A 115,343-nucleotide genomic window follows, 5' to 3' on the forward strand; every position below is an offset into this window, starting at 1 on the left:
GACGCGGGCGCGGGCATCGTCGACATAGCCGACAAGATCGCGGCCGGAGACGAATGCCTGCACCAGCGCATAGCGCGAGCCGCTTTCGTGATCGATGCGGATCGGCCCTTCGGTCTTTTCGACGCGTGCGAGATCGCTGAGCCGCGCCAGTTCGCCGGTCGGCGTCGTCACCTGGAGGTCGGCGAAGCGCGTCGCGTCGTCGCGCGTGCCATCGTTGCTGCGGATCATGACCGGGACGCGCTTCTGCCCCTCGGCAACGATCCCGGCGGGCAGCCCCTCAAGCTGGGCGCGCAACGTATCCTGCAGCTGGTCGATCGGCATGCCGGCGCGGCCGGCGGCAGTGCGATCGATATCGAGCTGGAGATAGTCGATATTCTCGTTCGCGACGGTCAGCACCTCGGCTGCGCCGGGGGTGGATTGCAGGACGTGCTGGATGCGGCCGGCTAGCTTCGCCAGCGTCTTCAGGTCGGGGCCGAAGATCTTGACCGCCAGGTCGCCGCGCGCGCCGGTGAGCATTTCGGCGACGCGCATTTCGATCGGCTGGGTGAAGCTTGGGTCGAAGCCCGGCATCTCCTCCAGCGCGCGGCGCATTTCGGCGACAACGAACTCGCGGTCGCCGCGCCATTCGCTCGCCGGCTTCAGCGTGACGAACAGGTCGGTCTCGTTGAGCCCCATCGGATCGAGGCCGATCTCGTCGGTACCGGTGCGCGAGATGACGCCGGTGACTTCGGGCACCCTGGCGATCAGCTGCCGCTCGACGCGCGAGGTGAGGTCGAGTGAGCGATCGAGCCCCACGGTCGGCAGCTTGGTGATCTGGATCACCACCGACCCCTCATCCATCGTCGGCATGAACGTCTTGCCGACCGCGCCATAGGCAAGGCCCGCCAGCACCAGGCCAACACCGGCGAGCGCATAGACCAGCTTCTTGCGCAGGAACGCGCCGGCCAGGAGGCGATGATAGCGCGGCGCCAGCTGCCGCATGACCCAAGGCTCGCCATCATGCCCGCTCTTCAGGCCAAAGGAGGCGAGGACGGGCACCAGCGTCAGCGCCAGCAGCAGCGATCCGGCGAGCGCGAACATGATGGTGAGCGCGACGGGGGCGAACAATTTACCCTCCAGCCCCTGAAGCGAGAGCAGGGGGAGGAAGACCAGCGCGATGATGACGAGGCCGGCCGTCACCGGCACCACGACCTCCGCGGTCGCGCGATAGACGATGTTGAGCCGCGGCGCGCGATCCTCGCCCGGGCGGTTCAGCCGATCGACGATATTCTCGACCACCACAACCGCGCCATCGACCAGCAGGCCGATCGCGATGGCGAGGCCGCCAAGGCTCATCAGATTGGCGGACAGCCCCATGCCGCGCATGAACAGGAAGGTGGTGAGCGCCGCCATCGGCAGCGTCGTCGCGACGATCGCCGCGGCGCGCCAGTCGCCCAGGAACAGGATCAGCAGGACGACGACCAGAATTGTGGCCTCGATCAGTGCCTTTTGCACCGTTTGCACGGCGCGGCCGACAAGGTCCGAGCGATCGTAAAAGATCGTGATCTTCGTGCCCTTGGGGAAGCTGCGTTCCAGCTCCGCCAGCCGTTCGCGCACGCCGTCCACGACGGTGCGCGCATCGGCGCCGCGCAGTGCCATGACGAGGCCCTGAACTGCCTCTCCCTTGCCGTGCGCCGTCACGCCGCCATAGCGGGTGAGTGATCCGGTACCGACGGTGGCGACATCGCCGATCCGCACCACGCGACCATCGCGAGCGACGACCGCCATCTGCTCGACATCCTCGACGCTCTGGATCGCGCCGACCGCGCGGACGATCAGCGCCTCCTCGCCTGCCGCGATGCGCCCTGCGCCGTCGTTGCGGTTGCCGCGCATGACCGCATTGCGCAGATCGTCGACCGACAGGCGAGCGGCGGCGAGTGCCGCGCTGTCGGGACGGATCTCATAGGTGCGGACGAACCCGCCCAGCGCGTTCACATCGGCGACGCCGGGAACAGTGCGCAGCGCGGGCCGGATCGTCCAGTCGAGCAGCTCGCGCTTCTCGGCCAGCGACAGCGGCCCGTCGATGGTGAACATCAGCACGTCCGACAGCGGCGTGGAGATCGGCGCCATGCCGCCGGTCACGCCCTCTGGCATGTCGGCCATGACGTTCGCCAGCCGCTCACCGACCTGCTGGCGTGCCCAATAGATATCGGTGCCGTCGGTGAAGTCGATCGTGATGTCGGCGATGGCGTATTTGGCGGTCGAGCGAAGCGTCGCCTGATTGGGGAGGCCGAGCGTTTCGAGCTCGATCGGGGCGATGACTCGGGTTTCCACCTCCTCCGGCGTCATGCCCGGCGCCTTCAGGATGATCTTCACCTGCGTTTGCGCGATGTTGGGATAGGCATCGACCGGCAGCGAGGCATAGGCCAGCGCGCCAAGCACCCCGACCACCAGCGTCAGGCCGATGACGACCAGCCGGTAGGACAGCGACCAGGCGACGAGGGATCGCAGCATCAGTTCTGCCCTGCGATCGACTTGAGCTCGCTGACCCCGGTGACGGCGATCTTCTCCCCGGCGCGCAGGCCCGAGCGGATGACGACCAGGCCGTCGGCGCGGTCGCCGGTTTCCACCGCGCGGACCGCCACGCCCTTTGCGGTGCGGACGAACACGCTGGGCTTGCCATCGACATCGGTCACGGCCGCCGCAGGAACCGCGATCGCGCCATCGGCGGCAGGGGCGAAGAGCGTCGCTGAAACCGCGCGGCCGGATACCACGCCGGCGCTGGCGGGAACGCGCGCGCGCAAGGTGGCGGAGCGAGTCTGCGGATCCAGCACCGTGCCGACGCTGGTGACTTCGCCGCGCACGTCGCCGGGCAGGCGAACGGTCATGCCGGGGCGTACCTGACCCAGCAGCCGCTCCGGCAATTGCGCGGTCAGTTCGTAGCGGCTTTGCGCATCGATGACATAGGCGGAGGTCGCCTCGCTCACCGGGCTGCCGGTCGTGATCGTGGCGGCGGTGATCTTGCCGGCGATCGGCGCGGTCAGCGTGTAACTGCCCTTGTTGGGCGAGCCGTTGACGAGGCGGACGATGCGTCGCTGTTCGTTGAGCTCCGCCTCCGCCTCACGCAGCGCGGCGCGGGCCTCGTCGGCGCGCGAGCCGGCGATCACGCCTTCGCGTGCCAGCTGGCCAAGGCGACGGTCGTTGGCGCGGGCGACGGCGACGCGGGCCGAGGCCTGGTCGATCCCGGCGGCAAGCGTGAACATCTCACGCGCGGCAACGGTGGCGAGCGGCTGGCCGGCACGAACGCTGTCACCCTCCACCACCATCGTCCGGGTGACGACGCCGGGAATGACCGCCGCGACGGCGACGCGGGCGTTGGGCGGCGGGGCGAGCGTGGCGGGGACGGTAGCGACCGGCAGCTCGCTGACGCTTTCGACCGGGGCAAAGGTGACGCCGATCCGGGCGAATTCGGCCGCCGACAGGGCGAGGGGGGACTTGCCAGCGGCCGCGGCGTTGCTTGCGGCGGCCTCATTGTCGCTGGCCGGTGCCGCATCATTGCCGCCGCACGCCGCGAGCGCGCCGAGCAGCGCGAGAAGCAGCGGCTGTCGCCAGTTGCCGACCATGAAGAAGCGCCCCGATGTTGTTTACCAACCGGCCAGCTAGCTTCGCAACCTGACAGGAACCTGTCAGAATGCGCCATGCGAATCCTTCTGGTAGAAGATGAGGCGGCGTTGGCGCAGCGCGTCGTGGCGAACCTCGCCCGGCACGGGATGACGTGCGAATGGCTGGCACAGGGCGAGGATGCGCTGGGCTTCGCGGAGGACGGCTTCAGCGTGCTCGTCATCGACGTCGGCCTGCCCGGGATGTCGGGCATCGAGCTGGTTCGCGGGCTGCGCGCGCGCGGGCTGGCGACGCCGATCCTGATCCTGACCGCGCGCAGCGGATGGGAGGAAAAGGTCGAGGGGCTGAACGCAGGCGCCGACGATTTCATCGTGAAGCCCGTGCGGACCGAAGAACTGGTCGCGCGCATTCACGCGCTCGCCCGCCGCGCCGCCGGACATAGCGCGACGCGGATCACCGCCGGGCGGATCGCGATCGACACCGCATCGGGGGAAGCATGGCTGGACGACCAGCCGGTGCCGCTGACCGCGCGCGAATTCCACCTGCTGCAGCTGCTTACCTACAACGCCGGCCGCACGCTGACGCGGCAGAGCATCATCGACAGCCTGTATCCGCTGAGCGAGGAGCGCGACGAGAATGCGATCGAGGTGCTGGTGGGTCGGCTGCGGCGCAAGATCGGGCGCGAGCATGTCGTGACGGTGCGCGGCCTGGGCTATCGGATCGGCGGATGAGCCAGCCGCTGCACAACAGCCTGCGCCTGCGGCTGATCGTCGGTTCCGCGCTGGGCGTTATCCTGGCGGTGCTGCTGGCCGGGCTATTCATCGGCTACCTTTACCGCAGCCATACCACCGACCGGTTCCAGACCGAGCTGGACCATCATCTGGGCGAGCTGGTGGAGCTCATCGATTTCGATCCGCAGGGGCGGCCGGTGGTACGCCAGCCGCTGTCCGACCCGCAGTTCAATGTCGGCCGGTCCGGTCTCTACTGGCAGGTCAGCGGCCCCAGAGGGAGTGTCGCGTCACCGTCGCTCGCCGATGATCTGCGGCTGATGCCGGCGGGTGATGAGGCATGGCATCGTGGCCGCGCGGGCGAGGAGGAGGTGTTACAGCGCAGTGCCCGCATCATGCGCGGCGGGCAGACGCTAACCGTCACCATCGCCTCCGCGCAGCATCTGCTGGAGGAACAGGTCGACCGGTTTCGGTTCGACCTAACGCTGTCCATGACGGTCGTGGGCCTGCTGCTGCTGGGCGGCGCGGCGCTGCTGGTGCGGTTCGGCCTGACGCCGGTTCGCCGGCTGGGCGAGGAGGTCGACCGGTTGCGCAACGGCGAGATCGAGCGGCTGGACCCGCATGTCCCGGCCGAGTTCGCGCCCGTCGTCACCCGGTTCAACGCGCTGCTCGAGGGGCAGGCGCAGCTGATCGCGCGGGCGCGGACGGAGTCGGGCAATCTCGCGCACAATCTGCGTACACCGCTGGCGCTGATCACCGCGGAGGCAGAGCAACTGGCGAACGCGGGTCAGACGCAGAGCGCGGCCTTCCTGCTCGAACGGTGCCGCATGATGCAGCGGCAGATGGACTATCACCTCGCGCGTGCGGCCGCCGCGGGGACGCGCGGGGCGGGAACGCGAACGGAGGTCGCACCGCTGCTGGCGCGGATCATCGAGGCGATGCAGCGGCTCCACGCCGATCGCAGGATCGAGGTGGTGATCGACCTTCCCGCCGGGCTTCGGCTGCCATGCGACAGTGGTGACCTGGCCGAGATCCTGTCCAACCTGATCGACAATGCGTTCAAATGGGCACGCCGCACCATCATCGTGACGGGCGGGGACGACCGGATTACGATCAGCGATGACGGGCCCGGCATTCCCGTGGACCAGCGCGCCCTGGTGACCAACATCGGCATCCGGCTGGACCCGGCGACACCCGGCACCGGCCTTGGCCTGGCAGCGACGGCGGACCTGCTGCGCTTCTATGATGCGACGCTGACGCTGGACGATGCGGCGGGCGGGGGGCTGAGCATTACCGTCCGCTTTTGAACATCTGGGTCGCGCGGCGTTTCAGTGTTGCTCCTTTGTTACAGCAGGTAACAAATCGCGTTACGCCGCCGGAACCCATGCTCCCGCAAGCGCCATCGCGGCGTTTTCCCCGCCACACGGACAAAAGAAGCCAGAACGACAGCACGACAAAAAGGGAGGAAGCCATGCAACGGTTCGCTCTTTTCGCAGGTAGTTCGACGGCGGCGCTCGGCGCCCTTATGCTTCCCGCCAGTGCGGTAGCGCAGACCAGCCCCGATACGGCCCAGCCGGCCACCAGCACGGCGGCAGCGGCGACGGATGAAAGCCCGGCGGGCGACATCATCATTACCGGGTCGCGCATCGCCCGCCCCGCGGTGGACAATCCCCAGCCGACCACCACGGTCGACGCGGCGACGATCAACAACCGCGGCTATCCCGACATCGCCCGCGCGCTGAACGAGCTTCCCGGCTTTGCCGTGCCCGACAGCTCGCTGGTCGGTGATCAGGGCAACGGATTTGGCGTGGGGCAGAGCTTCGTCAACCTGTACGGGCTGGGGTCGCAACGCACGCTGACGCTGGTCAATTCGCGGCGGTTCGTCGGCGCGAATCCCGCGACGATCTTTTCATCCGGCGGCGCTGGGACGCAGGTCGACCTCAACACCATCCCGACCAAGCTGATCCAGCGGGTGGAGACGATCTCCATCGGCGGCGCGCCGATCTATGGCGCCGATGCGATCGCGGGTACCGTGAACATCATCCTGCGCAACGATTACGAGGGGCTGGATGTCGACGGCCAGGTCGGGATCAGCCAGCGCGGCGACCTGGGCAACCAGCGCGTGCGCCTGCTCGCGGGGAAGAACTTTGCCGACGGGCGCGGCAACATCACGGTCAACGTCGAATACAATCACGACGACGGCCTGTTGGGCAACAGGCGCGACATCATCCGGCGGCAGCTGGGATTCATCGCGCCGGCGCCGGGCACGTCGCCGTTCAACCAGATACTCGTAGAGAACACGCGTACCTATCTGGGCACGCCGGCCGGCATCCCCTTCATCCGCGACAACCCGTTTCTGGTGCCCCCGCGAGCTGGTGCGACGACCTCTGTCGTACGGAACGCCGCGGGGCAAATCCTTGGGTTCGACCGCAACAGCAATCTGGTGCCGTTCAACACTGGCACGCCAACACAGGATCCCACCACGTTCCTGGGTGGGGACAATCTGAACTTTGCCGACATCACCAACCTGCGGGTAATGGATGACCGGTTCAACGCGGTTGCGCTGGCGAAGTACGACTTCTCGGACCGGGTCACCGCCTTTGGCGAGGCTTGGTATTCCAAAAACAAGGCGACCAATCTCGCGGGACAGCCGGTCTATAACACGGCGTTCTTCAGCGCGAGCCCGGAAGGCGCGTTCGACGTCAACGGCAATTTCATCATCCCGCTGAACAACCCGTTCCTGACGCCGCAGGCGCGGGCATTGATCGTCCAGAACCTGACGGCAGCAGGGCTGCCCGCGGGCGACACGGATGTTTTCTACCTTGGTCGCGCCAACACCGATCTCGTCTCCGGCGTCGCGCGGCTGGACCAGGAGATGTATCGCTTCGTCGGCGGGCTCCGCGGCGATTTCTCGGTCGGCGAGCGGGTGTTCAACTGGGAAGTGTCAGCCAATTACGGCCGCACCAACAGCCGATCCAGCCAGCCATCGCTGGTCGAGCCGAACCTGCGCCGGGCGCTGAACGCGGGCTTTGACGCCAATGGCAATATCGTCTGCCTGCCGTTCAATCCGGACCCGACCAACCCGGCCTCGCCGCCCAACGTGCCGCAATATAACGGCACCATTTCGACCACGTGCGCGCCGCTGAACCTGTTCGGCAGCGGTGCGCCGAGCCAGGCGGCGCGCAATTACGTGACGACCAACGCCCGGACGGAGGCGATCACCTCGCAGCGCGACTTCCTGGCCACGCTGACCGGACCGGTGTTCAAGCTGCCCGGCGGCGATTTCGCGATCTCAGTCGGTTACGAGAACCGGCGCGAATTCTCCCGCTTCTCGCCCGATGAATTCTACACGCAGGCGCTGGGCCGTTCGATCCCGATCCTGCCGGTGCGCGGATCGTACACCACCAACGAAGTATTCGGTGAGTTCCGTGCCCCGCTGATCGGGCCGGATCAGAACATCCCGCTGATCTACCAGCTGGAGATCAACGCGGCGGGCCGGTACGTCGACAATTCTGTCGCCGGCGGGGACTTCACCTGGACGGCGGGCGGGCGATGGGCCCCGGTCGACGGCTTCGCCGTGCGCGGCAATTACACCCGCGCGATCCGCGCCCCGGCGGTGACGGAGCTGTTCGCCGCCGACCAGCCAGCGTTCGATGGCGGGTTCGATCCGTGCGATTCCCAGAACCTGACCAGCGGGCCGAACCCCGCGGTACGCCAGGCCAATTGCGCCGCGGCCGGGCTGCCGACCGATTTCTCGTCGCTGATCAACTCGGTCACGGTGCCGATCACGGTGCTAGGCAATCGCGGGCTGCAGAATGAGAAGGCCAATTCCTGGACGGTCGGCGGGGTCCTGACGCCGCGCTTCCTGCCCGGATTTGCGCTGTCCGCCGACTATGTGAACATCAACCTCAAGAACACGATCGTGTCGTCCAGCGCGACCGATGTGCTGAGCGGCTGCTACGATGCGACCGATTATCCCGACAATTTTTATTGCGGGCTGATCACGCGCGACACGACAGTGGGCGACAATTTTGGGCAAGTGCTGACGCTGGACGAACCGTTCATCAACCAGGGCGGTCGCCGGTTCGAGGCCGTGATCGTCGAGGCGAGCTATCGCCGCACGATTGGTGAGATCGGGGTCAACGCCTCCGTCAACTACCAGCATCTGATCAAGCAGGAGAACCAGATCAATGCGGCCACCCCGTGGGTCAGCGATCGTGGGGAGATCGGCCAGAGCATCGACCGCTTCAACGTCAATTTGACGCTGGATCGCGGGCCGATCAGCTGGTTCAACCAGGTGCAATATTCCGGCCCGGCGGTGTTCAACGCGACCGACACCCCGACGACGCGGGAAATCGGGCGGGTCGGCAGCTATGCCATCTGGAACACGGCCATCATCATCAAGGCGAGCGACAATTTCGATTTCCGCTTCAACATCGACAATGTGACCGATCGTGGCGTTCCCTTCCCGGCGACCGCCGGCGCAGGCGCACTCAACACCTATTACCAGGGATTGGTGGGCCGGGCGTTCCTGGTCGGGGGTAACGTCCACTTCTGAAGCGAGGCGGGACGGGGGTGATCGTCACCCCCGTCTTCGTTCCCCATCCTCACCGGGTCAGAACAGCGGCGCCGCCATCGTCAGCAGATTGTCGACGAACTGCCGCGGCAGCGACCGGGCGGTGACGCCGCGCGGAGAGATCTCGATCGAGTCCGCCAGCCAGCGCTGCTGATGTTCGCCGATCGCGAGCGCCAGCGCGCGCGATTCCACCAGCATGCTGTTCTCGAAATTGAGATCAAGGCTGCGGCGATCCATGTTGGCCGATCCGACGAGGACCAGCGCATCGTCGACCACCAACGTCTTGGCATGCAGCAGACCGCCGCGGAATTCGAAGATGCGTGCGCCAGCGCGGGCGAGGACGGGGTAATAAGCGCGGCTGATCGCGCCGGTGATCAGGCTGTCGTTTCGGTTGGGAAAGACGATAGTGAGATCCACTCCGCGGCGCGCGGCAGCGACGATCGCGTCGAGCAGCGGGGGATCGGGCGCGAAATAGGGGGTGGTGATCACCACGCTGTGCTGCGCCGCGGCCAGCACGGCGGCGAAGATGTTGGTCATGGTGGACGCAGGCGACAGCGGGCCGGTGCCGACGGCGATGGCGGGGAAGGCGCCGGGCGGCGAGGAGGACGGGTCGCTGGCGGGCATGGGGCTCGCCGCGAGCACGGCGCGCATGTCCTCGCCCGTTTCGGTCATCCAGGCGGAGGCGAAGATCAGTTCGGCCTGACGCACCACCGGGCCTTCGAACCGGATCAGGATATCGACCCAGGGCGCGAAACGGCGTTTGGGCAGAAAGGCGGCGTCGGCGCAATTCTGGCTACCACACCAGGTGCTTTGGCCATCGACGACGACGATCTTGCGATGATTGCGCAGGTCTGTGCGATGGCCGGCGAGAAAGCCAATGCCCCAGGGCACCGTCAGCGACGCGCACAGCCGCGCGCCTGCATCGCGCATCGCCGCCCAATGCGGGGAGCGGATCAGCGCGCGTGATCCGATCGCGTCCGCCACGATGCGGCACACCACCCCGCGCCGGGCGGCGCGACATACGGCATCGACCATGCGGGTGCCGTTGCGATCGGAGAGCCAGATGTAGAAGGAGAGGTGAACCGTCGCGGTGGCGGCATCAATGTCGGCGATGATCGCGTCGATCGCCTCGTCAGCGCCGGGCGCGACCACGGCCGTAGTGCCCGTGGTCACCGACCAGTTGCTCGCCGCCTCGCAGGTGCGGAAAGCGTTGCGCGCCTCTGGCGAGGGCGGATCGCGCGCAGGGGACGGGGCATGGGGCAGCAACGACCGATAGGCGTCTCGCGTCCGGCGGCGAAAGCGCGTCGACACCCAGGGTTCGCCGAACAACAGGTACAGTATTGTTCCGATCGTCGGCAGCGCGACCAGCAGCAGCAGCCACGCCGCGCGGGCATAGGGCTCGCGCCGCTCCAGCAGCGTCGCGCGAACGATGACCGCGGCATAGACGGCGACCAGGATCAGCCATGGTCCCCAGCCGAGTTGGTTCATCCAACACCCGCAGCGTCTGCCCAGCCGGTCGAGAACCATGCCATGGGAACATGATGGCCGGCCCGTGGCGATGGCGTCGATTGCGACTTGTACGCACGCCCGAGCATCGCTGCGCCTCCCTTGCGAGGTCCGACAGGCAGTTGCCAGGAGCATCGCCATTGGTCGTCTAAGAAGTGACACGTCCGGGCTGGGACGCAAGCGGCATTCGCGCGTGTTCAACGTGGGCGTTCTCTTCCGCCGACTGCTGGAAAGGTCGGACGGCGGGGCAGTCGCGTGCTCGCGATCAGTGCCGCACGGGGGCGCCCGCGCTCAGGCGACCGTCGCGGACTTGATAATCGCGCTGGTTGTTCGGGGCCAGCAGCGTGTCGCCATACCAGCGCACGATCGGCGCCTCGCGCACGGTGCTGGGTACGGGGACGAAGTTGGCCGCGGAAGTCGGATCACCCGTTCCGGAGTAGCGCGGGATCAGCGGGAAAGGGTAGATCGGCCGCGTGGCGAGCGGCGGCTCGTCGGGGGTGGGCAGCGGCGTCTGGCGGCCCGGCTGGCTGCTGCCGGGCAGGCCTCCACGGGGGCCGTTGCTGCGATCCGCAACCTTGGCGGCGATGATCGCGCCTGGCGCTTGCCCGCGTTCCACCCAGGCGATCAGCGGGGTCAGCGTATCGATCTGGCTGAAGCCGTCGCCGCCGCCGCAATGACCGGTCCCCGGGAGCATATAGAGCCGCACGAACCGCTCCGCTGCGACCGGCCCCAACTGCTGCTGGAGCGCCTTGTAATAAGCGATGGAGGTCAGCGGCGTCACCGACGCATCCGACCACCCCTGCCACAGGATAAGCCTGCCGCCGGCTTGAGCGAATGGACGCAGATCGGTGTTGAGCGCATCATTGAGCGGGTGGAGCAGCGTGACCCTGCGGAAGCTGGCGGCGTCAAAGGCGAAGTCGCGGATCAGATCGTCGGGCGCGGGCGACTGCGGATAGATCATGTAGCGCAGCATTGCCTGGCTCAGCATCCCGCTCATCGTCTGCTCGCCGGAGTTGGCGGGGATGAAGCCGCCCGCCCACCGCTGTTCCGATCCGGGTTGCGGGCCGCCGATCCAGAAGGGGGTGCCCGAGGCGTCGCGCGGGCCGTCATAGATCTTGCGGACGACCGCCTGTTCCTGCGGCGTCAGACAATTGGTGGTGTCGCGCGCGCGCGGCGGGCACGCAGCCCAGGCCGGATCGACCGTGCAGGCACGCGGATCGGCCAGCAGCCCGTCGGCCAGGCCATCCAGCGTATCGCAATGCGCGATCACGGCCGCGTGCAATACGGGGAGCTTGGCAGCGAGCAGGATGGGTGTGCCATCGGCGCGCCGGTTCGCTGCAGTCACCCACGCGTGGTAGAAACTGTTCTGGACCTGAAAGTCAGCCACCGGCGCGCCGGCCGAGATCCCGTCGAAATCATCGGGGTAACGCTGCGCCGCGACCAGCGCCTCACGACCCCCGTCCGAACACCCAGAGAAATAGGAATAGCGGGGGGCCTGGCCGTAGAACGCGGCAATCAGCGCCTTGGAAACGAGCGTGGTGAGGTGGTTGGCGCGATAGGCGAAATCGATCCGCTTCTGGGGATCGGTGGCAAAGGCGCCGAGCGGCGTGCCGGGGCGATTTTCATAGCCCATGTTGGTCGCGGCGACCACGAATTCGCCGTTCAGGGCCGGCGCGCAGCCGCCCGCCTGGGTCAGCGATACGGAGATCGAACCGCACAGGCCGCCGCATCCATTCTGGACGAGGCGCTGGGTCCACCTGGCGGTTGGCAGATAGACTTCGAACCCGATCGTCGGCGCGATGGTCCCGGCAACAGCGCAGAAAGTGCCGGCACTGGTCTGTACCTGCGCTGCCGACGTGACCGTTACGCCGACACCCGCAGCGGCTGACAGATCGACGCGCCTTAGCGTCTCGCAGCCGCGGACCGGCGCCACCGCGCGCAATGGTCCGGACGGGGCCGGCGCTGTACTGGCGCGGGAGCCGTGATCGAGGACCAGGGTGGCCGTCGCGAGGGCCAGAACGTGCCAGGCGGGCATCGTCATTCACGCCTCCTCATCTGCCAGTGCAGGCATTCGGAAGAGGGCGGCCGATGACGGGAAAACGCCCGGCTGCATCAGTTCGATCCGGTCGCCTTGCGCGATTGGCGATGCCGGCAGCGGAGAAGGCCGGTGACGAACAGTGCGGTCGGGGCAAGACCGGCGAGGAGTGCCAGCACGCGCCCGGCGAGGCCGCCGGCCGTGCCGTCATGCAGCGGGCGGACCCATGCGTTGATCGCTGCACCCGCGCCGCCCTGACGCATGTCTTGAACTGTTACGATGCGGGCGGTGCGCTGATCGACAAACACATAGCCGCCCGGAAAGCGCCGGTGGGGATCCCCCGGCATCTGCACTCTGATGCGAAAGGGCAGACCAGCATTGCCAGGGACATCGATGAAGGCGAGCTGCGCCGCCGGAGCAGCGGCGCGGGCGGCGGCTAGCGCACGGGTCACCGCGACCGTCGATCCGGAACCGGGCGACGAGCGCGGTTCGGGCACGGCGGGGGGCGCCAGAAGCGCCTGCCTGATGACCGGGAGCGCCAGGATGACGCCGCTGGCGACCAGGATCAGCAACAACGCGCCGCTCGCTACGCCGGACAGTTTGTGCAGATCGTGCAGCCGCCGGATCGGCGCGGCGCGGCGTTTGAAGGCCAGCGACTTGCGCCAACTGCCGCGCGGCCACCAGAGGACGATCCCGCTCAGCAGCAGCACCAGCATGGCGACGCCCGACCAACCGACGATCTGCCCGCCGATGTCGCCGGCAAGGAGGTGCATGTGCAGTTCGTACAGCCACGTCATCAAATAGCCGCCCCATGGCGCCACGCGGACGATGCGGCCGCCGTCGGGGGAGAACCACACCATCAGCCGCGTCGGGTGGCGGGCGCCGCCGGGGTCGGGCGGATAGTAGCGCGCGGGGATGGCGCCGCCTTCTCCCGTCACCTCGAACGACCATTTGCCCGCCGGGTCGAAGCGCCCCGCGCGGGCGGTGGCGAGTGCGCGATCCCAGACTGGCGATGTCCAGCCTGATGGTGCGGGGCCCGCGGTCGTCGCCGGCGCATCGCTGCGCAGCGCGGGATGAAGCGCCGCATCGATGCCGACATAGAAGACCAGCGCCGAGCCGGTGAGGCCGATCACCGCGAACAGCAGCCCGAGCGACAGCCCGAGCCACAGGTGGATGCGCCGCGCCACCGACCGCCACGACCATGGCCCAGCCGTTGCCTCCCGCGGCATGATCAGAAGCGCGCCCGGACGGCGCCGAACAGGCTGCGCGGGTCCGCAGGGGCGTGCAGCCGCTGCGCGCCGTCATACCAGACATATTCGTAGCGTTCGTTGGCAAGGTTGCGCACCTGTGCCGACACTTCGATCGCCGGCGTCAGTCGATAGGCCAGTTCGGCGGTCAGCTGAAAATAGCTGCCGTACTGCCCCTGATCGTTGGCGGTATTGAGCTGATAGGATGATTGCCCGTTGCCCCAGAAGGACGCGCGCCAGGGCTGCGTCGCGGGGGCCCATTCAATCCCGGCGGTGTAGATGTTGCGCGGAACGTGGTCGATCTCGTTACCGGCGGTGGTCGGGGCGGCAGGATCGGGCACGCGGATCAGCGCCTTTTGATGCGACCAGCTGCCCCAGGCGGACAGGCCGGGCAGCGGCTGTACGCTTGCCTCCACGTCGAAGCCGCGACGGCGGGTTTCGCCGAGATTGTCGAATTCGCCCGACGGGTCGTTGAGGCGACGGCGTAGTTCCCCGCTGGCGGTCTGCTGCCACACGGCCGCGCGTGCGGTGAGCCAGCGGCCTTGCGAGAGCTTGATGCCGCCTTCGAACCCTTCGTTGATCGAAGGCGCCAGATCGCGCACCCGCGGCGGTACGACATAGGCGCCAGACCCTGCCCCGATCTGGAACGTGCGCCCGTAATTGGCATAGGCCGTCACCCCAGGAACCGGGGTCAGCGCGACCGAGAGCTTCGGCTGGCTGATCGTGCCGTAGTCGTTGACCGGGTAATGCCGCCCGTTCAGCACGTTCAGGAAATCGCCGCTGACCCGGTCGATCCGCCACGCCGGCGTGATCGTCAGCCAATCCACCGGGGTGATGATGGCCTGAGCATAGGCCCCGCCGACGGTCAGGTCGAAATCCTGGTCGCGGGTCGCCGCCGTGATGATGCGCCGATCGCTGGTCCAGCGCAGACTGCGGTTGTGCTGCCACTGCACGTCGCCCCCTGCCTCCGCCATCAACCAATCGGCGGCGTGCCAGTGGAGCCCGGCGACCATCCCGTAATGCTGTTCGTCGGTCAGGCGCCGCTGCTGCGCGACACTGGCGGAGAAGCGGACATAGCGATCGTCGTGGTTGGTCGTCGAATAGCCGACCGCGGTCAGCGACAGGTCGCGCGCCAGATCGGCGTCGAGATGCAGGCTGTACTGGCTGAGATTGCGCGTGCCGCCATCGGTTTGCGACACGGCATAGGACCGGCGGCGATCGGTATAAGCATCGGCATCGGTCAGGTAGCCGGGCTCCTGCGCCGTGCTGCGGCTGTGCCGCGCGATCAGGCCGAGCCGCGCGCCGCCGAAATCGTAAAACCATTTGCCCGCAAGGGTCAGCCGGTCGAGATCGGCATGGTCGCGATAACCGTCGGTGCGGCGATAGGAGAGCGTGAAGTTCTGACTGAACCGGCCGGTTTCGACCCCGGTCGCGATCTGCCCGTCATAGGTGCCGAACGCGCCGAGGATGCCGCGCGCGTCAAGGTATGTGCCGCCGATCCGTGTCTTGATGTTCGCGCTGCCGGCGATCGCGTGCAGGCCCCAGCGCGGGTCGGAGGTGCCGCGCACCAGCTCGACCGAGGCGATGTCCAGCGGCGCGACCAGATCGATGAAGTCCATCCGCCCGGCGTTGTCATTGGATGGGACGCCGTCGATCAGGAGCTTGACCGCGTTTATCTCCCCTTCGCCGCTGAAGCCGCGGATCGAAAAGCGGCCGGAGGTCGTGCCCTGGTTGAAATCGGTCAGCACCACGCCGGGGAGGCGCGCGAACAGCTCCCAAGCATTGTCGACATTCTGCCGCTGGGCGATGTCGCCGCCCAATATATCCACCGAGGTCAGCACGTTGGCAGTGGAACGTGCCATCGAGCGTGCAGTCACGACGATCGGGTCGCCGCCGATCGTGACCTGAGTATCGCGGCGGTTTGGATCGGCACCTTGTGCGTCGTCCGGAGCGGCGGGAGGGAGAGTAGCATCGCCGGACGGGGCGACGGACAGGGCAATGGCGGAGGAGGGCGCGACAACGCAGAGCGTCGCGGCGCCGAGCATCAGGCTACGGACCATGAAACAGCTTTCTTGCTGACGATTGACCCGCCGGGTCCGCGCAGCCGCGCGGCGTGACCGTGCGACAGCAACAAAGAGAGGACGCAGGCGAGCGTGCCGCGTGTGCCGAACGGGCATGACACGCGGGCGACAGGATCACCGGCCGAAGGCTTCGGCCGGCGCGTCAGGCCGGAAGCGGTGGTCCGCGCAAGGGGGGGCGAAGATAAGGGGCCGGGGGCGGGAGGTGCCGCGCGACCGGGCGAAGCGCCATGGCCGCGACGATCGCCAGCGCGATGACCAGCAGTGCCACGTCGACGGCGCCCAGCACCTGTGCCGACAGGCCGGCAAAGGCGCAGGGCATTTCCGCCTTGCCGTGATCCTTCGACGGCGCACCGTCGGGGGTGGCATGATCCATCCCCGGCATCGCGATTTCCATCGTCTGCGGGCCTACCCCCGAACAAACCGCGATGGTCAGGCGGCCATGTTCAGGCACGACCATATAGCCAGTCGGGACCAGCAGCTTCAGCAGAAGCGCCGCGCCGCAGATCAGCATCGGAAGAAGGCGTTGCGCCAAGAGTTTCCGGAATGCCCCCACACTGAGCCGGGTATCGCTGCGGGACGGCGCTGTCACTGGGACATTTTGTCGCGGGATAGAGGGCGCGGGGGGAGGCCGCTCCCCCCGCCGTACGCGATCAGGCGGCGAGTTCCTGGCGAACGATCTGCGCGCCCGCGCCCAGTGCCTTCAGCTTTCCCTGCGCGACGTGGCGCGGCAAAGGGGCCAAGCCACAATTGGTCGCTGGATACAGTTTGTCGGCATCGACGAAGCGGAGCGCGCGGCGCAGCGTTTCGGCCACCTCTTCGGGCGTTTCGACCCGGTCGGTGGCGACGTCGATCGCGCCGACCATCACCTTCTTCCCGCGGATCAGTTCGATCAGGTCCATCGGTACGCGGGAGTTCTGGCATTCCAGCGAGATGATATCGATCGTTGATGTCTGGAGGTTGGGGAATGTTCGCTCATACTGCCGCCATTCCGAGCCCAGCGTTTTCTTCCAGTCGGTATTCGCCTTGATGCCATAGCCGTAACAGATGTGGACCGCCGTCTGTGCGGTCAGCCCCTCAGCCGCCCGCTCCAGGGTGGCAATGCCCCAGTCGTTCGCCTCGTCGAAGAACACGTTGAACGCCGGTTCGTCGAACTGGATGATATCGACCCCCGCGGCCTCCAGCTCGCGCGCCTCCTCGTTTAGGATGCAGGCGAACTCCCAGGCCAGCTTCTCGCGGCTGCGGTAATGGGCGTCGTATAGCGTATCGATCATCGTCATCGGACCGGGGAGGGTCCATTTGATCGGTTGATCGGTCTGCGCGCGCAGATAGCGCGCATCCTCGACGAACACAGGCTGGGGGCGTGCCACCGCGCCGACCACCGTCGGTACGCTGGCGTCATAGCGATCGCGGATACGAACGGTTTCGCGCAGTTCGAAATCGACGCCGCTCAGATGCTCGATGAAGGTCGTGACGAAATGCTGGCGGGTCTGCTCGCCATCGCCGATGATCGAGATGCCGGCCTGCCGCTGATCCTCGACCGCCAGCCGCAGCGCGTCCCGCTTCCCCGCGGCCAGCTCCTCGCCGGAAAGCTTCCACCGGGGCCATAGCGTCTCTGGTTCGGCCAGCCAGCTGGGCTTAGGCAGGCTGCCCGCGGTGGTCGTCGGCAACAATGTCGTCATGGTCGAATGTCCTGAAATGATGTGCTGGTCATCGGCGCAGGTGAGGGCGCGGGGGGAGGGGCTCACAGTCCGCAGGTGGCGGACCATTGTTCCAGCATCGCACCATGCGGCCGGATGACATGTTCCTCCGCGAACCGGCCCTGTGCGATCGCCAGCCGGCTACGTTCCTCTCGATCGTAGACGATGCGGGTCAGCGAATAATCCTGGTACGTCAGGCTGGGCTGGTAGCGCTGCGCTGCGACCGAATTCGCATTGTAGATCTCCGGTCGGTAGATCTTCTGGAAGGTTTCCATCGTGGCGACGGTGCTGGCCAGTTCGGCATGGGTATAATCGTCGAGCAGCTGGCGCAGATGATAAAAGGCCAGCGGGGCGACGGCGTGGGGCGGCATGAAATAGCGCGCCGTCAGGCCCATTTTGGCGAAATAGGCGTCGGTCGGCGACCGATCGTCGCAGCAATACTCGACCCCCAGGATGGGATGGGCATTGGCGGTACGATGATAGACCTGCCGGCTGGACACGCTGAGGCAGATGACCGGCGGCTTGCGGAACTGGTCGCGATAGGCGCTGGATCGCAGGAAGTGCTTGAAGAGCTTTCCGTGCAGGTCGCCGAACCCTTCCGGCACGTCGTCGCCGGGGCCATGCCGCTGATGATCACTCAGCCGGATGCTGAAATCATAGTCACGGATGTAGGAGGACAGGCTGTTGCCGGTCATGCCGTCGACCCGTTCGCCGGTCAGCCGATCAACGATGATCGTGTGCAGCATTTCGATCAGCGGAAATCCCGCCGCGCCGCCATTTTCCAGCGTGAGATGCGCGGAGACGATGCGTAGCGCGAGCGCGTAGCGATCCCCCGTCGGATTGTCCCAATGCATCAGCCCGTTGAAACGATTGTCGATCATCGTCAACGTGTTGCGGAGGTTTTCTCGCCTGGTTTCTCCCCGCGCGAGATTGGCGAAATTGGTGGTGATGCGCGTGCTTTCGGCGGGGCGATAATCCTCGTCGAATGGGATGCTGCTGGTCCTGAACGTGAAGCCGCTATTCGTCATGACTCACCTGCTGTTGTCGAACAGGGAGCCTGGAAGAACGCGCGTGTCATCGATCGGCGGATGGCAAGAGCCACCCGCTGCCTTCCAAGCGCGATCCACCGGAGGAACCCCCGTCCGAGGAACGTTATCGCGTCGGAGGCAGGTCTCCTGGCTTGCGGGTCAACGCGGCGGTTCCGGCCTTCCCGGGCCCGTTGCGAGGCCCAGTGACACGAAATGGAACCGCCGCTCGCCGCTTACAGTTGCGGGGGCAGCGCCGGAATTTGCCCCGAAAGGCATCACCGGCTTCCCGTCTTAGCCTCACCGCCATGCCTGGGATGAGGAACCTCGACAGGCCCGTTTCAACATCATCCCCGCGGCTCTGTCAATGCGGATATAAAGATATGTTTATATGGTAATGACTGTGCGCGAACGGTGGCGGTTAGCCGTCCTCCTCCGGTCAATCGCCACTGCTGGCCAGCGCGCGCGGAGAGGCGTACGATCACTCGCTAAAGATCAGGTCACGCGCATTAACAAGCGGAGGATGGCACATGATCATCGTCTGGGGCGGACAGACATCGCGGTCGATCCGCGTGACATGGCTGCTGGAGGAAATGGGACTGCCGTACGAGGTGCGGCAGGTCGACATGCTGGCTGACCGGCGTGACCCAGCGTTCCTGGCGCTCAATCCGGCGGACTATATTCCAGTGATGCAGGACGGCGATGTCGTCATGGTCGAATCGATCGCGATCATGGAGTATCTGATCGCTCGCCGTGCGCCGACCCCGCTCGCCCCGGCGCCCGACGATCCGGCTTTTCCCGCGTACCAACAATTCCTTCATCTGGGGGAAGCGGGGCTGGCGACGCTGATGATGCCGGTGATCGTCAGCCGCTTCATCGCCCCTGCGGCTGAGCGCGACAATTGGGCCGCCACATGGTGCCTGCAATCATTTCAGAAGCGGTTGAGACTTGTCTCGCAACGTCTTGCTTATTCACCGTTTCTCGCTGGGGAGACGTTCACTGCGGCGGACATTTCGGTCACCTTTGCCTTAACGCTGGGCCAGAAGCATTGTGACCTGATGCTTGGTGAGGTCGAACAGACCTATCTGGACCGCACCACTGGGCGCGACGCCTATAAGCGGGCGATGGAGCGATCGCACGAGGGGCTCTAAGGCGGAGCACCTGCCGCAGCCTAGAAGCCGAGGGTGACCACGATGAAGTCCGCATATTGCCCGACGGTGGGGAGAGTGCCGATTTCGACCCGGCCGTAAACGGGTACGGTGTCGACTCCCCCGGTCCCCGTCCCGGAAATGACCCCGTCAATGTCGATCGGATTGCTGCGCGAGGGATCGCGGTAAAGCCTGTAAGGGATAAGGTCGCCCGCCGCACTCTGCATCCGTCGTTCGGTACCCGCAGCATGGCGGCCCCCGTCGAAGCTCAGTGTCCAGCCGCGGTTCGGCGGGCACACCAGTTGCACTGAGCCGGCCGCGTCGATCCGGTCCTGCAGGCCGGCGAGTTCGCCAAAATCGATGTCGCCGATCGTGCCCAGCATGCACCCCTCGACCACATTGGCGGTGACGCTGATCGTCACGTCGACCCCGAACAGATTGGGGCCATTCCGCTGGCACGCCGTCGATCCGGCGGTCAGGAAACCGATCACCGTGTTGTAGAAGAAGGCGGAGTAATTGGCCGGCGTGATGGCCTGCCCGGGCGCTATTCGCCCGTAATAAGTGAAGGTACCCGTCGTTCGGGAGTTTCCGGCGACGGTCACGGTGGTCGTCAGCGGATTGGTGCTGTTCCAAATTTGGCTGCCCGCGCTGTCGACATAGACGTTGAAATCGGCCGGCGTCGGTGCGGTGCTGATCAATTTAGGCTGGTCCACCGTGCCCGGAAAGCTTGGCGTGCCGATCGCGGCGCACAGTGTAAAACTGATCGGGGTCGCCTCGAAGTTGGTGCAATTCCAGCTGATGGTCCCACGCGTTGTGCGGGAGCTGCCGAAATCGAGCGTCGGCTGATCCGCCTGGCAGGAAGCATTCGCCTGCGCCTTTTGCGGGATGAAAAGGAAGATCGCCAATCCGGCGACGGCAATGGCCAGCAACATTCGTCGCCAGAGCGACCGTTCGGCGACGCGTGCCGGCGCACTTAGCGGCATGTGACGGGCCCGATCTGCACTTGCCGGCCCGCCGCGCGCTGATAGTCGAAAGTGGCGGCACATGTTCCGCCCTCGGGAAGTAGCGCCTCCACCCTGTTGATGCTGCGCAGGCCGGTCAAATACGCACGTCCGTCATAGCCAACGACGGCGGGCTCGTTGACGCCGGTCACGCTGACCGCCGTGCCGACGGGAAGCACCTGGCCCTGGGCATTCACCAAAATCACGATCGCGCTGTTTTCCGGGGCGACCCCGAAATCGATCGATACGCCGCCGAACGGTGGGGGCACGACGACGGCCTCTGTCCGCGCTGGGCGCACGTCCACCGGCAGCCCGGTCGGGTCGATCGAAACCGTATTGGGCGCCAATGGCGTCAGATCAGTCACTAACGCCTTGCCGCGCCTGTTCGTCCGGGTGACGCGCCGCGTGTTGGACAGCACCGGGGTATCCGGGCCAGCGCCGCTGACCACGGCGAAGCTCGAATCGATACGCGGCGCGGCGTAAAGTCCCTTCATCGCGACGATCGACCCTTCGGCGTACCCCGTCACATGAACTTCATCGCCATATTGTTCGATCCCGCCCTCAAGCGACGCAAAACGCGCGCGATAATTGAGATTGGCCGCGCGATAGGTCTCGCGTCTTCCCGACAAGGCCTGATTGTTGACGACTGTCCAGCCGAGCGATCCCCGTTCGAGCCCGGGCGTGCGCCACGCTCTGGTCTGCAGCGTGGCGCCGCCTTGCGTCTGCGCCACACTGGCGGATGCCGAGACGTTGCGGCCGAGCGTGAAGGTGATCCCGGCGAAGATGCCCCAGTCCCCGCGCTTGCCGAAATCCTTATAGCCGTTGATCCACGCCGACGCTTGTTCAAACACCGGACGGAACAACGAGGCGCTGGCGATCCGCAACTCATCCTGGCCCAGTCGGGCATGGGCGTAGTTGAGGTTCACGCCAGTGCGCCGGACGGTGAAGTTCGCGCCAAGCCGCTCCACCCGGCGTGAAAAGGACAGGAGCGGCGGCAGCGTTGGATCGGAAATGACCACGAGATCGGGTGAACGATTGAGCAGTCTGTCGCGGGTGAGCGTGGCGGTGGCGATATCCTGATAGTTGTTGCCCGTTTCTTCGACACCGCCGAACAGGTTGATACCGGCGACGCGGGCCTGCACGTCGAGCCGGCTTCGTATTCCCGTCTTGCCGAGAAACCGGCTCACCGCGAGGCCGGCGGTGAGCGACCCCCAATCCCCCAGCCTAGTGACGCCGCCAACGCTGGCGTTCCACAGATCGCGGGTTGTTTCGGCGTGCCCAATCACCGTGAGACGATCCGAAACTCCGTAGGCGGCGGTGCCGGAGGCCGCGAAATCGGGGTAATAATCGAACGACTTCAGCCCATAGTTGCGCCGGGGAAAGCCGGCTTCGAACGAGAAGCCGAGGCGGCCCTTTGGGAAAAGGTTGGGAACGAAGAAGATCGGTTTGCTGATCAGGGTCTCGCGGCCGCCGGCGTCGGTCAGGACAATCGTCGCGGTCGCGCCGCCGCCCAGATTGGGGAGCGAGCGGAACTCGAACGGGCCCCGTCCAACCTGACCAGAGAAATAGCGCAGCCCGTTCAGGTATAGATCGACGGTAGAGGGCACGGCGGCAGACGCCGTCAGGATCGGCAGCGCCGCGGCGACGAGATCCGGGCGCTCGAGATAGTTGCGGCGGATCTGAACACCGGCAAGGCGATAGGCAGTCGAGAGCTGCCCGCCATCGGCGATCGTGTCGCCCACCGTCATGGCCAGGACGCGGCGCACATCGACATAGCGCCATTGCGTATCGAGCCGCACATGCTCGAAGCCGCCTTCGCTCTGTGGTCGCCAGTTAGCAAAGCCGGTGGTCTGCCCCACGCCAAAAGGACTGATGAAGCGCAGATCATATTGACCGGAGGCGCGAAGGCCCGCCCGAGACGCGTCGACGAACAAGCCGTAATTCAGGACGGCGCCGGTATCCGTCTTTACCGAATCCGGATCCAGCGACGTCTGAAGCGCGGCGTCATCAAGCACGACGGGCACCAATGCTGCGTCCGCCGCCTCGAACGCCAGCGCTTGCGCTGCCTCCGAGTAGCGGAACCGGACGCCCGAAAGATCGGCCAGCCTTGCGTCACTTGCCACAATAAAGGCGATTGTCTGCCATTCACGCTCACCGCCAGGATCAGCTCGACGTCTTGTCTCCCTGTAATTTCCTGACCTGCGCGTGCCGTCGCCGGAACCACGATCAGGCAGGCGGAAACAACAACCTTTATCCGGAAGGCGAATCGCTCACCGGGAGGCGATCGCGGTCGCTTGTCTGATCTCACGCCCGCCGACTCCTGCCACCACGGTCACATTGGCATTTGCAGCCGGGAGCGGTGCGCCGGTCGGCGCAACCCAGCGCCGTGTCGCGCCGGGAAGAACATAGCCGTTGAGTCCTCTGCCAAAGCTGATCGGCCCCTGCGCACTATCGAGCCGAAGTCCCTCGATACGGGCATGGCCAGCGCCGGAGTTGCTCGCCTCGACGACGAGTTGGCCGCCGGTGCGATAGGCGCGCCAGTTGAGCGCGGGCTGCGGGTCCCCCGCGCGGAAGAACGCCGGTAGATCATAGCGCAATCGAACGTCGACCTCGCCGCCACCGGCCGGCATCGGCCGCGCCGGCGGCGGGAGTTCGTCGACCCACAGACGATAGCTTTTTTCCCCCGCATTGACCGCGCCGGCAGTGCGCGCGAGCCGCACCGTGTAGCTTTGCCCCGGAGGGATCGTCATGGCAGGTGGACTGGCGACCACCTCCGTGGTGGGCGCGATCTGATCCTGCCCGTTGACCTGCGACCAATCAAAGACGCGGACCTGGAGGACCATCGGGCGCGGGCCGCGATTTTGCAGGTTGATCGACGACGCCTGCGAAGGAGACGTCACCTCCACAGTCAGCGGCTGCACCCGAAGCGCCGTCTGGGCGATCACCGGCATAGGAACAACGCCGATCACGAGGAGCAAGGTCGCTAGTGGCGGACGCATAGTCAGTCCCTTTCAGAAGGATACGGTCACCGTGACCACGTCGCGATAAGTGCCCGGCGTCGGGGCGGCTTGAGGGGGAACTCGGCCGAATACCTGGATTGCCTCCGGCGTTCCGGTGCCTACTCCCGAGAGCGTCGACAGGACGTTGGCGCGCGCGGCATCGGAATAGATCTGATAGCGCACGAGTTCGGTCCCGCCCTCCAGCTGCATAGCGCGGTCGGCGATAGCGGCGGCGTGCTGCCCGGCGTTGAAGTCGATCGAATAGCTGACGCCGGGATTGCAGAGGACTTCAAGCGCATCGACGCCGGACGTGCCGGTGTCGGCATCAATCGCCTCGAGCAGCAATGTGGTGGAGCCGAAATCGAGGAGCGCAGTGCCGATGCTGCCCGTCGACGATCCTGAGACCTCGCACGATGCTGTGACAAGCAACTTGACCTGAAGCTCACCAGTGACGGTGGAGGTCACCTGCGCCTCGGCTGTTCCGCACCAAAGAAGCGCCGGGGCAATGAGCAGAGCATATCGAAGCACGTCCATCACTCCCGTGTTACGCAGCCCGCGAAAGAGTCTCGCGGGTACGTCGCGGCTGAACCGCTCCGTCCCGTGACTGTCGCGGGTTCGCCGGTTCGAAACGATACGTAATGGCACGAGTGCAAACGTGCCGCATCGCACTAGCGATAATGTCCGCTATCGCTAGTGCGATTGACTGGCTGTTCGTTGTCGCGCACGATCAGCGGCGATGAGCGCATTGCTGCCGATCCTTGGAAATGCACCAGTCGCGATCGATCCGGATGTGATCGATGCGGCGCGTCGCGCGATGAGCGAGAATTCGTGGCGTGCGCTTCGGGCCGACATCCGGGTGTTCGCTGATTGGTGCGCGCAGCGCGGGCTTGTCACCTTGCCTGCATTGCCGGCCACCGTTGCCGAGTTCCTTCGCGATCAGGCCGATCACGGAAAGAAGGCCGCGACGCTGGCGCGTTACACATCCTCCATCGGTCGGCTCCACGCACTTGCTGATCAGCCCGATCCCACCCGCGCCGAACGCGTGCGGCTGGAATTAAAGGCGCAGCGACGCGCCCTGGGTGTGCGACAACGGCAGGCGCGCGGACTGCGCTTTCGCGGCGAAGTGGCCGATCCGCTTGCCGCCGCCGGGCCGGTCGGCGTCTGTGTCGAGGCGATGCTGGTAGCGGCGGGCGATAATTTACCCGGACAGCGCAATCGCGCGCTTCTCAGTCTTGCCTTCGATACGGGCCTTCGCCGCTCCGAGATCGTCGCGATCCGCTGGCCGCATGTCGAGCGCGGCGGCGGCGGCGGTGGCCGGCTGTTTGTACCGCGATCCAAGGCGGATCAGGAAGGTGCCGGCGCTTATGCTTATCTCTCGGCGCGTACCATGGCTGCGCTTGCGGACTGGCGGGCCGCCTGCGGCGGTCGAACCGAGGGCGCGCTGTTCCGCCGTCTCCACCGGACCCGCGATAAGGCTGGCGACGACGTCTGGAGCGTCGGCGCCGCGCTGTCCGCCCAATCGGTGACACTTATATATAGGGCGATGCTGGACGCGGCCCATGCGTCGGGTCTGTTGGGCGTCATCGACACCGCTGATTTCGATGTCTGGCGCGCAAGCCTGACCGCACACTCGACGCGGGTCGGCCTGACGCAGGATCTGTTCGCCAGCGGTCAGGACCTCGCCGGGATCATGCAGGCGCTAAGATGGAAAAGCCCCGCCCAACCCGCCCGCTATGCGCAAGCGCTAGCTGTGGAGTCTAACGCCGCGGCCAAGGTCGTCGGGAAGCTGTAGCGCACGCGCCAAGTGCTGAATGCCGACGCTCGCTGCAACGTTGGAGGATCGTTGAGTTGATCACCGAACAAATCGACATCGGCTAGTTGCCCGGTAACCGGGTTTGATCAGCCGGTGACCAAAGATGCCGATGACGCGTAAGATGGTCCGGCACGTTGCCCCTCCCGAATTGTCGAAGATGACTTCGCGCAATTCGCCTTCAGCAGCAGCAGACGGTCTGTGTGAACTCCCAGTGCGTCTTGCTGGATAGAGGCTGATATGCGTCAACGTCGATCATAATCGGCACCTTCAAACATCGTCTTTTATCTCGTAGGATCGCTAAGGCTCAAGTGATCTCAGCCGCCGCACCATGGACTAGTCCGGACCGATCTAGAAGCATGCTATAGGATTGCGACAGGAGAGGAACCGCATGACCCATGATCCCCAAATGTTGCAGGCGATCCTGATCAGCGCGGCGCCACGGGATCTGGATGTTGCGTTCCGGCCGATGTTCGGTGGACTCTTCGGCTATGCGGATGGGAAGCCGTTCGCGTCACTCTCGAATGTGGGATTGGCGTTGAAGTTCGTTGGTAAAGAGCACGAAGCGATGCTGTCGCTGCCGGGAGCCGCTTCGCTACGAACCGGACCAGCCCGCGAGCAAATCCTACGTCCTTGTTCCGGAATCCGTGCTGGCGCAGCCGGATCAACTCAGGTCATGGATAGCGCGCAGCGTGTCGGGCCTCCCCGCCACGCGCGCTCGCAAGCGAGCATAGGAGATCGCTCATGCCACGGATCAACTTCATCGAGCTTCCCGCATCCGACCTCGGCGCGGCGCGGACCTTCTACTCGGCCGTGTTCGGGTGGGAACTGACCGACTTCGGCCCGAGCTATTCATCCACCACGACCGGCAACGTTGACCTGGGATTGCAGGGCGACATGACTGAAGCGCCCAAGATGCCGCTGCCGGTGGTATTGGTGGACGACATTGAAGCGGCGCAAGCCAGTGTTGCCGACGCCGGCGGAACCATCAGCAAGCCGGTCTTCGCCTTTCCGGGCGGTCGACGCTTTCACTTCCTCGATCCCAACGGGGTGGAGCTGGCGATCATGCAGCCGGGCTGATCTGGCTGTCCCCGAGCCCCATTCCGGCCGTGTGTGCGACTGCGGTTTCAGTTGGCCGACGGCGCGTCGAACTCGGTATAACAACGGCCGCTAGGCGCCTCTGTCGAGGTATGCCTTAGTGCTGCATTGCACGGGGCTGCTGCGCTTCGCGTAATCGGACAACCTGGCTGGCTACTTCCAGGTCGGCGCACGCGGCGCGGTCAAACGCGTTTGCTGATGACGGCAGGCGGATACAGACCTATGGGATCTGTTGCTTCGGGATCATGTCAAGGGGCTCGACACCGCTATCCCGCCGAGCGATCACTGCCTTCAACTTCGCCAGGTATGTGCCCCAGCCGCCCCTCTCGGGCAGGTAGGCGAGCGACCTTTCAGCACGCGCGCGCAGCTGTTCGGCTTCTTTGAATTGTCCGAGCTGCCGGGCAGCGTTGGCTGCGCGCGCTGTCAGCCAAAGCTGCTCCTTCGCCTGAAGCCCGGGGCCGATCCGCCGCACTCTTTCGACGAACATCAGCTGGTAGCGCCGTAGCGAGGATTTGCTCATCTGGGCGACCGTCGATTCCCCTGCCCCTGGCGACACCTGCCAGATCGCGGAAAGAAGCAGACCGAGTGACCCAGGTTCTGGTCGTCCTAGCTTGGTAGCGAGCCAGTAGGCGCGGTAATACGTCGTCTCGCTGGCGATCAGATCCTTATACTCTTTGGACGCAATGAGACTCTCGAGTGCAGCGACTTCAGACGGCGTGAAATCGTCGAAGACGATCAGCTTGTTGCCTGGGCATTCAGGTATCGGGAGCGGGAAGGACAAGTAGCTATAAGGCTTCCCGTCCGGTCGTTCACCATAGGTACTGTACATCGCCGTCCGCCAAGCGGCGAACCGTTCTCCGCCCACGGGACAGACAGTCTCCTCAGGGCCTCCATGAAGTGGAGGTGGGGGCGGTGAAATGGCCGAAGGTGCCGGATTGGCAGCCTGCAAGAGCAATGCAAGAAACAGCACTAAGCGCCCCTTCGGTTACTTGATGACTGCTACTACAGCATCAGTTCTCACGTGTCCTGACCATAGCTGATCGGGCGCTGGCTCAGACTCTGACGAGCCGCAACGCAGCCGTGGGTCAGAGTTTATCACGCATCTCTAGCATCCTCCGCCACTCGGTTCGGCTTGCTCCAGCTGGAGCGCCCCGGCGCCTCCAGCCATCACCGCTCCCCGACCAGCGCCGTTCCCAGTTCGGCTGACTTCGCCTCACGCAGCGCACCGCATAGGCGGATCGCTTCGAGCGTGCGCTCATAGTCGAGCACCCCGGCGCCGGCGGCGCGGATCTTGTCGCCAACCGCCGCATCGATGCGAGCGGCGCGGTCCGTTCCGCACTGCATTGCGAAGGATTGGGCCAGGCGGCCGGCGAAGATGCCATTCGCATTGCCCAACAACGGCTCGATGTTTTCGACGATCCAGTCGCCCGTCATCGCGACGGTGCCGGATGCCTGGGCCAGACGCAGCAGCATCGTCGCGCGTTCGAGCGAGCGCAGGCGCGGGTCGCTGAAGCCGAGTGCCCAGGTGGCGATTTCCGGCTGGCCGCTATCGGCGACGGCGGCGAGCGCCGCCTCGCGCACGATCGGATCCTCGCTGGTGGGGCCGAGGTCCATGATCCGCTTCGCCGCAGGAAGGCCGCCCGCTCGCACGATCGCGGCAAAGCCATCGGCGAGATAGGTCGGATCGAGAGCGGCCCTGTCGCCGGCGATGTAGCGCTGCGCCGCGGCGCTGAGCTTCGCCAGCACCGCCTTGTCCTCCGCCTCGCCGGCGAGCAGCGAGACTAGATCGGCGCGCAGCTTCTGCCGATCGGGATCATCCTTGGCATAGGCGCCCGCCGCCGGATCGAAGCCGAGCGCCGCGAGGCGCGGCGCGAAGATGCGGTCGAGATAGGCGCGGTAGGCCGGCACCGCCGCGGCTGGGATGATGCCGCGGCGGTTCAGCCCGGCGAGTCGCTGCGCGCCATCGAGCGCGGCGTTGGAATCGGCGTTCGCGGCGAGCGCGGCGGTGCCGGCGAGCAGGCGGCGCGCATCCATCCGGCCCGCGCGGAACGATGCCCACAGGCTGTCACTCGCGGCGATCGCCTCCGCGCCCGGCATCGTCGGGAAGGTCGCGATCAAGCGATCCCAGTCGGCAGGTTCCAGATCGAAGCGGTAATAGCCGGTGCCGCCAGCATTGGGCATCAACGCCGCGTTGCCGGCTGCCGCATCGATCACCGCCGAGGGCCCGTCGATCAGGGTGCAGTTGCGGGTCGAGGAGACGCGATAGCAGAAGGGTACCGTCCAGCGGGTCGGCTGCGGCGCCTGGCCGATGAAGGTGTAGCGCGACTGGCTGGTGACCAAGCGGTTGCCGTCCCGCTTCAGCGTGATCAGGGGCACGCCCTGCTGATCGACGAAGCTCTGCATCGCCGTCACCACGCGCGGATCATGCGCGGCATCGGCCAGGCTCTTGAAGAAATCCGCCGTGGCCGCATTGCCATAGGCATGGCGCTTCAGGTGCAGGCGCACGCCGTCGCGGAACTTCTCATCGCCGAGATAGCCGGCGATCATCGCGATCACATGACCGCCCTTGCCATAAGTGATGCTGTCGAAGGCGGAATCGATGTTGGCGTTCTCGGTGATCGGCTCATGGATCGGTCGCCCGACGGTGAGCGAATCCGTGTTCATGGCGGAGAAGCCTTCCTCGAGGCCGCCAACGCCGATGTTGAGCTCAGGCCGCCATTCGCCGCCAATCCGAAAGCCCATCCAGTTGGCGAAGCTCTCGTTCAGCCACAGATCGTCCCACCAGACCGGGGAGACGAGATCGCCGAACCATTGGTGGGCAAGCTCATGCGCCACCACCATGCCGAACACCTTCTTCTGCGAGACGGGCGCGTCGGGCGCGAGCGCGATGATCCCGTCGCCATAAATGTCCGCGCCGGCATTCTCCATCGCGCCCGGCATGATCGGGGAGCCGATCTGATCGAGCTTCGGGAAGGGAAAAGGCGTGCCGAAATAGCGCTCCAGCAGGGTGACGATGCGCGGCGTTTCCGCCTGCACATAGGCCGTCTTGTCCTTCAGCGGCTGGGTCAACGCGATACCCAGCGGCAGCGGCTCGGCACGCTCTGGCGTGGGCGCGATCGCCTCAACCTCGTGCACGAACGGCCCGGTGACAAGTGCGACGAGATAGGTGGGAAGCGGGCGCGTCGGCGCGAACTGGTGCTTCTCCAGCGCGCCGACGCGTGTCACGCCCTGTTCGGGCGCGTTGCTGATCGTCTTGAAGCCGGGATCGGTGGTGATCGAGATGGTGAAGGGCGTCTTGAAGCCGGGCTCGTCGAAGCTGGGGAAAGCCGCACGTGCATCGATCGATTCAAACTGCGTCCAGCTATACCATTGGTCGCCGACCTTGACGCGATAGAGGCCCGACGCGCTGTCGCCGAACGTGCCGGTCCAGTCGAACACCAGAGTCACGCGCCCCGCGGGCACCGGCTGCGCGAAATCGAGCCGTGCGGTGCCCGTCTTGTCCACCTGCGTGAAGGTGGCAGGGATCGTCCGCCCGCCGACGCGCGCCGATGCCTTCACCTTGAGGTCTCGGCCGTGGAGGTAGAGCCGGCTGGTGGGCGCCTTCACCCTCACGTCGATCTCGCCACGGCCGGAGAAGCTGGCCTGCTTCGGCTGGATCGTGAAATCGAGCCGATAAGCCGTGGGCATTGCGGCGTCCGACAGTCGCCCTTTCGGCGCAGCCGGATCTGCCGTGACGGCGGCGAGGACGGTGGTCGGCGGGGCTGCGGTCTGCGCGCCAGCTGTCGAGGACAGCAAGGACAGGGTCGTTGCAAGAAGGATGGCGCGCATGGAAGCTCCGAAAATCAGATCCATACGACGGGTACGGCGCCACGCGGCGCGCAGCAAGTATCCGTAGCGACGCTGGCAAGTGCCTCCCACCTTTCGATCGTCTTCGTCGGAGAAACCGTCTCGTGCGACGCAGCATTTGGCGTCTTGTTGACTGTACGCCCTGACGAAGAACGGCTACTTTTCTTTCATTCCTGCTGCTGTTCCAAAAGCGACTTCAAGAAGCGGCAACTTGCGAGGTCAGCCGGCAATTCCGCGCTCGGGCACGAGGGGCGGTGTACTTCTTCGCCGGTGAAGATGCCCTGGTGCACGCCAACCAAGCGGACGAATGTCCATCGTGGAGCAGCATGCGGTTCACTTGGTTGCGAACAGCGAAACGCGCCGACGCCCGAGGTCCTGCCTCCGTTCCCGCTCTACCCACCCCGGCTGCATGGCCGCCAACCTCCTCGTGCCGTCTGGAAGGCGGCCGGGACACTGCCTACCTAGGCCTCGCTGAGTTGCTTAAGGGTCGAGATGGCGAAGAAGGCATTGGTGGTTGGCGCGAGCGGGATCGTCGGCAGTGCGACCGCGGGGCTGCTGGCTGAGCAAGGCTGGGACGTTTACGGTCTCTCTCGTCGCCCGACCGCGCAGGAGGGCGTCGAACCGATCGCGGCCGACCTGCAGGATGCGTCCGCGACTGCCGCCGCGCTTGCCGGGATCGCGCCGGACGCGGTGTTCATCACCACTTGGTTGCGGCAGGACAGCGAGGCGGAGAACATCCGGGTCAATGCGGCGATGGTTCGCAACCTGCTGGACGGCTTGCCCAAACCGACGAGCCCGCGTCACGTGGCGCTCGTCACAGGCCTCAAACACTATCTCGGGCCGTTCGAAGCGTATGGCAAAGGCACGCTACCGCAGACGCCGTTCCGCGAGGAGCAGGGTCGGCTCGACATCGAGAACTTCTACTACGCCCAGGAAGATGAGGTGTTCGCGGCTGCGGCGCGCGATGGCTTCAGCTGGAGCGTGCACCGCCCGCACACCGTGATCGGCAAGGCAGTCGGCAATGCCATGAACATGGGCACCACGCTTGCTGTTTATGCGACGCTGTGTCGCGAGACCGGGCGGCCGTTCGCCTTCCCCGGTTCAGCGGCGCAGTGGAACGGGCTGACCGACATGACTGATGCGCGTCAGCTCGCTGCCCAGTTGCTGTGGGCGGCGGAAACCGAAGCCGCGCATGATCAAGCGTTCAACATCGTCAATGGCGATGTCTTCCGCTGGCAGTGGATGTGGGGCCGTATCGCGAATTGGTTCGGGCTGGAGGCAGCGCCCTTTGATGGCACACCCCGCCCTCTGGAGGTGCAGATGGCAAATGATGCGAGGCTGTGGCGTGCGATCGCCGAACGCGAGAACCTGGCCGAGCCCGACCTCGCCCGCCTCGCCTCGCCCTGGCATACCGACGCCGATCTTGGCCGCCCGATCGAAGTGGTCACCGACATGTCCAAGAGCCGGCGCTTGGGCTTCAGCAGGTACCAGGCAACGGACGACGCCTTCTTCGCCCTGTTCGAACGTCTGCGCGCTGATCGTCTGATTCCCTGAGACAATGTAGCCGACTGTCCGCTTTCGGCGATCTTCTACCCGAAAGCGGACAGTCATTGCCCAACGTCGTCTCAACCGCACCAACTCTGCCCCGCCGCGCGCGGCGTCAGGTCAGATGGCTATTTGCACTTACCTTCGGCAACGAGCCCCGCTCTGTACCGACGACCTTGTTCGGCGCGCCAGGCGTCCGCACTTGCCTTTCCGCTTGATTGCAGACGGCGAGCATAGCCCGCTTCGAGCGCCCGCCGTTCCGGTCCGGGGCCGGAATCAGCAAAGCAGCGGCTGGATTGAGCGGTGGAGCCCGATTTCCCGCTGGCGATGTCCCCCGAGAGTTTGTTCGCCATTGTGCTTGTAGATAACTGGCCCAAGGGCATCGGATCTACGGGAGCATATTGCGCAATCGCCACTCCAGACGAGGATACTGCCGTGCTAACGGCTGCGTAGAAGGTGAGACGCAGAAGCATAGGCCGGGTCCTTCAGCTTATAGGTCAAAGAGCTCTCGATCACGAAGGCGTCGCGTGAGATCGAACGATCGGCGGGTCAGACGTCGATGTTTACAACATCCAGGCGGCGATCCGTTGGAAGCGCGCTCAGTGCAGGGCTCTGCTTCGATTTCTCAAATGCGGCCATGATCTGGTCGAAGCGCTCCCGCACCACGCGCTCATATTCGACGTGACTGAGGATATACAGGTCGTTGTCCTTCACCGCCTCCACGACGCGGCCCCCGACGACCAGCGGGTCGATGCCGCCCGCCATCCATTCGCGCTGCCGCTCGAGATCAGCCTGGCCGAATTCCTTGTCGCCCTCGCCATAGACCGCATTCTGGCGATTGCGTCGTCCTGCGTAGATGTGGGTACTCACCAGACCGGGGCAGAGGACCGAAACGCCGATGTTCTTCGGCGACAATTGCTGCCGCCAGCCTTCGCTCATCGCCACGACGGCAAACTTGCTGGCGCAATAAGGCTCCATGCCGGCCGGACTGATGAGCCCGGCCATCGAGGCGGTGTTGACGAAGTGCCCGCCCTCCCCGTGGCTTTCCATCAGAGGAGCAAAGACCTCGACGCCGTAGACCACGCCCTTCAGGTTGACGTCGATCACCCAGTCCCAGTCACCCTCCGGCACACTGCCCAGCGGCCCGCCCGCGCCGATGCCCGCGTTGTTCGCGACCAGGTGCACCTTCCCGAACTTGGCGATCGTCTCGATGGCGCCCTTGCGCACCGAATCGCGGCTCGTGACGTCAACCTGCACCCATTCGGCCCTGATCTGCCGGGCGCGCAGTTCCTCCACCTTCGCTCGCGCCGCCTCAGCTTCGATGTCGGCGATCATGACGTTCATGCCTTCTCTGCCGAACGCCTCGGCCATCGCGAACCCCAGCCCGCTCGCGCCGCCGGTGATGAAAGCAGTCTTTCCCCGCATGTCTTTCACGGCATCTCTCTCCCAACACCAATCCTTGCCGGACGGCTTTTCATCGCGATGCTAGGATTTTTGTTGCCCGGACGCCAGCTAAGCACTTCGACTTAGCGGATCAGGGCCGAGAACGACGTTCTCATTGCCAGCGCAAGCCGAGAAACTGGGATTGAAAGGTCCTTCGTCCCCGGCGTCCGGCGCCTCTGCGGCCGGACGGTCAAGCGAAGCCTGAATCGTCGTACTTGCTATTCTTTGTCGCAGACAGGCACCTGCGCCATCGTCATGGCGCCGCCCAGCGTGGCGATCGGACGCATTACCAAGCGGCAGCCCTTTTTGTCGCGCTGTTCGCGTCCTGAACGTGCTTTCGCGCGCTCTGAGGTTTTTCGGGGAGAGCCGCGATCGGCGGCCTGTTCAGCGACTTCGTTCGCTGCTGCCCCGCATTCGCCCTTCAGCCACGCATCGGCCTTTGCTCGACCCTGAAGCATCACTCTGCCGCGATACGTAGACTGCAGCTTCTTCATCTGGGCGGAAGAAAGCCCGTCGCAAGTGGCACCGCCTGCCGCGGGTGCCTGAGCACCAACCATCGACGGCGTGGCTGACACTAGAAGTAGCGCGGCGATGGTGAACGGCATTGCGAGCTCCGGCGAGATGGTCCCAGAGAATATCACCTGAGCGTGCGATTGGCTCCGCCACATCGCCCGGAGTTGTCGAAATAGTCGCCAGAGAAGTGATCGATGAAGGTCCGCATACCAAGCGGCTAGAATGCTCCGTTCGACGCTTTTACGTCGGCCGCTACGGTGCCGACCTCTAGCACCGAGGCCTCGTAACCTATTGTATAAGCCAGTATATGGCGAAGCTAGTTGCCAGGCCCACGATGATGTTCATCGGCACTCCTATCTTTACGAAATCGGAGAACCGGTAGTCAGCGGCGGCATACACCATGGTGTTCGTTTGATAGCCGATCGGGGTGGCGAAGCTGGCTGAAGCAGCGAACATCACCGCAACGATCAACGCGCGCGCATCGTTGCCCGTCGCCTGGGCAAGTCCGATCGCGACCGGCGTCATGATCACGGCGACCGCGTTGTTGGTGACCGTCTCGGTCAGCAGCGACGTGATGAAGTAAAGCACGATAATCAACATCAGCGGCGAAAGCGTACTCAGCCAAGGCGAGACTGAATCGACGATCAGATCGACCGTGCCGATCGCCTCCAGCCCGCTGCCAATTCCCAGCATGGCGAAGATCAGGACCAAAACGCTCCCGTCGATCGAGCGCCATGCCTCTTCTGGGTCAACGCAGCGGGTGAGGAGAACGACCCCCACGCCGATCAACGCCAGCGCGACCACCGGCAGGACGCCGATCGCGGCGAGCACCACCACGCCGAGCAGCGTCGCCACTGCGACGGGCGCTCGCCGGCGGCGGAAGCGCCGAACGTGACTGGTGTCCTCGACAATCAGGTTGGCATTGTCGCGCAGGCCAGCAATCGCCGGCGCTTCTGCCGCGACGAGCAGGCTGTCGGCGGGTCGCAATCGGACGCTGCCAAGGTCCGGGCCGGGAAGATGGCGCGCTCGCCCGATCCCGAGGACGCGCGCGGGCACATTAGACAGGAACGGTATATCGCGCAGTTCGCGCCCAAGCGCCGGATGCGATGGTGCGATCGTCAGCCCGATCAGGCGCACATCGTCAGCGCGCTCATCCGCGGCCAGGCGGATCGGCTTGCCGACGTTCTGCAGACCCACCACGACACCGCGGCTGCGCGCCAGATCGTCCAGTTCGTCGGCTGAGCTAGCGATCACCAGGCGGTCCCCCGCCACGATCTGCATGTCCGCGCCCGGGTTGCGGATCGTTGCCGCGCCCCGGCGAAGGGCGAGCAACCGCACGGCGTCGCGCTTCAGGAAAGACAGGCCAGCCAATTTGGGCAGTTCGCCTGGCCAATCGTCAGAAAAGGACAATTCGGTGAGGTAGCGGAGCTCGTGCCGGTCAACGACCTCGTTGTCTTCGCGCGCCGGAAGCAAGCGAGGGCCGAAAACCAGGAGCGTCGCCACGCCCGCCGCTATGGTGACAAGGCCGACGCCGGTAATCTCAAAGATTCCGAAAGCAACCTGCCCATTCGCCCGTGCCACACCATCAACCAAAAGGTTGGTTGACGTGCCGATCAACGTCAGCGTTCCGCCCAGAATGGACAGGTATGACAAGGGGATCAGCAGCCGGGTGGCGGGGATACCGACTTTGGCGGCAAGTCGCTTAACCAGCGGAATCAGCACAATCACGACGGGGGTGTTGTTGATGAAGGCTGGCGCGATCCCTGCTCCGACCAGCAATTCTGCCACGGTGCGCCGCGGATGTTCGCCGGCACGGCGAACCACCGTGCTTGCGAGCGCCTCGATCGCGCCCGTGCGTACCAATGCGCCCGACAAGACGAAAAAGGCGGCGATGGCGATTGGTGCTGAATTGGCGAAGGATGCCGTAATCAAGGCGGGGGTGAGCCAGCCAAAGGCAATCATCGCGCTGGCGCCAGCAACGGCGACCGTGACGGGCGGAAAACGCTCAATGGCGAAGGCCGCAAACAGGAGGATAATGAAGACAAGGCCGAGCAGTGGAAGGTGCTGGCCCATTCCAGTTAAAAGCGCCGTCACGCCGGCGACCCGAAAGCTAGGCCAGCGGCGGCAATTCCCGTGTGCGTACCGCCGTTTACGGTCCGCTCGCCCGCGGGTGTCGGCGGCGCCGACCGGTTTCTGGCGCGGCCTTTTTCAATCAAACTAAACTCCCCTCACGCATCGCACAGCGAAGAGCGTGCATTTCCGTTCGACCTAGAGAGGGCGCTTTGCCCTCGCAATGCGCCTGACACTCGACGGCGGCTCGTTCCCGTAAACGGCGTGACGATGTTCCTTCGCGCCGATAGAGCATGCGAGCCGAGAACAGAGTGGCAGGGTGATGTCTCCTGCGCCCGGGGGGGGTTCTTCTTTGCCACGGCGTCCATCTTCGAGGGAAAGACGATCCGCTTCGTTTCCGCACAGGAGTGCCCATGAATTATCTCTATCTCGCCGGCGCGATCGTAGCGGAGGTAATTGGAACCAGCTGTATGAAGGCGTCCGATGGCTTCAGCAGGCTGATCCCGAGCATCTTCACTGTGGTAGCCTACGCAGTTGGTTTTTACTGCTTGGCGCAGACCCTCAAGACCATCCCCACCGGCATCGCTTACGCGATTTGGTCGGGCGTCGGGATGGTTCTGATAGCCGTCATCGCGTGGCTGTTCCAAGGGCAGCGGCTTGATGGCCCGGCGATTGTCGGAATGACGCTTATTATCGCTGGCGTGATCGTGATGAACGTGTTTTCGACAGCGGGCGCACACTAAGCATGGGCGGGTCAAAGCAACCGCACGATTCACCAGCCGATCACGGGCACAATGCTGCTCAAACGCCCAGTCGCGCGTTCAGGGGTGATGACCGACACGATTGAGGATCTTCAACGCAGGATGGAGGATGCAGCGAGCGCGCTCGACTTCGAGGAGGCGCGGCGCATCCGTGATCGCATCAATCTGATGCGAGGAGGAGCCAGTCGTGCAGCGGCCGCCGAAGCCGACACGTCGGGTCTTTCCCGGCAACAGCCGGGTGCCATGGGGCTCGGGACGAGCCGCCAGCGGCCGGTTCCGCCACCTGGATGGAAGCCACCGTCGAAGCCCGATCTAATGACGACCGGTCGGAAACGAAAGTAAGGGTGATCTCCTAGGTCGCATCGCGGGCACGCCGAACGCCGACGTTCAGCCGAACAACAGATCTCGGCGCACTAGAAACCGGAGCCATCGCGCCGGTAACCCTTGTTGGTCGATATGTGTCGAATGGTGGTCGTCCGAATACGACCGCGGCTTTTCGAGGGGTAGGGATAAAGAGGCGCCCGGAAGATCGGCTTGGTCTTCCATCTTATGCCGGCCGATGCCCCAGCAATTTACGGCATATCACAAGTCGCGGGCACCGCCCGCTCGATCAGAGCGGACGTCACCATTTCGCACTGAAAAATCGGGTAAGGCGTAAGCCCGGTTTGGCCCCGGCGTGCTTGCACTACATATCTTACTCTCGGAAGGGGGTGGAAACGCGCTTCCGCTCTCAGTTGCCGTCCGCGTCGACCGTGAACACCACCGGCTTGCCCCGCGACATCGGCTCCCACCCCGCCGACAAGGCGGCGCGCACGCAGCGCGAGATCGTCGCGTCATCCAGTTGGAGACGGCCGCGTGGCAAACCCTTCAACAACCGCTTGGGCGGCGGGAATTCGACCAGTGCTTCGCGCTTGGCATCCTGCTGGAGCAAGGAAATCGTCATTCCCTTCCAGCCTTCGTCATCTGACAGATGCGGCTCACGCTGTAGGTACCAGTCGTACATGACACCATCGACAAGGACGGAGCCAGCACTGCTTCGGGAATTTGACATCCGATCGCTGTAACCCGGGAACCCTGCCAATGCACGGTATCAGGCCGCCGCCCCGCGCGGTGTACGTTTCGAGCTACTCTGTTGAAGCGGGCGACCTCAGGTGCGCCTGGGCGATGCGCCACAGGTTCTGTGGTGAGTGCCTGTCCCTCAGTCTTCCCGGTGCAAGGTAAAGAAGAACGGCGGCGCACCGCGCACGTCCATCAGTCCAAGCAGGATGTCAGGCGTGACCTGACGGAACAGATCGATAATCGGCAGTCGGTCGTAGATCATCGCCGCGGACGCCACGCCGCGATGGGTGAGCAGGCGCAGCCGCGCCTGCGGGCTGGTCGTCCGTAACACCATCCGCGCAGCCGCAAACCCGGCGCGGGCGAGCGCTGATCGCGTAACCTTGTTGCTGTGGAGCGCGCTGAGCGGGATCCAACGGGGGTCGATGGAGACGATTGCACTGCCCTGGCAGAACAGCAGGGGATGCGCTTCTCCTCGGGCGTCGAACGCCTTGCCATACCAATCATGAGCCTCGAGCAGGCCATCCATCGGGTGCCCCGTGTGCAACCCCGCGCCGCGCCACCGCCCCGCGATCGTCGCTGGCGACACGGGCGCCAGGCGGTCGAAATAGGCAAGTGCCTCGTTGCGAGCCGCGCCGTGACGAGATGCGTTCTCGAGCCAGGCTAATGATTCAGCCTGCGCTGAAACGACAGGAGAGAGCTGAGGTATAGTCGGCGTGGCTCGTTCGGCTTGCGTAGGCATAATGGACTCGAACCGGTTCGTGCGAGCCTGGTTCCGAACCACGGCTATAGCGCTGGACAGGCGTTGCGGACGTTACGGGTGTCGATGACGTCGCCTGAAGCATGGCACAATTCGGTCAAGTCTGCGCCGGCCGCCATCGGCAGGCGCGGCGCAAAGACCTCGAGTAATCGGTATGCCGTACGCCCGCCTCGCCTTACAGCAGCTTGTCCAGCGTGATCGGCAGGTCGCGCACGCGCTTGCCCGTGGCGTTGAACACCGCATTGGCGACTGCCGCCGCGACACCGGTGATGCCGATCTCGCCAATGCCGCGTGCGCCGAGCGGCGATCGGGGATCGGGGATGCCGGTCCACATCACCTCGATGTCCGGCACGTCGAGGTGCGCGGGCACGTGATAATCGGCCAGCGTCGGGTTCATGATCCGCCCGCTGCGCTCATCGAGCCACGTCTCCTCGGTAAGCGCGAGGCCAAGGCCCATGATCATGCCGCCGCGGAACTGGCTGGCCGCGGTGCGCGGGTTGAGGATCGTGCCGCAGTCGAACGAGCCGAGCAGGCGATCGACCCTGATCTCCCCCGTCACGTCGCTGACGCGCAGCTCGCAGAACATCGCCGCGGTGCTGTGCATGGCGAACTTCATCATCTCCAGCGGCGGCGTGCCGGTGGCGGTGACGCTCACCTCGTCGCGATTCGCGCGGGCGAGGATCGAGCGAAACGTCTCGTGCCGGTTCGGATCGGCGGCGCTCGCCATTCCTTCCTCCCCCAGGCGGATCTCGCCCGGCCTCAGCCCGGCGAGCGGGCTGTCGTTCCCGGCGAGGCGCAGCAACTCCGCGGGCAGCTTCTCCGACGCCGCCAGCAATGCGCCGGCGATCGACACGCTCTGCCCCGAACCGCCCGCCATCGGGGCCGCCGGCAGATCGGAATCGCCCGTCTCGATGACCACCGCGTCGAGCGGCACGCCGAGTCGGTCGGCAACTTGTTGCGCGAGCACGGTGGAGGTGCCCATCCCCATCTCCTGCGCGGAGCAGGCAAGCGTCGCGGTACCATCGCGCCGGATCGTCAGGCGGACGGCGGCGCCGGGCATGCGGATGTAGGGGAAGCTGCCGCTGCCGCAGCCCATGCCGATGCGCCATTCCCCCTCGCGCCGCGCGCCGGGGGTAGCCGAGCGCCGCTCCCAGCCGAAGCTCGCGGCGCCGTCCGCCCATGACTTGGCGGCTGCATGTTGGGAGAATGGCGCGCCGGTGGTCGGGTGTTTTTCCGGCAGGTTGCGCAGGCGAAGCTCAATCGGGTCGATCGAAAGCTCATGCGCCAGTTCGTCGACGGCGCTCTCCAGCGCAAAAGTGCCGATCGCCTCGCCCGGCGCGCGCATGAAGGTGTTGGGCACCACCGCCATGTCGATATGCCGCTGCAGGATAGCGAAGCTCTTCGCGCGATAGGCCGATCGCGTGCCGAGCGTATAGGCTTCCGGGCAGGCACCATAAGGCGGCATCACCGAATAGCCGTTGTGGATCAGTGCCGTGAACCGGCCCTCGGCATCGGCGCCGAGCGCCACGCGCTGCTCGGTCGCGCTTCGCCCGCCAACGATGCGATAGACGCCCTCGCGGCTGAGCTGCAGCCGCAGCGGGCGGCCGACCATCCGCGCCGCCGCGACCGCCACCACCTGGTGATCCCAGAAGCCCTTGCCACCGAAGCCGCCGCCGACGAACGGTGAGAGCACGCGCACGTCCTCACGCTTCAGCCCGAACATCTTGGCGAGCGTCGCGGCTTCCGACGCGATCATCTGCGTCGTGTCGTGCACGGTGAGCGTCTCACCCTCCCACGCGACGGTCAGCGCGTGGAGCTCGATCGCATTATGGTTCTGCCACTGCGTGCGATAGACATTGTCCACCCGGTGCGGCGACCGGCCGAGTTCGCGCTCCGCCTTCCCGATCGACAGGTGATTACGCTCGATCAGCAGCGACGGGATGATCCGCGCGCCCGATTTGGCTTCCTCGAACCGGGTTTCGGCCGGCTCGGCGGCATAGTCGATGTCGATCAGCGACGCGGCATGGTCCGCCTGCTCCTGCGTTTCCGCGACCACCGCCGCGACGACCTGGCCGTTGTAATGAACCTTGTCGTCCTGGAGGATCGGCAGGCTGCTGTTGCCCACCGCGGTCGGATCGGTGATCGCGATCAGCGACGGGCCCGACACGCGCGGCATGTTGCGATGAGTGACGACCAGCAGCACGCCATCCGCCGCTTCCGCCCTCGCCGTGTCGAGCCGCGTGATCCGCCCGCGCGTGATCGTGCCGTGGACGAGCGCGGCGTAGCAAAGGTTCTCCAGCGGCACTTCGGCCGAGAAGCGCGCCTGCCCCTGCACCTTCACGTCACCGTCCAACCGCGCGGCCTGGCGCCCCACTTCGCCGCGGCGGCCGATCAGCGGATCGGGCGTGCCGCCGGGCAGCCATTGCGCTGGGACCCAGCCAAGTGCGCTGCGCACCGTGCCGACGAGGACATTCTGTACCCTGCTCATGCCTGATCCTCGCAAAGCCCGGAGAGAACCGCGGCGAGCGTCCGCTTCGCCAGCGTCACCTTGAACATATTGCCCGGCTGCGCGTCGGCGGCGGCAAGCTCCGCCTCCGCCGCCGCCATGAACGCCGCCTCGCTCGGCGCTTCGCCCTGCAGCGCCGCCTCCGCGCGCCACGCGCGCCACGGCTTGTGCGCCACGCCGCCCAGCGCGATCCGCGCCTCGGCGATCCGCCCGTCTTCGATCACCAGCCCGGCAGCGACGGAGACGAGCGCGAAGGCATAGGAGGCGCGATCGCGCACCTTGCGATAGTCCGAGCGCGGCGCGACCCGTGACGGCGGCAGCTCGATCGCGACGATCACTTCGCCCGGCGCCAGTTCCGTCTCGATGTCGGGCCGGTCACCCGGCAAGCGGTGGACGTCGGTCAGCGGCAGCGCGCGCGCGCCCTCCGCCCCGGCGACGTGCACCCGCGCGTCGAGTGCAGCCAGCGCCACCGCCATGTCCGACGGGTGGGTCGCGATGCACGCGGGCGAGGCCCCCAGGATCGCATGATAGCGGGTGAAGCCGCCGATCGCGTCGCATCCGCTGCCCGGCGCGCGCTTGTTGCAGCGCGATCCCGCCGCATCGGCGAAATAGACGCAGCGTGTCCGTTGGAGGAGGTTGCCGCCCGCCGTCGCCATGTTGCGGATCTGCGCCGAGGCGCCAGCCAGGATCGCGCGTGACAGCATCGGATAGCGGCTGCGGATCAGCGGGTGGGCTGCGATGGCGCTGTTGCGCGCGCCGGCGCCGATCACGATGCTGCCGTCCGCCGCTTCCTCGATCTCGCCGGGCAGGCCAGTCACGTCGACCAGGGTCTCCGGCCGCTCCACGCCCTTGCGCATCAGGTCGACGAGGTTGGTCCCGCCGCCGAGCAGCCGGTGGCCGGCCGCGCCCGCCAGCCGGATCGCGTCGCTCGCACTTGCCGCGCGCCGATATTGAACCGGCGTCATGCCGCCTGCCCCTCGGCGACCGCCATGATGGCGTCGATGATCCCGTTGTGCGCGCCGCAGCGGCACAGGTTGCCGCTCATCCGCTCGCGCACTTCCTCGCGCGTCAGCCGCGCCGGCGCGGCGAGGTCTCGCGTGACATAGCTCGGCATGCCGGCGGCGACTTCCTCCAGCATCGCGCTCGCGGCGCAGATCTGGCCCGGCGTGCAATAGCCGCACTGGAAACCATCATGGTCGAGGAACGCCTGCTGCAACGGGTGAAGCCCCTCCGCGCCCAGCCCCTCGATCGTCGTGACGGCGCGGCCGTCGGCCTGCACCGCCAGCGTCAGGCATGAGAGCGCTCGCTGCCCATCGATCAGCACCGTGCAGGCGCCGCATGCGCCTTGATTGCAGCCGATCTTGGTGCCGGTGAGATGGAGCCGATCGCGCATCAGATCGAGCAGGGAGACGCGCGCATCCGCCGGCGGATCGACCGGGGTGCCGTTGATCGTGATTGCCATGAACCTCTCCTGGCGACGCGGTTGCGCGCCGTCAGGAAAGTATCACGAAGTTCGGACTATTCAAGTATCGTCGTTTGCCACCTTGGCCATCATCGCGATCATCTGTCGCCGCTCGTCGGCGTCGAGCGGCGACAGCATCCGGCGATGAAGCTCGCCATACATCGCCTGCAGCGCGGCAACCCTGCCCTCACCCGCCGGCGTCAGGTGAAGCGCCACCGCGCGCCGGTCCGCCTCCGGCCGCTGGCGGCGAAGCAATTCGCGCTTCACCAGCCGGTCCGTGGCGGAGGAGACGGTGGTGTTGGCCACGCCCAGGTAGCGCGCGATGTCAGTCGGCCCGCAGCCGTCGTTCTTCGCGACATAGGAGAGGATCTGCTTGTCGAGTTCGTTCAGCGGCTTTTCCGGCCCGAGCGCCTCCGCCAGCTTATAGCGGCGCGCGAACAGGTCGAACGCAGCGCCAAGCGCGGCTAGTTCCTCGTCGGTCGGCATCGTCATGGCGACCGCTTAAACGCACCAGATGCAATTTTGCGAGTCGCATCGCAGCAGATCGCATCATGCCGCGCCGATCAGCCGCATTCGGCTCAGGCGGGGGGCGCTACTGTCCCGCCGGTCTGCCAGCCGCCGCCCAGCGCGCGAAACACGTCGATCTGGGCACGCGCGATCTGCGCGTCCGCCAGCGCCAGCGCCGCTTCCGCATCGGCAAAGGTACGTTCGGTATCGAGTTGCGACAGGCTGTCGATCTGCCCCTCGCGCCGCTGCGCGCGGGTGATCCGCGCCGCCCGCTCCGCCGCCTCGCGCGCCTGGCCCAGCGCCGCGCGCCGCTCGATCGCCTGCTTGTAATTGGACAAGGCGGTCTCCGTCTCCTCCAGCGCGGTCAGCACCGTTCCGTCGAACGTGGCCAGCGCGGCCTGCGTGTCCGCTTCCGCCCCGGCGATGCGGGCGCGGGCGCGGCCCTGGTTCAGGTTCCAGTTCAGCAGCGGCCCGATCAGCCAGTTGAGCGGCCCGCCACCGAACAGATTGCCCAGCCCCGTACTGGTCTGGCCGATCGATCCGCCCAGCGTGATGCGCGGATAGAGGTCCGCCGTCGCGACTCCGATGCGCGCGGTGGCCGCCGCCAGCCGTCGCTCGGCCGCACGCACGTCGGGCCGGCGGGCGAGCAGCCCTGCCCCGTCGCCGACCGGGATCGGCCGGTCGAGCCGCAACATCCGATCGCGCTGCGACGCAATCGGCGGCAGTTCCTGCGGCGTGCGTCCGGTCAGCGTCGCCAGCCGGAACAGCGCCGCCTGCCGCTCGGCCGCGATCGTCGGCACGTCGGCCCGCCGCTGGTCGCGCAGCGCGGCGATGCGCGTCGCGTCGAGCGGCGTGGTCATGCCTACTTCGACGCGCCGCTGCGTGACGCGCAGCGACTGATCGAGCAAAGCGACGATCCGCTCCGCCACTGCCAGCCGTTCGGCCGCCGATGCCGCATCGGCATAGGCCCGCGTCGTTTCCGCGACGACCGACACGCGTACGGCGTTGGCGTCCGCCTCTGCCGCCCCGACGCCGCCGCGCGCCGCCTCCACGTTGCGGCTGACGCGGCCGAACAGATCCACCTCATAGGAGACGTCCAGCCCGCCATCGATCAGCCAGCTTTCACTGTCGATCCCGGGCGCACGCTGCACCTGGGAGAAGCGGTTGTACGTCGCGCTGGCGCCGACATTCGCCTGCGGCAGGCGATCGTTGCGCACCTCGCGCAGCGCCGCCCGCGCTCGAGCGAGCCGCGCGACCGCGACGCGCACGTCGGTGTTCGCCGCCAGCGCATTCCCGATTAGGCCGTCGAGCACCGGATCCTGGTACAGCCGCCACCAATCTTCCGCCGGCGCAGCGGTCGAGACCGCCGGACTGGTCGATAAGAACGGCGCGGCGGCGGTGGCCGGGGTGGCCGGCCGCGCATAATCCGGCCCGGTCGCGCACGCCGCCAGCGTCAGCGCGGGAGCGGCGGCCATCAACTTGGTGAGGTTCATGAGCATCGTTTCGCTCCTCATTCGGCCGGCTGCAGCGCGGCGTCGGCTGCGGGGCGGCGACGGCCGCGCCCGACCCGCTCCGCCAGCCCGCGGCAGACGACATAGAAAGTGGGGGTGAAGATCAGGCCGAAGCCGGTGACGCCGATCATCCCGAAGAACACCGCCGTGCCCAGCGCCTGGCGAAGCTCCGCGCCCGCGCCAGTGGCGATCAGCAGCGGCACCGCGCCCAGGATGAAGGCGAAGCTCGTCATCAGGATCGGGCGAAGCCGGTCCTGCGCCGCGCGCACCGCCGCCTCGATCGGCGACAGGCCTTCCTGCTCCTCGGCCTGCTTGGCGAACTCGACCACAAGGATCGCGTTCTTGGCGGCTAGCGCGATCAGCACGACCAGCCCGATCTGCGTCAGCACATTATTGTCCATGCCGCGCAGGTTCACGCCGATCATCGCCGCAAGCAGGCACATCGGCACGATCAGGATGATCGACAGCGGCAGGAACAGGCTTTCATACTGCGCCGCCAGCACCAGGAAGACGAACACCACCGCCAGCGCGAAGACGATCCCCGCCGTGCTGCCGGCCGCCTTTTCCTGAAAGGCGATGCCGGTCCATTCGGAGCCATAGCCCTTGGGTAGCGTCTCGGCGGCGAGCTTCTCCATCGCCACCAGCGAGGCACCCGAGGAATAGCCGGGCGCCGTGTCGCCATCCACCTCCACCGCCGGGAAGAGGTTGTAGCGCGTGACGCGATACGGCCCCGTCTTGTCCTCGAAATTGGCGACCGATCCGATCGGCACCATGCTGCCGGCGTTCGACCGCGTCTTGAGGTTGGCGATATCCGCCGGGGTCGAGCGGAACGGTGCGTCGGCCTGCGCCGTCACGCGATAGGTGCGGCCGAGCAGGTTGAAGTCGTTGACGAACGCACTGCCGAGATAGACCTGCAGCGCCTCGAACACGCGCTCCGGCGGCACGCCCAGCATGTCGGCCTTGGCACGATCGATATCGGCAAAGATGCGCGGCGTGGCGGTGTCGAAGAAGGTAAAGACCTGCGCCAGGCCTTCCGTCTCGTTCGCCTTGGCGATCAGCTTCTGGGTCTCCTCGCCCAGCCTCTGATACCCAGCGCCCTCGCGATCCTGCACGATCATGCGATAGCCGCCGGCAGAACCGATGCCCTGGATCAGCGGCGGCGGGATGACGAGGATCCGCGCCTCGTCGATATCCGCCGTCGCCTTGCGCGCCTCGTCCATCAGCCCGGCAAAGGTGACGCCAAGCTCGGCGCGCTCCTCGAATGACTTGAGGGGAACGTACGCGGCGGCGGTATTGGGCGCGAGCGTCTGCGACGGGCCGTCGAAGCCCGCAAGCATCACGACGCCCTTCACACCCGCTAGCGGCAGGATCCGCTTCGCCACCTTCTGCACCACCGCATCGGTGCGCTCGCCGAGGCGCCGGCGGGGAGCTGAACGACAGTGAGGAAATAGCCCTGGTCCTGCGCCGGGATGAAGCCGGTCGGCGTCGCCCAGAACACCGCGCCCGTCGCAGCGATGAGGCCCGCATAGGTCAGCATCATCCGCTTGGGCCGGCGCACCAGCCGGTCGGTGAGCCGCGCGTAGCGATCGCTCATCCGTTCGAACCCGCGGTTGAACCAGTCACCGGCGCGGGCGAGCGCACGCGTCACGCGGTTTCCGTGCCCTTCCGCCTCATGCCCCTTGAGCAGGATCGCGGCGAGCGCGGGCGAGAGCGTCAGCGACACGATCAGCGAAATGATCGTCGCGGTGGCGATGGTGACGGCAAACTGCTGATAGAAGGCGCCCGACATGCCGGTCAGGAACAGGGTCGGCACGAACACCGCGCAGAGCACCAGCACAATCGCAACCAGCGCGCCGGACACTTCGTCCATCGACGTGCGCGCCGCCTCCAGCGGCGTCAGGCCATGGGCGAGGTTGCGCTCGACATTCTCGACCACGACGATCGCGTCGTCGACGACGATGCCGATCGCCAGCACCAGGCCGAACAGCGACAGCGTGTTGAGCGAATAGCCGAACGCCGCCAGCACCGCGAACGTGCCGACCAGCGACACAGGGATCGCCACGATCGGGATGATCGCCGCGCGCCACTTCTGCAGGAACACCAGGATCACGAGGACGACGAGGATCATCGCCTCGAACAAGGTATCGATCACCGCATCCACCGATTGCGCGATGAATTCGGTCGGGTTGTAGATTACGCGATATTCCAGGCCCTTGGGGAAGGACTTGGCCATCGCCTCCATCTCGGCCTCCACCTTCTCGGCGGCGGCGAGCGCATTCGTGCCCGGGCGCTGGAACACCGCCCCGATGACGGTCGGCTGGGCCGAGAGATAGGTGTTCGAATTATAATCCTGCGCGCCAAGCTCGACGCGCGCGACATCGCGCACGCGCACTTGGTGGCCATCGGCATCGGTGCGCACAATCACGTCGGCGAACTGCGCCGGATCGACGAGCCGCCCTTGCGTCTCGACGTTGAGCTGGAAGGCATTGCCCTGCGCATAAGGCGGCTGGCCGAGCGTGCCGGCAGCGACCTGCACGTTCTGCGCCCGCAGCGCCGAGACGATGTCGCCGGCGGTGAGGTTCAGCGCGGCCGCGCGGCCGGGATCGATCCACACCCGCATCGCATAATCGCGGCTGCCGAACAGGCGCACGTCGCCCACGCCGTCGATCCGGGCCAGCCGGTCCCGCACCTGCGTCAGCGCATAATTCGAGATGTACCCGCGATCGAGCGACCCGTCGGGGGAGATGAGGTTCACCACCATCAGGAAGTCGGGCGAGGTCTTGCGGGTGACGACGCCGAGGCGCTGCACCTCTTCGGGCAGGCGCGGCACGGCGACCGCGACGCGGTTCTGCACCAGCACCTGCGCGGCATCGAGGTCGGTGCCGATCTTGAAGGTGACGGTGATGGTGACGACGCCGTCGCCGGTCGACTGGCTCGACTGGTACAGCATGTTGTCGACGCCGTTGATTTCCTGCTCGATCGGCGCGGCGACCGTCTCCGCGACGGTTTCGGCGGAGGCGCCCGGATAGGTCGCCGCGAAGATCGGGCGGGTGATGAAGAAGCGCGACAGGCGCATGGCAGGCTCCCCGGAAACGAGGATGGAAGGGATCGGCCCGCAAAGGGCCGTCGGATGTATGCTCAGATCACTGCCATTCGCCCTGAGCCCGTCGAAGGGCGGCCCCGAACGCAGCGGTTCGCGGCACATGCTTCGACAGGCTCAGCACGAACGGGTCTATACTGCGGCTACCGCGCCGCGAACGTCGCCTGGCCGGCCAGTGCATTCGCGCCGATGCTGCCGGCGGCTGCCGCCTCGCGCGTCGGGGCGATCCGGCCGGCGCGCACCTGAACCTTGGTGCCCGGCATCGCCATCTGCGTACCGCTGATGACGACGCGGTCAGTCGGGGCGATGCCGCTGCGCACCACGCGCAGGCCATCCACCACCGGCCCCAGCTGCACCGCCCTCGCGGCCACCGTCCCGTCCTGGCCCACCGTCAGCAGCGTCTTGCGTGCCTGGTCGGACTGCACCGCGGCATCGGGCACCAACAGCGCCTTGGCCGCCCCGCCGCTCGCCAGCCGCATGTTGCCGAACATGCCCGGCGTCAGGAAGAAGTCCGGGTTCTGCAACACGGCGCGCCCGCGGATCGTGCCCGATCGCGGATCGAGGCCATTGTCGGTGAAGTCGAGCCGCCCGCTCCAGCGAAAATCGCTCTCGTCCTGCAGCTTGATCTCGACGTCGGACGGCGGGGTACCCGCGGCCTGCGCGCGCTTCGTCTTGAGGAACAGCGCCTCCGAGCCATCAAAGGTGAAGTAGATCGGGTCGAGCGCGTTGATCGTGGTCAGCAGCGTGCCGTTGGTGTCCCCGCCGGCGACGAGGTTGCCCGGATCGATCTTGCGATCCGAGACGCGGCCGCCGATCGGCGCGCGCACCTGCGTGAACTCCACGTCGAGCGCCCGGGCCCGGACGCGCGCCTCCGCGCCGGCAAGCGCGGCATTGGCGGCGCGCAGGCGCGCGGTCAGCTGGTCGATGTCGCTCTTCGACACCGCCTCGTCCGCCACCAGCCGCTGCGCACGATCGAGGTTGGCGCTCGCCAACTCCACGTCGCTGCGCGCGCTGATCAGCCCGGCGCGCGCCTCGGCCAGCGCGGCGGTGAACGGCCGCTGGTCGAGCGTGAAGAGCAATTGCCCCTTCCGCACGATCGCGCCGTCGGTGAAGTGGACCGCGGTGATCGCGCCGGAGACGCGCGGGCGCACCACCACCGACTTGCTGGCCTCGAACCGGCCGACATAGCTGTCCCATTCGTTGATCGGGCGAACGAGCGGGCTCGCGACCGTGACGGTCGGCGGCGGCGGCGCGGCCTGAACCGGCTCCTCGCGGCTCAGCGCAGCGCCGGCGATTGCCGCCACCAGCACGGGGGCAGCGACCATCGCGCCAAGCCGCCAGCGCGGCCGTTCACGCTCGCGCGCCGGCGTCAGATGTTCGGTGTTGATCTTGCTGTGCATGTTCATGCGTATCGGCCCTTGTTCAGGCTTGCGGCACCGATGCTGGCGAGCAGGGTGCGATATTGGCCGGTGGTGAAGCCGGCGGCAGTGAAGGCCTCCACCTCCGCATCGCTCAGCCCGTTGGCGCCGCGATGCCAGGCGAGTACGGCGACGCGCCGCAGCGCCTCAAGTCTCGGGTCGGCCAGGTGGGGGTGCTGGTGGCGGCCGAACACGCTGCCCAGCGCAACCGAGAGGCGCGAGGGTTCGCGCAGCGACGACGGACGATCACGTCGGGCAAGCGCCACGACCGACCATTCAAGCGCAGTAAGACGGTTGGCGGGGTCCGCACCCTGGTTCGGCGTAGCTGCAGGCGTCTTCTCGCCTTGGGCAACTGAACCGTGACCGTCAAAAGCCATGAACGCCATGGAATTTCCCCTTTTATGGGCGTGCGCCGACACCCGACCGGAGCGGTCGTTCGACGGACGCATGAGGAATCGCGGTCGCCAACGCAGGATCGGCGTTCCGCGACTCCGAGAATGAAAAGACGGGAGGGAGAGATGCAGGCGCCTACTAACGCGCGCCGGCCACTCCGGTTAGACAAACAGCCATGGAAGCGGCCTTTCGCTTGGATGCCACGGTGACATCCTTTCGATACCGACTGGTATAGAAGTCCCGCCGCCCTGCGTCAGCCAGCTTTTTGTACCGCACGGTATTTTTTCTCGCAAGAGGGGCGCCGCCCGCGCGCGCGTCTCCGCCGCGGTGCCGTTCGTTCCCGAAAAGTCTAGATCGATAACAATGCTCGGCTAGACAAGCCCGATGCCATTACACATCACAACCATTGAAAATCCTACCTCCGGCCATCGCGAAGCAGTTGCGGCGCCCCTGCGGGCATATAACGCCGCCCGTGCGAGCGACGTTAAGGGCCGTTCGGTCGCGATCCTCTTGACCAACGATTAGGGAAATCATGTCGGCGGCCTTTGGGGCGACTGCGCCTACGATTGGCTGTATGTTGAATTGTTGGTGACGCCCGAGGACCAGCGCGGGCGAGGCTATGGCACAGCTCTGATGAACGAGGCGGAAGGTATCGCGCCGGCGAACGGATGCGTCGGCATTTGGCTGGACACGTTCGAGTTCCAGGCTCCCGGCTTTTACGAGAAGCTCGGATTTGAGGTATTCGGCACGTTGGACGACCATCCGATTGGTCAGAAGCGCTATTTCCTTCGCAAGCGGATCGACCGCGCTCCAGTTCTTTAGCTGGCGCTCGGCCATGGCCATTGAGGATGAGGCTTATAGTGCGCCACACGCCGCGCACTTGCACGTCAGCGTGCCAGAGGCTTACGTTCAGCGTGTCCCCTGAAAAACAGGGGGGTTTGTCGATCTGGCGTACACGGCAACTTGCCATGACGCCGCTGGGGAGCGGGCGACGCGATGGCCGAGAGTGGCGAGGAAGCTTTTCCCGACGGGATCGACGCCGGCCACGCCAAGCCGCTCGGCGGGTTACGTGCGCACGCCAGCCCACTCGCGTTCATCATCCTGGGGGGGTTTGTCGCTACGGCCATGACCGGCGCCCTCGGGGGCGCCCCCGCGCCCGTTACCTCGATAAGTGCGCCAGCCGCGCTGCTGGAGGTGAAGCTCGCCCGCCCGCTGCGCAGCGGCCTCTTCTTCGAAACCCACATTCGTGTGATCGCACGGCAGAACTTGGCAAAGCCGGTGATCGGAATTGATGCCACGCTTTGGCGTGACCTGACCATCAACAGCCAGATCCCCGCGGCGGCAAACGAGAGCTTCGAGGATGGCCAATATCGCTTCGAATACCCTCCTCTGAAGGCCGGAGATACTCTGGACATTAAGATCGATGGCCAGACCAACCCTCCCCTGGTCGGAAGGATTACCGGCTCGATCACCCTTCTCGATGGTCAGGTACTGCTTAGCTCGACCCGCGTGTCTGTCCCGGTGCTTCCCTGATGGACATCGTACTCCGCGCCAGCGTCACCTTTGCCGCGCTGTACCTATTGCTGCGGCTGCTGGGCAAGCGCGAGATCGGTCAGCTCACCCCTTTTGAGCTCGTCGTGATCGTGGTCATGGGCGATCTGGTTCAGCAAGGCGTGACCCACAATGACTTCAGCTTGACGGGGTCGATCCTGGCGATCGCCACCTTTGCGTTCTGGGCATTGGTCATGAGCTGGGCCACCTACTTGTCCCCTCGGCTCGAAAAGTTGTTGGACGGGCAGCCGCAGGTGATCATACGCAACGGCGAACTGATTGACGCAAATCTGCGGCGCGACCGGATCACGCGTGCGGAGGTCGAGGCGGAGATGCGGCTGGCGGGGATCGCTCGGATGAAGGACGTGGCGTGGGCGATCCTGGAAACCCAAGGCAAGATCAGCTTCATTCGCAAGGATGATGGTGAGGTGCAGCGGAACGACGACGACGCAGCCGCCGGTTAGTCAGTTAGCGGTTAAGCGACTGACCGCGCCTCAAATCCAAGATCCACCGCGCAGAGGCAAACCAGGCCGCGACGGATGATCATCTCACTTTTCTCTCCGCGGCCAGCGCATTGAGGTAGCTTGTACGATAACCTCGGCGCCACACGTCATGGTCGAACGTATGTGGATCGAACGGACAAGCAGACAGGGGCTCCCCCCTCTCATATGCTTCGCATCCTGCCAGAAGGGCGTCCACCGCGCGTTGCGGCGACCCGTCATTGTCTTGGGATCGCATCCAAACTCCGGGCGCGGCATTCCCGATAATCGTAGGAACCGCTCTTGAACCCAGGCCATACTTTCCTGCGCTATCGCAGGTATTTATGCCATGTAAGGCGACGGCCGGCGAAACGCCAAGATGTTGATCGTGATCAATGTGTCGCGCGATCGCCAAGTATTGGTGCGGGATAGCCACACTCACCCGACTGCGTGGGCGCGTTCAGGACCGTCAGCCGGGTGCCGGCCTAGCCGGGCTGGCGGGTGAATGCCTGAGTTCTCCGGATGGGCTGGGGCACTATCCCTGAAGCACCGCGTTCCTGTCGAAGGAAAACGATAGGAGTGAGGTCATGAGTATATTTGGCTCGATCAAGAAGGCCATTTTTGGTGATCGCGGGCCGCTTGGTGGCCAGTTCTCCGGCAAGCCTGCACCTGCACCGCAGGCTACCCCGACGCCGCAAGCCTCCACTCCCGCCAGTGCGCCGTCGACGCCCTCCCCAGCCGCGGCTCCTGCTCCCACGGCACCAGCTGCCCCCGTTGATGTCGAAAAGGTGCTGGGCGAGTTGGCCGCCAAGCACAGCGGCCCGGCGCTCAACTGGCGCACGTCGATCGTCGACCTGATGAAGCTGCTGGGCATCGACTCCAGCTTGGACAACCGCAAGGAACTGGCGACCGAGCTTGGCTATACCGGCGCCAAGGACGGCTCAGCAGAAATGAACATCTGGCTTCACAAGGCTGTGATGCGCGAATTGGAAAAGAACGGCGGCATCGTTCCCGCCGGCCTCAAGGACTGACGCACGGCTGGCCCTTGCGCGAACAACAAGCTTCGCGCGGGGGCCGACGAACTGACGGGACGTGGAGGCGCGACGTTCGATCCCGCGCCAGCGCCAAGGCATCGGTCGGGGGGAGGTTAACCACTGGCGATCGGTGGAGAGCGAGCCAAGTGTGATCCTACGGCCAATCGCCTTCACGCGATGCGACGAGCACGCTTACTTCCCCCGTGCCACGCAGGCCCCGCCGTCCGGCCCGACGGCGCCAGCACAGGTGCGCACCGCCGGCAGCTTGCCGGGTAGCTCGGCCAGATAGTTGCGGCCGTCGTTTCCCCGGGTCAGATCGAAGCCGTCGTAGAGGAGGCCGCTTGCCGTATAGGTGCGGAACCGCAGCCGCTTTTCCTCGACATCGACCGTCTGGAACAGCTCGGTCGCCTCGGCCACGCGATCGGGCTGCGTTCGGGCGCGATCGTTGAGCCCGTACATCTTCGATCCAGTCACCGACACCAGATATACCGGGCCCTGCGCCTCGCCGCGCGCGCGGGCTGCCTGGCCGGCCACGCGGCCCGCCGGCGCCGTCAGCCGGCTGTAGCAATGGTCGTGACCCTGCAGCACGAGATCGACACGGCGCTTGTCGAAAATCGGCTTCCACGCGCGTTTCAGCACCTCGGTGTCGTTCGGCCGGGCGCAGGTGTAGATCGGCTGATGGAACAGCACGACGTTCCATCTGGCGGGGCTGGCGGCGAGCGTGGCGTCCAGCCACCGCGTTTGACTGTCGAGCGCGCCCAGATCGAGTGCTGAGGTGCCGTCGAGGATGATGAAGCGAACACCCTGATAATCAACGTAATAGGTCGTCGCCTTGACGCCATCCGCGCCATTCGACGGCAGCGCGAACTGCAACGGCCAATAGGGCCCGAGCTTGCGGCTTTCCGCTCCGCCGGGCAGCGTGATGTCGACGAACTCGTGGTTGCCGGTCGCCGGCAACTGGGGGACCTGGCTGTAATTGTAGCCGCCAGCCTGGTTCCACTCGCCCCATTCGTCGTCATGGTCGAGATCGTCGCGCTGCGCCGCGAGATCGCCCGCGTGGACCGTCAGCGCGATCCTGCCTTCCGCAAAGCCTTGGCGGATCACGCGTGAGGCATAGGTGAGGATGCCGTTCTGCGTGTCGCCGAGATAGAGGAAGCGGAACGGCTTGAAGGTCGTCGCCGCGGTGCGGAACTGGAACCATTCGCTCCAGCCGGCCGCGCCCTTCACCCGATAGGCATAGACCCGGTCGGGCGCCAGACCGGCGAAGCGCACCTGATGGTAGTTGGCGGGGCCATTGGCGCTGTCGATCGAAGCGGTCGTGCCCGTCACCGTGCGCGCCTCCCGCTCGATCGTGGGGCCGTCGACCGCGAGGGCGATCTGCGCCTCTGCGGTCGCCTGCGCACGATCGGTACGGAAGGCGACTGCCATCTCCCGCGCCGGATCGGCGCCCGCGGTCAGCACGATCCGGTCGGGAATGGAGCGCGGCGCGTAGGGGGTGCCTGGCGTGCGCGGCACCGGCGGCGTCGCGGCGGGTGCCCGAGCAAGAACGGGGGATGCCAGCATCGTGGCGGCGGCGAGCAGGATCGCGCGCATCAGAAATTCGCCCTCACGCCAAACTTCATTGTGTAGGAATATTCCTCATATTGCAGCAGCCTGCGGGAAACCGGGCCGTTCTGATAGGCCACGTATTTGGCGTTGTTGATGTTCACCCATTCGCCGAACAGCTGCACGTTGGGGGTGATCCGGAAGCGCGCGCTGGCGTCGAGCTGGAAGTGGTCCCGCACGTAGCGGTCCTCCTCCGCGATCGATTGTACCTCGTCGAGATACTTGTCCCGGAAGGTGCCGGCGAGGCGGATGCTGATCGGGCCTCTTTCATAGCCGATCACGGCATTGAAGGTGTGCCGCGACGCCGCCGGCAAAGGGATGCTGCGCAAGCCGCCCGTGTCGCCATCGAACGTCTGCCCGTCGGCGTCGGTGAAGGTATAATTGAGGTTGGTCAGCAGGCCGTCCCACGGCGCCGGCAGCATCGAATAGACCTGCGAATAGCCCAACTCGACACCGCGGATCTTGGCCTTGCCCAGGTTCAGTGGAATATCCGCCTCGGTAAATGCGATTCCGCGATAGCTGCCGTTGAAGGGGGCGTCGTCCTTCTCGAACGTCACCGTCGTGATGTAATCGTCGATATTCTTGTAGAAGAAGCCGCCCTGCAGCACGCTCGACTTCGCGAAGTACCATTCCGCACCGACATCGATGTTCCAGGCGCGATAGGGCTTCAGATCGGGGTTGCCGAAGGCGCCCTCCAGATCGTCACCGTCACGTTCGATCGCAAAGCGCGGGGCGAGCTGGCCGATGCTTGGCCGGACCAGGCTCTTGAACACGCCGGCGCGCAGGATGAGGTCGTCGGTGGCTTCGTAGCGGAGCAAGGCGCTCGGCAACCAGTCGGTGTAGCTGCGACGGACGCGGGTGGGATCGACCGTCACCTCCTCCTCGTCGCCATCCAGCGTCACCGTGTTGCCGCGGATATCGTTCCTGGTGTGCTCCATGCGGACGCCGGCGATCAATCGCAGCGGGCCCGACTGGTAGCGGCCGAGCAGATAGCCCGAGTAGATATCCTCATCGACCGCATAATCCTCCGCGATCGAATTGAAGGCGCTGTCGAGCGCGTTGAGCTCGAAATCGCTTCCATTGGCGGAGATAAACTTGCGCCCGCCGCGCTTGGCGACGACCGGGCCGAGATCGGCAAGCCGGTAGGTCTGGCGGCCAACCACGTCGGCGAGGGTGAGATTCCCGTCGAATCCGTCGAACGTGTCGACGTTGAGGTCATATGTCTTCTTGCGCAGGCGCGCCTTGCCGCCGACCTGCACGTCGAACGATCCGGTGGGCAGCGCAAAGCTACGCGTGATGTCGCCGCGGAAGTTCCATTCCCTGTCGACCGAGCGGCTGAGCGTCGTTCGATCAAAGGCGTCGAATTCATATTCGCCGGCATCGGCGAAATCCGCCGCGCCGGCGCCGCCTACCGCGAAGCGTGGTCGCATATAATCGCTGTAGTCGAAATCGACCGTCAGGTCGTCGCCCTGCTCGAAATCGCGGCGGAAGGTGATCGGATCGAGCGAGCCGTTCTCCAGTTCGGATGCACGCGACCAGGCGGCCGAATATTGCAGCCGCCACGGCCCCGTATTGGTCTCGCCGCCGATCTGGTAGCTCTGGATCTTCTGGACCTCGAAGCGATCCTTCAGATCGCGCTCCACGCGGATGCGGCTGTCTTCATTGTCGTCGCTGCTGAACGACGCGCCGGTGCCGGTGGTGCGGACGAGTGCATCGTCCATCTCGAAGATCAGCCGGCGGCGATCCTCCTGGTCGGAGAACCGGTTGTAGATGCCCCGCGCGTAGAGGCGGGTGGACTCCACCGGCTGCCAGTCGAGCGACAAGGAGCCGCCGGTGCGCAGCCGACGCACGTCATAGTCGCGGTATTCGACGGTGTCGGCGAAGCCGGGCCCCTGCCACCCGTCCATCTCGATATTGTCGGTCTCGAACTTGCGCAGGTAATAAGACGCGCCGCCCGAGATGCCGAAATTGTCGGCCAGGCGCTTCGAGAAATTGACGCTGCCCTTGGGCGTCACCTCCCCCGAATAATGATTGTACGAGCCTTCGAGGGATGCCGCCCAGAGATCCTTCTTGCGATCGAAGGCACTGGTGGTGTTGATCTCGACCGAAGCGCCGATCGTGTCCCCGTCCATGTCAGGGGTGAGTGACTTCTTGATCTCGATCGATTCCACCAGTTCCGATGCGACGACGTCCAGTGCGACCGAGCGGGTGTCCGCTTCCGGCGCCGGTACGCGCACGCCATTCAGCGAAGCCGCATTCAGGCTGGGATCAAGACCGCGCACGGCGATGAAGCGTCCCTCGCCCTGATCGTTCAGGACGTTGATGCCCGGCGCACGACGCACCGATTCCGCCACGTTCTGATCCGGGAACTGGCCGATCGAGTCCCGCGTCAGCACGCTTTCGACACCATCCGCGCCGCGCTGGCGGCTCAGCGAGCCGGCAAGGTTCGCCCGTTGCCCGTTGACGAGGATGTCCCCGGCGCTGCCGAGCGCCACGTCCTGGACCAGCTCGCCGCTCTCATCCACGCGGATCTGGATTTCCGCGGGCGAAGCGCCGGTGTAGCGGACCAGCAGCGTATAAGTGCCAGCCGGCACGTTGGGAAAACGATAGCGCCCGCTGGTGTCGGCTTCCACGGTGCGGCCGAGCTCCACGATCGTCACTTCGGCACTCGGCAGCGTGCGCGTACCGCTCACGTCGGAAACCGTTCCCGTGACCTGACCAGCTTGAGCAATTGCAGGTGCGCACAGCATCGCGCAGCCGACCAACAGGCGCGAACGCGCCGTCTTGAAAAACATGTTTCCCCCGAACCCTTGATCTCGTCGAGGGGGTCGTTGGCCCAGTTTCGTGACGGCCCGATTGTTTTTACGTTGCGAAAATATTTCTTACGCAGCGTCGCTGCTTCTTCACGAAACGCGGCCGAGCGCCTCACGGCTGGCCCAGTTGGCAGCGATTGCTCGCAGTTAGGGCAGTTGATCCATCAGTTCGAGAGGTCAGGATTGAGGCAATACATGATTGGGATTTTTCGATAACGTCTTGATATGGCTGCTCCCGAACAGGCAGGCGAAGCCTCTGATCCGGCGACGATTGCCTATTACGACGCGGAGGCGCCTGAATACGTCGCGAGCGGAAACGGCGGTGTAAGTCGCTGGCTGGCGCCGTTCATGGAGATGCTCCCGAGTGGCGCCCGCGTGCTTGAACTGGGGTGCGGAGGCGGTCGCGACGCAGAAGCGATGGTCTCGGCAGGCTTTCGCGTGGAGCCGACTGACGGTAGCGCAGCCGTGGCTGCGAAGGCGCAATTGAGGCTGGGCCGCCCAGTACGGGTGATGCAGTTCGGCGAACTCACGGACGTGCGAGCCTATGACGCCGTCTGGGCCAACGCCAGTTTGCTGCACGTACCTGCCGAAGCGCTCCCGCAAATACTTGAGCGAGTCTTTGAGGCGCTCAAGCCGGGTGGGCTGCATTTCGCCAGCTATAAGGCGGGAGGGACACCTGCGCGCGACCGGGTCGGTCGCTACTTCAATCATCCGGATCAGGCTGCGCTCAGACGGGCATATTCAGCGTCGGGAGCGCGGGACGTGCAGTCTGTCGTAGAATATACCGGCGGCGGCTACGAAAATGGGCGAGGTCCCTGGATTGCGATCACTGTCCGGCGACCGTCCAACGCCTAAAACGTGCGTGCTTCGGTGGCCACTTCCAGGTTGGTCTGAGACTGTCGTCGACATGGTTCTGGGCTGTCGCCGCGCCTGTCCGACAGACGCTTCAGATTGACAATTGGGGCGCTCTGGGGCATCAAATCAGAGCGGCCCGGGCCCCTCTGGCGAGACAGTTCTCGTGATGTCGGACCGCATCGGAAAATCCGATGTTGTTTGGCCCGGCTTCTGCCTGCTTCAGCTCGGATTTCTCTGGTGACCCTGTTGGTCATATGGAGGAAGTTGCGTTGAACCCCCGAATGTCCCTGCTGATGACGCCGCGGCACGCCCGCGCGATCGCTTGGCGCACGCGCCTGTCGGCTCTTTGCCACACCCCATCCTCGCCCATGCCATTGCTCCCGGCGTGCTGAATGGGCCGCTGGACGCTGTCCGCATGAACGATCGTCGTTATCGCTGAACGAGATACCTGATGGACTTTCTATTTTTTGACGGGCTGGGCACGCCTGCCTGGTTCTGGCTGTCTTTCCTGGCGCTGGTCGTTGCCCTGACCGCGTTCGATCTCGGTGTCCTTCACAAGGAAGATCGCGAGATGGGCATTGCCGAGAGCCTGCGACTTTCCGCCTTCTACATCGGGGTGGCGCTGCTGTTCGGTGCGTGGATCTGGTATGCGCGCGGCGCCGAATCCGGCATCCAATATTATACCGGCTTCTTTATCGAAAAGGCGCTGTCGATCGACAATGTCTTCGTCATCAGCCTGATCTTTTCCTATTTCGCCATACCTGCGAAATACCAGTATCGCGCCCTCCTCTGGGGCATCATTGCCGTCATTGTTCTGCGAGGGATGATGATCGCCGGCGGCGCTGCATTGCTGGCCGAAGCCTATTGGGTGCTCTACATTTTCGCCGCGTTCCTGGTGTTCACCGGGATCAAGATGTTCTTCAGCAACGACAGTCCGATCGATGTCGGCAACAATCCACTCGTCCGCTTCATCTCGCGCCACATTCCGGTAACGCCGCAGCTTTACGGGCAGCATTTCTTCGTGAAGGTAGCTGATACCCGGACTGGCAAGCTGGTCACGGCGGCGACGCCATTGTTCCTGGCGCTGGTGGTCATCAACCTGGCCGATCTGGTGTTCGCGCTCGACAGCGTTCCGGCGATCTTCGCCATCACGACCGACACGTTCATCGTCTATACGTCGAACATCATGGCGATCCTGGGCCTGCGGGCGCTGTACTTCGCGCTCGCCGCCCTTGTGCACCGCTTCCACTATCTCAAATATGCGCTGGCCGCGATCCTGGTGTTCATCGGCACCAAGATCTTCGTGACCGACTTCCTTCTGGGAGGAGAAAAATTCCCGCCAGCCGTCAGTCTCGGCGTGACGTTCGCGCTGATTGCGGCGGGGATCATCTACTCCCTGTGGAAGACCAGGGGCGAAACCCCGCCCGACACGCCAACTGCGTCCCTCTGACGCCAAAATATGCGTTTTACAGGCAAAGGATATAATGACGAATCTCGATACCACGGCAGCCTCCCCCAAGTTGAAGCCGCTGCCGTTTTTGATCTTCAGTTCCCGTTGGCTCCAGTTGCCCCTGTACGTCGGGCTGATCGTCGCACAGTGCGTCTATGTGTTCCTGTTCCTGAAGGAACTGACCCATCTGGTAATGCACAGCTGGGAGTTCACCGAGCAGCAGATCATGCTGGTCGTACTCGGGCTGATCGACGTCGTGATGATCTCGAACCTGTTGGTGATGGTGATCGTTGGCGGCTATGAGACGTTCGTATCGCGACTGGGGCTGAACGGTCATCCCGATCAGCCGGAGTGGCTGAGCCACGTCAACGCCGGTGTGCTGAAAGTGAAGCTCGCCATGGCGATCATCGGCATATCCTCGATCCACTTGCTGCGAACCTTCATCGAGGCTGGCGCCATCGGTCAACCAACCGGGCGAGTGACGGAGACAGCCGTCCTCTGGCAAACCATAATCCACATGGTGTTCATCGTATCGGCAGTCGGCATTGCCTGGGTGGATCGGCTCACGCAGCAAAAGCACTGAGCGGCGCGGACAACGCCATGGCTGGCGGAAGGAGCGGCAGACTCATCTGCGCTCCGCCCGCTAGCCAGATGCCAACATGCGCTTATTGGTTGAGGGCGTCGCCGTGCTGTTCACGTGCGGGGCGCCGCGTTCAGGCTGGTGGGGTCAGTGACGCTTCTTCGACAATTTGGTCGCCAGCTCGTCGCTGCCCTGTGCGGCGGCCACTGCGGATGCGGTCCGGCCGGACGCATCGGCTAGCATAGCGTCCGCTCCTGCAGCGAGCAGCAGATCCACTTGCCGGGAGCGATTGAACAAGGCGGCCATCATCAATGCCGTCTGTCCGGCCTTGTTGCGCATGTTCACGTCGCAGCCCGCCTTCAGCAACCGCTCCGCAATGGCATCCTCGCCCTTGAAGGCTACCCCCATCTGGGCGGTATTGCCCTGGGTAGCGTCCGGCTTGCACGGGTCGGCTCCCGCAGCGATCAGGGCCTCTACCGTGGCGGCATGGCCAGAATAAGCGGCGAGGATCAGCGGGGTGAAGCCACGACGATCATGCGCATTGATGTCAGCACCGGCGGCGATCAGCGGCTCGACCATATCTGTGCGACCCAGGCGTGCAGCTTCAAACAGCAGTTCCTGACGCCGCTCCGGCTGCGGCAGGGTGTGGGGAGTGGCAGGTGCGGTGGAGGCGCTTGCACTGGCGAGCAAGGCCGCGGCGATCAACGAGAACATCGGGAAGGATCCTAAGCAAGGGGTGCCGCCCGGCCCCGGAGATAAGAACAAGGCCGGGCGACGGGGCAGGCGTCAGTTCGCGTACTGCTCCGGATGAGCGGCGCGATATTCCGCCACGGCACGTTTCACCTCGGCCAGCGGAACATTGACCGCCCTGGCGACGCGGGTGCCGTAATCGGCATCGGCCTGGTAGAAATAGCTCACCATGATCGTTCGGGTACGATCCGACCGAACCTGACCCAGATCACCCGCCAGGTTCTCGATCAGATCGGCCCGCTCCACCTCCGGCAGCGACCGATAGAAGATGCCGGCCTGTTCGAAGTTGTTGGTCTTCGCAATTGGCTTGGAGTCCACGACGGCATTCACCGTGTAGGTGGAGTTGCGGAACTCGTCCGCGGTCGCCTTTGGCGCGACCGCAGACGGGAAGTAATTCACGCTGTCGCTGCGACCCGAACTGTTCAGAAAACCGTCCTGATTGTTGTTCACAACCCGCACACGCGGCTTGTTCACCGGCAGCGACATGACGTTGGCACCGACGCGATAACGCTGCGTATCGGCGTAGGAGAACAACCGCCCCTGAAGCATGCGGTCAGGCGACGGTTCGATGCCCGGCACCATGTTCGATGGCGCGAAAGCGGACTGTTCGGTCCACTCGAAGAAATTGTCGGGTACCTTGTTCAGCGTCATTTCGCCGATCTTGCGGAACGGAACGCCCAGCCATTCCTTCGTATCGTCGAACGGGTTGTAATTCAGCCTCGCGAATTCAGTCTCGGGCATCACCTGGATCATCAGATCCCAGGACGGGAAGTTTCCCTTGCCGATCTCCGCGTACAGATCGTCGGTCAGGTAGTTGAAGCCGGCCTTCACCGCCTCATGCGCCTTGTAGTTGCGGACACCTTGGCGACTAATCCAGCGGAACTTCGCAAACACCCTTTCGCCCTTGGCGTTGACGAGCGCGAACGCATGCACGCCATTGCCATCCATCGTGCGATACGAGGCGGGGGTGCCCAAATTGGTCCACACCTGGGTAATCATGTTGGTCGCTTCGGGCGTGGTTGAAAAGAACTCGAAGAAGCGGTTGGGATCTTGCTTGTTCAGCACCGGATCGGGCTTCAGCGAATGGATCATATCGGAGAACTGGATTGCGTCGCGAATGAAGAAGATGGGCAGATTGTTGCCCACCAGGTCCCAGTTTCCCTGGTCGGTGTAGAACTTCGTCGCGAAGCCGTGCGGGTCACGCGCGAACTCGGCACTGTCGCGGCCGTGGATCACGGTTGAAAAGCGGACGAACACCGGCGTCTCCTTGCCCGGCGCAAAGAGCGACGCCTTGGTGATGTCGGAGATATCAGCCGTGGCCTTGAACACGCCGAGAGCGCCTGTCCCGCGAGCGTGGACAACACGTTCCGGCACACGTTCGCGATCGAACCGGGCTAGTTTCTCGATCAGATGCGCGTCCTCGAGCAGCACCGGACCCATGTCACCGGCCGTTTTGGAGTGCCGATTCTCGCCGATCGGCGCCCCATTATCGCGCGTGAACTGCGGCGCGGCTGCGCTCGCCGCGGCGGCCCGCGGCGGCGCCTTGCCCGGGGCCACGGGCGCCGCGCCGGTCTGCATCCGGGCCGCGACGGAAGCGGCGGCGTCGGACAATGTCTGTGCGTGCGCCGAGAGCGAAGGCGCGGCGCAGCCTGCCAGTAACGCGGCGGTGCGCAGAGGAAATGAATTGAAGGCGGCTCTCATCAAGCGTCCCTTTTGTCACCGCGTGTCCGCGCGGCCGGGCGGGCCGCGCGGGCGATCCGCGGGCGCCCCCGCTATGACGCGGCGCCCGTGACGGCTGAAACGGGAATGCCCGTTCACAGAGATCGAGAGGAACGAAGATGAAGGCCGCAGACAGCTAGCCCTGCTGTGTCCGCGGCGCTGACTTGCCGCACCCATGTGACGTTCTTCGTACGGCAGGTGGTAACTGACTGGACAGGTCGGGCATGAAGCGCTGAAATGCCACCCACGACCGTCAGGACTTGCGTTACGATGAGCCCGCCACGGTCGTGTTGTTGGGAGAGCGCGGATGGGCTGGATCGCGAGCGGGACGCACCAAATGTCGGTGCATATGCGGTGCCAGTCGACTGGCACTACACGCCCGATGAGGCCCGATGCCATGCGCCCGCCGGTCGAGGTAACGCGCTGGGGGCATTGTTTGATGCCACCCCTCCCCGTGCAGCGGCGCCGGCGGATGCCTCTTCAACGATCATCTACACCTCGGGCACGACCGCGCGAGGATTCCGGCAAGATCTTCAAACGAAAGCTGCGTGAACCTTATTGGGCGGACCGGAAGGGACAGATATGATCGAAGACGTGCTGGAACCGGATCTGCCGATCATCGATCCGCACCACCACCTGTGGGACTTCACCCCTGTCCAGTCGGCTGCGAGGGAGAGTAGCCACCCCTTCGGCGCGATCATGAAGCAGAGCCCGCGCTACCTGTTCGACGAGCTCCTGCGCGACTGCCGCCACAGCGGGCATAATGTGATCGGCACCGTCTTTCTTCAGTGCGGGGCATTCTATCGGGCCGACGGACCACCCGAAATGAAGCCGGTGGGGGAAGTGGAATTCGTGAACGGCGTCGCGGCGCAAGCAGCAAGCGGGATCTACGGTCCATTCCACGCCTGTATTGGTATCGTCGGCCAGGCGGATCTGACGCTGGGCCCGGCGGTCGGCGCCGTGCTGGACGCAGAAATCGCGGCGGGGAACGGGCGGTTCCGTGGTATCCGCCACATCGGCGCTCATGACGCGGATTCCGACGTTCTGGGGCCGCTCGGGCACGCCCCCGCTGCCCTCTATGCCGACGCGACGTTCCGCGAAGGCTTTGCGGAACTGGGCAAGCGCGGCCTGACCTTCGATGCCTGGGTGTTGGAACCTCAGATCCCCGAAGTGACCGCGCTAGCGCGCGCTTTTCCGGAACAGCCGATCGTGCTGGATCACGTCGGCACCCCGCTCGGCCTGGGTATCTATGCGGGACGGCATGATGACCGGTTCGCGACGTGGAAGGCGGCGATCGAGGAACTATCCACCTGCCCCAACGTGACGATCAAGCTGGGCGGACTGGCCATGCCGTTCTGCAAGCTTGGCGAACTGGGACCGGAGACACGCACCACGGCCGAACGGCTGGCCGAACTGTTCCGCCCCTATGTCGAGACCAGCATCGCCGCCTTTGGCGCACGCCGCGCGATGTTCGAGAGTAATTTTCCCGTCGATCGCTGGGGCGCGGATTATGCCACGCTGTGGAATGCCTTCAAGCTGATCGCCCAAGGCGCCAGCGCCGACGAAAAGCGCGATCTGTTCGCCGGCGCGGCCGCGCGCTTCTACAAGGTGGAGGATCTGCTGGGGTAATCACCCCGCGTGGTGCGACGGGCGCTGTTCTCCGAAAGGCAATTGTCCCCAACGTCCGCGTGCTCAGCGCACGGGATTTCGGCTGACGCTGGCGGCAAAGCCACCCTATAGCGGCCGTTGATGACAGACCGCCTCAAAGTCCTGCTGCAATATGCCCTGCCCAAACAGGGGCTGACCACCCTCGCCGGTCGTGTCGCGGGCATGAAGGGGGGCACGGTGACAACGCGCCTGATCCGTCTGTTCGCGGCGCGATATGGTGTCGACATGAGCGAGGCGGAAAATCCGGATCTCGCCAGCTACACGACGTTCAACGACTTCTTCACGCGCGCCCTGCGCGCCGGCGTTCGGCCGATGGCGGACGCGGATTTCGTCAGCCCGGTGGATGGCGCAATCAGCCAGTTCGGCGCGATTGATGACCATCACATCGTGCAAGCCAAGGGACATCGTTTCACCACCACTCAGCTGGTCGGCGGCGATGCGGCGCTCGCGGCAGAATTCCGCCACGGCAGCTTCGCCAACCTCTATCTGTCGCCCAAGGATTACCACCGCCTGCACATGCCCTGCGAGGGCCGGTTAAGGCGAATGATCTACGTGCCGGGCGCCCTATTCTCGGTGAACCCGGTCACCGCACGAGGCGTCCCGAACCTTTTTGCGCGCAACGAGCGAGTGGTCTGCGTATTTGAATCCAGGGACCATGGCGTTTTCGTAATGGTGCTGGTCGGTGCCACGATCGTGGGCAGCATGGCGACGGCTTGGCACGGCGTGGTCAATCCCAAACGCAACAACACCGTCTCCGAGTGGCGCTATGACGATCAGCAGATTGTGCTCAAGAAGGGGGAGGAAATGGGGCGCTTCCTGCTCGGCTCGACAATCGTGATGCTGTTCCAGCAAGACACAGTCGTCTTCGACGAAGATTGGGCGCCGGAACGGCCCGTTCGCCTCGGCGAAGCAATGGGACAGCGTCCCATCTGAGCTCCTCTTGTCCTTCACTGAGGAGGACCGCCAGCAAACGCCGGTTGGAGACGATGAACTCCTCGCCGCGACGACCGCTCGCTGGTGCGGTCCTCGGCAACCCGGCGCCAGATAGGACGCCTGCGACCGGAAAAGCCGTCGCTCGTCGAAGGCTATCGATTTGGTTCGTCACCCCTCCAGCACCCACGATACGTCCGCCAGAGCCATTCTCGGGCTGGATCGATGAACTATGCGCTGTGCGAATGCCCCGCACTGCGTTTTTATATTGTCCGAATTAAAGAAAGCGGTACGCTGAGCCCAAGCCTACGATAGAACAGAGGTTTGTGTTGGAGAGGAAAAGTACGGCGCGCGGTGTGCCGCCAGGGGCTCCCCTTGGCGCACGCACAAAGCTGCTATTCGGCGTGGGCTCGCTCGCGGAAGGCGCGCAAACTGTTGCCTTCGGATCGTATCTCCTGATCTTCTACAACCAGGTGATGGGCGTGCCGGCGGGCATCGTCTCGGCCGCACTCATGGCTTCGTTGGTCATCGATGCGATCAGCAATCCGATTTTGGGTCATATCAGTGACAACCTGCGATCGCGTTGGGGTCGGCGACATCCATTCATGTATGCCGCGGCTCTTCCGACGGCGCTGTGCTTCTGGCTGATGTTCAACCCGCCGCAAGGCTGGAGCCATGACGCGCTGTTCTGGTACATCCTCGCCGTCGCCACGCTCGGTCGGATCTCGATCAACCTGTACGAGTTGCCATCAGCCGCGCTCACGCCGGAGCTGACGGAGGATTATGACGAGCGCACGTCGCTGATGACGTGGCGATATTTCTTTGGGTACGTAGGCGGGCTAGGCATCGCGACCCTGCTGTTCTTCGTCCTGCTTCGTCCTACCGCGCAATATCCGGTGGGCCAGCTCAATCCTGAGGGTTACCAACAACTCGGCGTCATCGGCGGTGCGCTCACGCTGTGTGCGATCCTAGTCTGCGCGTTCGGCACGCAGGCTCGCGGCAAGCTTGCACCGCAACCGCCTGCTCGTGGCAATCGATCGTTCCGCCAGCATTTCAGCGAGATGCTGAGTACGCTGAACCACCGCGGTTTCCAGGCACTGCTCGCGTTCGGCGTACTCAAGTTCTCCGCCGCCGGGCTCTATGCCTCCATGGCCGTCTATCTCGGCACGTACGTGTGGCAGCTCAGCCCCAAAAGCATGGGATTGCTGGCGTTCGACGGCGTCATTGCTGCGCTCATCGCCTTGTTCCTCGCGCCCCGTGCGGCGCGGCGCTACGGCAAGCGCGCGGTAGCGGTCACCGCAGCGGTTTTGGGTGTCTCGATCGGTTTGATGCCGCTGTTTTTGCGCCAGCTCGGTCTGTTTATGCCGATTGACCCTGAAGGCCCGCTGGTCCTGACCCTTTTCGCTTTCGCCACCGTGTTCGGCACCTTCTCCGCGACGTCTCAGATCATGACGAGTGCCATGATCGCAGATGTCGTCGAGGACAGCATGGTCCGCACGGGACGGCACTCCGCCGGCACGTTCTTCGCCGCTAACGCCTTTATGAAAACCTGTACTAGCGGGTTCGGCGTGCTCGGAGCCGGATTGCTGTTGAGCGTGTCCGGGTTTCCAGAGAAAGCCATTCCCGGGCAAGTTCCGCCAGCAGTGATCGACCGGCTTGTCGGTCTCTACATGCCGGCTATCGCGATCCTGTGGGCGATCGCCATTGTCTTTCTGTCGTTCTACCGGATCGACCGCGCTCGGCATGAGGAAAACGTCCGCCGAGTGCGCGAGGGAGCTGTGGTGGAAGATCTATCCGCGCGCGCCGGTGAGCCCACCCGTCTCTCACCGACGGTGCTGCCCAACACCTGACTAAGCAACCCGCCAAGTCCTTGGCGGGCCATCCTCGCTCAACACACACCCGCGCAAGATCGGGGTCCCAAGGAGAAGATGAATAATGCGGTTGCGTTCCTGGCTGCTCATGAGCGGCGCCCTGCTCACTACCGCTCCCGCGGCATCCTTCGCTCAAGTGGTTGATACAAACGCTCCACCGGCTGGCACGGTGCCTGCGCCTGCGCCGTCCGTCACGCCGCCGCAGTCGACGGCGGTACAGCCCCCGCTCGACGAACAGACGGCCGCCGACATCATCGTGACCGGCTCTCTTATACGCGGGCAACGGGAGGACTCCGCCCTTCCCGTAGACGTTATTACCGCCGGCGAGCTTCAGCGTCAGGGCAGCCCCAGCGTGGTGGAGCTGCTGAAGGCGCTGCCAGTCGCCAACGGCACGCTCGGCGATTCCAATCAGTTCGACAATCGCAGTCAAGGCGCTGAAGGCATTGCCAGCATTAACCTGCGTGGGCTCGGCCCTTCGCGTACCCTGGTCCTTCTGAACAGCCGTCGCCTGGTACGCGCAGGAAACGGCGTTCCGACGGTGGACGTGAACCTGCTGCCGCTCGCGGCGATCGGACGTATCGACATCCTGAAGGACGGTGCGGCAGCGACCTACGGCTCGGATGCAATCGCTGGCGTGGTCAACTTCATCACCAATCGGTCGCTTAAAGGCTTGGTGGTGAGCGGCGATTACAAGGGCATCAAGGGCTCCAACGGTGACTGGACCGCCAGCGCGGCCTTCGGACACAATCAAAACGGCCTGCGTGTGTTGGCTTCGTTCGGATATCAGCACCGCAGCGAGCTTCTCGTCACCGACCGTGATTTCGCGATCGGCTCATACACCAACAACCCCGAGAATGGCTTCACCCAGAGCGGCAACCCCGGCGTGTTCCTGCCGGTGTTCGGTAATGGAGCGCCAGCCGCCGGTCTTCGTCTCGACGCGGGCTGCGTCCCGCTGGGAGGCATTGCGCTCGCCAACAACGGGGTCGCCAATCAGCGCTGCGCAAACCAGTATCTGGGCTTCAATGCACTGACTGATACCGAGAACCGCCTACAGGCCTATATTGAGGTGGGCGTCGACCTGACACCCGATATAGAGCTGGAGGTGTCCGCGCTCTACGGCTGGTCGGAAGTTCCGCATCAGCGCAGCTCGCCTTCGTATACCATCCTACAGCGACCATCAGCCTACACGCTGCCCGGCAGCTTCGGCCCGACGGCACAGGCCGGGTTCTTTGTACCGGCGAGCAACCCGGGCTACGCGGCCTACGCCGCAGCGAACCCTGGTGCACTGCCGACCACCGTGGCAGGCATTCCGGTCGCTGGCGCGACCTTCCCAGCACTATTATTTCGACCGTTCCTTCTGGGGGGCGCCAATGGCGTCGACAGTTCGGGCTGGCGTGAGTCAGAGTCGATCCGCTTCACCGGTGCTCTGACCGGCGCGCTGAGCGACGCCCTCAACTTCGACGTGTCCGGCATGTATCATCGCTACACGCGCCAGACGATGAACCTGGATACGATCGTCGACCGGGTGCAACTGGGTCTGCGTGGCTTTGGCGGGCCGGACTGCAACCGCGTCAGCGGCGCGGCAGGCACTGGCGGCTGTCAGTTCCTGAACCCGTTCAGCAACGCGATCGATGGCAATGCCGTTACCGGCGCGGCCAACCCAGGCTACAATGCCGCGGTTGCGAATCCGCCGGAACTATCACGCTGGCTTTACGAGCAGTCCCGCAGCACCTTCACGACACAGCTGTTCGTTGCGGAGGCATCGATCAGCGGTCGCACACCGATAACGCTTCCCGGTGGGGACGTCGCGTTCGCGGTTGGCGGGCAGTATCGCCGCGATTCCTATGATTCCGCCTATGGCGCCTTCAACAACCTGGATGTCACGCCGTGTCTCGATACCCCGGTCACGGGTAATCTGAACTGCTCGCCGCAGCCGGGACCATTGGCCTATCTCGGATCCAGCCGCCCGCTGTCGGTTACCGGTGACGTATACGCGCTGTTCGCCGAGGTGCGTGCGCCCATCTTCGATACGCTCGACCTCCAGCTTGCCGCGCGATACGAAGACTATGGTGGCGGTGTCGGATCGACCTTCAACCCGAAGGCGACCCTGCGCTGGCAAACTACCGACTGGTTAGCCTTGCGCGGGTCGGTCGGAACGACCTTCCGCGGGCCGCCCGACACGCTGCTCCAAGACGGCTTCGTCACGTCGCTGCAAGTGATCGGCAGCTCCTCGCGCGCCGTACGCGTCTACAACAATGCCAATTTGCGCCCTGAGAAGGCGACGAACTACTCGGCCGGCGCCATCATCAAGACGGGGGGCCTTAGTCTCAGCGTAGATTATTTCCGCTACGAATTGACCGACCTGATCGGCGCCGATCCTGTTTCCGGAATGACGAACGCCCTATTTGGGGCGAACGGATCGGCGAACTGCAATAATCCCGCGTTCGCCGCCCTCCAAGCACGATTCACGTTCGACGGCGCGTGCGGCATCAACAATGTCGCGAGGCTCGACACCTTCTATTTGAATGGCGCGAAGGTTACGAACTCGGGCCTGGATTTCTTGGCAAGTTACGATCAGGAGGACGTTCTCGGCGGGCGCCTCGGTCTGGGTGTCACTGCCACTTACGTCATCGACTATGAGACCAGCGATCAGGTGGTCGAAGGCGTCCTGGTGCAGCCGGCCTTCAATGCCGTGGGCAAGCTCAACTACCAGACCAGCGCCTATCCGATCCCCCGCTGGCGCGGGCAAGCATATGCTCAGTTCGGCGTAGACCGGATCGACGCGCGTTTCACCTTCAACTATGTCGACAGCTACGTCGATCAGCGGGCATCACCTTTCGCGCCGCGGCGCGAACTGCCGGGAGCCCCCGTCATTGCCCGCGGACAGCGGATTTCCGACTGGGCGACAGTTGATTTCACGCTCCGAGTAGAGCCGATCGACGGCACCACGGTCAGCTTTTCAATGCTGAACATCACCGATCGCGATCCGAGCTTCGCGCGGCTCGACCTCAATTACGATCCGTTCACGGGCAATGCGCTTGGCCGTCAGTGGAAGGTTGGGGTCACCAAGAAGTTCTGATCCAAGTCTCGGGCGCGGTTATGCCGCGCCCGAGGCATCAGGCAGCAAACCATGCGCGAAGATCTCGGCGTAGATCGAGGTGGCCCGCACGTGCCCGGCACGTGCAGCCCAATCCTGCAGATCCACCGCTCGATTCAGCATCGACATCGCCATTTGGCTCGCGATCAACGGATCGACTGCATGGAGCGAACCTTCAGTGATCCCATCGATAATCACGCCGGCAAAACGAAGAGCGATGGTATTGGACTGGCCGATAACCTCGCCGCGGTGCGTCGCCGGCAACGTCGCAAGTGCCGTCGTGCGCATCAGCGGGCCATCACCGGAGAACTGCACTTCAATGAGGGCGGTCATCGCGCGTGAGAGCTGGTCCCACATATTGCCGCCGGCCGCTTTTGCGTCGTCCAGCGCACGCGCAATCGTATCGTAGCTACGCCGGAAGCAAGCGAGCACCAGATCGTCCTTGCCCTCTAAATGATGGTAAAAGCTACCCTTTGTAACGCGCAGTTCGGCTGCAATACGATCGACCGACGCGCCGCGGTATCCATCGCGATTGATCAGGCGAGTTGCGGCCCGCAGAAACGCGTCGATGTCGACGTCGGGCCGTGGCTCGGTCGCCTCTTTCGAGAAGGACATATAGATCAGCGGACTGTCCTTCGGTGCGACGCCGCGTTCCCAAAATTCGAACATGCGGCGCTGGACCCGGTCGAAATCCTCAATTGCGTGAAAGCGAAGCCAGACGGGCAGCCAGAGGACCCCTTCCATGACGACGTGCGCGCGAGCAATGTTGGCCGCCAGCTCCTCCGTTCGGCCCGCTGGGCCGAACCATTCGCGCATGCCGCGAAGCACCGACTGGTACAGCTCCGTCGCCTCGGTGCGATAGGGTTCGGGAAGCGAACTCATCCCGGTCAACACCGTCATCGGCCGCTCTTCCCCGGTGCGTATTCCCCGTTGAGAGGCGAAGACGAGGTGGAGATAATGCGCCAGACGCGCTCGAGGATCGGGGCGTGCCGCAGCTTCGGCAACCTTGTCGGCGATCCGCCCGAGCGTTTCCATATAAGCGGCGTGGGCCAGCATCTCCTTGCGCTTGAAATAATAGGCAAGGCTGTTCTGGTTCATGTCCACCAGCGCAGCAACGTTCGCGAACGTCATGCCCTTCAGCCCGTGCTGATTGATCAAGGTCGCGGCAGCATCAATCAGACGGTCACGACGCGCCTTGAACTTGGCGGTCTTGCTGTCGGGGACGTCGGTCGCATTCATCATAACTATCGTTAACACAAACCCACTGAGCCGTCATTCCAAGGCGATTGTGCTTGTCGCCGAGCTATGCCAAACAGCAGGAATAAAGAAACCGGTATGGTGGAGAGGGTGGCATGCAGAACGAGTGGAACGGGTCGGTCGTAATTGTGACCGGGGCGGCGTCGGGGATTGGGCGCGCCAGCGTGCGAGCCTTCGCCGAGGCGGGCGCGAAAGTTATCGCGAGCGACATTGCCGAGGGTGTCGACACGCTCGCCACCGAAATTGCTGACGGAATGTGCAAGGCCCTTCGTGGCGACGCAGGCAATGAAGCGCATGTGCGCGAACTAGTCGCAGAGGCTGAGCGCCACGGCGTGCTACGCGGTTTCTTCGCCAACGCAGGCATTACTGGCGGCCCCGCACCGGTGAGCGAAGCCGATCCCGAACTATGGCTGACGGTGCTACGGGTAAACCTCGTCGGCCCCGCGCTCGCGATCAAGCACGCGGCTCCAGTGATGGCACGGAACGGAGCAGGTGCGATAACCTGCACTGCGTCGGTAGCAGGGCTTCGCGCGGGCGCAGGGCCGGCAGCCTATTCCGCGTCCAAGGCGGGCCTGATCAATCTCGTCCAGGTGTCCGCGCTCGAGCTGGCCGGCACCAATGTCCGCGTCAACGCAATTTGCCCCGGCCTGATCGAGACCAACATGACCCAAAAGTACATCGATCAGGCACGCGCCGCGGGGTTGGGCAAGATGGTCGGGGCCACCAATCCCCTTCGCCGCCCAGGCCAGCCGGAAGAGGTCGCCGGCCTTGCGATGTTCCTCACCTCGCAGGCTGCCTCATTCGTCAATGGACAGGCAATTGCCATCGACGGCGGCCTTTCCGCCAGCCACCCGACAACGCCGCGCACTGCCGCGGGCCAGGCGCTAGCGGCTACCGCCGCGTCCCGGGCTACCAACAATTAAGCAGACTAAAGACATCGGTATGTCGGGCGAGAGCGCTGCGGCGCGCGACGGGAGCAATGGAATGGATGAGATCGGAATTGACGTTGTTGTTGTTGGCGCTGGCCTGTCGGGGATCAGCGGCGCGGCATGGCTGGCAATGAAACTACCGAGCAAAAGCTACGTGGTGCTCGAGGGTCGAGATGACATTGGAGGAACGTGGGACTTGTTCCGCTATCCGGGCATCCGCTCGGACAGCGACATGCATACGCTGGGCTTCTCCTTCTTCCCCTGGAGAGACAAGGACGCGATCGCGGCCGGCGGCAAGATCAAGGATTACATTGGCGAGGCGATCGATCGCTTTGGCATCCGGCAGCGCCTGCGGCTCGGCCACCGCGTGATCAGTGCCGACTGGTGCAGCGAGCGCGCGCGCTGGCGTGTTTGCGCGGAGCAGAAGGATGGCACGCGCGTGAACTTCGTCGCACGCTACCTGTATATGGGCTCCGGCTATTACGATTATACGGAGGGCCACAATCCCGTGTTTGAGGGCCAGGAGGATTTTACCGGCCAAGTCGTTCATCCACAATTCTGGCCCGAAAACCTCGATTATGCGGGCAAGAAGGTCCTGGTGATCGGATCGGGGGCCACGGCCGTCACGCTGATCCCGACGATGGCGCAGACGGCGGAGCACGTGACCATGCTTCAGCGCTCGCCAAGCTACATCGTCGCCCGCCCGGGCCGCGATAAGGAAGCGAACCGTTTGAAAGCCTTGTTGCCCGCCAATGTCGCGGGTGCGGCCGTACGCTGGAAGAATGTCCTGACGTCCCGCAAGATGCGTCAGCGAATGATGAAGGACCCAACCAAGGCCCGGCCGATGCTGATCGGCATGGCCAAGGCGTCGCTGCCGCAGGGCTACGACATGACGCACTTCACCCCCAAGCATCAGCCGTGGGAACAGCGCATTTGCCTTGCGCCCGACGGTGACTTCTACCGGGCGATCCACCGCGGCAAAGCCTCGGTCGTTACCGATACGGTCGAGCGCTTCGTGCCCGAGGGCGTGAAGCTGGCATCGGGACGCGTCCTCGAGGCTGACATCGTCGTCACTGCGACCGGGCTGAAGCTGCTACGCGGCGGCGGCGTGCAATTGCGAGTGGATGGCGAGCCGATCAACCTGAAGGATACGGTGATCTACAAGGGGGCGATGTATTCCAACATTCCCAACTTCAGCCTCGTCTTCGGATACACCGGCTCATCGTGGACACTCAAGGCGGACCTGGCCGCCCGCTATATGGTGCGAGTATTGAAAGAGCTTGATCGCCGGGGAGCCGACATCGCAGTGCCGGCGGCAGACGTTGCATCGATGAAAACCACGTGGATGCAGACCTTCACGTCTGGCTATGTCGTCCGCGCGCGAGAAGACATGCCGCGACAAGGCGTTGAGCACCCGTGGCAAGTTCATCAGGATTACGTCACCGATCGCCGGATCATGCTGAAGGAGCCGGTCGCCGACGGCGTCCTCCGCCTCGTTAAAGTGGGGGAGCCGTGGCAGGTAAAGGGCGGCGCGGCTGCTCCGGGTAAGATCTCATCTGTCGGTTGAGAGCGTACGGGCCGCCGCATCGCGGCGGCCGTCACTCCAGCGCAGAGTAGACCATCGTGCGGAAGTCGCGCCGCACGGGAATGGTAGGAACCGGCATCTGCTGCGTCATCAAGATCGCGTGAATTCGCTCTACCGGATCGATGAAGAACTGAGTCGAATAGATCCCGCTCCAAAAATACTCGCCTGCCGACCCCGGCATCATAGTACGTGCCGGATCAATCGTCACTGCAACACCTAAGCCGAAGCCGGTTCCACCCGATCCGGCATCAGCAATGGGTGCCCGGGCAAACTGGGCAAGATCATTGCCGCCGGGCAAGTGATTGCGGGTCATCAGCTCGATCGTCTTTCGCCCGATCACACGGGCACCGTCCAAAGTTCCGCCAGCCAGCATCATGGCGCAGAAGCGGTGATAATCCGAAATGGTCGAAAGGAGCCCGCCGCCGCCCATTTTGAAGAGCGGCTCGCGCGTCGCCCGCCCGTCGATCGCGCGATCGATCACCTTCGCCCCGGCCGGCGTCATCATCCACGCGTCGGTCAGCCGTTCGACTTTGTCGGGCGGGCAGTAGAAGAAGGTGTCGTCCATTTTGAGCGGCTTCAGGATGCGACGACGGAAAACCTCGTCCAGCGGCACACCTTCGATGCGGGCGACCACAATCCCCAGCACATCGGTAGAGACGGAGTAGTTCCACGCCGTGCCGGGCGCAAACTCCAGCGGCAATGCGGCAAGCGCGGCCACTAAGGCGTCGTCATCCCTTTCGCCGCCGGGCGCTAGTATCTTTTCCGCGCGATAGGCGGCGTCGACGTTGGTGCGATTGAGAAAGCCGTAGGTAAGACCCGATGTGTGTCGCAGCAGATCGATCATCCGCATTGGCGGCGCCGAGCGCGTTGCCCAAGGCGCGCCGCCACCGCCGCTTTCGAACACGCGCAGCTTGGCGAACTCGGGGATAACCGTGGAGACCGTATCGTCGAGCGCTACGCGTCCCTCCTCCACCAGTGCCATGAACGCGACCGCGGTCAGAGGTTTGGTCATGGAGGCAATTCGGAAGATCGCGTCGTCAGCTAACGGCGTGCCGTCCGCCCGCGCCGCCCCCGCGCTTGAGCGATGCACCACCCGCCCCTCCCGCGCGACCAGGATCTGCACATTGGGCAGAGCGCCCTTTTCGACATACCGTGTTCGGAAGTGCGCCGCCCCCTGCTCCAACCTTGACTGGTCGAATCCGCCTCTCTCTTCCATACCGTATCCTTGATTTATTATTATCTCTCGTTGACTACTCGGTCGCCTTCAGATGTAAAGCCGGCAAAATTTCCGTTGAAGGAACGCGTACCGATGGCTGCAGTAGTTGGCGTAACCGAAGAGTGGCCGGCGCTGTCCCTCAACGATTGTATGACGCAGCTCTGTGCGCCCGGGGCTCTGCATGAGATAACAGAAGCGGTGATCGACGGCGTGCCGGTGCGCGTGTGGAAGAACGTGCCGTCCACCTTCACTGATCTCGCAACCCACGCTCGCCGTCATGATGATCGGGTCTTCCTTGTGCTTGGAGAAGACAGGATCACCTATGCCGCATGGTACCGGGCAGCTGCGGCGCTTGCCGCCCATCTCACGGCACTAGGCCTCAGGCCAGGCGATCGTGTCGCTCTCGCGATGCGCAACCTCCCGGAGTGGCCGGTCGCCTATTTTGCGGCGCTTTCAATCGGTGCGATTGTCGTGCCGCTCAATGCCTGGTGGTCAGGTGACGAACTTGCCTTTGCGCTCGCCGACAGCGGTGCACGCATGTTGCTATGCGATGGCGAGCGGCACGCCCGGCTCACCGGGCATCCCGGTGCCATGGCGGATCTGGAGCATCTGCTCGTCACGCGCTGTGCAGACGTTCGGGCCGAGGTTCCTCGACTGGAAGACGTTGTCGGCACGCCCGCCGCTTGGGCAAGCCTGCCGGACGCCGACCTCCCATCAGTCCCGATGGGCCCGGACGATCCCGCCACGATCTTCTATACCAGCGGCACCACCAGCCAGCCGAAGGGCGCTCTGGGTACGCATCGAAATGCGCTGACGAACATCTTCTCCTCCAGCTTCGCGACCATGCGAGCTGCGCTTCGCCGCGGCGGCGCAGCCGTTCCGCCGGCGCCCAAGGTCGTACTCCTTACCATCCCGTTCTTCCATGTGACCGGCTGCAACGCCCGGTTGCTCGGTTCGATGTGGAATGGAGATACGGTGGTGCTGATGCACCGCTGGGACGTGGATGAAGCGCTTGCGCTGATCGAACGTGAAGGGGTGAACAATGCCGGTGGCGTGCCCACGATCGGGTGGCAGTTGGTCGAGCATCCGAGTGCAGATCGATTTGATCTCTCGTCTCTGGAAAGTATCACCTACGGCGGCGCGCCGGCGGCCCCCGATCTCGTACGCCGGATCAAGTCGCGTTTCGGGGCATCACCCGGTTGCGGTTGGGGAATGACGGAGACGTCCGCCACCGTCACCAGTCACAACGGCGAGGAGTATCTTGCCCGACCCGACAGCGCGGGCCCGGCCGTCCCGGTTGCGCAGCTGCGGATCATGGACATCGATGGCGTACGCGCGTGTAACGTAGGTGAGGTTGGTGAATTGTGGGTCAGCGGGCCGATGGTAGTGCGTGGCTATTGGCAACGGCCGGAGGCGACCGCCGAAACCTTCGTTCAGGGATGGTGCCGCACAGGAGACCTGGCCCGACTGGACGATGATGGCTTCTTGTACATCGTGGACCGGGCGAAGGACATCGTGATCCGCGGAGGCGAGAACATCTATTCTATCGAGGTGGAAAACGTGCTGTTCGATCATCCCGCGGTGATCGACTGCGCACTTGTGCCTATCCCACACCGAACGCTTGGCGAAGAGCCTGGCGCGGTCGTGAGCGTGCACGAGGGCGTCATTGTTACCGAAGCGGAGTTGCAGGATTGGGTGCGCCTGCGGCTCGCCGGATTCAAGGTGCCCGCCCGGATTGCGTTCTACGAGGGGCCGTTGCCCCGCAATGCCAACGGCAAGATCCTGAAAAAGGAACTGGTCGCGCTGTTCGCTGCTCCCGCACGTGCGTGAAGTCTGCCGGTGACCGGCAAGACGGCTGGATCAGACGCCGCCGCGGCAAGCCATGACACGCGATGGCGGTTGATCATCCTGGGTGGGATCGCCGCGCTTGGCTCGCTCGCGGTACAGATCATCATCCCTGCCCTGCCGATGATCGCGCACAGCATCGGCGCGACATCACGTGACGCTCAGCTGATAATTGCCGTGTATGCGGTAGGTCTTGCGCTCGGACAGCTGATCTGCGGCCCGCTGGCTGATCGACATGGCAGACGTCCGGTGATGATGATCGGTCTGGTGACCTTTCTTGTTGGCTCGCTCTGCTGCGCGGCCGCGCCCAATCTTTTGCTCCTGCTGTGCGGACGCGCGATGCAGTCCCTTGGCGCCTCAGCAACTCTCTCGGCAGCGCGCGTCATGGCGACCGATCGGGCACCCATCGGGGGTGCTGCGGGGCCGCTGGCAATTCTCACAAGCGTGGCCCTGATCTCTCCGGCGCTGGCGCCGGTAATCGGCGGCGCGATGGTGGAATTCGCTGGCTGGCGTGCACTGTTCCTGATCCTGGCGGCCGTGATCGCGCTGGCGCTGGTACTCGCGGCGCACCTCTTGCCTGAAACCCGCCCTTGGGCAGGCGAGTCAGCGATCCCGCTAGAGGGCTTGATGCTGACCTATCGTCAGGTGCTGCGCGATGGACACTATGTACGGCTGGCACTGTCGAGTGCGTTGATCACCGCCGGCTTTCAGCTTTTCCTCGCGGTGTCACCGTTTCTCTTCGTTGGCATAGGCCTGACCCCTGCCGAGGCGGGGTTCTGCTATTCTGGCATCGCTTGCGCGATAATCGCGGGGACGTTGGCGGTACCGCTTCTCTCCCGGTGGCGCGGGGCCGCCGCCCGGCGGCTGGGTGCCGCCATTCTTGCTGCTGGCGGACTGGCGATCATAGCCGTCGCCGCCGTGGACACGCCGCTTGCCGGGCTGTTGGTCGCGATGACGCTTCTCGCGTTCGGTGCGGGGCTTACCGGCCCGACATTCATGGCAGAAGCGATCGAGGGCCAACGAGCCCGGCTCAGCACCGCCGTTGGTCTCTACGGCGCCTTGCAGTCGGGCGTGGCTGCCTTGATCGCGACCGTTATCGTTCGCCTGTCCCCGCTTCATGTCAGCATGGGAGGGGCCGGCGTGCTGGTCCTGATCGCGCTGATCCTCAGACACAGACCGTCTAACGTCAGAGAGTAACTCCCGGGCGATAAGCCGAGCACAATACGCGCACGTGTACCGGCTCATGGATCAGGAAGCGCACCCATGTCTGACACGGTAACCGTTTTCGGTGTGGTCGTCTTACACTGATTAAGCGCGGCTCGAACCAGATCAGAGTTTGCTGCACATTTGTCGGCAACTGTCGGTGTATTGTATGAGGCGTGCCTCATTGCTGCCTTACATTGCTACGATCCAGACCAATCGAGAATGTCCTGATCATCATGGTCTATGGATACGGAACGTTGGGGGTGTCACTTGATGCTTTTCCTCGTGATAATGCGCGTTCCCACTGACTGTTTTGTTACGTCGTGACAGTTTCGGCGCTGCTCGCAATGCTTGCCGCATCCGCCCAGCAGGCGCCGTTGCAAGCACCTGCGACCATCCCACCGCCCGCCTCTGACAGTGAAGATGACGCCACGGTCGTGGTCACCGGAAAACGCGTTCGCGGATCGGCGCTGAGTGACATTGATCCCGCTGCGGTGCTGGGGCCCGATGTGATCCGTGCCCTGGGCGCGACCAGCATGAAGCAGCTGATCGAGCGGTTGAGCCCGCTGGGACGCTCGTTCACCGGCGAAGAGGCCGCGCTACTGCTAAACGGGCGCCGCATCTCTGGCTACGCGGACCTGCAGGGCATCCCGCCCGAAGCGATCGAGCGCACGGAGATTCTCTCCGAGCAGGACGCGGTACGGTTCGGCTTTGCGCCCACGGTTCGTGTGATGAACTTTATCACCGTCAAGAACTTCCGCGCGCTGATGGCGCAGCAGATGACGGGCGTCACGAGCGAAGGAGGCGGGGAGACAAGCTTCATCGAAGCCAATTCATCACAGATCGACGGATCGCGTCGCCGGACGTTGAACGTCAGCTACTTTCGTCACAATCGGGTGCTCGAGAGCGATCGCGGCATTGCCGCGGATCCGGACTTGCTCGGTCCGCTGGCAAGCGTGGACCCCGGTCGCTACCGCACCATCCAGCCGCAGGTCGATCTCTTCCACGTCGACACCACGTTCGCGGCCCCAGTTAGCGAAACGCTCGACGGATCGTTGAATGTGTCGATGGATGCGCAGCGCAGTCGTGGGTTGAATGGCCTTTCCCCGGGATTGATGGATGAGGCGCCGGGCGGCACAGGGCTTCTTCCGAGCCACCCGTCGATCGCTCCGTCGGTTCTGCGGCAACGTGATACCAGCCTGACGCTTCATGCCGGCGGCACGTTGCAGGGACGGATCGGGCGATGGTCCTGGACAGCAACCTCAAGCTTCGACGCAGTGCGCAGCACGATTGCCGCCGAGCAGGGCCGCCCGCTGGCCCCGCCCGACGCCGGCGGCGCTGCGTCGACAACCGTTGATCGCAGCCGCACCGTGACCAACACCCTTGTTGGCAATCTGGTCGCCAACGGGCCAGCCATCCGGCTGCCCGCCGGCCCGGTGCAGATGACGGTGACGACGGACTATGCGCGGTCGACGAGTTCCGGAAGGTTGCTGGGCATGACAACGAGCGACCTAGACTTCACACGCGTTGCGCGCGGGGCGAGCGTCGCGGCGACGGTGCCGATCACCTCGCCCGACCTCGACCTTCCGTCGTTCCTCAGCCGCTTCACGGCGACCGGCATGATCGGGGTGTCGGACGTGTCGCATTTCGGCCAGCTGACCAGTTCCAACTATGCGCTCAACTGGGCGCCTGCCCCGGCGCTGCAGCTATCCGCCTCGATTAGCCGTAACCAATCGCCGCCTGCAATCGCGCTTCTCACCGCGCCGACGGTGACCGCGCCAAACACGCCGTTCTTCGACTTCGCCACTGGCGGGAGCGTGCTGGTCAACGCCATCAGCGGCGGCAATCCCGCGCTTGTTCCGGAAAGGCGACGCATCACGACGGTGGGCGCGGCCGTCCAGCCGATCAAGAACAAGGACGTGCAGTTCAGCCTCGACTATGTTGAAACCGACGTGCGCAATCTGGCGGTGATCCCGGGCGGAGCGATCCTGCCGGTGCAGCTCGCGTTCGCGGACCGTTTCCTGCGCGCGCCCGACGGATCATTCTCCACGGTCGATCTCCGCTCCATCAACATTACGCGTCAGCGCGAGCGCAAGCTGCGGCTGACCACCAACCTCACCGTTCCGCTGGGCAAGGCACCGCCGCCGCCCGAGGCGGATGCCGCAGACGCCAGCGCGCCGCCACCACCACCGCCGAAGCCGCGTCCGACATTTACCGCAAGTATTTCAACGACATTCCGTCTCGACGACTTCGTGACCTTGCGTCCGGACACCCCGGCGTTCGACCTGCTCGACGGGGCGACGCTGGACGGGAAAGGTGGACGGCCGCGCTGGGAGATGGACGTGACGCTGGGGCTCAATGCCGGGCCCGCCACGGTGGGCACCTATGCGCGGCTGCAAGGACCGTCGCGGATCAGCAGCGACCTGCCGGATGCTGACCTTCGCTTCTCGGGCCGAACCTGGATCGTCTTCTACAGCACGGTGCAGGTGGACAAGATCGTTCAGCGCGACTGGGCGAAGCGGATGTCGATGCTGTTCGCGGTCGAGAACCTGCTGAATGACCGCATCAATGTGCGCGATCGTGCGGGTGCGACGCCGAACCGATACCAGGGCGCCTATCTCGATCCGGTCGGTCGATCCATCCGCCTGGGCGTCCGCAAGCTGTTCTAGGGGAGCCTTCCACCGGGGCCATTTGGCCTCGGGTACCGTGTGGCCGGCCTGTATCCGGCAAAATTCGGCCGCGCTGGGGACCGGCGTGGCCAGCAGCGCCTGCCGATGCGGCGGCACCCCCGCGCCGCTTGGGCAAACCCCGTATTTCCGCCGCGATCAATGTGGTGCTTCACGAATTCGGCTGCGCGGTGAGCGGAGAGGATCGTGGAGAACACTCGAAAGTTAGCGGCCGAATTGATCGGCACCTTCTGGTTGACGTTCGGCGGCTGCGGCTCGGCCGTGCTGGCGGCGGGGTTCCCGGAGCTGGGCATCGGTTTTGCCGGGGTATCGCTCGCCTTCGGGCTGACCGTCCTGACAATGGCCTATGCCATCGGCCATGTGTCGGGTTGCCACCTCAACCCCGCCGTGACGGTGGGGCTGGCCGCCGGCGGACGCTTTCCGGCGAGCGGCGTCCTGCCCTATATCATCGCGCAGGTTCTGGGCGGTATCCTGGGCGCGTTCGTCCTGTACGTCATCGCGAGCGGCGCCCCCGGCTTCGACCTGGTCGCGTCGGGCTTTGCCGCCAACGGCTATGGCGCGCATTCGCCGGGCGGCTATTCGGCGGGTGCGGCGTTCATCGCCGAAGTCGTGCTGACCGCGGGTTTCCTGTTCGTCATCATGGGGGCGACCCATGGGCGTGCGCCGGTGCAATTCGCCCCGATCGCGATCGGGCTGGCGCTGACGCTGATCCACCTCATCAGCATTCCCGTGACCAACACGTCGGTGAACCCGGCGCGCAGCACGGGGCCAGCGCTGTTCGTCGGCGGCTGGGCATTGGCGCAGCTGTGGATGTTCTGGGTGGCGCCGCTGATCGGCGGCGCGGCGGGCGGCCTACTCTACCGCTGGATCAGCCCGATGCCGCAACAGGATGTGGTCGGCGATCCATCCCACCAGCGATAGAGCGGAGACGGTCAGCGGCTGCCGTTGGCCCGGCCGCCAGCCCCGGTGGTCAGCCCCTGCGGCGGCGGTCAGCCCGGCCGGCGCGCGAAGCTGCTGGCCGCCAGCCAGCCGAGCAAGGCCGCGCCGCCCAGCCACAGCATGAAGGCGGCGCTGTTGCCCAGCAACGCGCAACCAAGTCCCGGCGCGCAGGCCGCGGCGACCAGCAGGCGGCGGTTGCGACCGGTTGGATCGCCGCCCTCCCCGGCGGTGCGCCGCCGCTTGGGATCGCCGAGGCACAGCAGGAACACCGGCAAGGCCGAGATTGCGAGCGCCAGCAGGGCGAGCACGACGGTGGTCATGCCTCCACCGGATCCAGACGGGCCGCCCGCGCCGGCGCGACCCGTGGCGCAGTGTTCAGGCTGCCGCGGACCAGCCAGACGCCGGCGATGACAAAGGCGAGGTCGAGCGCGGCGATGACCGGCTGGCCACCCGAGATCGCCTCCGCCCAGCCGGGGCCGCCAGCGACCAGCAGCCGGAGCACGGGCAAGGACAGCATCACCACGCCGGTGGCGCCCTTCAGCAGCAGTGTCAGCCGGTCGTTGCTGCGCGCCAGCACGCCGGCGAGGATCGCGGCTGCCGCCGCGATGAGGAACGCCGTTGTCGTCCAATAGACCGCAGTGCCGAGCGGCATCGTCACCAGGAACGCCGCAGCCGCGACGACCAGCCCCAGCGGCAGGCCATGGCCCACCACGGTGACCGTGCGTTCCAGCCAGATCAGCGAGCGGGCATCGTCACGCCGGCGGATCACCCACAGCCGCATCCCCGTGAAGGTGACGTAGCACATGGCGAAACCGAGCCCGAACCAGATCGCCTTTGACAGCATGCCGGCGAAATTGCCGAAATGGAGCGGCCCCATGATGCCGACCAGCGTGCCGCCGGCGGACGGCTGGGCACCGACCTGCGGCTTGGCGCGGATGAACGCCGCCGTGGCGCCGTTATACAGCAGCGCAACCGGCTCCAGATCGCCCGACCGAGGGTTGTGGTAGCTGGTGACGGTGGCATCGGCGCGGCCGAAATTCTCGATCGCGACAAAGGTCGGCACTTCGCCGGTGCGGCGGATCGCGTCGCTGGTGATCCGGTCGAGATTGCCGGCCGGCGTGGCGCGCGGATCGGGCGTGCCGGGGTTGCCGAAAACCGCGTGCTGCAATGCCTCCACGTCGCCGCTGAACGCTGCCGCCGCGACGACCGGCAGCCCGACGGTGCCATAGAAAGAGAAGAAGCTGCCGGTGAACGCCAGCACGAAGGCGAAGGGCAGGCTCCAGGTTCCGGCAACGCTGTGCATGTCGCGCGTCGCCAGCACCGGCTTCGCCCGGCGGCGAAGCGTGAAGATGTCCTTGAACAGATGGCGGTGGATCAGCAGCCCGGATACCGCGGCGACGAGCATCGCGAGGCCCAGAATGCCGGTCAGCACCAGCCCCCAGGGATTGGGCACGTGCAGGCGGACATGAGTGTCGACCAGAAAGGTGCTGAGCGCGTCGTCGTTGCGCGGGCCGAACAGGTCGTCGATATTGCCCGTGGTGGCGTTCAGCACGCGGCCCTGATGATCGAGCTGGTAGAAGACGCCCGCCTCGGTCGGCACGCCGTCCGCGCCCGTTTCGTGACGGTGGAAGAAGACGCCGAGCCCGTGGTCGCCGGTTTCCCAGATGTTGACCGCCTCGCGATAGCGCGCCGGCGTCTGGTCGGTCAGGCGGCGCAGCGTCGCATCGACCGGCTGGGCGAAGGATGAGCGGGTCGCGACATGGCCCGCGGACCATGCGCCGATCTCATGCGCGAACACCGCCGCGGTACCGGTGAGCACCACCGCATAAAGCAACAGGCCAAGCAGGATCCCGGACCAGCCATGGACCGCGACCATCGCCTTGGTCTGATCCTTCCTCAGATTGATCATCCGTTCGTCTCCGCCGCCGGGGGGCTGGCCATCATTCGGGCGGCAACCAGGCCGCCGTGGACAAGAAACAGGGCGCCCGCGATCAGCGCGACTCGCGACAGCCGCCGATCGAGGCAGGCGTGAAAGAACAGCAGCGCCCACACCAGCGGCGCGAGCACGAGGGGAATCGCGAGATTGTCGATCCCCGCCGCACCGCCCGGCAGCCACAGCGGCGTGCCGGCCAGCACCGCCAGCGTCACGATGATCGCACCTGGCCCTGCCAGAAGAATCCGCGCCCATTTACTCGCGGAAAGCTGCGCTGGAGAGGTCGCCTCGGCCATGCGGCAGGGAATAGAAACTCGCTCCGGCGATGGCAAGAAAAATGCTATTGATAATCTTTCGCACCCATTTAGAGGCGCCGGCAACGAACGAAATCTAATCGGAAGGGTGGACAATGGCGAAACTGATCGTGGCGGCAGGGGTGGCAAGCGTGCTGCTGAGCCAGGCCGCCAGCGCGCAGGAAGCGGCGCCTGCCCCTTCCGCCGCAGAGGCCGCCGCGACCCCCGCCGAACGCGCCGCCGCGACGGATCGCGGGAACGCGACGAGCCCCGACGACGAGATCGTCATCGTTGCCGGCACGACCGGCACGAAGACCGAAACGCCGCTAATCGAGGTGCCCCAGCCGCTAACGATCATCGAATCGGACACCTATCTGTCGCAGGGCGCGATCAACATCAGCGACACGGTGAAATATGCCGCCGGCGTGCTCGCCAACCCTTATGGTCGCGACACCCGCGTCGACGGGTTCAACGTGCGCGGCATCAACGCGCTGCAATTCCGCGACGGCATGCGCGACATCTTCTCTTATTACGCCAGCATCACGTCCGACCCTTACAATTTCTCGCGCGTGGAGATCCTTCGCGGCCCGGCATCGGTGCTGTTCGGCCAGGGATCGATCGGCGGCCTCGTCAACCTGGTATCCAAGGTGCCGGAATTCCGCACCGGCGGCGAATTGAACCTGGTCTATGGCAGCTATGACCGAAAGGAAGTGCTGGGCGACGTCAACGTCGCGCTGACCGACACGCTGGCGGTGCGCGCGGTGGCGCGGGTGCGCGACGCGGACACCTATATCGATCATGTCCCCGACGATCGCGTGATGTTCGCGCCCTCGATCCGCTGGCAGCCGACCGCGGCGACCGACATCATCCTGACCGGCCTGTACCAGCGCGACGAAACCGGTTCGACCTCGCAATTCCTGCCGATCGTCGGCACGTTCCGCCCCAATCCGTCCAATCCGGCCGCGCGGCTCGACCCCTATACGTTCGTCGGCAAGGCGGGGTGGGACCGCTACAATGGCCGTTCGCTGCAGGGCGGCGGGCAGCTGGTCCACCGGTTCTCCGACAATGTCCGGCTGAGCCTGAAAGCGCGCTACATCGACAGCGACCTCGAATATTTCACCCATTATGCCGACAGCTACACCAATCCGACCGATCCCTTTTCGGTCTATGGCACCAACGGGCGCCTGATCGGCCTGACCGCCGACGCCAGCGACGCGCGGATGAACGTGTTCTCCACCGACAACAATCTGCAGTTCACGTTCAACACCGGCGCCAATATCGAGCACACGCTGCTCGTCGGGCTGGACTATAGCTGGAACAAGGTCGGCAAGCGCAGCGTGGTGACGACGCAAGAGGTCGTCGACCTGTATGACATCGATTATGATGCGCTGAAGACGTATGATCCGACCGGTCCGTTCATCAATGAATCGCAGAAGCAGCTGGGCGTTTATGTGCAGGACCAGATCCGCCTGTTCGATCGTGTATCGGTGATCGTCGGCGCGCGGCGTGACCATGTCACCAACTCATCGGGCCAGGAGGATAATGCCACCACGTTCCGCGCGGGAATCATCGGAGAGGTCGGCGCGGGCTTCTCGCCCTTCTTCAGCTATACCGAGAGCTTCCTGCCGATCGCGGGCCGGCTGAGCGGCCCGGGCGGCGTGCCGGGTAATCCGTACAAGCCGCAGACCGGGACGCAATATGAAGCCGGCGTGAAGTGGCAGCCGACCCCGGCCACACTCGTCACCGTCACCGGATTTCACATCAAGGAACGCAACCGCGTCCTGTATCTCGCCAACAACGCCACCACCCAGTCGGGCGAGCTGACCACCAAGGGCGTCGAATTCGAGGGGCGCCACACCCTGCCGGGCAATTTTGAGCTGCTGGTCAACTACGGCTACAGCGAGCTGGCGTCGGAAGTGAACACCAGCCTGGATTACATGCCGCGCCACACCGCGTCCGTGTGGTCGACCAAGACGTTCGGCACCACCGATGGCCCGCAGCTGCGGCTGGGCGCGGGCGTCGTTTACAGCGGCGAGAGCAAGTCGACCGGGCCGATCGACCCTTATGGCCTGAACCCGGCGATCGCGCCCGGCACGCTCTACACCATCGTCACGCCGGGGCGCACGACGGTGGACGCGCTGGCGGAGGTCAGCTGGAACCAGTGGCGCCTCGCCGTCAACGCGACCAACCTGTTCGACGAACGCGCCTTTGCCTCCTGCCTGGCGCGCGGCGACTGTTTCATCGCCGCACCACGCAACGTCATGGCGACGCTGGGCTTCCGCTTCTGATCGGCAGGGCGGCGCATCGGCGTGATGCGCCGCCCGATTAGGTACAGCTACGCATAGTTTCGTCGTCTCACTGGCGCGTATGCGGCCGTTGCCCGGAAGAGTTAATTCGGGCGCAACTGGGTGAGGCGATATGAGGTATCTGATTGCAGGCGCGCTTGCGTGCTTCCTCGCTGCGCCAGCTGTCGCGCAGACCGCGGGTCCGATCACCTCGGGCGGGCGTGTCGAGGCGCGCTTCGGCTGGGATCGAGGCGAGTTCAAGCAGGAAGTTCGCGACATCGACTTCCGGGTGAACGAGAAGAATGGAAAGAGCGGCGTCGTCTATGGCGTCGAGGCGGGGTATGATTACGTCACGGACAGCTCCGTGCTCGTCGGCGGCTACGTCGGGGTTGAAGGATCCAGCGTCAAGGATTGTGAAACCGCTCCAGATGGAGATCGGGAATGCCTCAAGTTCGGACGCAATTTCACGGTGGGTGCCCGGGTCGGCTACGTCACCTCGAATGGCGTCGTTTATTTGAAGGGTGGTTATTCCAACGGCCAGCTGAAGTTCACCGATGACGATCCGGCGTTTCCGGACATTCGCTTCCGTTTGAAGGACAATTACGGGGGCTTCCACCTGGGTGCGGGCGGCGAAGTGATGGTTACCAACAACGTCTACGGAAAGCTCGAATACGTCTTCACCAATTATTCGAGCGACAAGTTCGACGACGGCATCAGCTATGCCAAGTTTCGGCCGCAGCGGCACCAGATCGTTGCGGGTGTCGGCCTGCGGTTCTGACACGATCCAAGCTGGCGTACCACGATATGAGGACATCTTCATAGCGTGGTACGCCGGGTTCCTGGGGCCGCACTTTCATGCGGTTGCTCAGCGTGGACGCTGGCCTGGCAGTCCCGGGGGAGAAGCGGGCGATTGCCCTCCCCGGCCGCCGATTGTAGCAACGGGACCCGCCGCTCAATCGCTGCCTGATCGGAGCCGATCGCCATGTCGTTGAGACTTCCGCAAGACCTGGGATCGTCCTTCTTCCCCGATCGGGCGAATGACGCTTTCAACCATGAGGTTCTCGCCGAGAAGGCCGCTTCATTGGGCCGCGCGGGGAAGAAACTCGCCGCGAAGCTCGCGCTGTTGAGCGAAGCAGCGGAGGGTGCCGACCGCGCGCCTTTGATCCAGGCAGCGGCCGATGCGGCGCACAGCTATTTCGTGCAGCGCGAACTGTGCGGGCTCTATTCCCACCAGGGCATCATCGACGACTATGGCATACCGCGCGAAGTATTGGCGCGAATGGGCGCGCGATAGGTACGCGAAAAGCATTCGACCTCCCTTCCACTGAGGCGGGATTGTTAACCCCGCTACGCGCATCATCGACCCATGATGACCGCGCTCGATCTTCCGCCCGATACTCTCGACGAGGCCGAGCGATCCTTTTGCGACACTATTCGCCAGCATGGCTGGTTGCGGACTGCTGCATTGGCGGAGGAGGGGAAGCCCGGTTTCTCCTTCACCACGGGGTTCGGCGTAACGGCGCAGCAGCCTGAACTGGTGATCTTCAGCACCGCGGATGATGTCGTCCATGACATCTTCTGGGCGCTGTATCGGCGTGCCAGCAGCGGTCTTGCGATGCCGGTCGGTCGCCGCACCGCGGAGGTTTTCTCCAACCTGCCGGCGTACCTTTTCCCCGTCGCGCCCAGGAATTTCGCGGCCTATCTGGGCTGGAGCCGGTGGTTCTATCGCGGTGATGGCTTTTCCTGCCTTCAGATCGTCTGGCCCGATCGGTCGGGCGTTTTCCCTTGGGAGGACGGGTTTGATCGCACGTTCGCGTCGGATCAGGTCGACCTGACGGAGATGGGCTGGGCTGCCCATCGGGCAGATTGATGATGGGCGACGATTGGGACCATTATTTGTGCCGGCTGGGGGACGATCTCGGGTCCATCTACCTGAACCTTGGCCTGAGAACCGACGCGCCGATCGCGACGCATGCGGAGGTGACAATTGTGTCGGTGCCCTTGCTGCACCCGACCGACCGGGGAATGTCCGGCGACGCGGAGTTCGACACGCTGATCAGCCTTGAGGATGATCTGAGCGCCGCCGCCGCTGCGGAACAGAGCATCTATGCGGGACGGCTGACCGCGCGGGGCTCGCGCGTCTTCTATTTCTATACGGCGGATCCGGCTGCGCTGTCGGACGTGATCGGCGCCGCGATGGCGCGGCATGTGCCGTACCGCTTCACCATCACCGGCCACGCCGACGCCGAATGGTCGCTGTATCTGAATCTCCTGTTCCCCGGGCCGGACGCGCTTCAGCAGATCCGCGATCGACGGCGGAGCGCCGCGGCGGAAGAGTGATGAAGGTGGCCCGCTGCGCCCGCTCACTGCCGGAACAGGATGCCGACCCGGCCGACGAACCCGTCATAGCGGCGGGTCGGACGTTTGAGTTGTTGCGTGCATAGCCCGCCTCGCCGAACAGGCTGAAGCGTTCGTCCAGTCTCTTCTCCAAGCCGCCTGTCAGGCGCAGCTGCGTGTCCTTGCGCTTGTACGGATACACCCCGGAGAACGGCGCCTTGTAATCGCGATGGACGAGGTAGAGGCGGCCGTAGGCCTCCAACCCCTCGCTGAGCGGGGTGCGCGCGGTCAGCAGCGTGCCATAGCCGTTGTAGCTGAAGCGCTCCGCATCCGCATTGGCGAAGAGCCCCAGCAGCGACGCGGCGCGTATCGATCGACGCGATCGGCGTCAGGCTGCGCACGCCCATCTCGGCATCGATGCGGCGCCGCGACAGATTGTCGATGATCACGATCTCGTGACCGAGCGCGGATAGATGGAGCGCGGTGGGCCATCCGCAGAAGCCGTCGCCACCCAGAACGAAGATCTTTTTTGCCATGAAGCTGCCTCAGCCGCTTCCGACAAACCTTCGGAATGGAAGGCGTGTGCTGATCGGCGGTGATTCCCGGTATTCGGAATTGTACGCACGCAAAGGATCGGCGAGCCGCGCCCCGGCCCTGAAACCTGCTGCGCCCCGGCTGCCCCCGCAAGCCGGCGAATGGCGCGGCCCTAGGGAGGTTTACTGACTGCGCGGACTGGTAAAAGCGCAGAATACCCAGCGGTCGAAGAAGGTTCGGCTGATGGGACAACGACAAAAATGTCGGATGATGTCGCAGGGAAAAAAGCGGGTGCGGATCGGGCGCTTTGGACGAGCACGATCGCCTTTACCGTCTGTTTCGCGGTGTGGACGATCTTCTCGATCGTCGGCCTTGGCGTCAAAGACGAACTGGGGCTGACCGAGACCCAGTTCGGCCTGTTGACCGGGACCCCTATCCTAACCGGATCGCTGGTGCGCGTGTTCCTGGGCGTCTGGTCCGATCAGATCGGCGGTCGGCGGGTGTTCGCCGCCGTCATGGTGCTGTCGGGCATCGCCACGTTCCTGATGTCCTATGCGCACACCTATCCCCAGCTGCTGCTCGCGGCGCTGGGCGTCGGGCTGGCTGGCGGCTCCTTCTCGGTCGGCGTGGCCTATGTCTCCAAATTCTACCCCGCCGAGCGTCAGGGCACCGCGCTCGGCATTTTCGGCGCAGGCAACATTGGCGCGGCAGTGACCAAGTTCTTCGCGCCGTTCGTGATGGTCGCGATGGGTTGGGAGATGGTGGCGCAGATCTGGGCCGCGGCGATCATCCTGATGGGGGTGATCTTCCTGTTCGTGACGCCGGAGGATCCTGACCAGCACGCGCGCCAGCGCGGCGGCCAGAAGGCCGAGAGCATGGTGAGCCAGCTGAAGGTGCTGCGCAACGTTCAGGTGTGGCGTTTCTCGCTTTACTACTTCTTCGTCTTCGGCGGCTTCGTGGCGCTGGCCATGTGGCTGCCGCGGTATCTGATCGGGGTGTACAGCCTCGACATCCGCACCGCGGGGATGCTCGCCGCCTTTTACTCGGTACCGGCCAGCCTGTTCCGCATCTACGGCGGCACGCTGTCGGATCGCTACGGCGCGCGCAAGGTGATGTACGCCACCTTCATCGTATCGGTACTGTGCACGTTTCTGCTGTCGTACCCGCCGACCACTTATGTCATCGACGGCGTCAACGGCCCGATCACGTTCAGCACCTCGATGGGGCTGGTGCCGTTCCTGATCGTCATCTTCCTACTCGGGTTCTTCATGAGCCTGGGGAAGGCAGCGGTCTACAAGCACATCCCGGTCTATTACCCGAACCATGTCGGCGCGGTCGGCGGGCTCGTCGGGATGATCGGCGGGCTGGGCGGCTTCATCCTGCCGCTCGCCTTTGGTGCGCTGAACGATCTGACCGGCATCTGGACGAGCTGCTTTGCGCTGCTGTTCCTGATCGTGCTGGTCTCGCTCCTCTGGATGCACGGCGCGATCCATCACATGGAACGCGAGGCGTCGGCGGCCGCCAACGTGCCGCAAAGCCCCGAGCTGCCCGAGTTTCGCGGCATGGGCGATCCCGGCATGAAGCGCCCGCCGCTGCGCGCCGGGCCGATCGCCGAATGGCGGCCCGACGATCCGGAGTTCTGGCGGACGACAGGGCGCCCCGTTGCCCAGCGCAACCTGTGGATTTCGACCTACTGCCTGCTCTTGTCCTTCGCGGTGTGGATGGTGTGGAGCGTCGTCGTCGCGCGGCTGCCCAGCATCGGCTATGATTTCACCACCGACCAATTGTTCTGGCTGGCCGCGGTGCCGGGCATATCGGGCGCGACGCTGCGCATCTTCTACGCCTTCCTCGTCCCGATCTTCGGCGGGCGGCTGTGGACCACGCTGTCGACCGCCTCGCTGCTGATCCCCGCCTTCGGCATCGGCTATGCCGTGCAGAACCCGGGAACGCCGTTCTTCATCTTCCTGGTGCTGGCGCTGCTGTGCGGTTTCGGCGGCGGCAATTTCGCCTCATCGGTGGCGAACATCAGTTTCTTCTATCCCGCGTCGGAAAAGGGCCGCGCGCTGGCGATCAATTCCGGCATCGGCAATCTCGGCGTCAGCGTCATGCAGCTGGTGGTGCCGGTGGCGATCACCATGAGCCTGTTCGGCGCGCTCGGCGGCCAGGCGCAGGTGGCGAACGACGGCACGAGCCTGTGGCTGCAGAACGCCGGCTTCATCTGGATCCCGCCGGTGCTGATCGGGACCGTCGCCGCGTGGTTCGGGATGAACGACATCCTCAGCGCCAAATCCTCCTTCGCCGATCAGGCCACGATCTTCGGCCGGCGCGATACGTGGCTGATGTGCTGGCTCTACACCGGCACCTTCGGGACGTTCATCGGCATGTCGGCGGGCTTCCCGCTGCTGTCCAAGCTGGTCTTCCCGGAAGTGGACGCGCTCCACTACGCCTTCCTCGGCCCGCTGGTCGGCGCGCTGGCGCGGGCCGGCAGCGGCGGACTGTCCGACCGGATCGGCGGCGCGAAGGTCAGCTTCTGGGTGTTCATCGTCCAGGCGATCGCGATCATCGGCATGATCTGGTCGCTCGACGCGCGCAGCTTCCCCGGCTTCTTCGGCATGGTGCTGCTGCTGTTCTTCGTCAGCGGCGTGGGCAATGCCTCCACCTTCCAGATGGTGCCCGGGATCATGCGCCGCGTGTTCGACGCGTCGCACGCCGAAATGCCCGAGGGTGAGCGCCGGCTGCATGCCGATCGCGAGTCCGCCGCGATCGTCGGCTTCATCTCGGCGATCGCAGCCTACGGCGCCTTCTACATCCCCAAGGCCTATGGCTGGTCGATCAGCAGCAGCGGTTCGGCCGACGGCGCGCTGTGGGCCTTCTTCGTCTTCTACCTCAGCTGCGCGGCCCTGACCTGGGTCGCCTACAGCGGCCCGCGCGGCATCTTCGGATCGCGCCCCAGCCTCGCCACCCCACCCCAAGGCCCTGGCAAGCGCGACCAGACCAGCGGAGCTTATTCATGAGCCATTTCCTCGACCGCCTGACGTATTTCCGCCGGGCGCAGGAGAAGTTCTCCGACGGCCTGGGCATCACCACGGACGAGACGCGGGCGTGGGAGGATGCGTATCGCAAGCGCTGGGCGGCGGACAAGATCGTGCGCTCCACCCATGGCGTGAACTGCACCGGATCATGTTCGTGGAAGATCTACGTCAAGGGCGGGATCGTCACCTGGGAAACGCAGCAGACCGATTACCCGCGCACCCGGCCCGACCTGCCCAATCATGAGCCGCGCGGCTGCCCGCGTGGCGCAAGCTACAGCTGGTATCTGTATTCCGGCACGCGCATCAAATACCCGCTCGTCCGCGCGCGGCTGATCCGCCACTGGCGCGAGGCGCGCAAGACGATGGCGCCGGTCGCGGCGTGGAAGTCGATCGTGCAGAACACCGACAAGCGCCGCGACTGGGTGTCGAAGCGCGGTCGTGGCGGCTTCGTGCGGATCGGGTGGGACGAGGCGACCGAGATCATCGCGGCGGCCAACGCCTATACGATCAAGGAATATGGGCCCGACCGGGTCGCGGGATTTTCCCCGATCCCGGCGATGTCGATGATCTCCTACGCCGCCGGCAGCCGCTATCTGTCGCTGATCGGCGGCACGCTGCTCAGCTTCTACGACTGGTATTGCGATCTGCCGCCGTCGTCGCCGCAGACCTGGGGCGAGCAGACCGACGTTCCGGAAAGCGCCGACTGGTACAATGCGGGATTCCTGCTCGTCTGGGGATCGAACATCCCGATGACGCGCGCGCCCGACGCGCATTTCTATTCCGAGGTCCGCTATCGCGGCGCCAAGAGCGTCGTCATCGCGCCCGATTACAACGAATCGGCGAAATTCTCCGACATGTGGCTCCACCCCAAGCAGGGGACGGACGCGGCGCTGGCGTTGGCGCTTGGCCATGTCGTGCTGAAGGAGTTCTACGTCGATCGGCAGGTCGAATATTTTACCGATTACACGCGGCAATATTCCGACTTCCCGTTCCTCGTCCGGCTGGTCGAGCGCGACGGCAAGCTGGTTCCCGACCGCCTGCTGCGCGCCGCCGACCTCGACGGGGCGCTGGGCGAGGTGAACAATACCGACTGGAAGCCGGTGGCGATCGACGATGTGTCGGGTGAGCTGGTCGCGCCGCGCGGTTCCTCCGGCTTCCGCTGGGGCGAAACCGGCAAGTGGAACCTCGAGGAGAAGGACGGCAACGGCAACGAGACGCGGCTGCGCACCACGCTGGCGCAGCATCATGACGCGGTCGAGCCGGTCGCCTTCCCCTATTTCGGGTCCACCGCGCCGCACGATTTCGTCGCGACCAACCATGACGAGATCCTGCTGCGCAACGTGCCCCTGCGGCGCGTGACCCTGGCGGACGGCAGCAGTGCGGCGGTCACCACCGTGTTCGACCTGATGTGCGCCAATTACGGCGTCGATCGCGGCTTCGGCGGCGAGAATGTCGGCGCGACCTTCGACGACGACGTGCCCTTCACCCCGGCCTGGGCAGAGAAGGTGACGGGCGTTCCGCGCCAGGCGATCATCCAGGTCGCGCGGGAGTTCGCGGCCAATGCCGAAGTGACCAAGGGCCGTTCGATGGTGATCCTGGGCGCGGGGCTCAACCATTGGTACCATATGGACATGAGCTATCGCGGGATCATCGCGTTGCTCGTGATGTGCGGATGCGTGGGCCAGTCGGGCGGCGGCTGGTCGCATTATGTCGGCCAGGAGAAACTGCGCCCGCAGACCGGTTGGCTGCCGCTCGCCTTCGCGCTCGACTGGACTCGCCCGCCCCGCCAGATGAACGGCACCAGCTTCTTCTACGCGCACACCGACCAGTGGCGCTACGAGACGCTGCGCATGTCCGAGATCCTGTCGCCGCTGGCGCCCGAGGGCGACTGGTCGGGCAGCATGCTGGATTATAATGCCAAGGCGGAGCGGATGGGCTGGCTCCCCTCCTCGCCACAGCTGCAGATGAACCCGCTGGAGCTTGGCCGGCGGCTGCACGAGAGCCAGACCGATCCGGGCAACGCCGTCGCCGAAGGGTGGAAGACCGGCGTGATCAAGCCAGCGAGCCTTGATCCCGACAATCCGCAGAACTGGCCGCGCAACATGTTCTTCTGGCGATCGAACGTGCTGGGCGCGAGCGGCAAGGGCCACGAATATTTCCTGAAGCACCTGGTGGGATCGCTGCACGGCGTGGTCGGCACCGACGAGGATGCCGAGCGGATTGACCGGCCGCAGGACGTGGTGTGGCGCGACGAGGCACCGGTCGGGAAGCTCGACCTGATGGTCAACATCGATTTCCGCATGTCGACCACCAGCATGTATTCCGACATCGTGCTGCCGACCGCGACCTGGTACGAAAAGCACGACCTCAACACGTCCGACATGCACCCGTTCATCCACCCGCTGACCGCGGCGGTGGATCCGGCGTGGGAAAGCCGGAGCGACTGGAACATCTTCCGCTCGATCGCGGAAAAGTTCTCCGAAATCTGCCCCGAGGTGCTGGGCATCGAGCAGGATGTCGTCCTCTCCCCGATCCTGCACGACAGCCCGGGCGAACTCGCCCAGCCCTATGAACCGCAGGACTGGCTGAAGGGCGAATGCGAGCCGATCCCGGGCAAGACGATGCCCAACGTCCAGATCGTCGAGCGCAACTATCCGGAGACGTTCGCGCGCTTCACGTCGATGGGGCCGCTGCTGGAAAAGCTGGGCAACGGCGGCAAGGGGATCAACTGGGACACCAGCCACGAGGTCGAGCTGCTCGGCGACCTCAACGGGCGGGTGGCGGAGGGCCATGCCGAGGGGCGGCCGCGGATCAACACCGACATCGACGCCTGCGAGACGATCCTGATGCTCGCGCCCGAGACGAACGGCGAAGTGGCGCTGAAGGCGTGGGAGGCGCTGGAACGCACCACCGGCCGCCAGCACCGCCATCTGGCGGAGGGCAAGGAGGAGGAGAAGATCCGCTTCCGCGACGTCGCCGCGCAGCCGCGCAAGATCATCTCCTCCCCCATCTGGTCCGGGCTGGAGAGCGAGAAGGTCTGCTACAACGCCGGTTACACCAACGTCCACGAACGCATCCCGTGGCGCACGCTGACCGGGCGGCAATCGCTTTATCAGGATCATCTGTGGATGCGCGCGTTCGGCGAGGGCCTGGTCACCTGGCGACCGCCGATCGACACCAAGACGGTCCATGACGTCGTTGGGCAGCTGCCCAACGGCAACAAGGAAATCCTGCTCAACATCCTCACCCCGCACCAGAAATGGGGCATCCATTCGACCTATTCGGAAAACCTCCTGCTGCTGAGCCTCAGCCGCGGCGGCCCGACGGTCTGGATCAGCGAGGACGATGCGACCGCCGCCGGGATCGAGGACAATGACTGGATCGAGGTGTTCAACATCAACGGCGCGGTGACCGCGCGGGCGATCGTGTCGCAGCGGATCATGCCCGGATCGGCGATCATGTACCACGCGCAGGAAAAGCTGGTGAACACGGTCGGTTCGGAAATCACCGGCCAGCGCGGCGGGGTCCATAATTCGGTCACCCGGATCAACATGAAGCCGACCCACATGATCGGCGGCTACGCCCATCTCGCCTACGGCTTCAACTATTACGGGACGGTAGGCGCGAACCGGGACGAGTTCGTGATCGTGCGGAAGATGAGCCAGGTGAACTGGTTCGACAAGCGCGCAGACGACGACGCCAATGTGACCGGCGGCACCGCAGACTGGGGCACCGGATCCAATGTGGAGGCCGCAGAATGAAAGTCCGCGCGCAGATCGCCATGGTGCTGAACCTCGACAAGTGTATCGGGTGTCACACCTGTTCGATCACTTGCAAGAACGTCTGGACCAATCGCGAGGGCGTCGAATACGCCTGGTTCAACAATGTCGAGACCAAGCCCGGGATCGGATATCCCAAGGATTGGGAAAACCAGAAGCGGTGGAAGGGCGGCTGGATCCGCAAGAAGAACGGCAGCATCCAGCCCCGGCAGGGATCGAAGTGGCGCATCCTGTCCAAGATCTTCGCCAACCCGCACCTGCCGGAAATCGACGATTTCTACGAACCCTATACGTTTGAATATGAATGGCTGCAGGCAGCGCCCGAGCTTCAGGCACAGCCCACCGCCCGCCCCCGCTCGCTGCTGACCGGCGAAGCGCTCAACAAGATCGAGTGGAGCGGCAATTGGGAAGACATGCTGGGCGGCGAATTTTCGAAGCGCAGCCAGGATCAGAATTTCGAAGGGGTCGAGAAGGAGATCTACGGCCAGTTCGAACAGACGTTCATGATGTACCTGCCGCGCTTGTGCGAACATTGCCTCAACCCCGCCTGCCTCGCCTCCTGCCCGTCGGGCGCGATCTACAAAAGGGCGGAAGACGGCATCGTCCTGATCGACCAGGAGAAATGCCGCGGCTGGCGGATGTGCGTATCGGGCTGCCCGTACAAGAAGATCTACTACAATTGGTCGACCGGTAAGTCCGAGAAGTGCATCTTCTGCTATCCCAGGATCGAGACCGGCCAGCCGACGGTCTGCTCGGAAACCTGTGTCGGGCGCATCCGCTACCTCGGCGTCGTCCTGTATGATGCCGACCGGATCGAGGCCGCCGCCTCGGTCGAGGATCCGCAGGATCTGTACGAGGCGCAACTGGGCGTCTTCCTCGATCCCAACGACCTGGAGGTACAGGAAGCCGCGCGGCGCGACGGCGTGCCCGAGCTGTGGCTGGAGGCCGCCACCCGATCGCCGGTGTACAAGATGGCGGTGGAATGGCGCGTCGCCTTCCCGCTCCACCCCGAATATCGCACACTCCCGATGGTCTGGTACGTGCCGCCGCTGTCGCCGATCCAGTCGGCGGCCGAAGCAGGCAAGATGTCGGCCAAGGACGGCATGCCCGACGTGCGCAGCCTGCGTATCCCGCTGCGCTACCTTGCCAACCTGCTGACCGCGGGCAAAGAGGAGCCGATCGCCGAGGCGCTCGAACGGATGCTGGCGATGCGCGCCTATATGCGCGCCAAGTCGATCGACGGCCGTATCGACGAGACGATCCCCGAACGCGTCGGCCTGACCCGCGCCAAGATCGAGGACATGTACCGCTTCATGGCGCTGGCGGCGTACGAGGATCGCTACGTGATCCCGACAACACACCGCGAAATGGAGGAGGACGCCTATGTCCTCCGCGGCAGCAGCGGCTTCGGCTTCCGCGAGGACAGCAACGGATCGACCAAGGTCAATTTGTTCGGCGGTGCCAAGCGAACGCCGCGCAAGCGCTACATGGATGCCCCGACATGAGGATGACGCTGAAGGCCCTCGCCGCGCTGCTGGGCTACCCGTCCGAAGAGCTGAAGCACCATGCGCAGGAAATCAGCGACGTGCTGCGCGAGGAGGGCGCGCTGCGCAAGCCCGCGCTCGCCAAGCTCCAGCCGCTGCTGGGCAACCTCGCCAGCGACGATCTGCTCGATCTCCAGATCACCTATAGTGACCTGTTCGACCGATCCCGCCGGCTGTCGCTTCACCTGTTCGAACATATCCATGGTGATGGGCGGGAACGCGGCCAGGCGATGATCGACCTGGGCGAGCAATATGCCCAAAGCGGCTTCCTGCTCGACACGCGCGAATTGCCCGATTTCGTGCCCGTGTTCCTCGAATATGCCTCCAGCCTTTCGCCGCGCGAAGCGCGCGCCTTCCTCGCGCAGCCGGCGCATGTCTTTGCGGCGATGGCCGAGCGGCTGGACGAGCGGGATGCGCCTTATGCCGGCATCTTCCACGCGCTCCTCGCGCTGGCCGGCGTGAAGCCCGATGCCGAGGCGCTGTCGGAGCTGAAGGAACGCCAGCCATCGGACGATCCGGCGAAGATCGACGAGGAATGGGCCGAAGCGCCCGTCACCTTCCTCGCCTCCGCCGCGCACGACATGGGCGGGCCGACCGGCGTCGTCGCCAAGATCCGCGCCTCGAACAGAGCGGTCAGCAAGGATGCGGGCCACAGGGAGACGGGAGCATGAACGCGTTCATCAACCAACTCGCATTCGGCTGGTACCCGTATCTGGCGGTCACCGTCCTCATCGTCGGCAGCATCCTTCGCTTCGACGCCAGCCAGTTCAGCTGGCGATCGCAATCCAGCCAGTTCCTCCGCCGGCGCCAGATGGTGCTGGGATCGAACCTGTTCCACATGGGCTTGCTGATCCTGCTGGTCGGCCATTTCGTCGGGCTGTTGACGCCGGTGACGGTGATCGATCGGCTGGGGATCGGGCATGAGTTCAAGCAGCTCGCCGCGCTGATCGTCGGCGGGATCGCAGGGGTGATGGCCTATATCGGCTGCACGCTGCTGCTGCATCGCCGGCTGGCCGATCCACGCATCTGGCGCAGCTCCTCGTGGGGCGACATCATGGTGCTGGTGCTGATCTGGTGTCAGCTGACGCTGGGCATCCTCACCACCTTCTGGACGATCCGGCACGTCGACGGCAGCGAGATGCTGCGATTCATGAACTGGGCGAATGGCATCCTGACGCTCAATCCGGGCGCGCCGGAGGAAATCGCGGACGTCGCGCTCGTCTACAAGCTCCACATCATCCTGGGGCTGACGCTATTCCTGATCACCCCCTTCACCCGGCTGGTGCATATCTGGAGCGCGCCGGTCTGGTTCCTGATGCGGCCCGGCTACCAGATCGTCCGATCGCGCCTGCCGATCGGCAAACGGTATTTGTCCCCCACCCGCGGGCTGGCCGGCGGCGCGGCGAGCTACGGCGGCGACACGATGCTTCGCCAGCAGGCCGAGGAGAACCAGGCGATATGACCCGACAGGCAGACACGCTCGATCTGACGCCGCGCACCGGCATGCCCTCCGCCTGCGCCAGCGGCGGCTGCGGCGGGGCGGAACCGCTCCTCCCCCCGCCGCCCAGCTTTGGCGACGTGCGCGTCAATGGCGTGGAGATCGATCCCGAGAGCATCGCGCAGGAGATCCAGCATCACCCCGCGCCCGACATGGAAACCGCCTGGGCCGAGGCGGCGCGCGCGCTCGCCGTGCGCGAATTGCTGCTTCAGGAGGCACGGCGGCTCGATCTGACGGCTGAGCCCGAGGAGGACGAGGCCGGCCGGATCGAGCCGGAGGACGATGCGCTGATCCGCTGCGTCCTGGAAACCGAGGTCAGCCCGGAGCTGCCCGATGATGACGAATGCCAGCGTTATTATGCGGCGAACCAGCAGCGGCTGCGCACCCCGGACCTGTTCGACGCGGCACATATCCTGATCGAACCCGAAAGCGCGGAGGCGGACGCCTGGACCGTGGCGGAGCGGCGCGCGGGCGAGATCGCGCAGACCGTCGGCGATGATCCGGCCGCCTTTGCGGTTGCCGCGCGCACCCATTCGAGCTGCCCGTCCAGGCAGCAGGACGGGTCACTCGGCCAGGTCCGCCGCGGCGAACTGGTGGGCGAGATCCACGAGGCGCTGGAGCATATGGCCGACGGGACGACCATGATCCGGCCGGTGCGCACGCGCTTCGGCTGGCACGTGCTTCGCCTGCAGCGCCGCATCCCCGGCCGCACCCTGCCCTATGAGGTGGTGCGCCCGAAGATCGCCGAGATGCTGGAGGCGCGCAGCTGGACCATGGCGTCGGCCCGCTACATCGCGGCGCTGGCCGAGCGTGGCCGGGTCGAGGGCATCCGGATCGGGGGCGAGTGATGGCGACGCTGGGCGACATCCTGGCCTCTGCCCGGCGGTCGTCCGGCGGGCTCGAGCAATGGCTGGGCGACACCGATCCTGAACTTGCCGGTGATGCGGCCGCCGCGGCCGGGCGGTTCGGCCTCAGCGTGTCAGGCTATGCGCGCATGGCGATCGCCGATTTCACGCGCCTTGCCGGCGAAGAGGATTGGGTGACGCTGATGTCCGGGCTGCGCGACAGCAGCGATCCGGGCACCACCTGCCTTGCGGCGATGGTCCACTGGCGGCTGACCGCGCCCGACTGCCGCTCGCGTTCAGACACCATCGAAGCGGGAGCGACCCATGCCTGACGGACAGAAGACGCAGCTCAACCGCGCGCTCAAGAGCGGTACCGAGACGCAATATGACACCGGCGCCAGTTCACCGGCACCGATCGACACGACCTCCGCCACCGAGGGCGAAGGCGAAGGCTGGCCGGTGATCTGGGTGATCGTGATCGCGATCTGCCTGGTGGTGACGGGCTACCTCATCATCTGAGGCGCCCCTCGTGCGGCGCGGCGCGGTGAAGCGCGGCTGACAAGAATACAGGTGCGATCCGGCCCATGGGCATCGCCGACGGAGGAACTCGTGGTGAAATACCTTGCCGTTCCGATTACCGCGCTGGTGCTGGCCGGGCCCGCCTATGCGCAGGACGTTGAGCTGAAACCGCTCGTCGATGCGCGGGTGCGGTACGAACATGTCGATCAGGACGGGCTGACCCGCGACGCCGATGCGCTGACGATCCGGATCCGCAGCGGGGTGGAGGCGACACTGGGCGGATGGAGCGCGCTGGTTGAGGCGCAGGGCACGCTCGCCGCGGTCGACCGTTATTATGACGGCGTGACCGGCGACCCCTCGCGCCCGCTGGTCGCCGATCCGGAGAATATCGCGCTCTACCGGGCGCAGCTTCGCTATCAGGGCGAGGCATTTGCGGTGACAGCGGGGCGGCAGCGGATCATCCTCGATGATGAGCGCTTCGTCGGCAACGTCGGTTTTCGCGACAACGCGCAGACATTTGACGCGGTACGCGCCGAAGTGACGCCGCTGCCCGCGCTGAAGCTCGACGTGACCTATGCGTGGAGCGTGCGGACGATCTGGGGGATCAATGGCACCGGCGCGCGCCCGACCGCGATCGGCGGCGACAATGTCTTTGCCAACCTTTCCTATGCGACGCCGATCGGCACGCTCACCGGCTTTGCCTATCTGGTCGATCAGGACGAGGCGGCGGTGCAGGGGTACCGGCTGTCCAGCCAGAGCTATGGCGCGCGGCTGGCCGGATCGCGCGCGCTCTCGCCCGCGGCGAAGCTCGCCTGGCAGCTGAGCTATGCGCGGCAAAGCGACTGGCGGCGCAACCCCAATAGCTACAGCGCGAACTATTACCTTGCCGATGCGACGCTGACCGTATCGGGCTGGTCGCTCAATGCCGGCTATGAAGTGCTGGGGGCCGACAATGGCACGGCGCTGACGAGTTTCCAGACGCCGCTCGGCACCAATTTCAAGTTTCAGGGCTGGGCGGACAAGTTCCTGACCACGCCGCCCAATGGCGTGCGCGACCTGTACCTGGGTGGCGGTTATGGGTGGAAGAACGTGCTGGGCGCGGACGCGATCACGCTGGGCGGGACGTGGCACCGCTTCCGCAGCGATCGGCTCGGCGAGCGGTACGGGACGGAAGTGGACCTGCTCGCCAGCGTGAAGGTGCGCCGGGCGCTCGTGTCGCTGCGCCACGCGCGCTATCGTGCCGACAGCTTCGCGACCGACACCGACAAGACATGGGTTCAGCTCGACTGGGCCTATTGAGCGGCGATGCGCCGCTGGCCTGCCCTCCCCCAATCACGACGGCCATAGCAGAGAATGGCAGCCGCTGGGCGACGGCAGGACGGCATTTTACCGGACAAGGAGCGCGCCGCGCGACGGCGTGCGAGCCTCGGCTAGTCGTCGCCGCTCACTGCGCCATACAGCCCCAGCCGTCGGGCATGCCTCCGGACTCGGCGGCGATCGCGGCAAGGCGCTGTTCGATGTCGGTGACCAGATCACAGGTCGGTACCACTGGTTCAGTCGTGACCGTCACATCGAAGGGGAAGCCGGGCTTGTCATAAGGCCGCACCCCGGGAGCAAAACCGTGCGCGTCAGCACGCCGCGCGAAGGAAATCGCCCCCTCGCGCGTCGGGAACAGATAACTGAAATCCATCGCCCGCGGCGTGCGAAGGTCTTCGCCAGCGGCAGCCATGTCCCGCAGCACGTCGGCATTGTCATCGTACAGCGCCATGCGGCGAACGTCGAACCCTCGCCTTTCATTTCGGTGAAGTTGTCGCCGATTTCGGTTATTATCCCGCCGGAGATGAGTAACTTTCCGAAGTGAGTATCGCTTGGGTTGAAGCCGGACAAAGGCCTTTACTGGGCCAGCATCCACTCGCGGTTTACTGTCGTGCGCACGCGATGGTTCCGGCGCGGTGCACGAGCACCGGCGCGTTCAAATCCACCAGATCGACGACCTGCTGCGTCACGCAGGCGCTGCCATCAGCGGCGCGAACGGCAATCTGCCCGGTGGCGGGAGCCGTCACCGTAAAGAAGCCGCGATCGTCGGTGATTGCGACGTCGTTGGCGCCTTCCACACGGGCAGAGGCCAGTGGTGCGCCTTGCGCCGAGACAATCTGGCCGAAGATGGTGACCACGCGCTGGGCCTGGAAGCGCACGCGCGCCACATTTCCTGGATAGAGGGTGACCGGACGCTGCGTCGCATCGAGATCAAACTCCGGAGCCCCCTCCGGCTTGAGCCCGACTACATATTCGCGGAGAGGCGCAACACCGATAGCCGTTCGGCTGCCTGGCCCGGCATAGTCGAAAGGCCGGCCATCGATGGTGATGCGATAGCCGCCTTCTGCAACCGTCCGCGGACGCGCGGCCTGTCGCAGCCCTATTGCCGGCTGTGCGCCCGGATCTTCGGCCTCCGAGGCGGCGGTCTCCGTCGTCTCGACTAGGTCTTCTACGCGCGACGCCGCCTTGACCGGCGGGGCCTTGGTCAGGTCGACCAAAACCATTGCTTCTGCCGGGTTGCGCAATCCGAGCTTCAAGGCGCCGCCGCCAAAGGCGAATCCTGTTTCGATGTTCGTCTGGAAGCTTACCTGGCTTGAGCCGAACGCGCCGGATTGCCACTGGCCCGACAGGTCGGCGGCGCCATACCGTGAGGCGGCAACGACCCGCGCAGTGGCCCGATCGCTATCGACATCGGTGGCGGCGCCGAGTTCGCCGACCACGTCCACGTCGGCGATCCGCTCATATCGCGTCAACTTCGCGTCCGCGATGGGGGAGAATCCGTTGCGGCCACTCCCGGGGATCGCCTCAGACACATATTGACCGCCCATGTTGAACGATGCGTTCGTCTTACGGTCGACACGCTTGAAGAAGGAGATTGATATGCCCACGCGCGTATCGAAGTTCGATCGAGAGACAACTGCGCTCATCAAGGCGCCGCCTGTCCACGGCAGGATGAGTTGACGGGTATATTGCAAGGCAGCCGTGTAGCGGTCATCCAAGCCGCGGGTACGACTGTAACTTCCGTTCAAGCTGAGCGCGCCACCAAGAATCTGGCTCTGGACCGAGCCGAACACCGTATCCTGGTCGGTGTAATAGGGTTGATACGCTGCCCGGCTCAGCTGCTCAGGCGTAAGCCGCGGCACGTCGTCCACGCGCGTTCGCCGCGCGGTCAAAAAGAAGCTGACGCGCTCCAGCTGCATGCTGCCGCTGACCAGCGCCGAATAGGCGCCGCCTGTGCCAAGCCCGCCGCCAAACAGCCCGGTGAGCCGACCTTTGTTGACTTCAACGGTCGCTTCTCCAAAGGCGCGCTGATCGAAACTGGTGATCGACAGACCTGCGCCGATCGCCGAGCTTAGCCGGCGCTGGACTGAACCGGACAGGATCAGCTCACCCGTCGTCGACGGGAAGAAGCCACCTCCCCCAGTTGCCAGCAGATTGCTGAATACCGTGTCGCGAACGCGTTGCCCCGCGCGGAAGCGGAAGCCCGTCTTCCCCATTGGGACGCCGCCCGTCAGACGCGAAAACGTGCGGGTCTGATCGAGCAGTATCTGCTCCCCATCCCGGGCAATGACCTGCACGCTATAGGTCCCGTCTGGCAGCGCCCGGGTGTCGAGTAACTGAAGGCCCGCCTCATACTGTCCGCTCGCCACCAGCACTCCGTAGCGGTAGATTTCTACCTGGGCGCGGCGCGGCAACAGCACTTCGATCGGCGTTGCCGTATCCACGGCCGGATCGATCAGAGTTCCGAAATAGGATCCGAACTCTCCGCCGATCATACGGTAGCTGTTCAGTGTAAGAGTCTGATAGTCCTGGAGCAGGCCGAGCGCGGCGCGACGTTCTCCCCATAGGCGCTGCGCATACAGTTCTTCGCTGCGGAAGCCGCCGACGTCGGTCAAGGTGGTGCGTGCGATCAGCGCATTTCGCCCGACACTGGCCAGCGTGGTGAAGGTGCCGCCAAAGGTAACCGCGCCGAACCCACCTTGCGACGCTGCGGACATCTGGACGTTCTGGATCAGCGAGAAGCCAGGATAGGGATCGCCCAACTCACGTACGGCCACGGCGCGGGAGACAAGCACTTCTCGTGGGAGGAACAGCGAAACGGAGAAGCTGTCGACATCCACGATGACGCCAGAAATGCCGGTGGGAAGAATGCCACAGCCGATTGCCGCGGCTACGCCCGGACGACACCGGAACTGTTCGTTGGTCGAGAAGTCCTGCGCCAGAAATTCAGCCGCGGCGGCGGTGACGACCGTTGTACCCAAAGCGCGTGCGACGGCTGTCGGGTCTTCGAAGCGAAAGCGGCCATTCTTAACCGTGCCGGCGAACCCGCCGACCACTTGCTGCTGAAAAACCAAATCGAATTGCGTCGACAGCGACGTGTCCACGTCTTCGAAACCGGCGGGAACCCCAGTCTTCAGCTCGCCCAGACGCGCGTTTTCGGCTTGTGCGCCACGCTCTTGAGCGATGCTGGCGCTGCTCCAAACCAGCAACAGTGCGCTTGACGCGTTCAGGAAGCCGCGAATACTCACGCCCGTCGACTCAGAAGGGTTCGATCGTCAGGCGAATTCTCTCGAAGTATCGGCCGGCAAGCGAGGATGAAATCTGCTGGTCTGTGCTGCGGATCGACAGTTCAGCGTTGGCGCCACGTCCGCAATCGGCAACGCCTGGCGAGCGACCTTCAAAGACCAACTCTCCAGCGGTCATCGCCTTTTCATGTTCAGTGCCCGTCGGATCACGGAAACTGACACGATAGCTTAACGCGGAGCGGGGATCAGGACCGATCAGGCTTCCACCCGTCTCGCTCGCGATCTTCAGCCGGAACCGGCCCGTCGAGCTTGCCGTGCAAATACTGGCCGTTGCACCATTCACCAGCTCCGACACCGAAGACGGGAGAAATTGCCTGCCCGAGAAGACCCGCACCGAAGCTTCCGGCTGCGGCGGTGGCTTCATCGAGAGAGATGCAATCGTCGAGGGCGGCACCACAGACTGCGCGGCAACCGACGTGGCCGCAATAAGCAGCCCGCCTACCGTAAGCGTCCGGATCGTGCGCCTGAGGCTCAACAATTTACCCCCCCCTAGAGTTTAGGTGTGGGCGGGAGACGCGCTCCCGCCCAAGCACATCAGAGAGGTGCCACCGTGAACGTCATCGTGCCGGTGTACGAACCAGCGAGTGCGGCGAGGATGCGAGCGTTCGTAAAGCGAACGTTCATCGACGCATTCTCGGTGCCATTGCAGTTCAGCGTCGTCGGACGGGTCTGGCCACCCGCGGTGGTCTGCATGTTCTTTGCGACGCCCGGTGCCGCGGTGCCCTTGTAGTAGACGTCACTGGCGCGGTCCGAAGCCCAAAGGGCGAACGACAGCGTGGTGTTGTTCGGGCCGCTGAGCGAGAACTTCGCCTCGCCGGTGTTGAGTTCTGCACCAGCCTGGCCGTCAACGGTCAGCTTGTACAGGCCGTCTACGCTGTCGTTCGAATAGACGCAGAAGCGCTGAGCGACGTTCTGAGCGCCGGATGCGTTGGCGACATTGGCTGCGGTGACGTTGAGAGAAATGTCTTCCAGACCGGAGATGCGAACCATCTTCGGAATGATAGTCGTGATGTCGAACGCGGCAGTGCTGGCCGTGGTCGAAAGCTGGCCATCGCCGGCCGACTGAGCAAAGGCAGACGTCGACGACATCGCAGCCAGAGCAGCCGCAATAACAAGCGTTTTCTTCATTTCAGGCCCCTGTATTCAGATCGTGCCGTCTTCTTGCCAACGTGAACGATCCACCGCCGGCCTTCGACACTGCGAATCACCTAGACTCGGGAGTTGTAGCCATCAACTATGATTAGGAACTCATTAACCATGCCGGTGTTTCGTTATAGGACGCGGAGGGTGCCGCTGGCGTTTCGTGCTCGCGCTGCGCGCGGCGAGGCGTTCCGAATCGGAACGAACAGCGGGTCACCAAGAATATTCGACGTCCCGTGGGTCTGCCGCTGCGCTCGTGCGCTGCTTGAAATACAGGCGCGCAGTTCCCGCCGGGACCGGCATGGACCAACTGTTCCCCGGGTATAAACGCCGCGCGCCGAGGTCGACACAGCCGTTGGTCGGCGCCGCCGCGGCCTTGCCGGGATCTGCTGCTTGCGGCCTGACGCCCTGGGGGCAAGCGCGCCCCTCAAACAAAAGCACATTCGTGTTGCCGTTGTTCTGGAGGGTGAGCGTATCGCCAGACCGCGAGTTCAGGATGTCGGCCTTCGGCTTCGGCGGACGGGCGGTGACGAGAAGGTCATAGGCGGTCAACAACTTGACCGACACGCCCTTTGCATCGCCCTGCGTCGCCGGCGCGTCGATAGCGCCGACTTGGGGAGTGACTTTGACTCGATACACGCGGTCGCTGGATAGCGCTTCGTTCAGCGATACGACGCGTATTGATCGCATCCCACCGGGTTCAACGATCAATCGGTTGGGAGAAACAAGCAGACCCAGTTTTTCCGGGTCCGCCGTTTGAACGCGCGTTTCGCTATCCGTTCCCGGCTCGACGATCTCAACAGGAGTGACCGTGATATAATATCGGTCTTTGCTCTCGTTTCGAATGACCACGTCCGCCCGATTGGCGGCACCCGGCTCAAAGTCGACCCACAGGCGATCGATCGCCAATTGAGCATGGGCAGGGGTCGATGCGCACCCGATGACCGAGGCGATACCAAGCGCGTACGCCGTCAAGCGACTCAAAACAGATCTCCCCCGGCCTTCCCCCAGGCCGCGGGGCTCAAATTTGCGAGAAGCTACCCTAAGTCAATTTGCGCGGCCCGGGTGTCCGCGGCTTAGCGTTCCAAAATGAGACTAACGGTTCGGCTAGGTAGCAGACACCAGCACGGTCAGGCCGTTCGCTTTCGAGTCGGCTGCGGCACGCAAGGCGAACGACTCGCGCCTGAGGCCGTTCTTGATCGTGCTGGATTTCGCGGAGATGACCAGCGGCGACTGCGGCGCGGACAACGAGAACAGCGCACCTCCAGAACTGAAGATCGCCGCTTCAACGTCGGCATCGGAGGAGACACGATCGGGCATCTTGATCATCAATGCGGCCTGATTGGACGACACAGTCCACAGGCCGACCGCTCCCTCTGCCTGAGCATCCAGCGCGGCGGCAATCGGGGGTATGTTGACGGTGATCGAGAAGGTGGAGGAGTCCCGTGAGCCAAGCTCCGACGCCATCGCGGGTGAGGTAGTCACCAGCGTCAACGTTGCTCCAATAATGGTCCAAGCGCGCATATATTTGGCTCCACGATCAACGTGAAATGCACGCAGAGGTATTACCGTTGCATTCGCAGACATGATTAACGCGGGACGTGGCTGGCGATTCTAGCTCATGTCGCCAAGCGACGAGCTAAGCCGTCTCTGGTTGATCGCCAGCGTGATGCGGGCCTCAATCTCTCGAACCGCCGCCTCAGGGCTGGACGAGGCGGTGTCGATCACCAACGGATCAGTTTCCCAAGGCTCGTACTGCCGGGACAGCACCTCATCCCAGGACGGGAGCCTCCATCCGTCCATGTCGCTCACGCGGGTTTCCACGCGCCTGCGATGCTCCGCCTCGTCGCTGCAGATACACTCCACTTCCAGCAACGACACGTCGGCCTGCTCGGCGACGTGTCTCCATCCCTGGCGGCTGTCGCGGACCGGGTTCACGCTGTCGGCGACAACACCGTTCCCGAGCCTGAGGTTGGCCAAGGTGACCGCATAGGCGACTTGGTAGCCCTCCGCGCCCACTTGGCGCGCCGGCGAAACATGGCGCGCCAAGGCGTTCTTAATGTCGTCGATCCGAACGTAGGTGAGCGCGTTCCTTGCGGCCAGGGCCTTGGCGATCGTGGACTTACCCGCGCCAGGAAGTCCCGCGAACACGATCAGCATGTTACCTGTCCTAATGTGCGTGAGGTACAATTTGGCAGAAGATTATAGCATGGCGGGAACGCGACCATGAGGTGCGGTTCCGAGAGGATCAGAAGACCGGACCAGTGGGTCGGCAGGCGCGCGCTGGCGTGAATGGGTTGGTCGACATGGCAACGCGCTCAGACGTGCGCACGAAGATGGTTCTCGCGGTTTACGTGGCCTGCTTTGCGATCGGTGCACTCAATCATGCGCGCGATTTCCTGACCGGTGGATGGCGGCCCTATGCTTGGGGGCCGCCCTTGCTTGAGCTATTCTGGAGCTCGCTGGTTATCGTGGACGCACTCGTCATCGCGATGCTCCTGTCGCGATACAGGAGGTCGGGACTGCTGCTGGCGGCAGCGATCATGATCGTTGATGTCGTCGCGAACAGCTATGCGCTTGTCGTTCTGCGCATCCCGGCCTTCGGACTGGCGGTGTCGCTTCAGGCGACGTTCCTGGGCTTCATCCTCGGTTCGATCGCTTTCCTCTGGCCGCGCGGCGCGGGGGCCGCGAGGGTGTATTGACCGTATAACACAGTAAGTCTAGCTCCGTCCCGACGATCGAGGGAGGGGATGATGATGGGGCACCTGCTGTCGCGGACGCTGGGCGCAACGCTGGCGCTGGTTGGCCTATCCGGAGGCGTCGCGGTCGCAGCAGGCGCTGCGCCGGAATATCGGCCGGCGTTTCGGCCGGAGCAGCTGAAAGGACCGCCGACCGGCACCCCCAATGACGTGCTGGTGCTCGGCACCACGCATCTGTCCGGGATGGATGACAACTTCCGGCCGGCGATGCTGGCGCCGCTGCTCGACCGGCTCGCGCGCTGGAAGCCGACCGCCATCACCGTGGAGGCGCTGTCCGGGCTGCAATGCGACAGCCTGCGCCGTTATCCCGTGCGCTATGCCTCCACGGTGGAGGATTATTGCCGCGATCCGGGGCCTGCTGGCCGCGCCATCGGGCTCGACGTACCGGCCGCCAATGCCGAGGCCGAGAAGCTGCTGGCGGCGTGGCCCGCCGCCCCGACCCCGGCGCAGCGTCGCCGCCTGGCGGCGGTGTTCCTTGCCGCCGGTGAATCTGCCTCGGCGCTGGTGCAATGGCTTCGCCTGCCCGAGGCCGAACGGCGTGCTGGCGACGGCTTGACGGCGGACCTGGCCGCGTCGCTGAACCAGCTGAAGGATCGCCGCAACGAGAACAGCCTGATCGCCGCTGTGCTCGCCGCGCGGCTCGAGCATGAGCGGTTGTGGAGCGTCGATGATCATTCGGCCGACGGCCCGTTAGGGGCGGACCAGGTCGCCGCGGAGGCGGCGGTGATGCGCGCGTGGGACAATCCCGCCACCAAGGCGCGGCTGGACGAAGACAAAAGGTTGCAGGCCGGCCTGTCACAGCCCGACGGCATCCTGAAAATGTATCGCTCGATGAACGATCCGCAGACACCCATGCAGGTGTATCGATCCGATTTCGGTGCCGCGCTCGCGGAGCCCTCCCCCGGCGGCTATGGCCGGCGCTATGTCGGCTCTTGGGAGACGCGGAACCTGCGGATGGTGGCCAATATCCGCGACGTGCTCGCCCATCATCCGGGCAGCCGGCTGCTCGCGATCGTCGGCGCCTCCCACAAGGGATATTTCGACGCCTATCTGAACCAGATGCATGACGTGCGCCTGGCGGATGCGTCGCTGGTGCTTCGCTGAGCCACCGCGCTCGCTGGCGTAACGCCGCTTCGGTTGCCCGTCGATCAGAGGCCCAGCCGTCAAAAGACGCAGCACGCGCCCGCGCGCCGGGAGGAAAGCGCCGCCACCGCCGACCGCGCTGAAACCAGCACGCGCACTCGGGAGTATAACATGGGTTATCAGGGGCAAAATGCATGAACCGCGCGCGTTCGATACGACCTTCGTGACCACGGCCAAGATTGCGATCGCGGTGCCGGTCCGCAACGAGGCCGAGCGGCTGCCGCGGCTCCTCGACGCACTCGCCCGTCAGATCGGGGCGCCGCCGTTCACCCTCGCCTTGTTGTTCGACAATTGTGACGATGACAGTCACGCGACTGTCCAGCACCTCGCCCCGACACTCCCTTTTCCAATCGTCACACAGTGCGAGACGGCTGGCGGGCCGCCAAACGCCGGGCTGGCGCGGGCGCGCGCGATGGCGATGGCGCTATCGATCGCGCCCGACGGCGTGCTGATGACCACCGATGCCGACAGTCAGCCCGCCCCTGACTGGGTCGCCGCCAATCTGTCGGCGCTCGCGCGAGCGGATGTCGTGGCCGGGCGCATCGTGCGTCACCCGGGCCGCGCGGCGCCGCTTCAGGCGCGGCTAGAGGCATATTACGATCGCCTCCACGCGCTTCGCCGCCGGCTCGATCCGGTTACGTGGGAGGCTGCCGACACACATCATTGGACCAGCGCCGCCAGCCTGGCGATGACGAGCCACGTCTATCGGACTGCCGGTGGGTTTCCGCCGCTGGTGCATGGCGAGGATGCGGCGCTGGCCGATGCCGCCGCCCGGCTAGGCCTGTCGCTCCGCCGCGACGCACGTGCGCATGTCGCGACATCGGCCAGGCGCAATGGCCGGGTGAGTGGCGGCTTCGCAGCGCAGCTCGCCGCGTTCGACCGTACCGATCACGCACCGGCCGTGTTCCATCCGGAGGACGAGGCGTGGCGCTACACCCTCCATGCGGAGGCACGTCATGGTCACGGGCGCGACGGCTATGACCGGCTCGCCACGTCGCTGCGGCTTCCCCTGGCGGAGGTCAGCGCGGTGGCGGCCGAATGCGCCAATGGGGAGGCATTTGCGGCACGGATCGTCGGCGCCCCGCCCGGCGGGATGCGCGCTGTCACACTGTCCCATGCCGAACGGCTGATCGCCGGGCTGGAGCAAGTCCGCCTGGAGGGCGCGGCATGACGAGCGCGCTGACCCGCGCCGATATCGCCGCGCTGACGCCCGAACTGGACGGGATTGCTGACCCTTGGGACGCGGCGGGACTGCTCCGGCTCCTGCGGCTGCTTTACCGCGTGGGGCGCACCGATCTGCCGCTCGGGCGATTGTTCGAAGGGCATGTCGACGCGCTTCAGATCGTCGCGCGCTACGGCACGGCAGCGCAGCGCGCCGCGGCGGAAGAGGCGGCGCACGGCGGCGGCGCGTTCGGCGTGTGGAACGCCGACCAGCCCGGCGAGCCGGCGGTGTTTGCCGACGGGCAGCTGTCAGGCGCGAAGGCGTTCGCCTCGGGTGCCGGGCTGCTCAGCCATGCGCTGGTTCCGGTCGACGCCGATGGCGGGCGGCAGCTGCTCCTGGTGGATCTCACCCGCACGCCGCCCGACATCGACCGATCATGGTGGCGGGTCAGCGGGATGCAGCGGTCCGAAACGCATCTTGCCCGTTGGAGTGGCGCGCCGCTGGAGGCCGAGGCAATGATCGGCCGGCCGGGTGATTATACGCACGAGCCCTGGTTCAGCGGCGGGGCCGTCCGCTTCGCGTCGGTCCAGGCTGGCGGGATCGCGGGCGTGGTCGATCGCACGCGCGACCATCTCGTCGCCCAGGGCCGTGACAGCGATCCGCTTCAGCGCGTCCGCCTGGCTGACCTCTACCGTGCCGCGCAAGGTGCTGCCGATGCGGTCGCGAATGCCGCGGCGGCATGGAACGTCGACCGCGTGGACGAGACGCTGGCCTATGTCGCCGCGGCGCGCTCTGCGGTCTATGCGGCAGGGGAGACGGTGTTGACGCTGTCGCAGGCGGCCGTCGGCGTGCAGGCGATGTTCGTCGATCATCCGCTCAACGCCGCGCTGACCGATCTTGCCGTGTACCTGCGCCAGCCCGCGCCCGATTTGCAGCGCGACCGCGCCGGCGCCGCAGTCGCCGCCGGCGTGCTGACCCCAACGCTGTGAGGCCCGCGCTCGGCCGGGTGCGCCGCCTGCTGGTGGTCGCGCCGCATCCCGATGACGAGGCCATCGCTGCCTGGGCGCTGATGCGGCGGCTGCGCGCGCGCGGCGCCGCAGTGGAGGTGGTGGTGGTCAGCGATGGTGGCGCGTCTCACCCCGAAAGCCGCCGCTGGCCCCCTGCCCGCCTCGTCGCCCAGCGCCGGCGCGAGACGCGGCGTGTGCTTCGCCCGCTGGGCATCACGCCGGCCGCGATCCGGTTCGTCGGCCTGCCCGACGGCGCGCTCGGCAGCCGCGCTGCCATGCTGCGACTGGCGATGGGCCGCGCCCTGCTGCGCCGCCGCGCGCCGGACCTGATCATTGGGCCGGTGGCGGACGACGCGCACCCTGATCACGCCGCCGTCGCGGCCGCGCTGCGCGCCCTCCCCCGCCGCGGCGAGGCGCGCGCCGCTTATCACGTCTGGCCCGAGGGCGCCGGCCGCCGCCTGCGCGGGCCGCACGTCGCGCTGTCCTCGCACGAGATACTGATGAAGCGCGCCGCGATCCGCCGCTATCGCACCCAGGCGGGATTGATCACCGATGCCAAGGCGGGCTTTGCCATGACGCACCGCCATCTCAACGCCTTTGCCGCGCCCCGCGAACGGTTCGGGTGGCAGCGGTGAAGCCGATCGACCTTGCCGGTTTCGAGGCCAAGTTCGCCGACAGTGAGGATCCCTGGTCGACCTGGGACAAGCCGGACGAAGTGGTGAAGCGCCGCGCGATCCTCCACGCGCTGGGCCCCGGCCCACTCGGGCGCGTGCTGGAGCTGGGCGCCGGCAACGGGTCCAACAGCCAGGCCCTCGCCGCCCGCGCGCTACGCCTTGATGCCACCGAGGCGACGGCAAAGGGAACCGCGCTCGTCGCGCGCGCGATCGCCGCGAATACGCCCCGGGCCCGCGCGCTTCAGCTCGCCGTGCCGGACGCCCCGCCGCGCGACCGCTACGATGCGATCGTGATCGCCGAGCTGCTTTATTATCTCGATCCGCGCGCCATGCGCGATCTGGCGGCGCAGGCGGCCGAACGGCTGCGCCCCGGCGGCCGACTGGTGCTCGCCCACCACCGCATCACCTTTTACGATTTCGCGCAGCACGCCGAGGGCATCCACACCCGCTTCATCACCGCCACCAACCGCCGCTGGTCGCGCCGCACGGTCCGCCAAACCGGCCGCTGGACGGTGCTCGCGTGCACCTGATCGCGGCGCATCGCCGGGCCATCGCAAAACGTTCGCGCCAGAGGCCGGAGCCTTCGACAATGCGCACTGGTTCTGCGCGACTGCCGTCTCGTCAATCTTTCTGATGCGGCGTGAATGACTTGGCGGATTTCGCCTGCGGCTGACCGTGTTCGTCGAGGTTGTAGAGGTGCTCCAGCATCAGCACCATGGCGGTATGACCAGCCTCGGTGAGGTCCACGCGCAGGCGGCGATGATCACGCCGGTCCAGCCGCCGCTGGATCAGGCCTTCGGTCTGAAGGCGGTCGATGCGGCGCAAGGCACTGGTCGGGCTTTCGCCGCTGATCACGACGAGGTCCTTCACGCAGAGCTGCTCCCCCTCCATCCGGGCGACGAACAGCTCCAGCATCATGTCCCAGGCGGAATCGCGGAACAGATCGTCCGGATACAGCGAATTGATGGTGGTGCGGACCTTCAGCGTGTGGCGGGCGAGGTCCGCAAGCTGTGACCGTCGAGATCCGCCAAGCTGCTTGAGGCGGTCCGCTGCGAGAGACGACTGGGCAAACACGTCATTCATGACCAGTCACCTCCGCCGTCAGGGGGTTTCGTGATGCGTTCGTCATAGCGCCTTCCGTTGTCGCGCAGGGAGTTCCTAGATCCCGGCCGGGTGAGGTGAAATTGCATGGCTGATTATCGCTCCCGCAGCGCCTCTCGGGCGCGGTTGAGCGGCTTCAGAAGATATTGCAGCACGGTCTTGCTGCCGGTGTGAATGTCGGCCGTCGCGATCATTCCGGGTCCGATGGCGTGGCGTTTGCCTGCCTTGTCGACCAGCGCATCGGCATCGGTACGCACGAACACGCGGTAATAATGGATTTCGGGGTTCACCTCATCGCGGATCGTGTCCGGCGAGATGCTCGCCACCCGTCCCTCGAGCCCGCCGAAGATCGAATAGTCGTACGCGGTGATCTTGACGCTGGCGCGCTGGCCAGGACGGATGAACGCAATGTCGCGCGGCGCCAGCCGTGCTTCGACGAGCAGCCGTTCATCCAGCGGCACGATTTCCATGATCTTCCCGTTGGGCGGGATCACACCGCCGATGGTCGACACTTCGATATTCTTGACCACGCCCCTCACCGGTGATCGCACGGTCAGCCGGCGCAAGGCGTCGGAACGACCACGTACCACCGGGGCCAGTGCCTCGACCTCCTCGTTCGCCTTGGTCAGTTCCTGGCGTGCTTCGACGATATATTGCGACCTGAGGTCGGATTTGCGGAGCTGGAGATCCGCCCGTTGGCGCTTCAGCCGAAGCACTTCGACATTGCTCGCGGCACCCAGCGAGACCAGCCGCTCGCCGATCGCCAGCTCGCGATTGATCAGCGCGAGCGATTCATCGATCAGCCCCTCCGCGCTGCGCAAGCTGCGGCGCCGCGCATCGTACAGGCGGATCTCCACCGCCTTGAGGTCGGGGTGCTTTGCCAGTTCATCGGAAAAGGCGATCGGCGTCCCTTCGACCTCGGAGCGAAGCCGGGCGCTGCGGGCGAGCGCTGCGCGGTACTTCGCCGCGCTTTCATCCACCGTCGACCCGGCCTGCGTCGGATCCAGTTGCGCCAGCACTTGTCCGGCCTCGACGATATCGTCCTGCCGCACTGGCAGCTTGGTCAGGATGCCGCCTTCCAGCGACTGGATCACCTGTTCCCGACTGGTCGGCACGACCCTGCCGGTGCCGGTGCTCACCTCGTCCAGCTTCGCGAACCACGCCCACGCGAGCGCGGCGAAGACCAGCGCGGCGAGCAGCCAGACCAGCTGCGCGGACGATCGCAGGCGGGTGGCCCCGTCGTCGGAAAAAGCGTCCGTCAGATCGGCGGGGGAGCGTGCCGGCCGCGCGATCATGCCGCCCGCCCCCCTGCGCGCATGCGCTGGAGCGCGGCGTCGCGTGGCTGGTCGAGGACCAGCGTACCATTGTCGATCACGAGAATGCGGTCGACCAGATCAAGCACGCGCATGCGATGCGTCGCGATCACCACCGTACGGTCGCCGCACCATTCCGAAAAACGGGTGATGAACTGGCGTTCGGCGCTTTCGTCCATTGCCGCGGTGGGTTCATCGAGCAGGACGATGTTGGGCTGACGGAGCAACAGCCGCGCGAGCAGCAGCGACTGGACCTGCCCGCCCGACAGGCCCAGTCCCCCTTCCAGCACGACATGTTCCAGGCCGTTGCGCAGCCGG

Annotated in this window: 91 protein-coding genes, 2 pseudogenes and 1 riboswitch (2 of these 94 cut by a window edge); of the genes and pseudogenes, 46 read left to right on the top strand and 47 right to left on the bottom strand. The window is 65.1% G+C overall.

Annotated elements, in window-relative coordinates:
- Positions 1–2,493 carry the 5' portion of a CusA/CzcA family heavy metal efflux RND transporter gene (locus tag K0S66_RS11665; protein ID WP_301075572.1) on the bottom strand. It extends 579 nt beyond the left edge of the window, so 2,493 of the gene's 3,072 nt are visible here — the first part of the coding sequence; it begins with the start codon at positions 2,491–2,493; its stop codon lies off the left edge, out of view.
- On the bottom strand, positions 2,493–3,602 hold the full coding sequence (locus K0S66_RS11670) for an efflux RND transporter periplasmic adaptor subunit (protein WP_301075573.1): 1,110 nt from the start codon (positions 3,600–3,602) through the stop codon (positions 2,493–2,495). Before K0S66_RS11670 ends, K0S66_RS11665 begins: the two co-directional genes overlap by 1 nt.
- Before the next feature lie 75 nt (positions 3,603–3,677).
- Between K0S66_RS11670 and K0S66_RS11675 the strand changes: the two genes are divergently transcribed.
- The 3 genes from K0S66_RS11675 (at position 3,678) to K0S66_RS11685 (ending at position 8,886) form a co-directional block, all read left to right on the top strand.
- Positions 3,678–4,331 (top strand): response regulator transcription factor, encoded by a 654-nt coding sequence (locus tag K0S66_RS11675; RefSeq protein ID WP_301075574.1) that lies wholly within the window; start codon positions 3,678–3,680, stop codon positions 4,329–4,331.
- A complete protein-coding gene (locus tag K0S66_RS11680) occupies positions 4,328–5,635 on the top strand; it encodes a sensor histidine kinase (RefSeq protein ID WP_301075575.1) in 1,308 nt (435 codons plus the stop codon). The genes K0S66_RS11675 and K0S66_RS11680 overlap by 4 nt, the downstream gene beginning before the upstream one ends.
- 164 nt (positions 5,636–5,799) lie before the next feature.
- Entirely contained in the window at positions 5,800–8,886 is a 3,087-nt protein-coding gene (locus K0S66_RS11685) for a TonB-dependent receptor (protein ID WP_301075576.1), read from the top strand.
- 57 nt (positions 8,887–8,943) lie between these two features.
- Here the strand turns inward: K0S66_RS11685 and cls are convergent, their stop codons facing one another.
- From cls to K0S66_RS11720, 7 genes are all read right to left on the bottom strand, one after another.
- The gene (cls, locus tag K0S66_RS11690; RefSeq protein ID WP_301075577.1) at positions 8,944–10,392 is read right to left on the bottom strand and encodes a cardiolipin synthase; all 1,449 of its coding nucleotides are present in this window, start codon (positions 10,390–10,392) and stop codon (positions 8,944–8,946) included.
- Positions 10,393–10,675: 283 nt separating this feature from the next.
- Positions 10,676–12,451 (bottom strand): tannase/feruloyl esterase family alpha/beta hydrolase, encoded by a 1,776-nt coding sequence (locus K0S66_RS11695; protein WP_301075578.1) that lies wholly within the window; start codon positions 12,449–12,451, stop codon positions 10,676–10,678.
- A 71-nt stretch (positions 12,452–12,522) separates the two neighbouring features.
- Positions 12,523–13,632: a PepSY-associated TM helix domain-containing protein gene (locus K0S66_RS11700; protein ID WP_301075579.1), complete on the bottom strand. Its 1,110-nt coding sequence runs from the start codon at positions 13,630–13,632 to the stop codon at positions 12,523–12,525.
- A 44-nt stretch (positions 13,633–13,676) separates the two neighbouring features.
- A complete protein-coding gene (locus tag K0S66_RS11705; protein WP_301075580.1) occupies positions 13,677–15,752 on the bottom strand; it encodes a TonB-dependent receptor in 2,076 nt (691 codons plus the stop codon).
- A gap of 163 nt (positions 15,753–15,915) precedes the next feature.
- Positions 15,916–16,305: a DUF2946 family protein gene (locus tag K0S66_RS11710; protein ID WP_301075581.1), complete on the bottom strand. Its 390-nt coding sequence runs from the start codon at positions 16,303–16,305 to the stop codon at positions 15,916–15,918.
- Between the two features lie 118 nt (positions 16,306–16,423).
- Positions 16,424–17,452, bottom strand: coding sequence for a methionine synthase (locus K0S66_RS11715; protein WP_301075583.1), 1,029 nt, complete (start codon positions 17,450–17,452; stop codon positions 16,424–16,426).
- Between the two features lie 62 nt (positions 17,453–17,514).
- Positions 17,515–18,498 (bottom strand): putative oxygenase MesX, encoded by a 984-nt coding sequence (locus K0S66_RS11720; protein ID WP_301075584.1) that lies wholly within the window; start codon positions 18,496–18,498, stop codon positions 17,515–17,517.
- Between the two features lie 119 nt (positions 18,499–18,617).
- Positions 18,618–18,840: riboswitch (cobalamin riboswitch) on the bottom strand.
- 185 nt (positions 18,841–19,025) lie between these two features.
- On the opposite strand from K0S66_RS11720, the gene K0S66_RS11725 reads away from it, so the two are divergent.
- Entirely contained in the window at positions 19,026–19,646 is a 621-nt protein-coding gene (locus tag K0S66_RS11725; RefSeq protein WP_301075585.1) for a glutathione S-transferase family protein, read from the top strand.
- Positions 19,647–19,666: 20 nt separating this feature from the next.
- On the opposite strand, the gene K0S66_RS11730 is transcribed toward K0S66_RS11725, so the two are convergent.
- From K0S66_RS11730 to K0S66_RS11745, 4 genes are all read right to left on the bottom strand, one after another.
- Positions 19,667–20,626, bottom strand: coding sequence for a spore coat U domain-containing protein (locus tag K0S66_RS11730; RefSeq protein WP_301075587.1), 960 nt, complete (start codon positions 20,624–20,626; stop codon positions 19,667–19,669).
- Positions 20,617–22,767: a fimbria/pilus outer membrane usher protein gene (locus tag K0S66_RS11735; protein ID WP_301075589.1), complete on the bottom strand. Its 2,151-nt coding sequence runs from the start codon at positions 22,765–22,767 to the stop codon at positions 20,617–20,619. The genes K0S66_RS11730 and K0S66_RS11735 overlap by 10 nt, the downstream gene beginning before the upstream one ends.
- A gap of 147 nt (positions 22,768–22,914) precedes the next feature.
- Positions 22,915–23,595, bottom strand: coding sequence for a fimbria/pilus periplasmic chaperone (locus K0S66_RS11740; RefSeq protein WP_301075591.1), 681 nt, complete (start codon positions 23,593–23,595; stop codon positions 22,915–22,917).
- Positions 23,596–23,655: 60 nt separating this feature from the next.
- The gene (locus K0S66_RS11745) at positions 23,656–24,171 is read right to left on the bottom strand and encodes a spore coat U domain-containing protein (protein WP_301075592.1); all 516 of its coding nucleotides are present in this window, start codon (positions 24,169–24,171) and stop codon (positions 23,656–23,658) included.
- A gap of 208 nt (positions 24,172–24,379) precedes the next feature.
- On the opposite strand from K0S66_RS11745, the gene K0S66_RS11750 reads away from it, so the two are divergent.
- Together K0S66_RS11750 and K0S66_RS11755 are read left to right on the top strand one after the other, a co-directional pair.
- Entirely contained in the window at positions 24,380–25,435 is a 1,056-nt protein-coding gene (locus tag K0S66_RS11750) for a tyrosine-type recombinase/integrase (RefSeq protein ID WP_301075595.1), read from the top strand.
- A gap of 762 nt (positions 25,436–26,197) precedes the next feature.
- A complete protein-coding gene (locus K0S66_RS11755; protein ID WP_301075596.1) occupies positions 26,198–26,533 on the top strand; it encodes a VOC family protein in 336 nt (111 codons plus the stop codon).
- A 238-nt stretch (positions 26,534–26,771) separates the two neighbouring features.
- Here the strand turns inward: K0S66_RS11755 and K0S66_RS11760 are convergent, their stop codons facing one another.
- On the bottom strand, positions 26,772–27,380 hold the full coding sequence (locus tag K0S66_RS11760) for a hypothetical protein (protein ID WP_301075598.1): 609 nt from the start codon (positions 27,378–27,380) through the stop codon (positions 26,772–26,774).
- 338 nt (positions 27,381–27,718) lie between these two features.
- On the bottom strand, positions 27,719–30,379 hold the full coding sequence (locus K0S66_RS11765) for a M1 family metallopeptidase (protein ID WP_301075600.1): 2,661 nt from the start codon (positions 30,377–30,379) through the stop codon (positions 27,719–27,721).
- A gap of 510 nt (positions 30,380–30,889) precedes the next feature.
- Here K0S66_RS11765 and K0S66_RS11770 point away from each other — a divergent pair.
- On the top strand, positions 30,890–31,951 hold the full coding sequence (locus K0S66_RS11770; protein WP_301075601.1) for an SDR family oxidoreductase: 1,062 nt from the start codon (positions 30,890–30,892) through the stop codon (positions 31,949–31,951).
- 540 nt (positions 31,952–32,491) lie between these two features.
- Here K0S66_RS11770 and K0S66_RS11775 read toward each other — a convergent pair.
- The 3 genes from K0S66_RS11775 to K0S66_RS11785 all read right to left on the bottom strand — a co-directional run bounded on the left by K0S66_RS11775 (position 32,492) and on the right by K0S66_RS11785 (position 35,992).
- A complete protein-coding gene (locus K0S66_RS11775) occupies positions 32,492–33,367 on the bottom strand; it encodes an SDR family NAD(P)-dependent oxidoreductase (protein ID WP_301075679.1) in 876 nt (291 codons plus the stop codon).
- 236 nt (positions 33,368–33,603) lie between these two features.
- The gene (locus tag K0S66_RS11780) at positions 33,604–33,879 is read right to left on the bottom strand and encodes a hypothetical protein (protein WP_301075602.1); all 276 of its coding nucleotides are present in this window, start codon (positions 33,877–33,879) and stop codon (positions 33,604–33,606) included.
- Between the two features lie 307 nt (positions 33,880–34,186).
- Entirely contained in the window at positions 34,187–35,992 is a 1,806-nt protein-coding gene (locus K0S66_RS11785; protein WP_301075603.1) for an SLC13 family permease, read from the bottom strand.
- A gap of 389 nt (positions 35,993–36,381) precedes the next feature.
- Here K0S66_RS11785 and K0S66_RS11790 point away from each other — a divergent pair, with 389 nt between their 5' ends.
- On the top strand, positions 36,382–36,711 hold the full coding sequence (locus K0S66_RS11790) for an SMR family transporter (RefSeq protein WP_301075604.1): 330 nt from the start codon (positions 36,382–36,384) through the stop codon (positions 36,709–36,711).
- A gap of 87 nt (positions 36,712–36,798) precedes the next feature.
- A complete protein-coding gene (locus tag K0S66_RS11795) occupies positions 36,799–37,071 on the top strand; it encodes a UvrB/UvrC motif-containing protein (protein WP_301075605.1) in 273 nt (90 codons plus the stop codon).
- A 388-nt stretch (positions 37,072–37,459) separates the two neighbouring features.
- Here K0S66_RS11795 and K0S66_RS11800 read toward each other — a convergent pair whose 3' ends face one another.
- The 10 genes and pseudogenes from K0S66_RS11800 to K0S66_RS11845 all read right to left on the bottom strand — a co-directional run bounded on the left by K0S66_RS11800 (position 37,460) and on the right by K0S66_RS11845 (position 49,435).
- Positions 37,460–37,780: a hypothetical protein gene (locus K0S66_RS11800; protein WP_301075606.1), complete on the bottom strand. Its 321-nt coding sequence runs from the start codon at positions 37,778–37,780 to the stop codon at positions 37,460–37,462.
- A 147-nt stretch (positions 37,781–37,927) separates the two neighbouring features.
- Positions 37,928–38,569, bottom strand: coding sequence for a DUF4334 domain-containing protein (locus K0S66_RS11805; protein WP_301075607.1), 642 nt, complete (start codon positions 38,567–38,569; stop codon positions 37,928–37,930).
- A 151-nt stretch (positions 38,570–38,720) separates the two neighbouring features.
- Positions 38,721–41,033, bottom strand: coding sequence for a xanthine dehydrogenase family protein molybdopterin-binding subunit (locus tag K0S66_RS11810; RefSeq protein ID WP_301075608.1), 2,313 nt, complete (start codon positions 41,031–41,033; stop codon positions 38,721–38,723).
- The gene (locus tag K0S66_RS11815) at positions 41,030–42,016 is read right to left on the bottom strand and encodes a xanthine dehydrogenase family protein subunit M (protein ID WP_301075609.1); all 987 of its coding nucleotides are present in this window, start codon (positions 42,014–42,016) and stop codon (positions 41,030–41,032) included. The genes K0S66_RS11810 and K0S66_RS11815 overlap by 4 nt, the downstream gene beginning before the upstream one ends.
- Positions 42,013–42,513 (bottom strand): 2Fe-2S iron-sulfur cluster-binding protein, encoded by a 501-nt coding sequence (locus K0S66_RS11820; protein ID WP_301075610.1) that lies wholly within the window; start codon positions 42,511–42,513, stop codon positions 42,013–42,015. Before K0S66_RS11820 ends, K0S66_RS11815 begins: the two co-directional genes overlap by 4 nt.
- Positions 42,514–42,573: 60 nt before the next feature.
- Positions 42,574–43,005: a MarR family transcriptional regulator gene (locus tag K0S66_RS11825; protein WP_301075611.1), complete on the bottom strand. Its 432-nt coding sequence runs from the start codon at positions 43,003–43,005 to the stop codon at positions 42,574–42,576.
- An 86-nt stretch (positions 43,006–43,091) separates the two neighbouring features.
- Entirely contained in the window at positions 43,092–44,519 is a 1,428-nt protein-coding gene (locus K0S66_RS11830) for a TolC family protein (protein ID WP_301075612.1), read from the bottom strand.
- A gap of 11 nt (positions 44,520–44,530) precedes the next feature.
- A pseudogene (locus K0S66_RS11835) lies at positions 44,531–47,607 on the bottom strand (multidrug efflux RND transporter permease subunit).
- A 167-nt stretch (positions 47,608–47,774) separates the two neighbouring features.
- On the bottom strand, positions 47,775–49,037 hold the full coding sequence (locus K0S66_RS11840) for an efflux RND transporter periplasmic adaptor subunit (RefSeq protein ID WP_301075614.1): 1,263 nt from the start codon (positions 49,035–49,037) through the stop codon (positions 47,775–47,777).
- On the bottom strand, positions 49,034–49,435 hold the full coding sequence (locus K0S66_RS11845; protein ID WP_301075615.1) for a hypothetical protein: 402 nt from the start codon (positions 49,433–49,435) through the stop codon (positions 49,034–49,036). The genes K0S66_RS11840 and K0S66_RS11845 overlap by 4 nt, the downstream gene beginning before the upstream one ends.
- Before the next feature lie 553 nt (positions 49,436–49,988).
- Here K0S66_RS11845 and K0S66_RS11850 point away from each other — a divergent pair.
- The 4 genes and pseudogenes from K0S66_RS11850 to K0S66_RS11865 form a co-directional block, all read left to right on the top strand.
- Positions 49,989–50,264: pseudogene (locus tag K0S66_RS11850) on the top strand (GNAT family N-acetyltransferase); the annotation flags it as partial.
- A gap of 174 nt (positions 50,265–50,438) precedes the next feature.
- Positions 50,439–50,975 (top strand): hypothetical protein, encoded by a 537-nt coding sequence (locus tag K0S66_RS11855; RefSeq protein WP_301075616.1) that lies wholly within the window; start codon positions 50,439–50,441, stop codon positions 50,973–50,975.
- Positions 50,975–51,457, top strand: coding sequence for a YetF domain-containing protein (locus K0S66_RS11860; protein WP_301075617.1), 483 nt, complete (start codon positions 50,975–50,977; stop codon positions 51,455–51,457). Before K0S66_RS11855 ends, K0S66_RS11860 begins: the two co-directional genes overlap by 1 nt.
- Positions 51,458–52,059: 602 nt before the next feature.
- Positions 52,060–52,503, top strand: coding sequence for a DUF3597 domain-containing protein (locus tag K0S66_RS11865; protein WP_301075618.1), 444 nt, complete (start codon positions 52,060–52,062; stop codon positions 52,501–52,503).
- A 195-nt stretch (positions 52,504–52,698) separates the two neighbouring features.
- Here the strand turns inward: K0S66_RS11865 and K0S66_RS11870 are convergent, their stop codons facing one another.
- Together K0S66_RS11870 and K0S66_RS11875 are read right to left on the bottom strand one after the other, a co-directional pair.
- Entirely contained in the window at positions 52,699–54,069 is a 1,371-nt protein-coding gene (locus K0S66_RS11870; RefSeq protein ID WP_366520828.1) for a metallophosphoesterase family protein, read from the bottom strand.
- A gap of 29 nt (positions 54,070–54,098) precedes the next feature.
- Positions 54,099–56,906 (bottom strand): TonB-dependent receptor, encoded by a 2,808-nt coding sequence (locus tag K0S66_RS11875; RefSeq protein ID WP_301075620.1) that lies wholly within the window; start codon positions 56,904–56,906, stop codon positions 54,099–54,101.
- Positions 56,907–57,149: 243 nt separating this feature from the next.
- Between K0S66_RS11875 and K0S66_RS11880 the strand changes: the two genes are divergently transcribed.
- From K0S66_RS11880 to K0S66_RS11890, 3 genes are all read left to right on the top strand, one after another.
- A complete protein-coding gene (locus K0S66_RS11880) occupies positions 57,150–57,779 on the top strand; it encodes a class I SAM-dependent methyltransferase (RefSeq protein ID WP_301075621.1) in 630 nt (209 codons plus the stop codon).
- Positions 57,780–58,230: 451 nt separating this feature from the next.
- Positions 58,231–59,229: a TerC family protein gene (locus K0S66_RS11885; protein WP_301075622.1), complete on the top strand. Its 999-nt coding sequence runs from the start codon at positions 58,231–58,233 to the stop codon at positions 59,227–59,229.
- Positions 59,230–59,263: 34 nt separating this feature from the next.
- Positions 59,264–59,812 carry a TIGR00645 family protein gene (locus tag K0S66_RS11890; protein ID WP_301075623.1) on the top strand — a complete coding sequence of 183 codons (549 nt, stop codon included), beginning with the start codon at positions 59,264–59,266 and terminating at the stop codon, positions 59,810–59,812.
- 144 nt (positions 59,813–59,956) lie between these two features.
- Here the strand turns inward: K0S66_RS11890 and K0S66_RS11895 are convergent, their stop codons facing one another.
- Complete coding sequence (locus K0S66_RS11895; RefSeq protein WP_301075624.1) at positions 59,957–60,523, bottom strand: ankyrin repeat domain-containing protein; 567 nt, start codon at positions 60,521–60,523, stop codon at positions 59,957–59,959.
- Between the two features lie 72 nt (positions 60,524–60,595).
- On the bottom strand, positions 60,596–62,137 hold the full coding sequence (locus K0S66_RS11900; protein ID WP_301075625.1) for a catalase: 1,542 nt from the start codon (positions 62,135–62,137) through the stop codon (positions 60,596–60,598).
- 723 nt (positions 62,138–62,860) lie between these two features.
- Here K0S66_RS11900 and K0S66_RS11905 point away from each other — a divergent pair.
- From K0S66_RS11905 to K0S66_RS11920, 4 genes are all read left to right on the top strand, one after another.
- Positions 62,861–63,907 (top strand): amidohydrolase family protein, encoded by a 1,047-nt coding sequence (locus tag K0S66_RS11905; protein WP_301075626.1) that lies wholly within the window; start codon positions 62,861–62,863, stop codon positions 63,905–63,907.
- 120 nt (positions 63,908–64,027) lie between these two features.
- On the top strand, positions 64,028–64,879 hold the full coding sequence (gene asd / locus K0S66_RS11910; RefSeq protein ID WP_301075627.1) for an archaetidylserine decarboxylase: 852 nt from the start codon (positions 64,028–64,030) through the stop codon (positions 64,877–64,879).
- A 401-nt stretch (positions 64,880–65,280) separates the two neighbouring features.
- Positions 65,281–66,726 carry an MFS transporter gene (locus K0S66_RS11915; RefSeq protein ID WP_301075629.1) on the top strand — a complete coding sequence of 482 codons (1,446 nt, stop codon included), beginning with the start codon at positions 65,281–65,283 and terminating at the stop codon, positions 66,724–66,726.
- A gap of 190 nt (positions 66,727–66,916) precedes the next feature.
- A complete protein-coding gene (locus tag K0S66_RS11920) occupies positions 66,917–69,826 on the top strand; it encodes a TonB-dependent receptor (protein ID WP_301075631.1) in 2,910 nt (969 codons plus the stop codon).
- A gap of 18 nt (positions 69,827–69,844) precedes the next feature.
- Here the strand turns inward: K0S66_RS11920 and K0S66_RS11925 are convergent, their stop codons facing one another.
- Positions 69,845–71,083 carry a TetR/AcrR family transcriptional regulator gene (locus K0S66_RS11925; RefSeq protein WP_301075632.1) on the bottom strand — a complete coding sequence of 413 codons (1,239 nt, stop codon included), beginning with the start codon at positions 71,081–71,083 and terminating at the stop codon, positions 69,845–69,847.
- A gap of 113 nt (positions 71,084–71,196) precedes the next feature.
- Between K0S66_RS11925 and K0S66_RS11930 the strand changes: the two genes are divergently transcribed.
- Together K0S66_RS11930 and K0S66_RS11935 are read left to right on the top strand one after the other, a co-directional pair.
- Positions 71,197–72,024, top strand: coding sequence for an SDR family NAD(P)-dependent oxidoreductase (locus K0S66_RS11930; RefSeq protein ID WP_301075634.1), 828 nt, complete (start codon positions 71,197–71,199; stop codon positions 72,022–72,024).
- A 61-nt stretch (positions 72,025–72,085) separates the two neighbouring features.
- Positions 72,086–73,597, top strand: coding sequence for an NAD(P)/FAD-dependent oxidoreductase (locus K0S66_RS11935; protein ID WP_301075635.1), 1,512 nt, complete (start codon positions 72,086–72,088; stop codon positions 73,595–73,597).
- 31 nt (positions 73,598–73,628) lie between these two features.
- Here K0S66_RS11935 and K0S66_RS11940 read toward each other — a convergent pair whose 3' ends face one another.
- Positions 73,629–74,831 (bottom strand): serine hydrolase domain-containing protein, encoded by a 1,203-nt coding sequence (locus K0S66_RS11940; RefSeq protein WP_301075636.1) that lies wholly within the window; start codon positions 74,829–74,831, stop codon positions 73,629–73,631.
- A 150-nt stretch (positions 74,832–74,981) separates the two neighbouring features.
- Here K0S66_RS11940 and K0S66_RS11945 point away from each other — a divergent pair, with 150 nt between their 5' ends.
- From K0S66_RS11945 to aqpZ, 4 genes are all read left to right on the top strand, one after another.
- Positions 74,982–76,661 (top strand): class I adenylate-forming enzyme family protein, encoded by a 1,680-nt coding sequence (locus tag K0S66_RS11945; RefSeq protein ID WP_301075682.1) that lies wholly within the window; start codon positions 74,982–74,984, stop codon positions 76,659–76,661.
- A gap of 9 nt (positions 76,662–76,670) precedes the next feature.
- Positions 76,671–77,873: an MFS transporter gene (locus tag K0S66_RS11950; protein WP_301075637.1), complete on the top strand. Its 1,203-nt coding sequence runs from the start codon at positions 76,671–76,673 to the stop codon at positions 77,871–77,873.
- Positions 77,874–78,256: 383 nt separating this feature from the next.
- Positions 78,257–80,548, top strand: coding sequence for a TonB-dependent receptor (locus K0S66_RS11955; RefSeq protein ID WP_301075638.1), 2,292 nt, complete (start codon positions 78,257–78,259; stop codon positions 80,546–80,548).
- A gap of 201 nt (positions 80,549–80,749) precedes the next feature.
- A complete protein-coding gene (aqpZ, locus tag K0S66_RS11960; RefSeq protein ID WP_301075683.1) occupies positions 80,750–81,487 on the top strand; it encodes an aquaporin Z in 738 nt (245 codons plus the stop codon).
- Between the two features lie 68 nt (positions 81,488–81,555).
- On the opposite strand, the gene K0S66_RS11965 is transcribed toward aqpZ, so the two are convergent.
- Genes K0S66_RS11965 through K0S66_RS11975 form a run of 3 tightly spaced genes read right to left on the bottom strand, consistent with a single transcriptional unit; the run spans position 81,556 to position 83,734 of the window.
- On the bottom strand, positions 81,556–81,825 hold the full coding sequence (locus K0S66_RS11965; protein ID WP_301075639.1) for a hypothetical protein: 270 nt from the start codon (positions 81,823–81,825) through the stop codon (positions 81,556–81,558).
- Positions 81,822–83,414, bottom strand: coding sequence for a PepSY-associated TM helix domain-containing protein (locus tag K0S66_RS11970; RefSeq protein WP_301075640.1), 1,593 nt, complete (start codon positions 83,412–83,414; stop codon positions 81,822–81,824). Before K0S66_RS11970 ends, K0S66_RS11965 begins: the two co-directional genes overlap by 4 nt.
- On the bottom strand, positions 83,411–83,734 hold the full coding sequence (locus tag K0S66_RS11975; protein WP_301075641.1) for a hypothetical protein: 324 nt from the start codon (positions 83,732–83,734) through the stop codon (positions 83,411–83,413). Before K0S66_RS11975 ends, K0S66_RS11970 begins: the two co-directional genes overlap by 4 nt.
- A 113-nt stretch (positions 83,735–83,847) precedes the next feature.
- On the opposite strand from K0S66_RS11975, the gene K0S66_RS11980 reads away from it, so the two are divergent.
- The 14 genes from K0S66_RS11980 (at position 83,848) to K0S66_RS12045 (ending at position 101,403) form a co-directional block, all read left to right on the top strand.
- Positions 83,848–86,019, top strand: a complete 2,172-nt coding sequence (locus K0S66_RS11980) for a TonB-dependent receptor (protein ID WP_301075642.1) — start codon at positions 83,848–83,850, stop codon at positions 86,017–86,019.
- A gap of 130 nt (positions 86,020–86,149) precedes the next feature.
- A complete protein-coding gene (locus K0S66_RS11985) occupies positions 86,150–86,794 on the top strand; it encodes a porin family protein (protein ID WP_301075643.1) in 645 nt (214 codons plus the stop codon).
- Between the two features lie 204 nt (positions 86,795–86,998).
- Positions 86,999–87,310 (top strand): DUF6665 family protein, encoded by a 312-nt coding sequence (locus tag K0S66_RS11990; protein ID WP_301075644.1) that lies wholly within the window; start codon positions 86,999–87,001, stop codon positions 87,308–87,310.
- Between the two features lie 75 nt (positions 87,311–87,385).
- Positions 87,386–87,886, top strand: a complete 501-nt coding sequence (locus K0S66_RS11995; protein ID WP_301075645.1) for a DUF4262 domain-containing protein — start codon at positions 87,386–87,388, stop codon at positions 87,884–87,886.
- Positions 87,886–88,356 carry a DUF695 domain-containing protein gene (locus tag K0S66_RS12000; protein ID WP_301075646.1) on the top strand — a complete coding sequence of 157 codons (471 nt, stop codon included), beginning with the start codon at positions 87,886–87,888 and terminating at the stop codon, positions 88,354–88,356. The genes K0S66_RS11995 and K0S66_RS12000 overlap by 1 nt, the downstream gene beginning before the upstream one ends.
- Before the next feature lie 791 nt (positions 88,357–89,147).
- Positions 89,148–91,901, top strand: coding sequence for an MFS transporter (locus tag K0S66_RS12005; protein ID WP_301075647.1), 2,754 nt, complete (start codon positions 89,148–89,150; stop codon positions 91,899–91,901).
- The gene (locus K0S66_RS12010; protein WP_301075648.1) at positions 91,898–95,680 is read left to right on the top strand and encodes a nitrate reductase subunit alpha; all 3,783 of its coding nucleotides are present in this window, start codon (positions 91,898–91,900) and stop codon (positions 95,678–95,680) included. Before K0S66_RS12005 ends, K0S66_RS12010 begins: the two co-directional genes overlap by 4 nt.
- Positions 95,677–97,203 carry a nitrate reductase subunit beta gene (gene narH, locus K0S66_RS12015; protein ID WP_301075649.1) on the top strand — a complete coding sequence of 509 codons (1,527 nt, stop codon included), beginning with the start codon at positions 95,677–95,679 and terminating at the stop codon, positions 97,201–97,203. Before K0S66_RS12010 ends, narH begins: the two co-directional genes overlap by 4 nt.
- On the top strand, positions 97,200–97,913 hold the full coding sequence (narJ, locus tag K0S66_RS12020) for a nitrate reductase molybdenum cofactor assembly chaperone (RefSeq protein ID WP_301075650.1): 714 nt from the start codon (positions 97,200–97,202) through the stop codon (positions 97,911–97,913). The genes narH and narJ overlap by 4 nt, the downstream gene beginning before the upstream one ends.
- The gene (narI, locus tag K0S66_RS12025; RefSeq protein WP_301075651.1) at positions 97,910–98,704 is read left to right on the top strand and encodes a respiratory nitrate reductase subunit gamma; all 795 of its coding nucleotides are present in this window, start codon (positions 97,910–97,912) and stop codon (positions 98,702–98,704) included. The genes narJ and narI overlap by 4 nt, the downstream gene beginning before the upstream one ends.
- On the top strand, positions 98,701–99,588 hold the full coding sequence (locus K0S66_RS12030; protein ID WP_301075652.1) for a peptidylprolyl isomerase: 888 nt from the start codon (positions 98,701–98,703) through the stop codon (positions 99,586–99,588). Before narI ends, K0S66_RS12030 begins: the two co-directional genes overlap by 4 nt.
- A complete protein-coding gene (locus tag K0S66_RS12035; protein ID WP_301075653.1) occupies positions 99,588–99,917 on the top strand; it encodes a hypothetical protein in 330 nt (109 codons plus the stop codon). The genes K0S66_RS12030 and K0S66_RS12035 overlap by 1 nt, the downstream gene beginning before the upstream one ends.
- Positions 99,910–100,104 (top strand): hypothetical protein, encoded by a 195-nt coding sequence (locus tag K0S66_RS12040; protein ID WP_301075654.1) that lies wholly within the window; start codon positions 99,910–99,912, stop codon positions 100,102–100,104. Before K0S66_RS12035 ends, K0S66_RS12040 begins: the two co-directional genes overlap by 8 nt.
- Before the next feature lie 93 nt (positions 100,105–100,197).
- Positions 100,198–101,403 (top strand): hypothetical protein, encoded by a 1,206-nt coding sequence (locus K0S66_RS12045; protein WP_301075655.1) that lies wholly within the window; start codon positions 100,198–100,200, stop codon positions 101,401–101,403.
- Between the two features lie 145 nt (positions 101,404–101,548).
- Here the strand turns inward: K0S66_RS12045 and K0S66_RS12050 are convergent, their stop codons facing one another.
- From K0S66_RS12050 to K0S66_RS12080, 7 genes are all read right to left on the bottom strand, one after another.
- Positions 101,549–101,872, bottom strand: a complete 324-nt coding sequence (locus tag K0S66_RS12050) for a ribonuclease E inhibitor RraB (RefSeq protein WP_301075657.1) — start codon at positions 101,870–101,872, stop codon at positions 101,549–101,551.
- Positions 101,873–102,023: 151 nt separating this feature from the next.
- Positions 102,024–104,669, bottom strand: coding sequence for a TcfC E-set like domain-containing protein (locus K0S66_RS12055; protein WP_301075658.1), 2,646 nt, complete (start codon positions 104,667–104,669; stop codon positions 102,024–102,026).
- 10 nt (positions 104,670–104,679) lie between these two features.
- Complete coding sequence (locus K0S66_RS12060) at positions 104,680–105,090, bottom strand: hypothetical protein (RefSeq protein WP_301075659.1); 411 nt, start codon at positions 105,088–105,090, stop codon at positions 104,680–104,682.
- Between the two features lie 170 nt (positions 105,091–105,260).
- Entirely contained in the window at positions 105,261–105,854 is a 594-nt protein-coding gene (locus K0S66_RS12065; RefSeq protein ID WP_301075660.1) for a hypothetical protein, read from the bottom strand.
- Between the two features lie 225 nt (positions 105,855–106,079).
- Entirely contained in the window at positions 106,080–106,850 is a 771-nt protein-coding gene (locus K0S66_RS12070; protein ID WP_301075661.1) for a hypothetical protein, read from the bottom strand.
- A gap of 123 nt (positions 106,851–106,973) precedes the next feature.
- Complete coding sequence (locus K0S66_RS12075) at positions 106,974–107,333, bottom strand: hypothetical protein (RefSeq protein WP_301075662.1); 360 nt, start codon at positions 107,331–107,333, stop codon at positions 106,974–106,976.
- 147 nt (positions 107,334–107,480) lie between these two features.
- Entirely contained in the window at positions 107,481–108,026 is a 546-nt protein-coding gene (locus tag K0S66_RS12080) for an ATP-binding protein (RefSeq protein ID WP_301075663.1), read from the bottom strand.
- A gap of 128 nt (positions 108,027–108,154) precedes the next feature.
- Between K0S66_RS12080 and K0S66_RS12085 the strand changes: the two genes are divergently transcribed.
- The 6 genes from K0S66_RS12085 to K0S66_RS12110 all read left to right on the top strand — a co-directional run bounded on the left by K0S66_RS12085 (position 108,155) and on the right by K0S66_RS12110 (position 113,141).
- Positions 108,155–108,568 (top strand): hypothetical protein, encoded by a 414-nt coding sequence (locus K0S66_RS12085; RefSeq protein ID WP_301075664.1) that lies wholly within the window; start codon positions 108,155–108,157, stop codon positions 108,566–108,568.
- 51 nt (positions 108,569–108,619) lie between these two features.
- Positions 108,620–109,729, top strand: coding sequence for a DUF5694 domain-containing protein (locus K0S66_RS12090; RefSeq protein ID WP_301075665.1), 1,110 nt, complete (start codon positions 108,620–108,622; stop codon positions 109,727–109,729).
- A 169-nt stretch (positions 109,730–109,898) separates the two neighbouring features.
- Complete coding sequence (locus tag K0S66_RS12095) at positions 109,899–110,939, top strand: glycosyltransferase (RefSeq protein ID WP_301075666.1); 1,041 nt, start codon at positions 109,899–109,901, stop codon at positions 110,937–110,939.
- Complete coding sequence (locus tag K0S66_RS12100) at positions 110,936–111,919, top strand: acyl-CoA dehydrogenase (protein WP_301075667.1); 984 nt, start codon at positions 110,936–110,938, stop codon at positions 111,917–111,919. The genes K0S66_RS12095 and K0S66_RS12100 overlap by 4 nt, the downstream gene beginning before the upstream one ends.
- The gene (locus K0S66_RS12105) at positions 111,916–112,572 is read left to right on the top strand and encodes a PIG-L family deacetylase (protein WP_301075668.1); all 657 of its coding nucleotides are present in this window, start codon (positions 111,916–111,918) and stop codon (positions 112,570–112,572) included. Before K0S66_RS12100 ends, K0S66_RS12105 begins: the two co-directional genes overlap by 4 nt.
- Entirely contained in the window at positions 112,569–113,141 is a 573-nt protein-coding gene (locus tag K0S66_RS12110; RefSeq protein WP_301075669.1) for a class I SAM-dependent methyltransferase, read from the top strand. Before K0S66_RS12105 ends, K0S66_RS12110 begins: the two co-directional genes overlap by 4 nt.
- A 91-nt stretch (positions 113,142–113,232) precedes the next feature.
- Here K0S66_RS12110 and K0S66_RS12115 read toward each other — a convergent pair whose 3' ends face one another.
- From K0S66_RS12115 to K0S66_RS12125, 3 genes are all read right to left on the bottom strand, one after another.
- Positions 113,233–113,694, bottom strand: a complete 462-nt coding sequence (locus tag K0S66_RS12115; RefSeq protein WP_301075670.1) for a MarR family transcriptional regulator — start codon at positions 113,692–113,694, stop codon at positions 113,233–113,235.
- Positions 113,695–113,807: 113 nt separating this feature from the next.
- Entirely contained in the window at positions 113,808–115,007 is a 1,200-nt protein-coding gene (locus tag K0S66_RS12120; RefSeq protein WP_301075671.1) for an HlyD family efflux transporter periplasmic adaptor subunit, read from the bottom strand.
- On the bottom strand, positions 115,004–115,343 hold the end of the coding sequence (locus tag K0S66_RS12125) for a type I secretion system permease/ATPase (protein WP_301075672.1). 1,793 nt of this gene lie beyond the right edge of the window; only the last 340 of its 2,133 coding nucleotides appear in the window; its start codon lies off the right edge, out of view — the gene reads right to left on this strand; the stop codon is at positions 115,004–115,006. Before K0S66_RS12125 ends, K0S66_RS12120 begins: the two co-directional genes overlap by 4 nt.

Source organism: Sphingomonas sp. (assembly GCF_029239295.1).
Lineage (GTDB): Bacteria > Pseudomonadota > Alphaproteobacteria > Sphingomonadales > Sphingomonadaceae > Sphingomonas.

Coding starts and splice junctions, on each gene's coding strand:
- K0S66_RS11670 (WP_301075573.1), bottom strand. CDS start 3,602: ATGGTCGGCAACTGGCGACAGCCGCTGCTTCTCGCGCTGCTCGGCGCG.
- K0S66_RS11675 (WP_301075574.1), top strand. CDS start 3,678: ATGCGAATCCTTCTGGTAGAAGATGAGGCGGCGTTGGCGCAGCGCGTC.
- K0S66_RS11680 (WP_301075575.1), top strand. CDS start 4,328: ATGAGCCAGCCGCTGCACAACAGCCTGCGCCTGCGGCTGATCGTCGGT.
- K0S66_RS11685 (WP_301075576.1), top strand. CDS start 5,800: ATGCAACGGTTCGCTCTTTTCGCAGGTAGTTCGACGGCGGCGCTCGGC.
- cls (WP_301075577.1), bottom strand. CDS start 10,392: ATGAACCAACTCGGCTGGGGACCATGGCTGATCCTGGTCGCCGTCTAT.
- K0S66_RS11695 (WP_301075578.1), bottom strand. CDS start 12,451: ATGACGATGCCCGCCTGGCACGTTCTGGCCCTCGCGACGGCCACCCTG.
- K0S66_RS11705 (WP_301075580.1), bottom strand. CDS start 15,752: ATGGTCCGTAGCCTGATGCTCGGCGCCGCGACGCTCTGCGTTGTCGCG.
- K0S66_RS11715 (WP_301075583.1), bottom strand. CDS start 17,452: ATGACGACATTGTTGCCGACGACCACCGCGGGCAGCCTGCCTAAGCCC.
- K0S66_RS11720 (WP_301075584.1), bottom strand. CDS start 18,498: ATGACGAATAGCGGCTTCACGTTCAGGACCAGCAGCATCCCATTCGAC.
- K0S66_RS11725 (WP_301075585.1), top strand. CDS start 19,026: ATGATCATCGTCTGGGGCGGACAGACATCGCGGTCGATCCGCGTGACA.
- K0S66_RS11730 (WP_301075587.1), bottom strand. CDS start 20,626: ATGCCGCTAAGTGCGCCGGCACGCGTCGCCGAACGGTCGCTCTGGCGA.
- K0S66_RS11740 (WP_301075591.1), bottom strand. CDS start 23,595: ATGCCGGTGATCGCCCAGACGGCGCTTCGGGTGCAGCCGCTGACTGTG.
- K0S66_RS11750 (WP_301075595.1), top strand. CDS start 24,380: ATGAGCGCATTGCTGCCGATCCTTGGAAATGCACCAGTCGCGATCGAT.
- K0S66_RS11755 (WP_301075596.1), top strand. CDS start 26,198: ATGCCACGGATCAACTTCATCGAGCTTCCCGCATCCGACCTCGGCGCG.
- K0S66_RS11760 (WP_301075598.1), bottom strand. CDS start 27,380: ATGTACAGTACCTATGGTGAACGACCGGACGGGAAGCCTTATAGCTAC.
- K0S66_RS11765 (WP_301075600.1), bottom strand. CDS start 30,379: ATGCGCGCCATCCTTCTTGCAACGACCCTGTCCTTGCTGTCCTCGACA.
- K0S66_RS11770 (WP_301075601.1), top strand. CDS start 30,890: ATGGCGAAGAAGGCATTGGTGGTTGGCGCGAGCGGGATCGTCGGCAGT.
- K0S66_RS11775 (WP_301075679.1), bottom strand. CDS start 33,367: ATGCGGGGAAAGACTGCTTTCATCACCGGCGGCGCGAGCGGGCTGGGG.
- K0S66_RS11780 (WP_301075602.1), bottom strand. CDS start 33,879: ATGAAGAAGCTGCAGTCTACGTATCGCGGCAGAGTGATGCTTCAGGGT.
- K0S66_RS11790 (WP_301075604.1), top strand. CDS start 36,382: ATGAATTATCTCTATCTCGCCGGCGCGATCGTAGCGGAGGTAATTGGA.
- K0S66_RS11795 (WP_301075605.1), top strand. CDS start 36,799: ATGACCGACACGATTGAGGATCTTCAACGCAGGATGGAGGATGCAGCG.
- K0S66_RS11800 (WP_301075606.1), bottom strand. CDS start 37,780: ATGTCAAATTCCCGAAGCAGTGCTGGCTCCGTCCTTGTCGATGGTGTC.
- K0S66_RS11810 (WP_301075608.1), bottom strand. CDS start 41,033: ATGAGCAGGGTACAGAATGTCCTCGTCGGCACGGTGCGCAGCGCACTT.
- K0S66_RS11815 (WP_301075609.1), bottom strand. CDS start 42,016: ATGACGCCGGTTCAATATCGGCGCGCGGCAAGTGCGAGCGACGCGATC.
- K0S66_RS11820 (WP_301075610.1), bottom strand. CDS start 42,513: ATGGCAATCACGATCAACGGCACCCCGGTCGATCCGCCGGCGGATGCG.
- K0S66_RS11825 (WP_301075611.1), bottom strand. CDS start 43,005: ATGACGATGCCGACCGACGAGGAACTAGCCGCGCTTGGCGCTGCGTTC.
- K0S66_RS11830 (WP_301075612.1), bottom strand. CDS start 44,519: ATGCTCATGAACCTCACCAAGTTGATGGCCGCCGCTCCCGCGCTGACG.
- K0S66_RS11840 (WP_301075614.1), bottom strand. CDS start 49,037: ATGAACATGCACAGCAAGATCAACACCGAACATCTGACGCCGGCGCGC.
- K0S66_RS11845 (WP_301075615.1), bottom strand. CDS start 49,435: ATGGCGTTCATGGCTTTTGACGGTCACGGTTCAGTTGCCCAAGGCGAG.
- K0S66_RS11855 (WP_301075616.1), top strand. CDS start 50,439: ATGGCCGAGAGTGGCGAGGAAGCTTTTCCCGACGGGATCGACGCCGGC.
- K0S66_RS11860 (WP_301075617.1), top strand. CDS start 50,975: ATGGACATCGTACTCCGCGCCAGCGTCACCTTTGCCGCGCTGTACCTA.
- K0S66_RS11865 (WP_301075618.1), top strand. CDS start 52,060: ATGAGTATATTTGGCTCGATCAAGAAGGCCATTTTTGGTGATCGCGGG.
- K0S66_RS11870 (WP_366520828.1), bottom strand. CDS start 54,069: ATGCTGGCATCCCCCGTTCTTGCTCGGGCACCCGCCGCGACGCCGCCG.
- K0S66_RS11875 (WP_301075620.1), bottom strand. CDS start 56,906: ATGTTTTTCAAGACGGCGCGTTCGCGCCTGTTGGTCGGCTGCGCGATG.
- K0S66_RS11880 (WP_301075621.1), top strand. CDS start 57,150: ATGGCTGCTCCCGAACAGGCAGGCGAAGCCTCTGATCCGGCGACGATT.
- K0S66_RS11885 (WP_301075622.1), top strand. CDS start 58,231: ATGGACTTTCTATTTTTTGACGGGCTGGGCACGCCTGCCTGGTTCTGG.
- K0S66_RS11890 (WP_301075623.1), top strand. CDS start 59,264: ATGACGAATCTCGATACCACGGCAGCCTCCCCCAAGTTGAAGCCGCTG.
- K0S66_RS11895 (WP_301075624.1), bottom strand. CDS start 60,523: ATGTTCTCGTTGATCGCCGCGGCCTTGCTCGCCAGTGCAAGCGCCTCC.
- K0S66_RS11900 (WP_301075625.1), bottom strand. CDS start 62,137: ATGCAGACCGGCGCGGCGCCCGTGGCCCCGGGCAAGGCGCCGCCGCGG.
- K0S66_RS11905 (WP_301075626.1), top strand. CDS start 62,861: ATGATCGAAGACGTGCTGGAACCGGATCTGCCGATCATCGATCCGCAC.
- asd (WP_301075627.1), top strand. CDS start 64,028: ATGACAGACCGCCTCAAAGTCCTGCTGCAATATGCCCTGCCCAAACAG.
- K0S66_RS11925 (WP_301075632.1), bottom strand. CDS start 71,083: ATGAATGCGACCGACGTCCCCGACAGCAAGACCGCCAAGTTCAAGGCG.
- K0S66_RS11930 (WP_301075634.1), top strand. CDS start 71,197: ATGCAGAACGAGTGGAACGGGTCGGTCGTAATTGTGACCGGGGCGGCG.
- K0S66_RS11935 (WP_301075635.1), top strand. CDS start 72,086: ATGGATGAGATCGGAATTGACGTTGTTGTTGTTGGCGCTGGCCTGTCG.
- K0S66_RS11940 (WP_301075636.1), bottom strand. CDS start 74,831: ATGGAAGAGAGAGGCGGATTCGACCAGTCAAGGTTGGAGCAGGGGGCG.
- K0S66_RS11945 (WP_301075682.1), top strand. CDS start 74,982: ATGACGCAGCTCTGTGCGCCCGGGGCTCTGCATGAGATAACAGAAGCG.
- K0S66_RS11965 (WP_301075639.1), bottom strand. CDS start 81,825: ATGACCACCGTCGTGCTCGCCCTGCTGGCGCTCGCAATCTCGGCCTTG.
- K0S66_RS11970 (WP_301075640.1), bottom strand. CDS start 83,414: ATGATCAATCTGAGGAAGGATCAGACCAAGGCGATGGTCGCGGTCCAT.
- K0S66_RS11975 (WP_301075641.1), bottom strand. CDS start 83,734: ATGGCCGAGGCGACCTCTCCAGCGCAGCTTTCCGCGAGTAAATGGGCG.
- K0S66_RS11980 (WP_301075642.1), top strand. CDS start 83,848: ATGGCGAAACTGATCGTGGCGGCAGGGGTGGCAAGCGTGCTGCTGAGC.
- K0S66_RS11985 (WP_301075643.1), top strand. CDS start 86,150: ATGAGGTATCTGATTGCAGGCGCGCTTGCGTGCTTCCTCGCTGCGCCA.
- K0S66_RS11990 (WP_301075644.1), top strand. CDS start 86,999: ATGTCGTTGAGACTTCCGCAAGACCTGGGATCGTCCTTCTTCCCCGAT.
- K0S66_RS11995 (WP_301075645.1), top strand. CDS start 87,386: ATGACCGCGCTCGATCTTCCGCCCGATACTCTCGACGAGGCCGAGCGA.
- K0S66_RS12000 (WP_301075646.1), top strand. CDS start 87,886: ATGATGGGCGACGATTGGGACCATTATTTGTGCCGGCTGGGGGACGAT.
- K0S66_RS12005 (WP_301075647.1), top strand. CDS start 89,148: ATGTCGGATGATGTCGCAGGGAAAAAAGCGGGTGCGGATCGGGCGCTT.
- K0S66_RS12010 (WP_301075648.1), top strand. CDS start 91,898: ATGAGCCATTTCCTCGACCGCCTGACGTATTTCCGCCGGGCGCAGGAG.
- narH (WP_301075649.1), top strand. CDS start 95,677: ATGAAAGTCCGCGCGCAGATCGCCATGGTGCTGAACCTCGACAAGTGT.
- narJ (WP_301075650.1), top strand. CDS start 97,200: ATGAGGATGACGCTGAAGGCCCTCGCCGCGCTGCTGGGCTACCCGTCC.
- narI (WP_301075651.1), top strand. CDS start 97,910: ATGAACGCGTTCATCAACCAACTCGCATTCGGCTGGTACCCGTATCTG.
- K0S66_RS12030 (WP_301075652.1), top strand. CDS start 98,701: ATGACCCGACAGGCAGACACGCTCGATCTGACGCCGCGCACCGGCATG.
- K0S66_RS12035 (WP_301075653.1), top strand. CDS start 99,588: ATGGCGACGCTGGGCGACATCCTGGCCTCTGCCCGGCGGTCGTCCGGC.
- K0S66_RS12040 (WP_301075654.1), top strand. CDS start 99,910: ATGCCTGACGGACAGAAGACGCAGCTCAACCGCGCGCTCAAGAGCGGT.
- K0S66_RS12050 (WP_301075657.1), bottom strand. CDS start 101,872: ATGGCGCTGTACGATGACAATGCCGACGTGCTGCGGGACATGGCTGCC.
- K0S66_RS12060 (WP_301075659.1), bottom strand. CDS start 105,090: ATGAAGCCACCGCCGCAGCCGGAAGCTTCGGTGCGGGTCTTCTCGGGC.
- K0S66_RS12065 (WP_301075660.1), bottom strand. CDS start 105,854: ATGAAGAAAACGCTTGTTATTGCGGCTGCTCTGGCTGCGATGTCGTCG.
- K0S66_RS12075 (WP_301075662.1), bottom strand. CDS start 107,333: ATGGCGTCGGAGCTTGGCTCACGGGACTCCTCCACCTTCTCGATCACC.
- K0S66_RS12080 (WP_301075663.1), bottom strand. CDS start 108,026: ATGCTGATCGTGTTCGCGGGACTTCCTGGCGCGGGTAAGTCCACGATC.
- K0S66_RS12090 (WP_301075665.1), top strand. CDS start 108,620: ATGATGGGGCACCTGCTGTCGCGGACGCTGGGCGCAACGCTGGCGCTG.
- K0S66_RS12095 (WP_301075666.1), top strand. CDS start 109,899: ATGCATGAACCGCGCGCGTTCGATACGACCTTCGTGACCACGGCCAAG.
- K0S66_RS12100 (WP_301075667.1), top strand. CDS start 110,936: ATGACGAGCGCGCTGACCCGCGCCGATATCGCCGCGCTGACGCCCGAA.
- K0S66_RS12115 (WP_301075670.1), bottom strand. CDS start 113,694: ATGAATGACGTGTTTGCCCAGTCGTCTCTCGCAGCGGACCGCCTCAAG.
- K0S66_RS12120 (WP_301075671.1), bottom strand. CDS start 115,007: ATGATCGCGCGGCCGGCACGCTCCCCCGCCGATCTGACGGACGCTTTT.